The sequence below is a fragment of the Collinsella sp. AM38-1BH genome, assembly GCF_003467545.1.
In the GTDB taxonomy this organism is placed as follows: domain Bacteria; phylum Actinomycetota; class Coriobacteriia; order Coriobacteriales; family Coriobacteriaceae; genus Collinsella.
The window spans coordinates 1-87,750 of the sequence record NZ_QSHC01000012.1; the positions used below are offsets into that span (position 1 = coordinate 1).

74 protein-coding genes and 1 tRNA gene are annotated in these 87,750 nt (G+C 60.5%); 52 read left to right on the top strand and 23 right to left on the bottom strand.

The genetic code is table 11. The features are described 5' to 3' along the window. Window positions 1–352 precede the first annotated feature (352 nt). The 6 genes from DW870_RS06190 to DW870_RS06215 all read right to left on the bottom strand — a co-directional run bounded on the left by DW870_RS06190 (window position 353) and on the right by DW870_RS06215 (window position 5,762). Window positions 353–1,261 carry an ROK family protein gene (locus DW870_RS06190; protein ID WP_089572591.1) on the bottom strand — a complete coding sequence of 303 codons (909 nt, stop codon included), beginning with the start codon at window positions 1,259–1,261 and terminating at the stop codon, window positions 353–355. Between the two features lie 24 nt (window positions 1,262–1,285). Then, a complete protein-coding gene (locus DW870_RS06195) occupies window positions 1,286–2,773 on the bottom strand; it encodes a glycoside hydrolase family 1 protein (protein ID WP_089572592.1) in 1,488 nt (495 codons plus the stop codon). Window positions 2,774–2,858: 85 nt separating this feature from the next. Continuing rightward, window positions 2,859–3,200, bottom strand: coding sequence for a PTS lactose/cellobiose transporter subunit IIA (locus tag DW870_RS06200; protein WP_089572593.1), 342 nt, complete (start codon window positions 3,198–3,200; stop codon window positions 2,859–2,861). Between the two features lie 2 nt (window positions 3,201–3,202). Continuing rightward, the gene (locus DW870_RS06205; protein ID WP_089572594.1) at window positions 3,203–3,499 is read right to left on the bottom strand and encodes a PTS sugar transporter subunit IIB; all 297 of its coding nucleotides are present in this window, start codon (window positions 3,497–3,499) and stop codon (window positions 3,203–3,205) included. Between the two features lie 48 nt (window positions 3,500–3,547). Next, complete coding sequence (locus tag DW870_RS06210) at window positions 3,548–4,840, bottom strand: PTS sugar transporter subunit IIC (RefSeq protein WP_089572595.1); 1,293 nt, start codon at window positions 4,838–4,840, stop codon at window positions 3,548–3,550. Between the two features lie 154 nt (window positions 4,841–4,994). Then, entirely contained in the window at window positions 4,995–5,762 is a 768-nt protein-coding gene (locus DW870_RS06215; RefSeq protein ID WP_089572596.1) for a ChbG/HpnK family deacetylase, read from the bottom strand. A gap of 288 nt (window positions 5,763–6,050) precedes the next feature. Here DW870_RS06215 and DW870_RS06220 point away from each other — a divergent pair, with 288 nt between their 5' ends. Then, window positions 6,051–6,872 (top strand): MurR/RpiR family transcriptional regulator, encoded by an 822-nt coding sequence (locus DW870_RS06220; RefSeq protein WP_089572597.1) that lies wholly within the window; start codon window positions 6,051–6,053, stop codon window positions 6,870–6,872. Between the two features lie 20 nt (window positions 6,873–6,892). Here the strand turns inward: DW870_RS06220 and DW870_RS06225 are convergent, their stop codons facing one another. The 3 genes from DW870_RS06225 to DW870_RS06235 all read right to left on the bottom strand — a co-directional run bounded on the left by DW870_RS06225 (window position 6,893) and on the right by DW870_RS06235 (window position 10,238). Continuing rightward, window positions 6,893–8,281: a glycoside hydrolase family 1 protein gene (locus tag DW870_RS06225; RefSeq protein ID WP_089572598.1), complete on the bottom strand. Its 1,389-nt coding sequence runs from the start codon at window positions 8,279–8,281 to the stop codon at window positions 6,893–6,895. Between the two features lie 362 nt (window positions 8,282–8,643). Beyond that, entirely contained in the window at window positions 8,644–8,892 is a 249-nt protein-coding gene (locus DW870_RS06230; RefSeq protein WP_089572599.1) for a pilus assembly protein HicB, read from the bottom strand. A gap of 203 nt (window positions 8,893–9,095) precedes the next feature. Next, window positions 9,096–10,238 carry a YhcG family protein gene (locus DW870_RS06235; RefSeq protein WP_089572600.1) on the bottom strand — a complete coding sequence of 381 codons (1,143 nt, stop codon included), beginning with the start codon at window positions 10,236–10,238 and terminating at the stop codon, window positions 9,096–9,098. Between the two features lie 120 nt (window positions 10,239–10,358). Here DW870_RS06235 and DW870_RS06240 point away from each other — a divergent pair, with 120 nt between their 5' ends. After that, window positions 10,359–11,084, top strand: a complete 726-nt coding sequence (locus DW870_RS06240) for a DMT family transporter (RefSeq protein ID WP_117877220.1) — start codon at window positions 10,359–10,361, stop codon at window positions 11,082–11,084. 74 nt (window positions 11,085–11,158) lie between these two features. On the opposite strand, the gene DW870_RS06245 is transcribed toward DW870_RS06240, so the two are convergent. After that, the gene (locus DW870_RS06245) at window positions 11,159–11,941 is read right to left on the bottom strand and encodes a GntR family transcriptional regulator (protein WP_158551165.1); all 783 of its coding nucleotides are present in this window, start codon (window positions 11,939–11,941) and stop codon (window positions 11,159–11,161) included. A gap of 308 nt (window positions 11,942–12,249) precedes the next feature. Between DW870_RS06245 and DW870_RS06250 the strand changes: the two genes are divergently transcribed. The 9 genes from DW870_RS06250 to DW870_RS06290 all read left to right on the top strand — a co-directional run bounded on the left by DW870_RS06250 (window position 12,250) and on the right by DW870_RS06290 (window position 18,375). Next, entirely contained in the window at window positions 12,250–12,684 is a 435-nt protein-coding gene (locus DW870_RS06250; RefSeq protein ID WP_089572603.1) for a PTS sugar transporter subunit IIA, read from the top strand. 83 nt (window positions 12,685–12,767) lie between these two features. Continuing rightward, the gene (locus DW870_RS06255; protein ID WP_089572604.1) at window positions 12,768–13,256 is read left to right on the top strand and encodes a PTS sugar transporter subunit IIB; all 489 of its coding nucleotides are present in this window, start codon (window positions 12,768–12,770) and stop codon (window positions 13,254–13,256) included. Window positions 13,257–13,328: 72 nt separating this feature from the next. Further along, complete coding sequence (locus DW870_RS06260) at window positions 13,329–14,186, top strand: PTS sugar transporter subunit IIC (protein ID WP_089572605.1); 858 nt, start codon at window positions 13,329–13,331, stop codon at window positions 14,184–14,186. Beyond that, on the top strand, window positions 14,186–15,013 hold the full coding sequence (locus tag DW870_RS06265; protein WP_117646152.1) for a PTS system mannose/fructose/sorbose family transporter subunit IID: 828 nt from the start codon (window positions 14,186–14,188) through the stop codon (window positions 15,011–15,013). Before DW870_RS06260 ends, DW870_RS06265 begins: the two co-directional genes overlap by 1 nt. 195 nt (window positions 15,014–15,208) lie before the next feature. Then, window positions 15,209–15,535, top strand: coding sequence for a hypothetical protein (locus DW870_RS06270; RefSeq protein WP_089572607.1), 327 nt, complete (start codon window positions 15,209–15,211; stop codon window positions 15,533–15,535). 104 nt (window positions 15,536–15,639) lie between these two features. Then, window positions 15,640–16,080: a MarR family winged helix-turn-helix transcriptional regulator gene (locus DW870_RS06275; RefSeq protein WP_158550938.1), complete on the top strand. Its 441-nt coding sequence runs from the start codon at window positions 15,640–15,642 to the stop codon at window positions 16,078–16,080. 312 nt (window positions 16,081–16,392) lie between these two features. Continuing rightward, on the top strand, window positions 16,393–16,857 hold the full coding sequence (gene purE, locus DW870_RS06280) for a 5-(carboxyamino)imidazole ribonucleotide mutase (RefSeq protein WP_006235810.1): 465 nt from the start codon (window positions 16,393–16,395) through the stop codon (window positions 16,855–16,857). A gap of 35 nt (window positions 16,858–16,892) precedes the next feature. Beyond that, window positions 16,893–17,891 carry a class B sortase gene (locus tag DW870_RS06285; protein WP_117877222.1) on the top strand — a complete coding sequence of 333 codons (999 nt, stop codon included), beginning with the start codon at window positions 16,893–16,895 and terminating at the stop codon, window positions 17,889–17,891. Window positions 17,892–17,958: 67 nt separating this feature from the next. Continuing rightward, a complete protein-coding gene (locus tag DW870_RS06290; RefSeq protein WP_229026384.1) occupies window positions 17,959–18,375 on the top strand; it encodes a molybdenum cofactor biosynthesis protein MoaE in 417 nt (138 codons plus the stop codon). Window positions 18,376–18,465: 90 nt separating this feature from the next. On the opposite strand, the gene DW870_RS06295 is transcribed toward DW870_RS06290, so the two are convergent. Then, window positions 18,466–19,695 (bottom strand): putative ABC transporter permease, encoded by a 1,230-nt coding sequence (locus tag DW870_RS06295; RefSeq protein ID WP_117848443.1) that lies wholly within the window; start codon window positions 19,693–19,695, stop codon window positions 18,466–18,468. Between the two features lie 294 nt (window positions 19,696–19,989). Between DW870_RS06295 and DW870_RS06300 the strand changes: the two genes are divergently transcribed. From DW870_RS06300 to DW870_RS06355, 12 genes are all read left to right on the top strand, one after another. Next, window positions 19,990–21,660: an amidophosphoribosyltransferase gene (locus DW870_RS06300; RefSeq protein ID WP_117848442.1), complete on the top strand. Its 1,671-nt coding sequence runs from the start codon at window positions 19,990–19,992 to the stop codon at window positions 21,658–21,660. A 157-nt stretch (window positions 21,661–21,817) separates the two neighbouring features. Further along, window positions 21,818–22,921 (top strand): phosphoribosylformylglycinamidine cyclo-ligase, encoded by a 1,104-nt coding sequence (purM, locus tag DW870_RS06305; RefSeq protein WP_117848441.1) that lies wholly within the window; start codon window positions 21,818–21,820, stop codon window positions 22,919–22,921. Further along, window positions 22,911–23,612, top strand: coding sequence for a phosphoribosylglycinamide formyltransferase (gene purN / locus DW870_RS06310; RefSeq protein ID WP_117848440.1), 702 nt, complete (start codon window positions 22,911–22,913; stop codon window positions 23,610–23,612). Before purM ends, purN begins: the two co-directional genes overlap by 11 nt. Window positions 23,613–23,764: 152 nt before the next feature. After that, entirely contained in the window at window positions 23,765–24,229 is a 465-nt protein-coding gene (locus DW870_RS06315) for a PTS sugar transporter subunit IIA (protein WP_022094213.1), read from the top strand. A 217-nt stretch (window positions 24,230–24,446) separates the two neighbouring features. Then, on the top strand, window positions 24,447–25,667 hold the full coding sequence (locus DW870_RS06320; protein WP_117877224.1) for a peptidylprolyl isomerase: 1,221 nt from the start codon (window positions 24,447–24,449) through the stop codon (window positions 25,665–25,667). A 54-nt stretch (window positions 25,668–25,721) separates the two neighbouring features. After that, window positions 25,722–26,165 carry a GatB/YqeY domain-containing protein gene (locus tag DW870_RS06325; RefSeq protein WP_006235801.1) on the top strand — a complete coding sequence of 148 codons (444 nt, stop codon included), beginning with the start codon at window positions 25,722–25,724 and terminating at the stop codon, window positions 26,163–26,165. Window positions 26,166–26,412: 247 nt separating this feature from the next. Continuing rightward, window positions 26,413–27,144, top strand: a complete 732-nt coding sequence (locus DW870_RS06330; protein WP_022094215.1) for an amino acid ABC transporter ATP-binding protein — start codon at window positions 26,413–26,415, stop codon at window positions 27,142–27,144. 8 nt (window positions 27,145–27,152) lie between these two features. Beyond that, window positions 27,153–28,028 carry a transporter substrate-binding domain-containing protein gene (locus DW870_RS06335; protein ID WP_117848438.1) on the top strand — a complete coding sequence of 292 codons (876 nt, stop codon included), beginning with the start codon at window positions 27,153–27,155 and terminating at the stop codon, window positions 28,026–28,028. A 25-nt stretch (window positions 28,029–28,053) separates the two neighbouring features. Then, a complete protein-coding gene (locus DW870_RS06340; RefSeq protein ID WP_035136546.1) occupies window positions 28,054–28,800 on the top strand; it encodes an amino acid ABC transporter permease in 747 nt (248 codons plus the stop codon). A 3-nt stretch (window positions 28,801–28,803) separates the two neighbouring features. Next, window positions 28,804–29,442, top strand: coding sequence for an amino acid ABC transporter permease (locus DW870_RS06345; protein ID WP_055285379.1), 639 nt, complete (start codon window positions 28,804–28,806; stop codon window positions 29,440–29,442). A gap of 171 nt (window positions 29,443–29,613) precedes the next feature. Then, window positions 29,614–30,237, top strand: a complete 624-nt coding sequence (locus DW870_RS06350) for an AAA family ATPase (RefSeq protein ID WP_022094991.1) — start codon at window positions 29,614–29,616, stop codon at window positions 30,235–30,237. A gap of 190 nt (window positions 30,238–30,427) precedes the next feature. Beyond that, entirely contained in the window at window positions 30,428–31,543 is a 1,116-nt protein-coding gene (locus DW870_RS06355) for an AAA family ATPase (RefSeq protein WP_117769786.1), read from the top strand. A 165-nt stretch (window positions 31,544–31,708) separates the two neighbouring features. On the opposite strand, the gene DW870_RS06360 is transcribed toward DW870_RS06355, so the two are convergent. Then, entirely contained in the window at window positions 31,709–33,112 is a 1,404-nt protein-coding gene (locus tag DW870_RS06360; RefSeq protein WP_117769747.1) for a helix-turn-helix transcriptional regulator, read from the bottom strand. 224 nt (window positions 33,113–33,336) lie between these two features. Here DW870_RS06360 and DW870_RS06365 point away from each other — a divergent pair, with 224 nt between their 5' ends. From DW870_RS06365 to DW870_RS06370, 3 genes are all read left to right on the top strand, one after another. Next, window positions 33,337–35,730: an LPXTG cell wall anchor domain-containing protein gene (locus tag DW870_RS06365; RefSeq protein ID WP_117769748.1), complete on the top strand. Its 2,394-nt coding sequence runs from the start codon at window positions 33,337–33,339 to the stop codon at window positions 35,728–35,730. A 336-nt stretch (window positions 35,731–36,066) separates the two neighbouring features. Then, window positions 36,067–36,423, top strand: coding sequence for a hypothetical protein (locus tag DW870_RS09320; RefSeq protein ID WP_158565182.1), 357 nt, complete (start codon window positions 36,067–36,069; stop codon window positions 36,421–36,423). After that, a complete protein-coding gene (locus DW870_RS06370) occupies window positions 36,323–42,670 on the top strand; it encodes a leucine-rich repeat protein (protein WP_158565183.1) in 6,348 nt (2,115 codons plus the stop codon). The genes DW870_RS09320 and DW870_RS06370 overlap by 101 nt, the downstream gene beginning before the upstream one ends. Before the next feature lie 394 nt (window positions 42,671–43,064). Here the strand turns inward: DW870_RS06370 and gltA are convergent, their stop codons facing one another. The 6 genes from gltA to glmU all read right to left on the bottom strand — a co-directional run bounded on the left by gltA (window position 43,065) and on the right by glmU (window position 50,828). Next, entirely contained in the window at window positions 43,065–44,474 is a 1,410-nt protein-coding gene (gltA, locus tag DW870_RS06375; RefSeq protein WP_022094914.1) for an NADPH-dependent glutamate synthase, read from the bottom strand. Beyond that, window positions 44,465–45,304 (bottom strand): sulfide/dihydroorotate dehydrogenase-like FAD/NAD-binding protein, encoded by an 840-nt coding sequence (locus tag DW870_RS06380; RefSeq protein WP_006235793.1) that lies wholly within the window; start codon window positions 45,302–45,304, stop codon window positions 44,465–44,467. Before DW870_RS06380 ends, gltA begins: the two co-directional genes overlap by 10 nt. 373 nt (window positions 45,305–45,677) lie before the next feature. Beyond that, window positions 45,678–46,307 (bottom strand): aminoacyl-tRNA hydrolase, encoded by a 630-nt coding sequence (gene pth, locus DW870_RS06385; protein ID WP_006235792.1) that lies wholly within the window; start codon window positions 46,305–46,307, stop codon window positions 45,678–45,680. A 351-nt stretch (window positions 46,308–46,658) separates the two neighbouring features. Then, on the bottom strand, window positions 46,659–47,786 hold the full coding sequence (locus tag DW870_RS06390; RefSeq protein WP_117769751.1) for a hypothetical protein: 1,128 nt from the start codon (window positions 47,784–47,786) through the stop codon (window positions 46,659–46,661). A 451-nt stretch (window positions 47,787–48,237) separates the two neighbouring features. Beyond that, window positions 48,238–49,224 carry a ribose-phosphate pyrophosphokinase gene (locus DW870_RS06395; protein WP_117877228.1) on the bottom strand — a complete coding sequence of 329 codons (987 nt, stop codon included), beginning with the start codon at window positions 49,222–49,224 and terminating at the stop codon, window positions 48,238–48,240. Window positions 49,225–49,415: 191 nt separating this feature from the next. Continuing rightward, window positions 49,416–50,828 (bottom strand): bifunctional UDP-N-acetylglucosamine diphosphorylase/glucosamine-1-phosphate N-acetyltransferase GlmU, encoded by a 1,413-nt coding sequence (gene glmU, locus DW870_RS06400; RefSeq protein ID WP_117877230.1) that lies wholly within the window; start codon window positions 50,826–50,828, stop codon window positions 49,416–49,418. A 205-nt stretch (window positions 50,829–51,033) separates the two neighbouring features. On the opposite strand from glmU, the gene DW870_RS06405 reads away from it, so the two are divergent. Genes DW870_RS06405 through DW870_RS06415 form a run of 3 tightly spaced genes read left to right on the top strand, consistent with a single transcriptional unit; the run spans window position 51,034 to window position 54,273 of the window. Further along, a complete protein-coding gene (locus DW870_RS06405; protein WP_117877256.1) occupies window positions 51,034–51,912 on the top strand; it encodes an energy-coupling factor transporter transmembrane component T in 879 nt (292 codons plus the stop codon). Further along, window positions 51,912–53,555, top strand: a complete 1,644-nt coding sequence (locus DW870_RS06410; RefSeq protein ID WP_117877232.1) for an ABC transporter ATP-binding protein — start codon at window positions 51,912–51,914, stop codon at window positions 53,553–53,555. Before DW870_RS06405 ends, DW870_RS06410 begins: the two co-directional genes overlap by 1 nt. A 4-nt stretch (window positions 53,556–53,559) precedes the next feature. Further along, a complete protein-coding gene (locus DW870_RS06415; protein ID WP_117877233.1) occupies window positions 53,560–54,273 on the top strand; it encodes a DUF6580 family putative transport protein in 714 nt (237 codons plus the stop codon). Window positions 54,274–54,810: 537 nt separating this feature from the next. On the opposite strand, the gene DW870_RS06420 is transcribed toward DW870_RS06415, so the two are convergent. Beyond that, window positions 54,811–55,629, bottom strand: coding sequence for an exodeoxyribonuclease III (locus tag DW870_RS06420; RefSeq protein WP_117877235.1), 819 nt, complete (start codon window positions 55,627–55,629; stop codon window positions 54,811–54,813). A gap of 135 nt (window positions 55,630–55,764) precedes the next feature. Between DW870_RS06420 and DW870_RS06425 the strand changes: the two genes are divergently transcribed. The 3 genes from DW870_RS06425 (at window position 55,765) to DW870_RS06435 (ending at window position 59,056) form a co-directional block, all read left to right on the top strand. After that, complete coding sequence (locus DW870_RS06425) at window positions 55,765–56,517, top strand: NAD-dependent protein deacylase (protein ID WP_117877237.1); 753 nt, start codon at window positions 55,765–55,767, stop codon at window positions 56,515–56,517. A gap of 94 nt (window positions 56,518–56,611) precedes the next feature. Then, window positions 56,612–58,354 carry a dihydropteroate synthase gene (gene folP, locus DW870_RS06430; protein ID WP_117877239.1) on the top strand — a complete coding sequence of 581 codons (1,743 nt, stop codon included), beginning with the start codon at window positions 56,612–56,614 and terminating at the stop codon, window positions 58,352–58,354. Further along, a complete protein-coding gene (locus DW870_RS06435; RefSeq protein ID WP_117769759.1) occupies window positions 58,355–59,056 on the top strand; it encodes a hypothetical protein in 702 nt (233 codons plus the stop codon). A 20-nt stretch (window positions 59,057–59,076) separates the two neighbouring features. Here DW870_RS06435 and DW870_RS06440 read toward each other — a convergent pair whose 3' ends face one another. Next, window positions 59,077–59,850: a type III pantothenate kinase gene (locus DW870_RS06440; protein WP_158557001.1), complete on the bottom strand. Its 774-nt coding sequence runs from the start codon at window positions 59,848–59,850 to the stop codon at window positions 59,077–59,079. Window positions 59,851–60,046: 196 nt separating this feature from the next. Here DW870_RS06440 and DW870_RS06445 point away from each other — a divergent pair. The 8 genes from DW870_RS06445 (at window position 60,047) to DW870_RS06480 (ending at window position 69,302) form a co-directional block, all read left to right on the top strand. Continuing rightward, window positions 60,047–60,123: transfer RNA gene (locus DW870_RS06445), tRNA-Met, on the top strand. 447 nt (window positions 60,124–60,570) lie between these two features. Then, window positions 60,571–62,601, top strand: coding sequence for a bilirubin reductase, long form (gene bilR / locus DW870_RS06450; protein ID WP_233506182.1), 2,031 nt, complete (start codon window positions 60,571–60,573; stop codon window positions 62,599–62,601). 449 nt (window positions 62,602–63,050) lie between these two features. Beyond that, on the top strand, window positions 63,051–63,446 hold the full coding sequence (locus tag DW870_RS06455) for a helix-turn-helix domain-containing protein (RefSeq protein WP_117877241.1): 396 nt from the start codon (window positions 63,051–63,053) through the stop codon (window positions 63,444–63,446). 181 nt (window positions 63,447–63,627) lie between these two features. Further along, a complete protein-coding gene (locus DW870_RS06460; protein WP_117583683.1) occupies window positions 63,628–66,510 on the top strand; it encodes a proton-conducting transporter membrane subunit in 2,883 nt (960 codons plus the stop codon). 12 nt (window positions 66,511–66,522) lie between these two features. Further along, window positions 66,523–67,140, top strand: coding sequence for an NADH-quinone oxidoreductase subunit B family protein (locus DW870_RS06465; RefSeq protein ID WP_117877243.1), 618 nt, complete (start codon window positions 66,523–66,525; stop codon window positions 67,138–67,140). Beyond that, window positions 67,140–67,859: an NADH-quinone oxidoreductase subunit C gene (locus tag DW870_RS09325; protein WP_158565184.1), complete on the top strand. Its 720-nt coding sequence runs from the start codon at window positions 67,140–67,142 to the stop codon at window positions 67,857–67,859. Before DW870_RS06465 ends, DW870_RS09325 begins: the two co-directional genes overlap by 1 nt. Before the next feature lie 5 nt (window positions 67,860–67,864). After that, window positions 67,865–68,953, top strand: coding sequence for a nickel-dependent hydrogenase large subunit (locus DW870_RS06475; RefSeq protein ID WP_117630031.1), 1,089 nt, complete (start codon window positions 67,865–67,867; stop codon window positions 68,951–68,953). A gap of 7 nt (window positions 68,954–68,960) precedes the next feature. Continuing rightward, complete coding sequence (locus DW870_RS06480; protein ID WP_117630030.1) at window positions 68,961–69,302, top strand: 4Fe-4S dicluster domain-containing protein; 342 nt, start codon at window positions 68,961–68,963, stop codon at window positions 69,300–69,302. A gap of 798 nt (window positions 69,303–70,100) precedes the next feature. Here the strand turns inward: DW870_RS06480 and DW870_RS06485 are convergent. Together DW870_RS06485 and DW870_RS06490 are read right to left on the bottom strand one after the other, a co-directional pair. Further along, window positions 70,101–70,730: a response regulator transcription factor gene (locus DW870_RS06485; protein ID WP_117877245.1), complete on the bottom strand. Its 630-nt coding sequence runs from the start codon at window positions 70,728–70,730 to the stop codon at window positions 70,101–70,103. Continuing rightward, window positions 70,727–71,872, bottom strand: a complete 1,146-nt coding sequence (locus DW870_RS06490; protein ID WP_158549351.1) for a sensor histidine kinase — start codon at window positions 71,870–71,872, stop codon at window positions 70,727–70,729. Before DW870_RS06490 ends, DW870_RS06485 begins: the two co-directional genes overlap by 4 nt. Before the next feature lie 211 nt (window positions 71,873–72,083). Between DW870_RS06490 and DW870_RS06495 the strand changes: the two genes are divergently transcribed. From DW870_RS06495 to DW870_RS06520, 6 genes are all read left to right on the top strand, one after another. Continuing rightward, window positions 72,084–73,022 (top strand): ABC transporter ATP-binding protein, encoded by a 939-nt coding sequence (locus DW870_RS06495; RefSeq protein WP_117630027.1) that lies wholly within the window; start codon window positions 72,084–72,086, stop codon window positions 73,020–73,022. Between the two features lie 9 nt (window positions 73,023–73,031). Continuing rightward, window positions 73,032–74,219, top strand: coding sequence for an ABC transporter permease (locus DW870_RS06500; RefSeq protein WP_117790724.1), 1,188 nt, complete (start codon window positions 73,032–73,034; stop codon window positions 74,217–74,219). Further along, on the top strand, window positions 74,206–75,411 hold the full coding sequence (locus tag DW870_RS06505; protein ID WP_117877247.1) for an ABC transporter permease: 1,206 nt from the start codon (window positions 74,206–74,208) through the stop codon (window positions 75,409–75,411). Before DW870_RS06500 ends, DW870_RS06505 begins: the two co-directional genes overlap by 14 nt. 290 nt (window positions 75,412–75,701) lie before the next feature. Beyond that, on the top strand, window positions 75,702–76,415 hold the full coding sequence (locus tag DW870_RS06510; RefSeq protein ID WP_117877249.1) for an ABC transporter ATP-binding protein: 714 nt from the start codon (window positions 75,702–75,704) through the stop codon (window positions 76,413–76,415). A gap of 8 nt (window positions 76,416–76,423) precedes the next feature. Beyond that, a complete protein-coding gene (locus tag DW870_RS06515) occupies window positions 76,424–79,090 on the top strand; it encodes an ABC transporter permease (protein WP_117877251.1) in 2,667 nt (888 codons plus the stop codon). 152 nt (window positions 79,091–79,242) lie between these two features. Continuing rightward, entirely contained in the window at window positions 79,243–80,448 is a 1,206-nt protein-coding gene (locus tag DW870_RS06520) for a DUF362 domain-containing protein (protein WP_117877252.1), read from the top strand. Window positions 80,449–80,699: 251 nt separating this feature from the next. On the opposite strand, the gene DW870_RS06525 is transcribed toward DW870_RS06520, so the two are convergent. Further along, window positions 80,700–81,665, bottom strand: a complete 966-nt coding sequence (locus DW870_RS06525) for an alpha/beta hydrolase (RefSeq protein ID WP_117877254.1) — start codon at window positions 81,663–81,665, stop codon at window positions 80,700–80,702. A gap of 186 nt (window positions 81,666–81,851) precedes the next feature. On the opposite strand from DW870_RS06525, the gene DW870_RS06530 reads away from it, so the two are divergent. The 6 genes from DW870_RS06530 (at window position 81,852) to DW870_RS06555 (ending at window position 87,635) form a co-directional block, all read left to right on the top strand. Beyond that, on the top strand, window positions 81,852–82,535 hold the full coding sequence (locus tag DW870_RS06530) for a hemolysin III family protein (RefSeq protein WP_199573625.1): 684 nt from the start codon (window positions 81,852–81,854) through the stop codon (window positions 82,533–82,535). A gap of 108 nt (window positions 82,536–82,643) precedes the next feature. Further along, window positions 82,644–84,017 (top strand): hemolysin family protein, encoded by a 1,374-nt coding sequence (locus tag DW870_RS06535; protein WP_117848357.1) that lies wholly within the window; start codon window positions 82,644–82,646, stop codon window positions 84,015–84,017. Between the two features lie 24 nt (window positions 84,018–84,041). Then, on the top strand, window positions 84,042–84,875 hold the full coding sequence (locus DW870_RS09495) for a hypothetical protein (protein WP_233547399.1): 834 nt from the start codon (window positions 84,042–84,044) through the stop codon (window positions 84,873–84,875). A gap of 136 nt (window positions 84,876–85,011) precedes the next feature. Continuing rightward, entirely contained in the window at window positions 85,012–85,401 is a 390-nt protein-coding gene (locus DW870_RS06545) for a YtxH domain-containing protein (RefSeq protein WP_117630034.1), read from the top strand. Further along, on the top strand, window positions 85,401–86,156 hold the full coding sequence (locus tag DW870_RS06550; protein WP_117640511.1) for a PRC-barrel domain containing protein: 756 nt from the start codon (window positions 85,401–85,403) through the stop codon (window positions 86,154–86,156). The genes DW870_RS06545 and DW870_RS06550 overlap by 1 nt, the downstream gene beginning before the upstream one ends. A gap of 72 nt (window positions 86,157–86,228) precedes the next feature. Beyond that, window positions 86,229–87,635, top strand: a complete 1,407-nt coding sequence (locus DW870_RS06555; RefSeq protein ID WP_233547400.1) for a polysaccharide deacetylase family protein — start codon at window positions 86,229–86,231, stop codon at window positions 87,633–87,635. The last annotated feature ends 115 nt before the right edge of the window (window positions 87,636–87,750 follow it).

Here is an 87,750-nt window from a genome sequence, read left to right on the forward strand (position 1 = left end):
AGTTAGTTCAGATACGTATTTTTTGGCCGTGCTTCTTGGCGCTAATAGAGTGGTTTGAAGTCACTTTGAGCCCCATGACAACCTTTCTCCCCCTTATATGAGCGTCTCCACCGGTTCAGAAAGTCAAATTCAGCCCAATCGGGCTCAGGTCGGCCTTTACACACCCTCTGAAAAATACGTATCTGAACTAACTGTCCAGCGACATTCTCGATCAACAGCAAAAGGCCTCCTGGCGAATGAAAATTCGCCAGGAGGCCCCTTACAAAACGTGGGCTCCTTCGTTCGAATGAACGAAGGAGCCCATACTCTTTTTTTAGGACAGGAGGCCGCGAGTCGGGCCACCAGCCGCCAATCAATCGCACTCGCCAAGCGAGCGGCGCAGCGTGCGCACAGCGCCAAGCAAATTGGCATCGTTGCCGTTCTGTGCTGGCTTGATGCAGGGCCTCGGTATGATGGGAAGAACGTGAGCCTGATCCATCATGCGCTCAAATGCCTCAAACAGCTCGGGACGGGCGCTGATTCCGCCGCCGACCACGATGACCTCAGGGTCGATGACCGACTGCAACCCCATCAGCATGTTGTCGAAGACCAACGCGTATGCATCCAGACCGCGACGAGCGTCCTCATCCCCCTCTTCAATCCAAGAGAAAATCCGATATCCGTCGATATCATCGGTCGGATCAATCCCCTTCGCCGCACACACCTGGTCTCGGAGCGCCCGCCAGCTGGTGACATCACCGTACACCGACCCAAAGGTCACGGGCTTGCGCACATCGTTGCTCACAAAGCACACGGTGCCGGCGAGATTGTGCGCGCCTCGCAAGATGTGACCGTCAACAACGATGGCACCGCCGAGACCCGTACCGATCACCACCATCAACCCCAGGGAGACCCCCTTCAGCGCGCCGACGGCATATTCTCCCAGTGCCGCGCACATCGCATCGTTCTCGATGGTTACGGGAAGCCCCGTGCTCTCGCGCAAGATGCGACCGAGCGGATATCCGTCCAAACAGTGAAGGGCGCCGCCTCCCCCAACCACGCCATCGGAATCGCCTTCGGAAAAGACTCCGGGCATACTTATTCCCACACCCCTCACCCGGGCGCGATGGGGCTCGATCACCGAGCGGAACGTTTCGATAACCTGGTCGGCGGGCGAGGTGCATGTTGGGATACTTCCGTGCTCCTCAATGTGGTAGTCGGCGTTCACCACCGCCCATTTCACCTGAGTGCCGCCCGCATCTATACCGAAATAGCAGTCCATAATCTTATCCCCTGTCCCATAGGGTTAGTCCAGGTCCTCGCCGTTGCTCTCGATGACCTTCTTGTACCAATAGAAGCTGTCCTTGCGGCTGCGCGCGAGCGTGCCCTTGCCCTCGTCGTCGCGGTCGACGTAGACGAAGCCGTAGCGCTTGCGCATCTCGCCCGTGCCGGCGCTGACCAGGTCGATGCAGCCCCACATGGTGTAGCCCATGAGGTCCACGCCGTCGAGTTCCACGGCATCCTCCATGCTCTGGATGTTCTTGCGCAGGTAGTCGATGCGGTAGCCGTCATGGATGGAGCCGTCGGCCTTCACCTCGTCGCTCCAGCCGATACCGTTCTCCACGATCCAAAGCGGCTTGTGATAGCGGTCGTAGAGCTCGTTCAAGGCGATGCGCAGGCAGTACGGATCGGTCGCCCAGCCCCAGGCGTTGGTCTCGAGGTAGGGGTTTTTCACCATGCCGAAAGCGAGATTGCCGGACGCGACCTCGAGCTCCTTCTGGCGCAACGATACCGTCGAGCCTCCGTAGCACGAGAACGACAGGAAATCTGCCGGATAGGTTGCGAGAAGCTCGAGGTCGTTCTCGCCCATTTCCAGCTTGATGCCCGCGCGCTCCATCTCCCTCAAGCGATAGGCGGGATAGTGGCCGCCCACCTGCACGTCGGCATACCACAGCGCGTCACGCTCGCGTTCCATGGCGAGCAGATGATCGGCGGGGTCGGCGGAATAGGAGTAGATGGGGTTGTACGCGAGCATCTGACCCACCATGATCTTAGGGGAGATTTGGTGCGCCGACCGAACCGTAAGGGCAGACGCCACGAACTGGTTGTGCGCCGCCTGGGCCTTCGCATGGGGGCTCCCATCCGTAAGCCCGCCCGCCATGAAGCTCCCCATGCTCATCATGTTGATCTCGTTGAAGGTGAGCCAGTACTTCACCTTGCCCTGATAGTGCTTCATGACGCAGGTGGCGTAGCGCACGAACAGGTCGATGAGCTCGCGGCTCTTCCAACCGCCGTACTTGTTCACGAGCGCGAGCGGGGTCTCGTAGTGCGAGAGCGTCACGAGCGGTTCGATGCCGTACTTAGCGCACTCGTCAAACACGGCGTCGTAGAACGCTAGACCCTCGGTGTTGGGCTCAGCCTCCTCGCCCGTGGGGAAGATGCGCGCCCAGTTCATGGACAGGCGGAAGCACTTGAAGCCCATCTCGCCCATGAGGGCGATGTCCTCGGCGTAGTGGTGGTAGAAGTCGGTGGCCGTGTGGCTGGGATAGTAGTAGCCATCAACCACCGCCACCTCCAGCCCTTCAGGAAGTCCCTCCTCGCAAACCGCATACACGGGAAGCGCGCCGGTTTCCCCTGTCGCGGTATTACGCCACGTTATCTGCCGTGACACCGTATGGCTACCGCTGGTCATGGCGTCCGAGGTGTTCGGTCCTTTGCCGCCCTCTTCCCAGCCGCCCTCATACTGGTTGGCGGCGGTGGCGCCACCCCACAGGAAACCTTCCGGAAATGCCATTGGGTACCTCCTCGATCGTGAAAACATCTTCATGAAACGGGAAGACGGGCTGCATGGCAGTCCCGGCTTCCCGTCAGATAATCAGTTAGGCGCTTGCACCCATGCGTTGATAGACCGTGATGAAGCGCTCGGCAAGGATACGGAAGCCCTCAGCGCTCATGAGCTGATCCTCCGCATGCAGCAAGATGATGCGAAACGGCAGCTCCTCGCCGCTGGCCTCTTGCTGAAGCAGTTTCATGTGAGCGTCGTGGCCTGCGTTGAACACCACGTTGCCCTCGTCGATAAGTTTCCGGGCGGCCTCAAAATCACCATTCTCGGCACAGGTTATCGCTTCGAGGTAGCAGCTGCGCGCGCTCCCCACCTGAGCGACGATAGAGAAGCACGTCATTTCAAACTGATCGATCGCTTCTTGTTTGATCTCTGACATGGCTATGCCCCCAGCAACTTTCGAGCCTGTTTGAGCACGGCCTCGCCGTTCATTGTCCCATACGCTGTCATATCAATCGGCTCCACCGGACAGTTCACTTGATTCTTCACCTTGTTGAGTTCAAAGCGAACCTGCGGTCCCAGCAGGATAACGTCGCTATCCGCATATTCCGCCGCTTGGTTGACAGGGTGCGCCTCGATGGTGCACACGAAACCGTCTTTTTCAGCCGCCTGTTGCATGCGCTGTACCAGCATGCTCGTCGAAGCGCCCGCGGCGCACATAAGTACGATATGTTTCATCCTACGCTCCCAACCTCATGGAAAATGATGGTGTGAATATGAAAATCCCTATGCGGCCGATTCCTCGAGAGCGGCCTGCTCCTCTCGCAACGCCTGGCGATCAGCCATAAGGGTGAAGGGGGTATACATGAGCACCGACACCGCCAAAACCGCAACCGAGATCACCAGGCACCCGATGCCGCCCTGCATGAATGCGATGACCGGCTGGGGAAGCACCCAGGGAAGCTGAATCGTGGGATTGAACGCAGCCCCAAGACCGAGGGCGTAAAGCGCCTGGACCACGATGGCGCAGACCGGGATGTTCAGCACGAACGGGATGAAGTACGTGGGATTCAGCACGACCGGCAGACCGAACATGAGCGGCTCGGAGATATTGAAAAGCGACGGAACAAGCGCGATGCCGCGAATCGCCTTGAAGCGCTCGGACTTGGTGAAGAGCAGCGAGATGCTGATGCCCAGGGCGTTAGCCTGGCCACCGATGGCGGTGCCGAGCGCGACGACGGCCCAAGCGCCATAGGGCAGTGCCTCGCCCGCGATGATGGCCTCGGTGTTAGCAGCGCTGCAAGCCATGATTACCGGAGCGTAGAAGTTGAGCATCACGTTGGGGTGGACACCGAAGAACCAGAAGATCGACTGCAGCGAGCACACGATGATATAGGCCAAAGGAGAGGCACCGACCATCGTGACCGGCGTGCCGATCAAGGTGTTGATCATATCGAACAGGTTGCCCCACGGGGTGAAAGAAAGACCCCACTTGGCGAACCACACCGCAGTGAATAGCACGATGGCGGCAAACATCGGCGACAGCGAGTCTGCAACCATGGGCGGAACCATATCGGGGAGCTTGATTTCAAGCTTGCTCATCAAAATGGCTGTCACCTTCGGCACGATCAGGCCAAGCAGAATGGCGACGAAGATGCCGTTCGATCCCATGTACGACGTGTTGATGAAACTCGCCATGGGAATATCCTCGAACGATTGCTGCGGCATGAATGCCAAAAACACCGCGCCGCTCACGATGCCACCGGTATAACCGCTAAGGCCGCATACCTTACCCCACCTCAAACCGATGAAGAAGGAGATGTATATACCCATCATGTTCATGGTAACGGTGAGGATGGAGTTGCCGGTCGCCATGAGACCGCTCGAAACCACCCAATCGGAGAACCCCGGAATGGGGAAGTTGATGAGAATCGCGATAACCGAGACGCCAAGGGTCATGGGCAGCGTGCACATCATGCCGCCCATGAGGGCGTCGAGCATCTTGCTGTCAGCAACCTTGCTTGCCACAGGTGCGATTGTCTTATCCATTATGTTTTGGATCTTGTCGAATACCGCCATGTTTCAGCTCCAATCTTTGCAGTGAACTCTATCGATGCCCGTGTGCGGCATCTTCCCCTCTAGATAGTGCATCCACCTCTCTTCAAAATCACAACGACGTGCTTCAGGCAGTACGCCATTCAGCGTGAATTGGCGAGATTGCCCCAGCGGACGCTTACGTCAGGTCCGCGTACGTCACGAGCCCCACGTCCTGCTCTGCAAGCCATGCGGCGACATCAGGGTCGACAAGCATCGCGGCTTCCCGGATGCGGGCCTCGAGCATGGTCGAGTTATCTCGCAAGTACGCGTCGATATAACCTGGGTGAAACACCATGAGACGGCATATCCCTTCCGGTGTCGTTTCAAGCGCCTCTCGAAGCGCCGCAAAGGGATCCGCTTCATATGACGAGAAATCCTTGGGAACATAGGAAAGCACCGGCGTCGAGCGAAAGGTGACTGGCTCGCCCGGAACACCCATCGCGAAATAGGGCAGGCCGTGACGCTCGGCAACGATCTCAAGGCCGCGGAAGAACATGGGGCTTGCGACCGCATGTCCCTCGAAGTAATCGGGCTCACGCCCGACGAGCTCAAGGAATCGCCGATACTGCGCCTCGATTTCGATAATGACCTCGTCAAGCACCACGAAGTCCTCCCCAGCCCGCGCGGCGGCGCGATATGCTGAGCTCCGCTTGAAATTGCCATCATCGTCAACGATGCTCGAGATGAGCGAGGAATCGCTGAGGGGCCTACCCGTGCAGATATTGGTGTGCTGACCCAAGCAGAGATCCTTGATTTGCAGGCGCGCCAAACCGCTTTCTGCAAGCGGCATGTTGGTCATGACGCCCACCGAGCGAATGAGCCCCGCTTGGACCGCGGCCGCTATCCCGCAATTAACACCGTCGCTGTAACCTAAATCGTCGGCGCGCAGCAATAACCGCTTCATCCGATCCTCCTCAACCGATATCTCGTCGAGCGGCAAAGCAACGAAGCGATGCCCTGTGTAGAGCCGATGCCGTGTTCCGGCGGGGCGGCAAGCTTCGTCGTCTCTTCTTGCATTAAGTATGACGCCGGCTATATCCAAAATCGGTTACATGCTGTGCCACAAGGTTGCGAGATGGCTACGCGAGTTTCATAACGTGAAACTCCGCAGGAATACCGGCATGTTTGAGCTATAGTTTGGTCAAATGAGGCCCTCTTATTCGGGCCACTGAGCATAAAGGGGACAGCCATCATGGAAAAATCCATCTCGATGGGATCGGTTGCCGAACGGTTGCTTGACTACATCGACACCGCAATGCAGCACGACACCAACTACGAGATAGCGACCACGCTGGTGAAAAACTACAGCAAGCTGAGCGAGCTCTCGATTGGAGAAATCGCCGACATGTGCTTCGTCTCGAAGGCTTCAGTGTCGCGATTCTGCCGGTTTATGGGTTTCGCTGATTTCAAGGACCTGCGCAACCAGCTTGAACATGACATCCTCAAAACCGGGTTGTTTCCACATGCCTTTGTAGAACAGCTGTCAAACGACACGGAAGGCGCTCTGGCATCCTACCGGGAGGCGATCCTGCTCAATATCGAAACGACCATCTCGGCGGCAAACATCGCGAAACTGCCCGCCATTGTCGATGATTTGCACGACAGCGGGCATGTCGCGTTCTTCTCCCACCACTTCCTCTGGGACGTGGGCCGCTACTTCCAGAGCAGGCTCACCATCATGAACCGCCTCATCGAGCTTTACCTCGATTATTCATCGCAGCTCGCCTGCGCGCAATCGCTCACCAAATCCAGCCTCGCCATCATTTGCAGCATAGGGGGAACATACCCCATTCGTTATCCAGAAATCGTCAACGCACTCGCCGCCTCCGGCTGTCGTCTTCTCGCCATCACACAAAACACCTCAAGCGCCTACTGGAACCATGCCTCCTGCATACTGAGCTGCGGAGTGACCAACAACATCGACACGGGCAAGTTCGGTGCGCTTGCCGCCATCGACTTGATAGTCATGGAATACCTGAGGCGTTATGGAGCCGATTCCGGTACTGGCGAGTAATCTCGTCGGACCACCGACGCTCAGCAGGGCAAGCCGTTTTCTCTAATCACGTCCTGATACCAGAAGAAGCTGTCCTTCCTGAAACGAGCGCATTGCTTCGCATCGGTTTCCGTGCGATCGACATACAGAAGGCCGTAGCGCTTAGTGAACCCCTGATGACTTGAGCATAGATCCATGAGGCTCCAAACGCAGTAGCCGAAGACGGGATAGCCTTCGCGAATGAGCTCCTCGACCTCGCCCAAATGTCGTGAAAGGTATTCGATGCGCACGGCATCATGCACCCTGTTCTCCTCGTCAAGTGACTCGGAAAGAGCCATGCCGTTCTCCGTGACGATCATCGGAAGCTGGTAGCGATCGTAGAGCTTGCGCATGCCCACGCGAAGCCCAAGGGGGTCGATGCCGTTCGACATCCACTCGGTCGGCGCGATCGCAGGGTTATCGCAGAGTTCGAAATCCCCGCCCGACCACGGAGGGAACCGGTCGAAGCGGATGGGCTCCGTGCGCTCATGCGCACAATTGCTGAAATAGTAGTTCACCCCAAGAAAATCGGGCCTCGTCGCGACCAGGATGTCGTGGTCCCCGCACTCAACAACAGGGTAGAAACCTTCGCGCTCCAGGTAATAGCGCGCATAAGGCGAGATGTCGCCGCGCACACTCAGGTCGAGCAGGTAGTTCTGCATCATCTCCTCGGCGTTCATGGCCGCAAGCACATCCGCCGAAGCGCTCGTCCGCGGGTTGACCACCTGCATGGCGACAACGGGGCCGATCTGCGCATCGGGGTCGATCTGTCGCAGGCACGCGATGGCGCGATGCTCGGCAAGAGCGACATGATAGCTCATCTGGTAGGCGTTCTTCTGCTGTTGGCGCGGATCGGTTTCGGTGTCACCCGTGTTGCTGGGCGCGGAGGTCGCAATTAGCTGTTCATTCACGGTAACCCAGCGCTTGACGCGCCCCTTGAAGTGCGTGAAGCAGATTTCGGCATAGCGCACATAGAAGTCGATCATCTTACGGCTCTTCCAGCCGCCGAAGGCCTCGACCAACGCACTCGGACATTCGAAGTGATACAGGGTGACCAAGGGCTCGATCCCTCGCTCCAGCAGGTAGTCAATCAGCTGGTCATAAAACGCCAAGCCCTCAGGATTGGGATCCCCCGAGGCATCGGGCATGATGCGGCTCCAAGCGAAACCCATCCGGTAGACCTTGATGCCGAGCTCGGCCATGAGGTCGACATCCTCACGCCAGTGATGATAGTGGTCCGAGGCGATCTTGTTATCGGCGATGCCGGGACGCCCCGGGCCGCGATCGGTGGTTGCCGGACCTTTGCCTCCTTCATCATACCCACCCTCAACCTGAAAAGCGCTGGTGGAAGCACCCCAGAGGAAACCTTCGGGAAACCGGTGCTGAGTCATGAGTTCAACCTCTCGTCACGGATGTCACTTCTTGCAACTCCCGTTATAACGGATGTACGAACCAAAGCCTGTTACTCATTCCCGGGCAATGTTTCACGATTTGAAAACGGCCGTGCCATCATGCACCGCAAACTCTAAAGAACATGCCGTCGCGAAGGCCAAGCCTCATGCCCGCCACCGTCACGTGCCGGCGCCGCACACCGCCAAGCCGCTACTCCCCGTCGCGGAAGGTCAGGAGGTCGCGGTAGTCCGTGTCGCGCGTGCTGCCCGTCTTCGAGAACGGGTTCACCGAAGCAGGACACCTCATCCTCAAGATCTACCTCCTCGACGAAACCAAGGTCGATTTAGGAGACGCAACGTTACTACAGCGCAGGGAAAACGGCCCGCCGAATAAAATCGGATCGATCCCCCGTCTTTCGGTCGATTGCCACCATCATGGATGCCGGAAAGCGCACGGTAACTGCAACAAGCGGCTCATCAGCAACAACGCCAGGCCTGACATGGATGCGCTCAAGACGACCCGTCCAAGTCTCTTGCTCAAACTCTACGCTCTCGCGCTCGATATCTTCGTCTGTCAGGACCGATCCATCAGCTAGTTTGTACTCAGTCATTATCTAGAACCTCCCTCTCAGACAAACCATGCTTGAGAGCATTGCGGTGGACAATTGCCATGGAAGTATCCTCTCCTCCAGGCAGAGTTTGTCATACTCATTGCATGACAAACTCTGCCTTGATACGTTCCCCACCCCATGCTCATCGGCAAAGCTCAAGGCCATAAGCGAAATAAGCTTCTAACACCGAACAATTCCTACCGCTACCCATCAGACCTCTCCAGCAACATCCGTAAGTCATCGATGGGCGGCAGAGCATCGAGCAACTCTCGTGGCATATCCTTCGACGTCTTATAGGTGGCCACACCCATGGGTTTTGTGAAGTCTTGGATCACATAGTCAACAAATCCCTTGTCCATGTCTTTGCAAAGCACAAGGCCTATGGAGGGATTCTCGTGCTCGCGACGCTCAAAGTCGTCCAGGATGCGTAGATAGCCAGAGAGCTGGCCGAGATAGGCCGGCTTGAAGGGGCCGCTCTTGAGCTCGACTGCAACTAAACAGTTGAGGTCGCGGTTGAAGAACAGGAGGTCGATGTACTGATCGATGCCAAAGGCGTCGAGATGGTACTGGTTTCCCACAAACGCGAAGGCTCGACCGAACGTCATGATGAACTGCTTGATATTCTGCACGATGCCTTGCTCTAACACGCGCTCGTCGACATCCTCCGCATCGCGCACCCCGAGTTCCTCAACATTGATAAAGTCGAGCAGATACTCGTCCTTGAACGTGGCGATAGCGCGCAGCGCCTGCTGACCCTTTGGCAGCGTTGAGAGGAAGTTGTTGGAGACCTCTCCTTGATGATGAAAGTCATCCGCCTTCAGCGAGCGTTTGAGCGCCTCCACACTTAAGTGCTCAAATGCGCACTTGTGAATGTAGAAGAGCCGCTCGTCAAGGGTCTTAGCACCTGCAAGGATATACCGATGATGGGTAAACCCAATCGCTAAAAAATCATCGAGAGAACATGTGTTTGAATTCGGCACTTGCAAGTGACGAATTTGCAGAAGGCCACCGTCTGAAGATTCGTCACTCACGAGTGACGAATCGAGAAACGCCTGTTCATCGCCCGGAGCAGACCAAGCTTCAAAGAAGATTCGCATATATTTGAGACTTGTTGTGGAGAAGCCCCTGAGTCCTGGCAGCTCCTTCCGCAATTGTTCGCTGATGGTTTTGAGCGCGTTGGTTCCCCACGTGCCATTGCGCGTGTTGGCGGAGACGTAGCCTCCCACGGCGAAATAGAGCTGCAGCTGCTGAGCGTTGGCGCTCTTCGCCGCAGCATACTGCGCACGCAATATCGCCGTCTTGATGGTCTGAACTTCCTCACGATAGCCCGTAATCTCTGACATCATGGCATCCTCCTCTTCTTACGAACTTGTGTTCCATGACGCGTTCTATGCTATCAACGCGTGCGGACACAAAATTGCGCGTACCATAGAGGCGTTTTCTGCTTCGCCTCGTTTGGGAGATGTATGTCCAAACCCTCATCCGCACTCGACGCCAGCTCTTGCGATGTTTACGCCGACTCCGCGCGCCACCCTCTCACGCGCACATGGTGCGTAGCTGCGCTCGCCCTCATCTGCTGCGCGCTCTGGGGCAGTGCGATCCCCTGCATCAAGATCGGCTACGAGCTTCTCGGCATCCAAAACGGCGACGTACCATCGGAGTTTCTCTTCGCTGGCGTGCGCTTTATGCTTGCCGGCGCTATCGCACTTGCCGCTGCAGTCATAACAAGACGTCGCTTGCCTCGCGTCTCACGCACGGGATGGCCACTCGTTATCAGACTCTCGCTTGCCCAAACTATCGTGCAGTACGCCTTCTTTTATATCGGCGTTTCAAACGCTTCGGGTGTGCGCGGCTCAATCGTCAACGCTATGAACACGTTTCTCTGCGTGTTGATGGCAGCGCTCGTGTTCCGGCAAGAACGGCTCACTGCGCGCAAAGTCCTCGGCTGCGCTATAGGTTTTGCCGGAGTCGTTATCGTCAACCTCACCGGTGGCGATAGCGGCGGCGCCGTCACGCTCACAGGCGAGGGCTTCATCCTTATTGCCGCTGTCTCCTACGCTGTCTCGTCTGCCCTCATCCACGCCTACTCCCAGCGCGAGGACCCCGTGGCGCTCAGCGGCTACCAGTTTATCAGCCCTAGTCATCGCTCAAAGCCCCTTCGGCAGCACACGGTGCAGCCGAAGGGGCTTTGAGCGATGACTAGGGCTGAATAAAATTGAGTGTGGGCGCCGTCGTTCGTTTGAACGACGGCGCCCACGTTTTGGATTTATTGGGCTGTGGCGGTGAAGGTTGTTTTGTCGGCGGCGATGTGCACGTGCAGCTTTGCCTGACCGTCGCAGCTGATGAGCACGCCTACCTCGAACGGGGTTCCCGTCTTGTCGTAGGTCGAACGCACGATGCGCATCGCCGCCTTACCGGTGTTCTGTCCCAAAAGGCGCGCCTCATGCTTGTCGAGGTTGACCGTCTCGTAGACGGCATCGACGCTTGCGGGCAGGATGCCGGTCTTTTCCGCGATATAGGCGTAGAGCGAGCCATCCACGTCTTTGCGTGTGAGCTCGGGGCAAAGTGACACGGGGATATAGACGTAGTTGAGCTCCATGGGTTTGTCGTTGGCGAGACGCAGGCGGCGAATCTCCCAGACGGGTGTCCCCTCGGGCACTTTGAGCCCAGAGGCGATGCCGCGGACGGCCGGTATGCTTGAAAAGGCGAGAATCTGCGAGCTCGGAACCCGTCCCGCTTCGCGCATCCGCGCGCTGAAATTCAGGGCCAGGTCGATGCCGGGTGCTGAGGTTTGGGGTTTGATGAACGTGCCCTGCCCACGTTTGCGCACCACGCGCCCCTCGATGACGAGATCCTGAAAGCAACGGCGCACGGTCGCGCGCGATAACTCCAGCCGCTCACAGATTTCGAGCTCGCGTGGCAGCGGCGTCTTGGTGTCGAACGCCTGGCTGGCGATAAGCAGGGCGATTCGATGCTTAAGTTGGACATAGAGCGGCGTATCACCGCTGCGATCGAAGGGTTCGGAGGCGAGAAACGAGATCATGTCCATGGGGTACCTCCATGTCGTGAGCATACGTGACATGGTCTGACACTGCGGGACAAACCGGTGATGTCAGGCCCGATTCTTGCTGGTATGTATGGTACATAAGGAATATAAAACATTTACCAGGCAATCTACCTGCTATTTTAAAAAAAATTGGAAGAAAAAATAATTTAGGCACAAAAATAGTTACTACCGTTAACCGATGAATAGTTGCCGTTCGCAACTATTTTCTTGTACCGAACATGCCCCGGCGCAACAATAATCTCGGCAAAAAGCAAAGCCGTGCGACACACGGCAGGTCGAGAGGAGACCGCATGCGGTATCTGGTAATGGTCAGTCACGGAACGCTCGCTCCCGGACTGCACAGTGTCCTCAAGATGCTCGGCAATGACGCCCCGAACATCTTGTCGACGAGTCTCGTGGACGGCATGGGCGCTGACGAGTATGTCGAGAACGTCAAGGCGATGCTCGCTCCCGTTACCGCCGATGACGAGGTTGTCCTGCTCGGTGACATCCTGGGCGGATCGCCGCTCACCAATGCCATGAACACGCTGGCCGAGAAGGGCCTGCTCGCCCACACCATTGCCTTCGGCGGCATGAACCTGCCCATGGCTATGACCGCCATGATGGGGCTTGCCACCATGGACCTGGATTCCCTCAAGCAGATGATGCTGCAGGAGGGCAAGAACGGTATGTCCGAGCTTGTGGTCCCGACCGATGACGCCGACGACGAGGACGACGACATCTAGGCCGCACCAAGGTTTCATCTAGCTGCAAACGTTAGGAAGAAGAGGCCGCGACCGCGGGCCTCATGAAGGAAAGGGGAGAACGTATGATTTCGTTCATCCGCATTGACGACCGCATGATCCATGGACAGACCGTTACCCGTTGGGCCCTCGAGTATCCCTGCGACGGTCTTATCGCCGTCAACGACGCCGCGGCGTCCAACCCCGTGCTCAAGGAGGCCTACAAGAGTGCCTCGGGCAAGAAGACGTTCGTGTGGACCAAGGAGCACTTCAAGGAGGTCTCCGAGAAGGTTCTCAAGTCCGACACCAAGTACTTCCTGATCACCAAGAACCCGCTCGACATGAAGGAACTTCTCGTCGATTTTGGCTTTAAGCCCGGCATGGACCGCATCATCGTCGGTCCCTGCAACGATCGTCCCGGCACCACCAAGCTCGGCAACAACCAGTCGATCACGCAGGAAGAGGCCCAGGCGCTCGAGGATCTCACCAACGCCGGCTACACGGTCGAGTTCGCCCTTATCAAGGAGAAGTCCATCGGTGAGTGGCCCAAGTTCCGCGGTCAGTTTGGCTTCTAGTTAGGCGCCAGCCGCATTTTGGTATCTACAGCCCTTGGTGAAAGGGGCTGAGGAATAAAGAAAGGGGAAAGCATGGCAATCAATGCATTCCAAGCCGCGCTGTTCGGCCTGTTCGCCTGCCTGGCATCACTGCCTGGCATGGGCGGCACGACGATCGGCAACTACACTCTGGGTCGTCCTCTGGTCGCCGGCCTCATCGTCGGCATCATCATGGGCGATATGCAGACGGGCATCCTCGTCGGCGCTGCCATCCAGGTTGTCTACATCGCTCTCGTGACCCCCGGCGGAACCGTCTCCGCCGACGTCCGCGCCGTGTCCTATATCGGTATCCCGCTGGCGATCCTCGCCATCAAGAACTCGGGCATCGATCCCGCCTCCGCTGAGGCTGCCGGCATGGCCGCATCCCTCGGTGCCGCCGTCGGCACGCTCGGCACTGTGCTCTTCTATGGCACCGCCACCATCAACCTGGTGTGGCAGGGCATGGGGTGGAAGTGGCTCGAGAAGGGCGATCTCCACAAGCTCTACCTGGTCAACAACGTTCTGCCTTGGATTGGTCACATCGTCTGCTCGTTCCTCCCGACGTTCATCATCACCATGGGCGGCACCGCCATGGTCGACCTCATGAAGACCTACATGCCCATGGACGGCATCGCGATGAAGACGCTGTTCACCGTCGGCTCGCTGCTGCCTACCGTCGGTATCGCCATCCTGCTCAAGCAGGTCATCTCTAAGCCCACGGACTTCCTCACGTTCTTCTTCGGCTTCACCCTGTCCGCTGTCATGGGGTGCAACCTGATTGCCGCTGCCGGCATCGGCTGCTTCTTCGCCCTGATCAACTATGAGATCGCTTCGCTCAAGATCGACCTCGCAAACGCTCCCAAGGCAGCTATCGCCTCGGGCTCCGATGATGAGGAAGAGGAGGACATCTAATGGCAGAGAAGAAGAAACTCTCTAAGAAAACGCTTGCCAAGTCGTTCCGCAACTGGTCCTATGGCAACCTGACTTGCTTCTCGCAGGAGCACATGCAGACCTTCGGTTACCTGTGCGCCATGCTTCCGATCGTCGAGGAGCTCTACGACACGCCCGAGGAGCAGAAGCAGGCCCTCCAGACCTACTCCGCGTTCTTCAACACCGAGCCGCAGATCGGCACCATGATCGTCGGCGTCACCGCCGGCCTCGAGGAGGCTCGCGCAAACGGCGAGGCCATCGATGACGACGCTATCAACGGCATCCGCGCCGGCCTCATGGGCCCGCTCGCCGGCCTTGGCGACTCGCTGATCGTCGGTACCCTGATCCCAATCCTGCTCGGTATCGCCCTCGGTCTCTCGACCGGCGGCTCCCCGCTCGGCGCTATCTTCTATATCGTCGTGTGGAACCTGCTCATGTTCCTCGGCATGCGCTTTGCCTACAACCAGGGCTATGAGCTCGGCGGCAAGGCAGTCGAGGCACTGGTCGGCCCCAAGGCCAAGGCTCTGCGTGATTCCATCGTGATGGTCGGTACCATGGTCATCGGTGCAGTCGGTGCTACCTGGGTCTCCATCACCTGCAGCCCCAACCTGGTGCTGCCCGGTGGCGGCAAGTTCCAGGACACGCTCGACGGAATCTATCCGCACCTGCTGCCCATGATCTTCATCATCTTCTGCTGGTACATGATGACCAAGAAGAAGGTCAACCCCATCGTCATGATGCTGATCCTCGTTGTGATCGCATTTGTGGGCGTTCTCATTGGCTTCTTCGATCCGGCGCTGAGCTACTAGTCATCATCCTTTGACCCCCTGCAAGGCCGTGCGGCCTCAACCGCACGGCCTTCTGATTTTACGCCGCCCTTCAAGGGCAATATGGCCAGCGACCTCCATCGCCTACACGACACCCGCTATATTGCTCTTGAAAGATGACGTATTCGATAAACGATGGACTTGCGCATGATGCACACTTTGCACGAGGAGGACCATATGCACGAGAAACACGGACACGACCTTTCGCGCGACGACTTGATCCGCGAGGCAAAGATGCAGACCGATGCTATTCAGCGGCTCAACGTTTGGCTGCGCCTGGGCTATTCGCTCGTGGCGATTGGCTTTTTGATGGGGATGTGGGGTATGCAGGGAGGCCCCGGCTGGGGTGTCCCCGTGGGCATCGTGTGCCTGGTGGTGGGCACTCCGCTTTCGATCGTGCTTAAGGTTGGCACGACCAACGCCAAAAAGAATGTCGAGCGCATGCTCGAGGCCGCGGGTATCGACGTTGAGGAGCTTATGCGACGCAAGAAGGACGAGCAATAGACTTCCGCGTTGGGGTATCATAAATAATTGTTGCGAATGTTAACTAATGTACGGCAAATGACGGTTTTATGGCCCTTCTAGAGTTGCAAAGGACAATATCCCCAGTGGATTACGATGACGTCGCTCGAAAACTGATTGTGTACTCACGTTCCCTTGCCAAGGGATCCTTGAGTGCTGCCGGCGGCGCCAGTGTGGGCGAGGCACCGGTTTTACAGTATCTATCGGGTATTGACGGTGATGTCATTCCCTCCGAGATTGCCAAGAAGCTGAAATTCTCCCGTGCGCGCATGTCGCATATCTTGGATTCACTCGAGAGCAAGGGTTACGTTCAGCGCAGGACCGATCCAAACGATCGTCGGCGTGTGCTGGTGAGCATTACCGAGGAAGGCCGTGATTTCGCGGCGAAAAAAAATGCCGAGAGTGTGGCATCGCTCTCGAAACAACTCTCAGCGCTCGGCGAGCACGATGCCCAGGAGCTCGTGCGCATCCTGAATAAAGCCTACAGCCTTACCTATGATGCCGACGACTACCTGGACAATCTATAAGGATAAAGACAGACATTTAGGTGCATCTTGAAATGCATCCGGGCCAATTGTGCCCATCAGCCACCGTCAACATCTCATTCCAAACCAAATCAGCCAACGTACGTCATGGCAATCCCCGGTAGGTCGCAGGGCGCTTCGCGGGCGGGCCAGGCTTTATCTTCACTCCGGTTGCTTCGCAAAGTCGTTCAGATAAAGCCTGGCCCGCCCGCGAAGCGCCACAAAGACCGCAGGGACGGGAGCAGCTATACTACTCTCAGTAGTTAAGGGTCGCGGATTCGCTGCGTCACCGCTCTCAACAGGAGGTCTTTGTTTATGGCAGATCAAAAGCCGGTTGTCGGGATCATCATGGGCTCCAAGTCCGATCTGGGTGTTATGGAAGGTTGCACCGCCGAGCTCGAGGCGCTGGGCGTGCCCTATGAGCTTGTCATTGCGAGCGCACACCGCACACCGGCGAAGGTCCACGAGTGGGCTTCGACTGCCGCCGATCGCGGTATCAAAGTGATTATCGCCGCCGCCGGCAAGGCTGCTCACCTGGGTGGTGTCGTGGCTGCCTTTACGCCGCTGCCGGTTATCGGCGTGCCTATGAAGACGAGTGACCTGGGCGGCATGGATTCGCTGCTATCGATGGTGCAGATGCCTTCGGGCGTGCCCGTGGCCTGCGTTGCCATCAACGGCGCCAAGAACGCCGCCATCTATGCCACGCAGATTCTGGGTGCTTGCGACCCCGAGTACCGCAAGGTTATCGAGAAGATGAAGCAGGAGATGGCTGACGCCTAAGCGTTCCGCCGTTTCACCGCAGTATAAGGAGAGCCATGTCCGATTATCAGGGAAAACGATTCAAGGCTTCTCAGATTCCCGATCCGTCGAAGCCAGGTGCTGCCCGTGCGGCACAGCAGGGTCGGACATCCTCTCCTCAGCAGCCGCGCGCGCCGCGCCCCGTGACACCGGCGACGCATCGTCGACAGGACGCGCCGGCCGCATATCGTCCTTCGTCTTATAGCTCCGCTAAGAAGCCGCCCCGGTCCTCATCGCATGCCGCGCCGTCGGATTGCACCGAGCCGCCGCGCAAAAAGCGCCGCTCCATTATTCCCATTCTGCTCATCATCATCGGTATCGGCCTGATTGTCGCCGCCGCCGCTATCTTTATTAATGCCCAGATTGGCTATAAGCAGGCGAGCGATTCGTATCAGAAAATCGAGAAGCAATATGTAAGCGATAAGGATGCCAGCGGCGTGCCGATTATCGACTTTGATGCGCTTGCTCAGACGAACCCCGAGATTGTGGGTTGGATTTACGTGCCGGGAACCAACATCAACTATCCCGTGGTGCAGACCAACAACAACTCCAAATACCTCAACACGCTGTTCGACGGAACGGCTAACGCGTCCGGTGCCATTTTCCTGGATAGCGATGACACCGCGCCGGGAATGGTCGACCAGCAGACCACGATCTACGGCCACCATATGAACGACGGATCGATGTTCAACGTGATTTCGGACACCACTGATCAGGCGACGTTCGATAGCATCGAGTTTGTGTACTACATCACGCGCGATGCGACGTATAAGCTGCGTCCGCTGGCGACCAAGGTGGTCGAGGACACGTATGCCAAGGCGCGCACGACCAATTTTGAGGGCGACGACGGACTCAAGAACTACCTGTCCGAGATGCTCGACGGCGCTTCTGCCGTGGCGAGTGATGCCACCGATCGTGCCGCTTCGGCAACTAAGGTTGTAACGCTTGTGACCTGTCGTTCGCTGTCGCTGAGCAACACACGCGCCGTCATGGTGCTCACGCCGGTCGAGGAATAAGTTGTTCGAGAGTAGCTAAAAAGGCCCCGTCCCAAATTAGCTACTCGACGACGGTAAGGGAGAAATGATGCTCGAGAATGGCAAAACGATGCCTTCGATTGATGCTTGGCTGCGCGAGGCCAAGGCCGATTCGTCGGCACCTGCGTGCGGTATGTATCTGACACATAACGGTGTGGTGCGCGCGACGCCCAAGGCCGAGGCGCGCGGTGTCGAGACCGATGGCGTGGCGCCGGGCCACAAGGTGGGCAGCATGGTGTTCGGCTACGACGCCAGCAAGGTACAGGCCGCCATCGAGGCGACGCGCGCGATGCCGGGTATCGGCTATGTGCGCGTGTGGCTGGCAAGCGGCGAGCTTGCCGTAGGTGACGACATCATGCTCGTGCTCATCGGCGGGGACATTCGCCCGCACGTGGTCGATGCGCTGCAGGCGCTCGTTGGCACCATCAAGAATGAATGCGTGAGTGAGGTCGAGCGCGAGGCGTAGAGGCTTGCGTCGATAGAAGGCTCGTTTATAAAAATGCCCGCCGGTACGTGTGATACCGGCGGGCATTTTGCGTTTTGGGCGCGGTGGGCGCTACACGCGCGTCGCATCCTTGGGGCTCATGGTCATGCTCTGGAAGCGGTTTTCCATAAAGTCATTATCGAAGTACTTGCCGTAGAACTGCGCAACGGGAATATCCGGTTCCGTGCCGTTGACGCGCTGATACCAATAATCGAGCGACTGCAGCGTCATAACGCCATCGACCAGCATAATGATGGTGAAGATGACGGTAGCCGAGTAGCGGCTCTTCCACGGAATCATGTTGATGAGCTTGAGCAGCCTCGGCAGCAGCAGCTTGATCCAGATGAGGCCACCCAGGCCCCACAGACAGGCGAAGCCCGTGCAGGTGCGTCCGCCCGTGAGGACCACGAGCGGGTCGGGCATACCGAACAGCGTTATGTGCGAGTAGCTCCACGAGACCACGCCAAACGCGGTCTGCATAAACCAGCCCACGAACACCTCAAAGCTGGCGCCGAGCAGGGCGCTCACCAGGAAAATGATGATGGGGTTCTTTTTATAGAAGCGGTTGAGCACCATGGTCATGAGCACGGCACCAAAGCCGTAGATGGGGCTGAAGGGGCCAAACAGCATACCGGCGCGGTCCTGGTAGACACCCGGATCGTTGACGGTCATATGCCAGATATCCTCCAGGACCAGGCCGAGCACGCAGCAGACAAAGAATACCCAGAACAGGTTGAAGTAGTTGAGCTTGATGTAGCCCTCGCCGGTTTCATCGCGCCCGAGCATGCCCTCGGCGGCGGCGTCGCGGTCGAGCATCTCCTGCAGGCGGCGCTGCAGCTCGCGCTCCTGGCGCAGCGTGGGGTCGACGGTGGCCGAAAGTGCGACGAGGATGCCGAGCTGGATGGCAGGGCGCAGCAAGAAGGGCCCGATGCCCTGGAGCATCACGTCAACCAAAAGCTCGACGACGGTAAACGCGATAAGGATATAGGACAGACGGGCGGCATTGCGGCGCTGGTTCTTGATGAGGTCAAGGCCAAAGATGATCAAGATGACGGCACTGGCAGCCGAGAGCATGATGCCGGCGACAATCAGTCCGACCGCGACGAGCGTGTTATCGCCGAGCTTGGCGGCGGCGTTGCCGTTGATGAGCGCGGTGATGACCTGCCACATAAAGGCGCCGACCGACGGGAGCGTGCCCACGCCGGACAGGATGCACAGGACGGCGTATACCTTAATGATGAGGGGGATCTTCTTGACCTCCGTGGCGCTGGGGACGCTGGGGTCGAGTTCGTTTCGATCCATACATAACCTTTCTCGTTTTGCTGTAGGTACAAGGATACGCCGCCGACCTGCCAAAAGACAGGACGAACGTCCCAATTGCAACAATGCAAGCCCCAACGGCGGGCAAGACGCGTCGCAACGGAAGTATGCGGGATCGTCGGCCCCGAGGCGCCTGCCCAATAAAATGTTTGGCTGCAAAACGGATTATAAGCTCGGTGGGCTTTTAAAAAGCGCTGTTCATGCGCGGGAGTGCTTGTCTTGCCGTGCGTATAATAGGGCAGGTAACGCCAAATAACGAGGCTCTGAGGGGATGCCATGTCTCAAGAAACCATCCGCGCGGCCGAGCGTGCCGCGGGACAGGTGAAGACCATGTCGACGTATGATCCGGACTCCGACCAGCTGCATGAGGAATGCGGCATTTTTGGTGTGTGGGCACCCGATCGCGATGTGGCTCGACTGACGTACTTTGGTCTGCGCGCGCTGCAGCATCGCGGCCAGGAATCGGCGGGAATCGCCGTGGGTGATGGCGGCACGGTTATGGTTCGCAAAGACCTGGGACTGCTCGATCGCGTGTTCTCCAACGCCGACCTGTCGACGCTCTCCGGCCAGCTGGCCGTGGGCCACGTGCGCTATGGCACTGCCGGTGCCAAGAGCTGGGAAGCCTCGCAGCCGCATCTTTCTACCATCAACAGCGTCATTATCGCGCTTGCTCACAACGGCACTCTGGTTAACACCGACGAGCTGCGCCGCCAGCTGATCGAGCTGGGCGTGCCGTTCCTCTCCAATTCGGATTCCGAGGTCGCGACTAAGCTTATCGGCTACTTTACTCAGCGTACAGGCCATCTGCGCGAGGGCATTCGCAAGACCATGGAGCTCGTGCGCGGCGGCTACGCCATGACGCTCATCAACGAGCAGGCACTCTACGCATTCCGAGATCCGCACGGCATTCGCCCGCTCGTGCTGGGCAAGCTGGTGGACGAGGGCCTGGACCAGGCCGATGCCGCATCCGTTTCGCAGCTGCCGTCGCAGGACGGCGCCGCGACGGTCGACTCCGCCGTCCGTGTCACGCGCGCCGGCGGCTGGGTCGTTGCTTCCGAGACCTGCGCACTCGACATCGTGGGTGCCGAGTACGTCCGTGACGTCCGTCCCGGCGAGATCTTGCGCATCAGCGCCGAGGGTCTGGTATCCGAGCAGGGCGTGCCTGCAGCCGAAGAGCCCGCAAACTGCATCTTTGAGCAGGTCTACTTTGCCCGCCCCGACTCCATCATGAACGGCAAGAGCGTCTATGCCTGCCGTTACGACATGGGTCGCCAGCTGGCACACGAGGAGCCCGTCGAGGCCGATCTGGTCATCGGCGTGCCCGACTCCGGCCTGCCGCCCGCGGAGGGGTATTCGCACGAGAGCGGTATTCCCTTTGGCGAGGGTCTTATCAAGAACCGCTACGTGGGCCGTACGTTTATCGAGCCCACGCAGGAGCTGCGCGCCATGGGCGTGCGTATGAAACTCAACCCGCTGCGCGACAACATCGAGGGCAAGCGCCTGGTCGTCATCGACGACTCCATCGTGCGCGGCACCACCATGGTGCAGCTCGTCAAGATGCTGCGCAACGCTGGCGCCAAGGAGATTCATATCCGCATCAACTCGCCCGAGGTCATCTGGCCGTGCTTCTACGGCATCGATACCGACGTGCAGTCGCAGCTTATCAGCGCCAACAAGACGGTCGACGAGATTTGCGAGTATATCGGCGCCGATTCGCTGGCCTTCCTTTCGGTCGAGGGCCTGCTTAAGGTCATGCCCAAGGGCGGTTACTGCGATGCGTGCTTTACCGGCCGCTACCCCGTGGCGATTCCCGAGAGCTTTGGCCGCGACAAGTTCATGGAGGGCTTTAAGCCCCGCAACCTGGACAAGCCGCTGCACGTTGATGACGACGCCGTGGTCGAGAAATACGACGATCGCAGCTGGGAAGAGGAACACGGCGAGGCCTAAAACCTGCCATGTAGGGACAGGTTTATTTTGGTAGGTTTTACCTGCTGTTTTGTTGATATGACGGCGCGCGTTGTTATGGCGCGCGCCGAAATGAACGCAACTATGAGCACCGTTTGGCGCCCGCGCGGCGCCACGGTAGTGGGAGAGGAAGGCTCAGATGAGCGACAGCAAGCATGTGACGTATGAGGATGCCGGCGTCGATACCGCCGAGGGCGGCCGCGCCGTTGACGCTATTAAGCAGATGGTTAAGGACACCAACCGTCCCGAGGTCATCGGCGGTATCGGTGGCTTTGGTGGCTTATTCTCGGCCGCCGCGCTTAAGGATATGGAAGACCCGATTCTGATTAGCGGTACCGACGGCGTGGGCACCAAGCTCGTGCTTGCCCAGATCATGGACCGTCACGAGACGGTGGGCCAGGACCTGGTCGCTATGTGCGTCAACGACATTTTGGCTTCGGGCGCCGAGCCGCTGTTCTTCCTGGACTATGTTGCCATCGGTCACATCGAGGCCGGGCACATGGCAAAGATCATCAAGGGCGTGGCCGATGGCTGTAAGCTCGCGGGCTGCGCGCTCGTGGGCGGTGAGATGGCCGAGCACCCCGGCGTCATGGCTCCGGCCGACTACGACCTTGCCGGCTTTACCGTGGGCGTCGTCGACCGTCCCAAGATGCTCGACCCCGCAAACGTCCGCCCGGGCGATGTGATCCTGGGCCTGCCTTCCACCGGCGTGCACTCCAACGGCTACTCGCTCGTGCGCAAGGTCATCGGCGTCGACGGCATTAAGCCGGGCACGCCCGAGGCCGCCGCTAAGGCGGAGGAGCTGAGCCGTCCGCTCGAGGAGCTCGGCGGTGCTTCGCTGGCAGACGCCCTGTTGGCCCCCACGCGCATCTATGTCAAGCCGATTCTGGAGCTGCTGCGCGGTGGCGCTCCGGTGCACGCCATCGCCCACATCACCGGCGGCGGCATCACCGAGAACCTCAACCGCGCGCTTGCCGACGACGTTGACGCCGTGGTCACCCGTAACGGCGCCGAGATGGGTTGGGACGTTCCGCCCGTCATCACCTACGTCTCGCGCCAGGCCGAGCTCGCGCCCAATGAGGCATGCAAGACCTTCAACATGGGCGTTGGCCTGTGCCTGATCGTCGCCCCCGAGGACGAGGCCGCGGTGACCGAGGCTCTGGTCGCGCTGGGCGAGAAGCCGTTCCGCGTGGGCGAGTGCGTCGAGGGTTCCGGTAAGGTCGTGTACTCCGATGAGCGCTAACGAGCAGATGACTGCTGCCGCGAGCCTGGGCTTTGTGCCCTACACCCGTCCGACCGGCACCGATACGGCCGAGCCGCTCAAGATCGGTGTGCTCATCAGCGGTTCGGGTACCAACCTGCAGGCGCTGATCGACCTGATCGCCGCCGGCAAGCTCAACGCTTCGATTGAGCTTGTGGTGTCGAGCCGTCCTTCGGCTAAGGGTTTGCAGCGCGCTGAGCGCGCGGGCATCCAGACGCTCACGCTGTCCAAGGATGTCTATGCCGACCCCATCGCCGCCGACGAGATCATTGCGCACGAGCTGCTCGAGCGCGGTTGCGAGTATGTGGTCATGGCCGGCTACATGCGCATGGTGCACACGCCGCTGCTGGCGGCATTCCCCAATCGCGTGGTCAATCTGCATCCCGCGCTGCTGCCGAGCTTTACCGGCGCGCATGCGATCGACGATGCCTTTGCGCGCGGCGTCAAGGTAACTGGCGTGACCGTGCATTTTGCCAACGAGATCTACGACAACGGCCCCATCATCGCCCAGCGCGCGCTGGCTGTTGAGGAGGGCTGGGACGTCGATACGCTCGAGGAGCACATCCACGCGATTGAGCACGTGCTGTATCCCGAGGTCGTGCAGATGCTCGCCGACGGTCGCGTCCACGTGCTGGAGAGCGGCAAGGTCGCAATTGACGCGCCTCGCGGCTAGCGGCGCACAGTACAATTTAGCCGAGTAGTCAGGGTGGTCATTGGCGCCAAGGCGCGCGTGGCCACCTTTTGTTTTGGGTAGTCATCGGGAACGGTCTTTAACGACTGGTCATTCAAGAACGTCGCAGGTGACTAGATGAGAGAGGTGAGCGCATGGCGGATAACGAAGCACTGTTTACGCCTGAGCTGGTGTTTTTTGATTGGGAGTGTGCGACGCCGGATGAGGTGTTCGCGCGGCTTGAGGGCGAGCTTGCACCACGTGGCTACATTGCATCCGGTTGGCTCGACGCCGTTCGCACGCGCGAGGATGCCTATCCCACGGGTCTTGCCATGCCGGCGGCAAACATTGCCATTCCGCATACCGATCCGGGGTTTGTGGCCAAGCCCTATATCGCGGTGGTGAAGCCCGCCGCGCCCGTGACATTCAACGCTATGGCTGGCATGGGCGCTCCGGTGCCGGCGCAGATCGTCATCAATCTGGGCATCGCCGAGCCGGGCGGCCAGGTCGAGGCCCTGCAGGCGCTCATGAACATCTTTATGGACGCCGATGCCGCAGCCGACGTGCTCGGCCAGACCACGTCCCAGGGTATGGTCGACGCCATCCGCCGTCACTTCTAAGGTGGGGCTGAGTCGGCACTTGGGGACGTTCCTTTTCTGCCGGCAGTAAGGGACGGTCCCCAAGTGCCGGCATATAAAGAACGTCCCCAAGTGCCACATCTGTCCCCTTTGCACCAAAATGGTGCAGATTAACCTGCCCCCAATGCACCAAGCGTGCCGCGGGGGCCGCGTTGTGACACAATGGCGTTTGTTCGATTCGTTATGCGAAAGGCCAACTATGGCAAATAAGAAAAAGAACCCTGCGCCCGAGCCGACGCCCGAGCAGCAGGCTCGCGCTGCCTCCAGCTCTCGCAAGAAGCAGCGCAAGACGTACGTGTCTAAGACCGTCAAGATCGTCCTGGTGGTCATCGGCGTGCTGGCGATGCTGCTTTCCGTCTCGGCGATGGCGTGCTCCGGCCTTATGTCGCAGGCCGAGGACGCCTCGGGCTACAAGCTGACCGGCGGTGTTGCTGCAACTATCAACGGCACCAACCTCACCGAGGACACCGTGACCAAGCAGATCATGAGCATGCGCACGTCCTACGGCTACACCAAGGATAAGGATTGGGCGCAGTATCTGGTTGACAACGACCTCACGCCCAAGAAGTACCGCAAGCAACTCATCGACTCCTACACGCAGCAGATTCTGCTTCAACAGGCACAGAAGGAGAACGGCGTGACGGTGTCTGACGAGGAGGTCGAGAAGGCTTGGAAGGACGCGTGCAAGAGCGCGGGCGGCGCCAAGGCCTTTAAGAAGACCCTCAAGACCTACGGCTATACCGAGGACACCTACAAGGACTCACTCAAGGAGAGTCTGGCGCAGCAGAAACTCAAGGATGCCGTCGCGCCCACGAGCAAGCCCAAGGACAGCGAGATTGTCGATTACATCAACGAAAACCTGTCCAGCTACAACGACGCCCGCCGCTCGTCGAACATCCTGATCAAGGTTGATTCTGACGCTTCCGACGAGGACAAGGCTGCCGCCAAGGCCAAGGCGCAGGAGTGCCTGGACAAGATCAACTCCGGTGAGCTGAGCTTTGAGGACGCCGTTGAGCAGTACTCCGAGGACACCGGTTCCAAGGAGAAGAAGGGCGATGTGGGCTGGGATAAGCTCACCACTTTCGTCGACAGCTACCAGACGGCGCTCGAGGGACTCAACAAGGGCGACGTGAGCGAAGTCGTCGAGTCGACCTATGGCTACCACATCATCAAGTGCACCGACTACTTCCATGTCGATAATCAGGTTGATGACATCAACCAGGTGCCCAAGGACATCAAAAAGTACGTCTCCAACGTGGTGAAGACGCAAGCGGCCAGCACCGCGTACAGCGAGTGGCTGGAGCAGTACAAGAAGGATGCCGACATCACCGTCAACCCCATGCCCAAGGACGTACCCTATAACGTGAGTCTGAAGGGTGTCACCAAGAGTTCGACCGACGATTCGTCGAAGACTGAGTAACCATGGGGCGGTGCTCGCGTGAGTGCCGCCCACGCTATTAGAGAGGATTTGCAGATGACCAACGAAGAGCTGCAGAAAGAAATGATCGCGGCCATGAAGGCCAAGGACAAGGTTCGCCTGTCCATCATTCGCCAGGTCAAGGCCGAGGTGAAGAATATCGAGGTTAACGAGCGCCGCGATGTGACCGAGGAAGACGTCAACAGCATGATCAAGCGTCTGATCAAGCAGACGAGCGAGACGCTGGAGATGTCCATCAAGGCCGGCACCGACCAGGAGCGTACCGACAACCTGACCGAGCAGGTCAAGATTCTGGAGAGCCTGCTGCCCGCGCAGGTTTCGGGCGAGGAGCTCGAGGCCCTGATCGAGCAGGTCATCGCCGAGCTGGGCGCTACTTCCAAGAAGCAGATGGGCCAGGTCATGGGAGCACTCGGCAAGGCCACCGGCGGCAACTTCGATAAGCCTGCCGCGGCAAAGATCGTCGGAGCAAAGCTGGCTTAAGGGCCGAGCGGTACATAGTTGATGTTAAGGGGACGTGACCATTGCGGTCGCGCCCCTTTTTGCTGGGCTGGGCAATCATTGGGGACGGGCTTAAATGAGTGCCCAATGAGCGGGTACTCATTTAAGCCCGTCCCCAATGAGTGGGTTAAAGGTTGCGGGTTCTTTACGGGAATGTAGTGTGGGCTGCGGAAACGCGGTTCTTTCCGTACAATAGTTCAACTCGTGTAAACGCAGGGAAGGGACATTCATGGCAGACATGATCGAGATCAAGCATCTCAACAAGTACTTTGGCGACCTGCATGTGCTCAAAGATATCAATCTCACCGTCAAGCGCGGCGAGAAGCTCGTAATGATCGGGCCTTCCGGTTCGGGTAAGTCGACGCTCATCCGTTGCGTCGATTATCTGGAGGAGCCCACGTCGGGCGAGGTCGTCATCGACGGTACGCCGCTCACCAAAAAGAATCACCTGGAGATGGCTCGCAAGTATAGCTCTATGGTGTTTCAGCAGTTCAACCTGTATCCCAACATGACGGTGCTGGGCAACCTGACGCTCGCGCCCATCAAACTGCAAAAGAAGAGCAAGGAGGAGGCGACCGAGATCGCCATCGCTGCGCTCAAGCGCGTCGGCATGGCGCATAAGGCCGGCGAGTATCCGCAGAATCTCTCGGGTGGTCAGCAGCAGCGCATCGCCATCGCCCGTGCCCTGTGCACCAAGCAGCCCATCATCCTGTTTGACGAACCGACCTCGGCACTCGACCCCGAGATGGTCCAGGAGGTTCTGGACGTTATGATCGAGCTTGCGCAGGAAGATATCACCATGATCTGCGTGACGCACGAGATGGGCTTTGCACGCCAGGTGGCCGACCGCGTCATCTTTATGGAGGACGGCCGCATTTTGGAGGAGGGCACGCCCGAGCACTTCTTCGATAACCCCGAGAACCCGCGCTGCCGCGAGTTCCTGTCCAAGATTCTGCACTAGGCGCGGTGATGGACATGACGGATATGACGAGGGCGGCCGTGTCGCGCCGTCACTTTTTGCAGCTGGCGGGCGCCGGCATGCTCGCGTTGACGGGGACCGCGCTTACCGGTTGTGGCAACTCCACCAGTGGCGAGGGCTCCGACAAGGGGTCCAAGCTTGCGGCCATTAAGTCGCGTGGCCATCTGAATGCCGGCGTTAAGAAGGATGTTCCCGGCTACGGCTATTACGACACCGCCAAGGGCCGCTTTGAGGGCATGGAAGTCGATTTGTGCTACCAGATCGCCGCTGCCGTCTTCGGCGTGAGCTACAAGGAGGCCCGCGCCCAGGAGCTTGTCGAGTTTACCGACGTAACGCCCAAGACGCGCGGCCCACTGATCGATAACGGCCAGCTCGACGTGGTCGCGGCGACCTACACCATCACCGACGAGCGCAAGAAGAGCTGGGATTTTTCGACGCCGTACCGCACCGACTACGTGGGACTCATGGTCAAGAAACGTTCGGGCTTTACCTCGATTGAGGACCTGGACGGCAAGGTTATTGGCGTGAGCCAGGGTGCCACCACGCAGGGCCTGATCGAGCAGATGATCAAGGACAACGGCTTTAGCTGCAAGCCCGAGTTTAGGGCCTTTAGCGGCTATCCCATCATCAAGAGTTCGCTCGACGCCGGCAATATCGACGTCTTTGCCATGGACCGCTCCACGCTGGCCGGTTACATGAACGAGACCGTTGAGCTGCTGCAGCCCGAGGTCAAGTTTGGCGAGCAGGGCTACGGCGTGGCGACCAAGAAGGGCTGCGACCTTTCGGCTGTGGTCGATCAGGTAGTTTGCGATCGCCTGGCCGATGGCTGGCTCGACCAAGAGGTCAAGACCTGGGGTCTTGTATAGGCGCATCGTCCAAGGAAGGAATCAAATGCTCGAAGGATTGTTTGACGCCGACCGCTGGTCGACGACATTTCAAAACATGGGGCCCTTCTGGGAGGGCTTTGGCGTGACGCTGCAGGTGGTCGTTGCCGGCCTGCTGCTATCGCTGGTGCTGGGCACGCTGCTGGGCGTGTTCTCTACCACTCGCTCGCGCGTGCTGCGCGCCATAAGCCGTGTGTATGTGGAGTTTTACCAGAACACCCCGTTGCCCGTGCAGGTGCTCTTTATGTACATGGCTGGTCCGCAGTTTTTGCAGGCCATAACCGGTGCCGACCAGCCGGTGCGCATCGCGCCGTTCGTGCTGGGCTTCTTGGGTGTGGGCCTGTATCACGCGGCCTACATTTCGGAGGTCATCCGCACTGGTATCGAGGCGGTTCCGCGCGGTCAGATGGAGGCGGCCCAGAGCCAGGGCTTCACCCGTGCGCAGGCGTACTGGTACATCGTGCTGCCCCAGACATTCAAGATTATTCTGCCGCCGCTGTGTAACCAGGCGCTCAACCTGGTCAAGAACACGTCGGTGCTGGCGCTTGTGGCCGGCGGCGACCTTATGTACCGTTCCGACAACTTTGTGAGTCTGTACGGTTACCTGCAGGGATACATCGTCTGCTGCCTTATGTACTTCATCATCTGCTTTCCGCTCGCCATGCTGGTGCAGTGGCTCGAGCGCCGCTCCAAGGAGCGTCCGCGCGGCGTGAGCCTGGCCGAGCTGGGACTCGACAACGTAGAGGAGGCCTAGCGCATGGAAATCTTCAACGCGACCAACCTGCTCTACATTTGGGGCGGCTTTGTTAAGACGATCGAGATCTCGGCGCTGTCGATCTTTTTCTCGCTCATCTTTGGCACGGTGCTGGCGCTCGTTAAAAGCTATGCGCCCCGCCCGTTCCGTATTTTGGTGAGCGCCTATATCGAGCTGTTCCGCTGTACGCCAAACCTGCTGTGGATTCTGTTTATCTACTTTACGGTGCAGGGTTTGGACATTGTGATTTCGACCATCGCCTTTACGCTGTTTACCAGCGCTGTTATGGCCGAGATTGTGCGTGGCGGCCTCAACTCGATTCCGCGCGGCCAGTTTGAGGCGGCGCAGAGCCAGGGCTTCGGCTTCTTTGCCACCATGCGCTATATCATTCTGCCGCAGACGTTTAAGACGATCATTCCGGCGCTGTTTAGCCAGTGCACGACCGTCATTAAGGACAGCTCGTATCTTTCGGGCATTAACGTGGCCGAGCTCATGTACACGGCAAACGTTGTGATGGCTCACGCGATCGACCTGTCGCAGGTGCTTATGCTCTACGGCCTGGTGTTTGCGATGTACTTTGTGCTCAACTTTGGTATCTCGTTGCTGGTCCGAGCATATCAACGCCGTATTGTGGCAGCGTAGTCCTGCTTCCCCAAGCACGGCATCTTGCCCCTCAATCGTCGCTTGCGTACATTTAGTACGCGGCGCTCCTCTTTCGGGGCAATCTGCCGCACTTGGGAAACCAGGACGGTCGTAAGTGACAAAATGAGAATCAGGAATCGCCTATTTCTCATTTGTTAGAAAGGAATCGCGATGAGCGATCTGGAGAACAAAAAGAGCCCCGTGGTCATTACCATCGCGCGCGACTTTGGTGCCGAGGGCCACGAGATCGGACGCATCCTCGCCAACGAGTTGGGGATTCCGCTGTACGATAACGAGCTGCTGGTGCGTGCTTCGCTGCGCGCGGGCGAGTCGCTCGACAAGATGGCCGCTTACGACGAGCGCCTGGCCGTGGAGAACATGGCTTTTCTGCCCGACCGTTACGATGCGCGTTCGTACTCGGACAAGTTGTTCCAAAAGATGAGCCAGGTGATTTTGGATCTGGGTGAGACCGAGAGCTGCATTATCGAAGGCCGCCTGTCCGATTACCTGCTGCGTAACAACCCCAACCACATTGCCGTATTGGTGACCGCTCCCTTTGAGGACCGCGTCGAGATCGTGCGCAAAAAGCGCGGCCTCAACAAAAAGAAGGGCGCCAAGCTAGTTAAACAGCAGCAGAAGGCGCGCGAGGCATTCTACAAGCGCTACAGCGCCGGCAAGTGGAAGATGACGAGCGGCAAGGACATCGTCGTCAACCGCGCCAAGCTGGGCCGCGAGGGTTGTAAAGACGTCATCGCCGCCGCCTACCGCTACAAAGTGGCGCAGCTCGAAGGCTAATCGATCAAAAACCACCACAAAGGGGACAGGCACCTTTGTGGTGGTTTTTGTTTTAGGCGGAGAAAGTCAACTGGTTCTGCGGGGGCCGATCACTCAAAGAACTCAAAGATGCTCAAAAAACTCAAAGATGCTCAAAATACTTAAAGATTGTAGGGGCATAATTAAGTTGTATGAGTTCAAGGGAGGCTTTATGGCGGCACCGACGGCGTACAGGCAGGCAAATCCATTCACGCCGATGTTCGGACGTGTACCGGCGTATATGGCCGGCCGTGAGCAAATCATCGATGATATGGTGCTGGCGTTTGAAAATGACGACTCCGATCCCAATCTTTGCTCGGTTTTCTATGGTGCACGTGGTACAGGTAAAACGGCGCTTTTGGCATATCTGTCGTACCGCGCCCAGCAAGAGGGCTGGATTACAGCGAATGTGACGGCCTCGGAGGGGATGCTCGAAGACATTTTGCAGCGCCTCAACGAATCAGCCGCCCATCTGATCGAAAAGCCCGCTTCTAGGCGTGTGAACAGTGTCGGCATTGCCCACGTAGGAAGCATGAGCTGGGAAAACATCGATGTTGAATTTGAGGGCGCTAACTGGCGTACTAAGATGAACGCTTTGTTTGCTCAGCTTGAAGCGACTGACACCGGGGTGCTTATCGCCGTTGACGAAGTGGATGTATCGTTTGCGCAAATGACGGAGCTTGTTACTACCTACCAGCACTTTGTAAGCGAGAATAAAAAGGTAGCTTTGCTTATGGCGGGGCTGCCGTTTCGCGTGCTGGCGCTGCTGACGGGGAAATCGACATCGTTTCTTCGTCGCGCGGCTCAACATTCGCTGGGATCAATTTCACCGACTGAGGTAAAAGAAGCGTTTCGACTAACGATTGAGGACGGCGGCAAGACGATTTCTGATGAGGCGATTGACCTCGCTGCCAAGGCGATCGATGGCTTTCCATTTATGTTCCAGTTGGTGGGGTATCGGGCATGGAATGCTTCGCGCCAAGCCTCCGAGGTTTCTATTGAGGATGTCGAACGAGGCGCGAAACTTGCGCAAGAGGAGCTGGAATCGCGAGTTTTCGCTTCAACAGCGGCGGAACTTTCACGAGGGGACCTTGAATTTCTTCGTGCAATGAATCCGGTTGGGACGACGACCAGGCAAGAGCTGGCAGCGAGGCTTAAGAAGAGTTCCGGTTCGATTTCAACGTATAAAAAGCGTCTGGTAGAGGCTGGGGTAATTGAAGAGCCTCTACAAGGACGTTTTGAGTTTGCATTGCCAGGCTTTGGCCGATATGTCGCATCGCTTTACTAGAGGGTCGTTGCTGCGAAGGATCGCTTCGTGTCCCTTTACTGTCTCGATCTGTAACAATAAGCCTGCTTTTAGGGGCCTATCTGTTACAGACTGAGACAAACTGGCAGAGTGGCCTTCTGCTCCGCTCAAACCACCGCAAAGGGGGCCTTTGTGGTGGTTTTTGTTTTAGGCAGAGGGGAAGGCTTTGGCGAGACCGGCGCGCGTCTGCGTGTCGGTCTTTTGGTAGATAGAGCTCAGGTGGCGCTGTACCATGCGCATCGAGATGCCGAGTTCCTCGGCGACCTGCTTGAGCGGGCGTTCATCCTGGGTCACGGCTATGAGCACGTCGACTTCGCGCGGGGTGAGAGCGTGGTCGGCGATGAAGGCCTGGCGTTGCTCTTCGATGGTGGGGGCGGTGAGTGCTTCTTTTGCCAGTTGCTCGCGCTCGCGCTCCTGCTCGGTTTGGGGCAGGCGAAACAGGCCGGCTGCCACGAATGCCGCGCAGGCGGCGACGAGCAAAACGAGCGCGCCGATCATAATGAGGGCAACGTTGTCCGAGGTTACGAGCGCCAGCGAGAGGCCCGATGTAGTGAATGCGCATACATTGTTGGCGGCGCGTCCCATGCCGGCCCAGAGGGCGGGCGCATGCATGCGCGGTGCCAGCTGTGTAAAGGTGGCGGTAAAGAACGTGACAAAAAAGCCCGAACTCAGATAAAAGACGACAAGGCCCAGGTTGGGATCGGCGCCGGCCTCCACGGCCAGGATGGAAATGGTCGAGAGCACGGCGATGCCGAGCATGACAAGTCCCATGTAGCGGCGCTCGGCAAGGTCAAAGATAAGACCGGCGGCAAGGCCGCTTGCCGCCAAAAAGAGGCGCGGCCAGGTTTGCACGGCAATGGTGCCGTGGGCGTTGGAGAGTGTGACCACGTTGTCGAGGGTCGAGAACAAGCAGGCAAGAATCATGACGAGCGCGATGCTCCAGCATGACTGTTTGGCGAGGGCATGAGAGGGCTCAATAAAGGGATTGATGGCGGAGTTGGAGCTCTCGGCGGCCTTTTGGGGAACGACGCTGAGGGCGGAGATGGCGATAGTCGCTGCGCCAAGGACGATGAGCTCGACGATGCCACCGCAATTGAGCAGGTTGACGGCGAACTGCATCAGGATGCCCGCGGCATAGGCCGCTCCCGCACCGGTGGCGAGCTTGGGATCATCTTGGAATGCCAACGAAAAGGCGTGGTGCGCTGCGGCGCCTAACAGGCCGAGTCCGAGGAATGCGAGGCAGCCCAGAATCTCGAGGGCAAGCGGGGCCGTGGGGGACTGGATCTGAATCAGCCCCAAGATGGCGATAGGGACGGCGGCACTGACAACTGCCTGAGGCTGGCCTTTGCGCTGCGCATGATCAAGCAACGGAGCGTATCCGATAAAGCCGATCACGCTGGCGCCAAGGATAAGGCCCTGTGCGAGCACAACGCGCTCGGCGCCGGCGAGTAGCCCGATATTGATATCGAAGCGAAACTCGGCGGCAAGGAAGACGAAGGTAAAGAGCGCGAGTGCCAAAAGCGCGTTAATTTTAGGCTTGCTCAGGTTCAAGGACAGTCCTTTGGGTGGACGAATGATCGTGTCCTCGATTGTAGCGTTCCCGGGACGAGTGTGGCGATGGTGAAATCATATTGAATTAAACCGCAGGTAGAGGCCTAGGTTCACATCTACGAACCTAGGCATACGGAGTCATTTGACACATCTTGGTGGTACAGGACCACCACAAAGGGGACAGGCACCTTTGTGGTGGTGTCCCTACGACCAAGGAGGGCGTTATGTGCGGAAGCCACTTTGATAAGCAAACTCAGCGTGAGCGCACCTGCTCGCTGGTTCACGGTACCCGGTGTTGTGTGGGTGCCAAAATAGCTTGCGCCGGCGCGTGTGCGCTTATGGTCGGCCAGCTGCTGCTGCCGAGCGTGGCGCTGGCGACGGAATGCGCCGATCCCGCCGCTGGGACGGATGAAGTTGCCGCGGCTCCGGTGACGCCGACGGTTGCGGAGGATACGGCCGCAACGACCGCACCAGCCGCTTCGACCGTGCCTGCAGCCGATGCTGCTCCGGCGGCGCAAGCCACCGCTGAGCCTCAGCAGACGGCCCCGACTGGCGCCACCGATGAATCCAACGATGCGGCACCCGCTGAACAAAATACTCCCAGCGACAACGCCGCCACGCCGGCGAATGACGCCATCATGCCCTGCGGTGTGACCGATGTTGTTGGCGGCAGCGGCGTTAGGGTCAATATTACGGTGCGGAACAATTACACCGACATCAAGAAAGAAGAAACGATTGAGTATGTGAAGGGGATTGCCCTTGTAGATGGAGACCAGTCTGCTCTCGATGGTAGCGCTTTGACTTTTATCGGCCTGGGGGACTTGATCGTCCATGCGGCGTATGACAGTGCGAGCAATAAAACAACGCTTACCCTGGATATCAGCAAGATTCAGAGACAGAAGGAGGAGCAGAAGTACTTTACGGAGTACAAGGAGAATAAGTCCAAGATGACGACCACCTATGATGGATCCAAGCTTACGTATACGGGTACAGAGCCCGGGAATATCATCATCGGTGATCCGGACGACGCCTTTAAAGGAGATACCGAGGCGACCGGGAAACCCACTATTAACGAGATCCGGGATGACTACTACACCCGCACCCATGTCTACGAGAGGGCGTGCCTTGTTATCCCGGCAGCGGAATCAGAATCGGAATCCATCTCCTTTGCCAATGTTCAGAATACGAACTTCAATTGGCAGCTGGATACTGGTCCGCAGGCGACGGCAGGTGTCCCTAACTACGATGCAGATAAATACGAAATCGCTTATGAATGCTGGCAGGAATTTGAAAACAACGAACCCGTTGCTGCCTGGTATTCCGATAACGGCTCACATGGTTCCCTGCCGACTATTACAAAGTTTAAAAGCGGGAAAGAGTACGTGTATTCTCTTATGCTGAAGCCAAAAGACGGATATTCCTTCAGCGATGAAACCGTTGTTACCGTAAACGGGGAAACCGTAAAGTCGAGTCTAAGCGGAGAATTCCTGTATGTCCCTGCTATTAAAACAATTACGATGCCTGCTTCGTCGGAAAACGAAGCTCTTGAGAATCTAAACGTCAACGATGTGAAAACCGACTATGCGCCCGGCGAGGCGCCGCGTGCGACCGCGACGATTCCTGCCGCCGATGCCGATAAGTATGAGATCGCCTATGAGTGCTGGGAAGAGATGGATGGCAGCGACCCTGCGGAGCTCAAGCCCGTTGCCTTCTGGTATTCCGATCCCGCAATGTACACGCCGGGCATGAAGAAGATCGACCACTTCGAAGAGGGCAAGTTCTACATGTATTCCGTTGAGCTGAGGCTCAAGGGCGACAATACCGTGGCTGATGACTGCGAAATGAACGTCAACGGTCATTGGGCGCACCACATCAAGACCGCCAACGGCGTCTTCGCGCCACACACTGACAATATGCTGTGCGAGCAGCCGATTGATGAATGGCGGGCAATCGACGTTATCGAGATCAACGGCGCCACGACTATCTTTAAGGCGGGCGACAAGCCGGTCTTTACGGCGAATGTTCCGACGGCCTCCAACTCCCTTCCTCAGTGTGAGTTCTGGACGGGCAGCGATGGCAGCGAAGTGAACTCTCAGAAGTTCTGGGATCAGAACATTACGAATCACATCGACGCCTTTAAGCCTGGCGTGACCTATCGCTACGGCATCTACCTCAAGTCCGCGCGCGGCTTCTACTTCACGCCCGACACCAAGCTGATGATCAACGGCCAGGAGTGCGGCTACCAGGTCGCGGATAGCGTATCCGATGAGGACAGCGGCTGGATCTACACCCTGTGGCTCAACACCGATCTGACCTTTACGCCTGAAGCCACGCCGACTCCCGATCCGCAACCTACGCCGGATCCCAAGCCGACACCGCAGCCTGAGGTTAAGCCCGAGACCAAGCCCGAAGTGAAGCCCGAGACCAAACCCGCGGCCAAGCCGGCTACGACCACCACGGTGAGCAAGACGGTTGAGAAAGCCACGCCGGCCAAAAAGTCCGCCGCCGTCCTGGCCGCCACGGGCGACACCACCGCGATGACGGTCACCGCCCTGGGCATCGCCGGCGCAACCGTTGCCGCCGCAGGCATCGCCGCGACCAAGCGCCGCAAGCGCTAGGTTTTGGTGACGGCGCCTATCCTCGGCTTCAGCAAAATCTCGATCTGTAACACCAAACTGCCCAAAACGGCTCTAGATGTTACAGATTGAGATGAACCGAATGGCCGCCAATCTAATGTCTCGATCTGTAACACCAAGCGGGGAATTTGACCTCTAGCTGTTACAGATCGAGACAAACCGACCGGCCGAGTCCAGAACCACCGTAAAGGTGCCTGTCCCCTTTGTGGTGGTTTGCGCAGGTAGAACGGTAGGTTCGTATATATGAACCTACCGTTCGCTTTGTTTTTGGACAACGATTACGCTGGATGACTTTTGGTTTGCAGGAAAGGAACGACCATGAGGTGGACTACTGCTCGAGCGCTTTGCCGACGGCTGACGGTTGCCACGGTGACCCTCGCGATGGTGACGGGTTCGTTTCCCGCGGGCGCGTTTGCTGAGGCCCTCAACACCGACGGCACTTTTGTGCAGACGGATAACGGCCAAGCAGCCGACGCCGCTCCCGCCGATTCGGCTGACGCCCAAACGTCAGACTCTGCTTCCGCCGACCCCGCGCCCGATGCCGGCGCCGCCGACCCCACAGTGCTCGATAGCGGTGATACCCCTACCCCCCCCGCCCTCCGAGATTGCATCGGCGGCGGGCCTAACGGGCGCCGGGCAGACCGAGAGCACACCTGCGGGTACGCTCGCCACTGATCTTGTCGAGGGCAAGGAACTCGCCGAGCAGCAGAAGCAGGAGGAGACCGCCGAAGCCGAAGCAACCTGGAATGAGGATCTTGGGCTCTGGATGACCTCGAAGGGCGCTACGGGCGTAAAAGGCGAATACGATGATGGCTACGTGGCCGGCGAGCAGACTCCCGCGCAGTACTACTTCTCGATCGATAGCCTCACCAACGAAATTTCTATCGAGTATGGCGACGCGGGCATTACCACGTTGGAGGTGCCCTCGACCATCGACGGCAAAAATGTCGTGAGTCTTAAGGGCATGGGAAACGTTGCGCTCACATCAATTACGTTTGCCCCCGATTCGCATATCCGCTCTGTGGGCGGTTTGGGCGGCAGCAGCATCAAGGAAATCGCACTGCCCGATTCGGTTGAGGAACTGGGCTGGAATGCGTTTACTGGAAGCAAGACACTTCACACGGTGACCTGGCCCAACAACGCGGCCTTTACCACGATTCCCGAGCAGGCCTTTGAGGGCTGCGAACAGCTTGACGACAATGTGGTGGCAACGCTGCCACCTTCGGTTAAGACTATCGACTATCGCGCCTTCGCCAATTGCGGCGTACCGCAGTTCTATGTCTCGGACACAACGGTACTCACCTTTACGCAGATCAACGTGCCGGGCACGGTGGAGCGGATTGAGCGCTATGCCTTTGACGGGTGCTCGCACGTGTCATCGGTGACGATCGGCGATGGTGTCAAATCTATCGGGGCGCTCGCGTTCGCCTCTCTTGATCCTGCGATTGCCGGCAAAGAGATTGTGCTACCCAAAAGCGTGGAAATGATAGAGTGGGGAGCTTTTGAGAACACGAGATACGGAAACGAGACGAACCATAATGCCGTTGCCCTGCGCGTGATGAACCCCGATCTTCAGTTTGGTGAGGCGGGCTATCCGGGCGACTATAATGAGCGCGTGACAATCGATGGCGTAACGTATACGATTCCCTTTGGTGAAGGCCAGACCATCTATGCCTATGCGACCGATTCGGCTGGCAACCCCTCGATGGTCAAAAAGCTTGCCGATGCCGTGGCCGATCGCAAGGACTCCGTCGATTCCTCGAAGCCTGCCTACACGTTTGAGTGGATGGGCGAGGCGGCCCAGGTGACGGGCAAACTTCCCCAGAGCGCGGCGGCCGTGCTCTTGCAGGCGGGGCAGTCCACGCCGTTGACGGTTGGCGACGACGGCTCCGTTGCTGCCAACGTCCTCTCCAAGACGGCAGCAACGCTGCGCATTTCGCTCAGCGGTTACTATGACATGGTGCTGGCGCGCCCGGGCGACCAGATGACGGGCACATGGAATATCGGAGAGATTAAGGCGGAGGACTTTACCAAGATTCCGGCTTCGCGCGCGATTGAGCTCAACGTGGGCTATCTTGAACCGATTATGGGCCAGGATAAGACCGAACGCATTGAGCTCGATAGTCTCGATAACATCGATCTGACGGTGAAGAACGGCGGCAAGACGCTTAAGCCTGCCAAGGGTGACAAGGAAAACGACTTCCGTATCCAGGGCACAGCGCTCGTGGTGTCGCAGGCCATTGCCGACGCGGACCAGGATCTGGAGATAACGCTCGAGCCCAAAGACAGCCTCAAGCTGGGTGGGACGACGGCGACGGTGAAGCCCTCGGCCGGCAAGGTCGATATCGACTTGAAGCCCTGGGGCACGGCGACGGTCGCGACCAAGGGCGACTACCAGGGCGCTAACCGCGTGCTGGTGTTCCGTACGTCCGACGGCAAGCTGGTCGCCGACGGCGTCACCTATCTGATGGGTTACGAAGACGATGGCACCACGCCTATCATGAAGGCCGAGACGCCGCGCCTTAAGGCCGGTTCGTACACCATCGTCGCCTTTAACAAGACGAGCTACGACATCCAAGCGACGAGCTATTCCACGTTTAGCCGCCTAGGGCTGACCGTGGGTAAGCATATCGCGCAAAAGCAGGTGAAGATTGAGGACGGCAAACAGCTCGACGTGACGCTCGACGTCCCCACGTTTGACGTGGAGACGTATCGTGCCGAGCGCGGGCTGACGGCGGGCTCGGTTATCGCTGATTCGTCCGCGGTCGTTGGCGTGGAGACCGAGCTGCGCATTCATTACGAGCTCAAGGACAGCCAGGCTGCCAAGATTGAGATTCCGCTGGCCAAGGATGCCGTCGGGGATGTGTCCGCAGGCTCTCGCGAAGCCGGCGCCAGCTCCGAGGCCATGTGGGCTGACACAACTTGGGAGGGCGACAACCTCGTTCTCAATATGAATAAGGGCATGGGCGCCGATGTGTTTGTGCGCTTTAAGCCTAAGGCCGCGGGCATCTATGCCATCTCGCCGCTTATTACGCTGGGCGAGGTGACGTTGCCGCTGGGAAGCACCACACTCGAGGTTAGCGGATCGCGCATCGAGGTCGACAGCACCGACGTTCACAGCCTACTGGGCAATGTGGCCTACGTATACGCAGCGCCCGGAAAAAGCGTGCAGCTTACCGTGGGCGTGGGCGCCTCGGCCGCAAAGTACACCGGCAAGACCAATAAACTCGGCCGTGCCAAGATTGAATACGACCTGCCGCAGGATACGCTTGCCGCCGAGCGTGTGACGCTCGAAGCGCGCGTGGGCTCGACCGCTGCTGCCGCCGCTGCTGCCGAGGTAACGGCTCGCAATTATGTGCGCTATGTTCCGGGCGCTTCGGTCTGGAACTTTGATGTGACGTATCGTGGCGGTACGCAAAGCCTGGTCAAGGACGGCAAGGACACCGGCAAGAGTCTGTGGACCTTCCACCATCTGCCGCAAAAGAAGAACGCCTACTGGACGTTCGATATCACGCTCGAGGTGGGAAACGAAGAGGCCGCCGACACGCTCGACCTGTACGTGGACTGCGTGGATGGCAAGACGGTGACGATTCCTCTGACTCAAAAGTCGCGCGAGGGCACCCATGTGCGCTATGTGGCGGAGTATGTGGACGAGGGTTACCTTAAGCTGCTCGACGAGTTTAACAAGGCGAATGACTCGACCTATGTGAACTGCGGCAACTTTGAGCAGATCTTTATGCCGCAGACCTACCGCATCTCCAATGCTCAGCTTATGACCATGCTGAGTTTTGACGCCAACGCTTCGGCCAAAAAGCATTCCGCCGCGGCCGAGGAGCGCCAGCAGGAGTTCTCGAATGCCGTGCAGCAGTGGCACGAGTATATGATGGATAACTCGTTTAATGATGTCGACGAGGCCTTTAACGACGCGATTGACCAGATGGTCGCTGATGCGTTTGCCGAGGAGGACGAGAACGGTAAAGAGGACGAAGCCCAAGGTGGAGCTGCCCGTAAGGCTCGTCGCGCCCCTGCCGCCAGCGACGGCGAGGGTGATGGTGCTGGCAACGACGAGGCCGCGCAGTTTGCGGCTGAGCTCAAGGCCGCGGTCGGCGGGTCGGCGGCGCTGCTGACCCAGCAGGGCGACAGCTATGGCGTCAATGTGGACAAGATGATCTTTGAGGATGCTTACGGCACCAGCGAGGATTGGTATCAGGAACTCGCGGCGGCCCAGGGCGCGAACGCTGCGGATGCGGCCGCCATCAAGGAGCTCGTCGACCATGCATCGCGAGCGGAGTTTATTGCCCAGCAGGCCGAGGATCTGGTGGGCCAGTCGATGGGTATCGGCCAGCTCAACCAATACGGAAGCTGGAATGACGCAACCGCTGCGGCGCTCAACAAGTGTGCGGGCATTAAGGCCAGCGAGTACAACGGCCAGTCGACGAGCGGGTTTAACGATTTGGGCCAGGCGCTCGGCAGCTCGCTGAGCTACAAGGCGGCTGACGACGATACCGTCAAGGGCTTTAAGGTCGCCGCGCCCGATGGCGAGCAGACGGCCTATATCGAGTCGGAATTTATCGAGAACTCCAATAACAACAAGAACCAGGCGCTTCTGTTTAACTCGATCGCCATGCAGTGCGACATTCTGGACGACCTGTACGACAACTGGAATGTGGTCCATAGCCTCAACAACTCCAAGGTGCGCGGATGGCTCATGGCCTGGAAGCTCAACGGCGACGTGAGCGCCCATATGAAGCTCATCCGCACGATCCGTTCGCTCAAGAGCTATAAGATCGAGTGCGAGATGTTCGGACAGGTCTTTAAGACCGATGCGTGGAAGGCGGCCGGCCAGGCGTTTCCCGCGGCGACCCAGGGTATCGGCATCTTTACCGGCATTTACGGCGTGAACGATGCCAGCAAGAACTGGGAGAACGTGAACGTCCGTATGCAGAAGGTGAAGGGCGAGCGCGAGGGCTATGAGCTTCAGCATACGCGCTTGCTTGCCAAGCCCGAGAAGACCGAGGACGACTGGAAGTGCATTTACGCGCTGCGTGACGCCATGGAGAAGGCGCGTGCGTTTGAGGATCTGCTGTATCGCCAGCTCTGCCACGACAGCACCGATGTGGCGGTGGGCTCCATTATGACAATCGCCGGCGTGCTGACGGCCGGTTCGGCGGGTACCGTGGTGGGCGCCGCCTATGATGCAGCTTCGACCAGCGTAGGTTCGGAGCGCGCGATTAAGCTGACCAATGCCGAATGCGCCTACGATGTTGCCTGCGAGCAGGTGGAGCGCGCGTGCCAGAATCGCATTACGGTCAACTGGGGCGAGCTGACCGATGCCGAGGTCTACAAGGCCAACAAGGACGGCTTGATCTCGGACGAGAAGATGCAGTCGATCTTCGAGGCGCGTTATCGCAATGTGCCTGCCAAGGCAGCACCCGACCCTGCGGGCGTGGTGTACGAGGGCCTGCTGTCCAATACGGTTGAAGGCGCGGCGGTTGAGCTGTGGAGCGCCGACGATGCGGCCGGTACCAATGCGGTGCGTTGGGATGCCGAGGGGTATGAGCAGGACAATCCGCTTGCAACGGGTGCGGACGGTGCGTACAACTGGAATACGCCGACCGGCTGGTATCAAGTGCGCGTGACCAAGGACGGGTATGAGGAGGCGCGTTCGGCTTGGCTGCGCGTGCCGCCGATTCAGACTGAGGTGAACATTGGCTTGGTGTCGACGGCGGCGCCCGAGGTAGCTTCGGCCCATGCCTATACCGATTGCATCGAGGTTGAGTTTGCGCAGTATATGGATGCGAGCGACGATGCCCTGGTCGCATTGTGCGCGCAGGGCTTGGGCGACGTGACGTATACGTGGCTCGACAAGCAGGACGATCCCAATGGCAAGCCGCTGTCACGCGTGCTGCGTATTCGCTATGCCGATGCGCGTGAGGCGGGCTCGACGGTGGCGTTTGAGCTCGACGGTGCTCGCAACTACGCCGGCACGGCCATGGCGCGCTGGGCAAGTGGCGAGCTTGTCGTGGGCGTTCGTGCCGACAAACTCAAACTCAACGTGGAGCAGGCCGTGACCATGCTTGATGGCAGTGACTTTGAGCTGGTGGCGCACGTGACCGATAAGGCGGGCAAGCCGTTTGCGGGCGCCAAGGTTAGTGTTGGGCTGGAGTCCTCGGCTATCTGCTCTGTCGATGCCACCCAGGCCGTGACGGGCGAGGACGGTGCGGCGACGTTTGTGCTGCATGGTGCTCTGCCCGGTTTGACGACGTTGACGGCGGCGGTGGGCGGCACGGCGCTGTCCAAGCAGGTCGACGTTCGCGTGTCTGCCGAGGCAGTGCGACCGGCGCGACCGGTGGCGACGATTGGTGCGACGACGTTTGGTGCATGGTCGCCCAAGGAGAACTACATTACGGTGCCCAAGGGCACGAAGCTGGAGCTTTCTGCCGAGGATGGCGCGACGATTTGGTACACCACCAACGACACCTGCCCCTGCCGTGACGAAGGCCGTGTAAAGTACACCGAGCCCATTGCGCTCGATAGCAACATGTATGTGCGCATTGCGGCACAGCGCCCTGGCATGTCGTACAGCGAGTATTCCGAGCGTCTGAACATTACGATTACGGTGACCGATGAGGCGGCGCCTGATCCGACGCCCGATCCGGACCCGACGCCTGGCGACGGCGAGCAGGGCGGCGGTGCGGATGGCTCTGGCGGCACCGGGGTACCTGCGGGCGGTTCGACTTCGACGACGACCACGGTGACGACGAACAAGTCCAAGGGTAAGGGCGAGAACGACAAGAAGTCCGGCGGCACGGAGCTCGCCAGCACGGGTGACTCCACCGCGATGACGGTCGCCGCCTTGGGCATCGCCGGCGCAACCGTTGCCGCGGCCGGCATCGCCGCGACCAAGCGTCGCAAGCGTTAGGTTTTGGCGACAACGCCCATTCTCGGCTTTTGCAAGATCTCAATCTGTAACACCAAGCCAGATATTTGGGTTCCAGGTGTTACAGATTGAGACAAACTGTTCGGCCGCCAACCTAACGTCTCGATCTGTAACACGTAGCGAGGAATTTGGCCTCCAACTGTTACAGATTGAGACAAAGCGGGGGGCGGCTGGAGAAATATCTCGATCTGTAACAACTACAAGGCTCAACAGGGCCTAACTGTTACAGATTGAGACAAAACGACCGGGCAAGTCCCCAACCACCACAAAGGTGCCTGTCCCCATCGTGGTGATCGGGCGGCCGGCATAAAAAAAGTCCCCGCCGGGCGTGTGCTCGACGGGGACTTTGCCGTTTGGTGGCTAGCGCCGCAGGTGATTACTCGCCCAGCAGGCTCTTGGTGATCGAAGCGGCGGCCTTCTTGCCGGCGCCCATCGCCAGAATGACCGTAGCGGCACCGGTGACGATGTCACCGCCGGCCCAGATGCGGGGATCGGTGGTCTGGCCGGTCTCCTCGTCGGCAACGATGTAGCCCCACTTGTTGAGCTCCATCTTGCCGCCGATCTTTTTTGCGAAGGGGTTGGCGTTGGTGCCGATAGCCGAGATCGCGACGTCGCAGGGGATCTCCTCGATGGCGCCCTCGATGGGCACCGGGCGACGACGGCCGGACTCGTCGGGCTCGCCGAGCTCCATCTTCTGGACCTTGACGGCGCACACGGAGCCGTCTTCGCCAGCGACAAACTCGAGCGGGGAGACAAGCGGCAGAACCTCGACGCCCTCGGCCTTGGCATGGTGCAGCTCGGCGCGACGGCAGGGCATCTCGTCCTCGGTACGGCGGTAAGCGATGATGGCGTGCTCGGCGCCCAGACGCTTGGCGGTACGGACGGCGTCCATAGCCACGTTGCCGCCGCCAAAGACAACGACGTTCTTGCCGTGCTTGGTGGGGGTGTCGTACTCGGGGAACTTGTTGGCCTTCATCAGGTTCACGCGGGTGAGGTACTCGTTTGCGAAGAAGACGTTGGGCAGGTTCTCGCCGGGGACGTTGAGGAACTTGGGCAGGCCAGCGCCGGTCGCCACGTAGATGGCGTCGAAGCCCTGCTCGAACAGCTCCTCGGCCGTGGCCATGTTGCCCACGACGGAGTTGTACTCAAACTTGACGCCCATGTCCTCCAGGCCGTCAATCTCGCGCTTGACGACCGCCTTGGGCAGACGGAACTCGGGGATGCCGTAGACCAGCACGCCGCCGCCGGTGAAGAAGGCCTCGAAGACGGTAACGTCAAAGCCGTTACGGGCGAGCTCGCCGGCGCAGGTGATGCCGGACGGGCCGGAGCCGACGACGGCGACCTTCTTGCCGTTCTTGGGGGCCATCTTGGGCGTGGAGGCGAGCTCGGGGCGATCACCCAGGAAGCGCTCGAGCTGGCCGATGGCCACGGGCTCGGACTTCTTACCACGGATGCACTTGCCCTCGCACTGGTTCTCCTGCGGGCAGACGCGGCCGCAGATGGCGGGAAGCATGGAGTCCTCGCGGATGGTATCGAGAGCGCCGCCGAAGTCCTTCGCGCGGATCTGCTCGATAAAGCGGGGAATGTTGATGTTGACGGGGCAGCCCTCAACACAGAACGGCTTCTTGCAGTTGAGGCAGCGCTCGGCCTCGGCCAGCGCCATCTCCTCGGTGAAGCCCTTGTCGACGGGGCGGAAGTCGCAGGCGCGCTCGGCAGCCGGCTCCTCGTTATCGGGGGTGCGGGGCGACTTCATATCGGCAACGAAACGACCGTTAACTAGTGGCATGCGCAGCTCTTTTCCTCATAGGCCTTGAGGGACTCGCCCTCTTCGGAACGGTAAGCGGCCTGGCGGGCACGAAGGTCATCCCAGTCGACCAGGGTGGCATCGAAGTCGGGGCCGTCGACGCAAGCGAACTTGGTCACGCCGCCCACCTCGACGCGGCAGCAGCCGCACATACCGGTGCCGTCAACCATGATGGGGTTGAGGGACGCGGTGATGGGGGTGTCGTACTTCTGGGCGGTGAGGGTCGAGAACTTCATCATCGGAACGGGGCCGACACAGAAGACCTGGCTCACGGCCTTGTCCTGCAGTAGGCGCTCCAGCGGAGCGGTAACAACGCCCTGCTCGCCGTAGGAACCGTCGTCAGTGGTGATGTGGATGTGGTCCTCGTCGAGGAGCTCGCGGAACTGGTCCTCCATGAGCAGGAGGTCCTTGGTGCGGGCGCCCATGATGGCGTGCACCTCGTGACCGGTCTCGACCAGGTGCTTGGCGACCGGGAAGGCAATTGCCAGGCCGACGCCGCCGCCAATGACGGCGCAGGGGCCCTCGGCCATCTCGGTGGGAACGCCCAGCGGGCCCACGACGTCGCGCAGCGACTCGCCGGCCTCGTAGGTGGAAAGCATTTCGGTGGTCTTGCCGATCACCATGAAGATGAACTCGACCCAGCCCTCGTCACCGTTCCAGCCGGCCAGGGTAAACGGGACGCGCTCGCCCGTCTCGTTGGCGCGAACCATGAGGAACTGTCCAGCGTGCGCATGCTTGGCGATTGCAGGCGCCTCGATGCGGAACTTGAACACCTTCTCCGAGAACTGCGTCTTCTCCAGGATCTTATACATAGAACCCCTCTCTTGTTAGGGCCGCCGAACCGTGCCTCCACGGAAATGGACGGTAGCCCGAATAAAACCGTACGCGCACAGGCGTTGTGCAGACATACGGTGCAAATTATACCCTCATGGACATGTCACTTACGTGTGTCTTCGGCTGTTGGGAGCAGGGTTTATCCACTTTGGCCTACCAAAGGGGAGAGGTTTATTTTGGTCAGTTTTATCAGGTAAAACGGCAAATGGGGCCGGCCTCGGGTTGTGATGAGGCCGGCCCCCTTTGGGGTGCTATGCATGTATGTCGGCGCGCGGTTGATTGCGATGCCGCAACTGGGGCGTTTCCGCAGGTAAAACCTGCCAAAATAAACCTGTTCCTAAATGATAGGTTTTAGTGCTTGCCGTTGGCGGAGGCGGCGCCGTTGACATGGTCGCGGGCATAGACCACGCCGTGCACGATCGCCAGGCCGGCGGCGTCGGCCGCGCGGGCGCAGGTGTCCTGGAAATCCTCGGCCTCGCGGGCGCGCAGCTGCTTAAGAACGTAGTCGGCGACGGCCATCTTGCCGGGAGGGTTGCCGATGCCGGTGCGGATGCGGCTGAAGTCGCGGCTGCCCATCTTGTCGATGATGGAGCGCAGGCCGTTGTGACCGGCGTGGCCGCCGCCCACCTTAACGCGGACGTCGCCGGCGGGAATATCGAGCTCGTCGTGGATTACGAGCAGCTCCTCGGCCTTGATCTTGTACTCGCGGCAGAGCTTGGAGATGGGGCCACCCGAGGTATTCATATACGACTGCGGCTTGACCAGTACAATCTGGCGCTTACCGCCCTCTTCCTCGGGATCGTTGATGTTGATGAGCGCGACCTCGGCGCCTGCTTGGTTTTTCCAGTACGTGACGCCGGCCTGACGGGCCAGCTCGTCGATTGCTTTGAAACCAGCGTTGTGACGGGTCTCGGCATATTCCTCGCCAGGGTTGCCAAGTCCGGCAACCATGCGAATCTTAAGCGGCTGTGCAGCTGCCATGTTTATCCTTTCGTTGATTTGTCGCCTGCTATGGTGAGCGACCCTGTTGCCGCTGTCAAATGGAGGGTAATTGAGGGCGTTTAGGGGCGTTTGGACGGCCGTCGAAATCAGAGGTGGACAGTTAGTTCAGATACGTATAAGTTCTGAGGACTCGAAGTGCTCAATTCAATGCCGATACGTTGTTTCGGAGCTTTAGTTAGTCCATATGGCGCTGTTTTGAAGTCTACCCTGCCTTCAAATAGGGCGAATGGTATAGAGATAGCTGCAAAACAGCCTAATTCAATGTGTCCATCTATACGTATCTGAACTAACTGTCCAGTCCTGTTCGGCGGCGCGCGGGTGATTCGCCGTTTAGACCGCCGCAAGGCCGATTCCAGCCCGCAGAGCGTTGAGCCAAGCGGCCTGACGCTTGCGATAGCCCTTGATACGGTATCGGAATCGGACTCCCGCGAGTCGATGCATCGTTTGGGCGAAGGCTTCGAGTGCAACAAGGTCTTTCATTTGGTCGCGATTGATAACCAGGACGTGGATGCCCATTGCCTTGAGGCCATTATTTCGATTGCCATCGTGGATGCGAGCGTTTTGAAGCTCATGCCCAATTCCGTTGTATTCGTTGTCGACTCCGGCTGCCGGGCAATATAGGTCGCAGATGGCATAGGGGATGCCCGAGGACATGTTGACCGCAAGAGTGTCGAAGTCGATTCGATAGTTGAGTAGCAGGCCTCCCATGGGCAGACTGCAACATCCGAATCCTCCAAAGCGCATGGGCGCTCCGAGAACGGCAAACATTAGGGATTCGGCTGGGGATGCAGATCCGGGTCGGGCAAGTTTGACTGCCGTGCGAAACGATGTGTATGAGCTACTTTTGGCAAGCTGTGCAACAGCCTCGAGATCTTCGATGGTCGTGGCGGGCTCGCATTTGTAGTGTGCCTGTTCGTAGCGGGTTTCGTTCTGCTGTTCGGTCGCCGACTGGTCGCCCCGGCAATCGAGGTCGTCCATCGCTTCGTAGTCATCGCCCTCGGGCCAGATGCCGTCATAGGCAATGGGGTATGTTGCCCCGGGAGGAAGGGAGTAGGTTCCGAGCAGTTCCATGAGAAGCATCAGGGTTTTGGCGACTGATTCATTTTTGGAACAAAGCATGGCTGTCATGGCGGGAGACGTTGCGTAGATGTCGGCCTCGACGTGCATAATTGCACCTTCAGGAAGAGGAGCGGAGAGAATATGCTGAAGAAGTCGCCTGTCGCGGCGTCTGTTGTCTTCGTTTGAAACGAGAAGATCGAGCAGTTCGGAATCATCTTCATTCCAGGCGTCGAGTATCGAAAGTGCACCAAAGTCTATCGCGTCATTGTTGGGAATACAGCTAGCCAAGGCATGTGCTTGCTGTTCGCTATCAACGAAGTCCCAGGGTAGGGCAGAGTACGCCCGTCGTGCGCGACGAATTGCGCGGAGGGCGGAGAGATGTGAAATCACGGTCGTCATAGCTATAACGTACTAAGTTGGCGGCAGAATGCGACCGCCATACCGTTCTTTTCGCTCAGCGGGGCGCTGCGCGCCATGAACGGCTGGGTGTTATGAATTCGGTGGAATCGGTTGAGGGGATTGCAGGAAATTGAGCTCTGCCGCGAAGGTTGACGATAGCTGCTGGACAGTTAGTTCAGATACGTATAAGGCAGCGGCGTTCGAGGCGTTTCTAAGGGCCTTTGAGGGCGATTTGAGGATAAATATGCAGCGGTTGTACTCGAAAACGATGAGCTTTGGACGGCATGGCATGCGCCGGGGAGGTCAGAAGGCTCCGAACGGTCCTTTGGAGCTTTAGAAAAATACGTATCTGAACTAATTGTCCAGGGCGGGTTGACGAGGGATAGAAAAAGGGTCGGAAGCGAGCTTCCGACCCTTTAAAAGCATCAAAGATGATGCGATGCGCGTTGGATTACAGCGCGAAGTCGCCGCCGACGAGCGTGGAGACGGGCTCCTCGTGGTAAACGGCGGAGATGGCCTGAGCGAACTCCTCGGCGACCGAGATGGTCTTGATCTTGCCGCCGACCTCGACGGGAATGGCGTCGGTGACGACGCACTCGACGATCGGGGCGTCGTTCAGACGCTCGATGGCCGGACCGGAGAAGATACCGTGGGTGGCGCAGACGTAGATATCGCCAGCGCCCATAGCCTTGAGCTCCTTGACGTTGGCGCACAGGGTGCCAGCGGTGTCGATCATGTCGTCGTTGATGATGCAGGTCTTGCCCTTGATGTCACCGATGATGCCCATGACCTCGGCGGCGTTGTGGCGCGGACGGCCCTTGTGGGCGATGGCGAGGCTGCAGCCGAGCATGTCGGACAGCTTCTTGGCGGCTTTGGCACGACCCACGTCGGGGGAGACGACAACCAGGTTGTCGGTGTCGAAGTGCATGTCGTTGTAGTACTGGCCAAACAGCGGCAGTGCGGACAGGTGGTTAACCGGGATATCGAAGAAGCCCTGGATCTGGCCCTGGTGCAGGTCGAGGGTGATGATGCGGTTGACGCCGGCGCGCTCGAGCAGGTTGGCGACGAGGCGGGCGGTGATGGGCTCGCGCGGGCCGGCCTTGCGGTCCTGGCGGGCATAACCGTAGTGGGTGATGACGGCGGTGATGGAGCGGGCGGATGCGCGCTTGGCAGCGTCGGTGGCGATGAGCAGCTCCATGAGCATGTCGTTGACGTTGCCGCCGGCCACGGACTGAATCAGGAAGACGTCGGCGCCGCGGACGGTCTCGTCGTAGCGGGCGTAAATCTCACCGTTGGCGAACTGCTTTAGCGTAAGGCCCGAAAGCTCGACCCCAAGGTACTCAGCGATCTTCTGAGCGAGGGGACGGTTGGAGGAACCGGAATACACGCGGATGGACTTGCGCATATTCTCCGACTTCTCGGGATCATTAATCGGCATTACCCTTCTCCTTTATATCGAATGCCATATAGATGCCTTGTTGCATTGTAACCGCGCGACGGGGTTTATCGAGTCTTGATAACGTCTTTACCGTCAACGGACACGAACCGACCACTCATCCGGTCGCGCAGGTCAGCATAGAAAAAGGAGCCGTCCCCATGGGAACAGCTCCTTAGATGCTTGGTAAAACGTTATACCTCGTCGTCCTCGTGCAGGCGGCGGCGGTAATCGGCGGCCCAGCCCTCAATGTTTACCTGACGGGCGCGGCCCAGGCCGAGTGCGTCTGCCGGGACCGGCTCGGTGATGACGGAGCCTGCAGCCACGAGTGCGCCGTCGCCGATCTGGGCGGGCGCGACCATCATGGTGTCGGAGCCGATGAAGGCGTCCTTGCCGATGACGGTCTTGTGCTTGTGCACGCCGTCGTAGTTGCAGGTGATGGAGCCCGCGCCCACGTTGACGCCGGAGCCCATGGTGGTGTCTCCGATGTAGGACAGATGCGGCACCTTGGAGCCCTCGCCGATCGTGGACTTCTTGATCTCCACGTGCGTGCCGGCTTTGGAGCCGTCGAGCATGTGAGTGCCCGGGCGCAGGTAGGCGCGCGGGCCGCAGTCGACGCCGTTCTCGATGACGGCCTCGATGGCGATGGTCTCATCGATGGTGCAGCCGCTGCCGACGGTGGTGTCGGTGAGGCGGCTGTTGGGGCCGAGCTGGCACTCCTCGCCCACGGTGACGTGGCCGATCAGGTGCGTCTGCGGCCACACGACGGTGTCGCGGCCGATGACGGCGTCGGGGCCGATCCAGGCCTGCGTGGGGTCGATGAAGGTGACGCCCTCGGCCATCCAGTGCTCGTTGATGCGGTCGCGAGCGATGGCAGTGAGCTGCGCGAGCTGGATGCGGCTGTTGACGCCCAGGCCATCGCGGTAGTCGTCGCAGTGGAAGATGGAGACCGCCTGGCCATGGCCTTTGAGGATCTCGAGCATGTCGGGCAGGTAGTACTCGGCCTGCGCGTTGTCGTTGCCGATCTCGTCAATGTGGGCGGCGAGCTGCGCGCCGTCGAAGGCGTAGCAGCCGGCGTTGCACTCGAGTAGCTCGGCGGCCTGCTCGGGCGTGCAGTCCTTCTGCTCGATGATGCGCTCGATCTGACCATCGGCGCCCAGCTTGATGCGGCCGTAGCCAAAAGGATCGGGCGGGGTCATGGTCATGACGGTGCAGGCGAGCTCGCCGGTGGCGACGGTCTGTGCGAACTTGGCGACGGTGTCGGCGGTGATGAGCGGCAGGTCGCCGTTGAGCACGACGACGGGGCCTTGCGTGATGCCGCAGGCCTCGAGCGCGACCTTGACGGCATGGCCGGTGCCCAGGCGCTCGGTCTGCTCGACGCACTCGACCTTGGTGGCGCTGTTGGCGTAGGCGCCATCGATGAGGGCGCGCATCTCGTCGGCGTGGCTGCCGATGACGACCACGACGCGGCTGCAGCCGGCCTTGATGGTGGCGTCGACGATCCACTGAACCATGGGCTTGCCCAGGATCTTGTGCGAAACCTTGCAGTGGTTCGACTTCATGCGGGTGCCCTCGCCGGCGGCGAGGATAATTGCGGTTGCGTCCATGTGATCTCCTGTTACGTTATTAGAGACGTGTGTTTGGAAACGATACACGGCGCAATATGATACCGCAGGCATATGACGAGCGCGTAACGATTGACGCATTGCCGCCGATGTCGGTGTCGTTGACGCGGTGTTTGCGCTGGTTGTGTATGGTGGCGGCGCTGCGGCGTTGACGTTTGAGCGAGGGGATGGGGTGCCCGTGGATATCATGCGAGAGGAATCGGGCAACGAGCCCGTCGCGGCATTCTCGATGTCGCATCCGGCTGTGCCGGCACTCTATATAGTGCTGACGCTGGGGCTCACTATGTTCTCGATGCAGCCGGTGCTGATTGCGCTGTCACTTGCGGGCGGGCTGGCGTATGGATTTGCGATGCGTGGGGCTGCCCGCACGCTGGGCGCACTCCGCTGGCAGCTGCCGGTGATTTTGATTATCGCGCTGCTTAATCCGCTGTTTAGCGCCTCGGGTTCGACGGAGCTGTTCCGTATTGGCATGCGCGCGGTATATCTGGAGAGCATGGTATACGGCCTGTGCATGGGCGGGCTGTTTGTGGCGAGCGTGTTGTGGTTTGAGGCGGCGGCATCGATGCTCGAATACGACAGGGTACTCGCGCTGCTGGGCAATGCCGCGCCGGTGATTGCGCTCATGATCTCGATGTGCATGAGGCTTATCCCGCAGTTTTTGCGCCGCGGTCGTACGGTGCTGGCGGTGCAGGATGCGATTGATGTGCCGGGCCGCGCGCCGGCCGACCCCGTACGCTCGCGCCTGCGGGCGTCGAGCGTGTTGATGGGCTGGGGCATGGAAGATTCGCTGGAGCGCGCGGACGCGATGCGCTCGCGCGGGTGGGGTGCCGCGACGCGTCGTACGACGTATGCGCGGTATCGGCTGGGGCGCAGCGACGTTGCCGCGCTGGTTGGGCTTGCGCTGTTTGGTGCCGCCGCGGTGGCGGTGGCATGGACCGCGACAACGCAGTATTCGTTTTATCCGCAGCTCTCGGTGCCGGCGCCGTGGCTGGGCTATATTGTGTACGCGGCTTGGATGGTGTTGCCCTGCGTGCTGCACGCGATTGACGAGAAGAGGTTTGGCTGATGACCCGGTTGGATAACTGCTCGGTAACGGGCGGGGCGTGCGGCCCCGATGTGCCTGCGATTGAGGTGCGGGGCCTGAGCTTTGCCTACCCCGGGGCTGAGGCGCCGGTACTCGATGGACTCGACTGGTCTGTTCCCCAAGGTGCGTTTGCACTGCTGGTGGGTGGTACCGGGTCGGGTAAGTCGACGCTGCTCTCGCTGCTCAAGCCCGAGATTTCGCCGACGGGCGAATGCGCTGGCGAGCTGCGCGTGCTGGGCGAGAGTGTCGCCGACATGGATGTTCGGACGTCCGCGGAGCGCGTGGGCTATGTGTTTCAGGACTCCGAGAACCAGATTGTGTGCGAGACCGTGTGGCACGAGATGGCCTTTGGCCTGGAAAACTTGGGCATGTCGCGCGACGAGATGCGCCGTCGCGTGGCCGAGACCAGCTATTTCTTTGGGCTGGAGGATTGGCTCCACCGCGATACCGACACGCTTTCGGGGGGACGCAAGCAGCTGCTGTCCTTGGCGGCCGTGCTGGCGTTGCGCCCGCGCGTGCTGCTGCTCGACGAGCCTACGTCCCAACTGGACCCCGTTGCCGAGAAGAATTTTCTGCACGCGCTGCTTCGTGTGAATCGCGAGCTGGGCTGCACGGTTGTTGTGGCTACGCATCAACCGCGGCCGATGCTCGAGTATGCGACGTGTGCGTACCGGATTAAGGGCGGTCGCGTGCGCGAGGTGGCAGATATGGCTTCTTTGGGACGCCGAGAATCGCTGTTTTCCGATGACATGTTGGGGTGGGGTGCCATCCGATGTGCAAAAAACGGAGTATTCAGCAGGCGTGAGGACAATTTGGACTCTCTGGAGCCGCCCGGGGACGTATCAAGCGCGAAAAAAAGTTCGGAATTGGACAAATCGTCCGAATTTGTGGCGCAAACGTCGCTCGAGAACGGCTCGGAAGCCTTCCCGCGCACGGATGGAAGCAGAATACTCCAAAAAATGCACGGCGGGTCGGCTACCACCCTGTCGGAGGGCTGGTTTCGCTACGATCGCGCGGGCGGTTGGGTGCTGCGCGGGATCGACGTGGCGTTTTCGGCCGGTGCGGTGCATGCGATCGTGGGCGGCAACGGATGCGGTAAGTCGACGATGCTCTCGGTGCTGGCGAAGACCGCCAAGCTGCAGCGTGGCCGCATGGTGCGTGGGACGGCTTCGGCGGCGCTGCTGCCACAGAATCCCAAGGCCCTGCTGGTCGCCGAGACGGTTCGCGATGAGCTGATGGAATGGGCCTCGACCTGCGGATATGACGAGAACTTGGCGCGGGAGCGTGCGGCGCAACTGGGATTGGACGGCCTGGAGACGCGCCACCCCTACGACCTCTCGGGCGGACAGCGCCAGCTGCTCGCGCTGGCAAAGCTGCTGCTGATTGGCCCCGAGCTGCTGCTGCTTGACGAGCCCACGAAGGGCTTGGACCTGGAGAGCCGCCGCATCATCGCCCGCGCCCTGCGTGACCATGCGAAGGCTGGCGGCACCGTCATCATGGCTACGCACGATTTGGACTTTGCTGAGCAGGTCGCCGACGACATCGTCATGATGTTCGATGGCGAGATTGCCTGCATGGAGCCCCAGGCCGACTTCTTTGCCGACAACGTGTTCTATAGGGCGTGATGGGATGACGGACTGTCGTTTCTCGCGCTTGCTTGCAAAACTGGAGATACCGCTGCTGCTGGCGGTGCCAGCCGTGATGGCTGCAACGTTGCTGGCGGGCGTTGAGCAGGCGGCGCTTGCCATGCTTGTCGTGGTGGCGCTGGTGCTTGCGCTGTTCTTTGCGGGTTACGAGGCGTCGCGCCCGGGCCTGCGCCAGATTATGCCCACGCTGGTGTTGGCGGCGTTGGCCGCGGCGGGGCGCATCTTGTTTGGCCCCATTCCCGACTTTAAACCGGTGAGCGCCATCGCCATTATCGCGGGGGCGACGCTTGGTCGCCGCAATGGTTTTATGGTTGGCGCGTTGGCAGCGCTGACCAGCAATTTCTTTTTTGGGCAGGGCATGTGGACGCCGTGGCAGATGTATGCCTGGGGTCTGGTGGGCTATATCGGTGGCGCACTGGCGCATGCGGGCGCGTTTGACCGCGCCGATGGAACCGTGCGAATGCCGGCACTGTTGGCGTATGGCTTTGCGTCGGGCTTGCTGTATGGCGTCGTGATCAACGCGTATGACATCATTGGTTTTGTACAGCCGCTTACTTGGGCGGGTGCCGTGGCGCGTCTTGCCACGGCAGTGCCGTTCGATATTACGCACGGCCTTGCGACCTGCGTGTTTTTGGCCGCCTTGTACAAGCCTTGGTGCCGTCGCATTAACCGTGTCGTCGTGAAATACGGGCTGTAGGGCTGGTTGCGCCGGGGCGGGGAATCAATACTGCCGAAGTGCCATTTTAAAACTATGCCGGTTTACGGGGCTAGATTGGCGCGGGCCGACCATACCAGCATTTTTCGAAATAGGGCACACCGTCTACCTGCGGTTTTATTATCTCGGAATTGCATATGGTTGGGGGTTTGCGATTCAGCCCCGTAAACCGGCATAGTTTTGGAATGGCCGGCTGATATGACGGGCATCGTGGCCCTCAGAGAGCCAAATTGATCCATTTTCTTCCGTCCCCAGATGTCCCCAGGGAATCAGTTGACGGCGCTTGCCACGAAACTGGCCCATCTACTACGTTTAGCTTGATAGTCCCGACCATGACCGCGTTTTATGAAAAACCGCAGGCTTTCTACCTGCGGTTTTCTTTTTGCGTTGTTCGCTGTGGTTGAGGGTGGTGGCTTAAACGTAGTAGATGGGCGTGTTTCGTGGCGGATGGGTCACGTGGATACCCCCACGAGGCCCAAAATGATTCGTTTTCCTCCGTCCCCAGGGGATCAGCTGGGGCTAGAGCTCTAGCGCGAGGGTAACGGGGCAGTGGTCGCTGCCAAAGATGTCGCCGCGGATGCCGGTGTCGCGTACGTTGTCGGCGATTGCGTCGCTTACCAGGAAGTAGTCGATGCGCCAGCCGGCGTTGTTCTTGCGGGCATTAAAGCGGTAGCTCCACCAGCTGTAGACGCCCTCGACGTCGGGGTTTGCCGCGCGCCAGGTATCGGTAAACCCGGCGTTGAGCAGCTCGGTGAACTTGCCGCGTTCCTCGTCCGAAAAGCCAGCGTTGCCGCGGTTGGACTTGGGGTTCTTAAGGTCGATCTCCTCATGCGCCACGTTAAAGTCGCCGCAAGTTACGACGGGCTTGCCGGTCTCGCGTTCAAGCGCGCTCAAAAAGCCGCGATAGGCATCGTCCCAGGCCATGCGCACATCGATGCGCGCGAGCTCATTTTGGGCGTTGGGCGTATAGACGTCGACAAACCAGAACTTGTCGAACTCCAACGCGCAGACGCGGCCCTCGGTCGCGGCTTGGGCAACGAGCTCGGCAGCCTCGCCTTCGCCGGCGTAGGGCAGCAGCGCATCGGCGTGCAGCACGCGCAGCGGTTCCTGGCGGCTAAAGACCGCAGTGCCTGAATAGCCTTTACGCTCGGCGTAGCTCCAGGTTTGGCGATAGCCGGGCAGGTCAATATCAACCTGGCCTTCTTGCAGCTTGGTCTCTTGCAGCGCCAGGATATCGACGTCGAGTTCTTGCGCGATCTGGATAAAGCTCGGGTCCTTTTTGAGCACGGCGCGCAGGCCGTTGACGTTCCACGAGGCAAAGGTGTAAGTCTGAGGCATGGTGTCCTTTCGACGGGGTTTGCAGGCTTAAGATTAGCGCAACAGGGGCGGGGTGGGCTCCGCGCGTGCTGACTCAAAGGCCGCATGCCGGGATGTCGCCCGATGCTGCCCGACCAACAAGGACGGAGGACTCATATGACGCAGGCAATATCGGACCCCAAGCAGGCCTCCGCCGCACTGGCGGAGCTGTTCGGTACCCACAAGCGTGTGGTGTTCTTTGGCGGCGCCGGTGTTTCCACGGCGAGCGGCATCCCCGATTTCCGCAGCGTGGACGGCCTGTATCACCAGCAGTTTGCCTACCCGCCCGAGACTATGCTTTCGCATAGCTTTTATGAGGCGCATCCGGCCGAGTTTTTCGACTTCTACCGCACCAAGATGATTGCGCTTGGCGCCAAGCCCAACCGCTGTCACACCAAGCTTGCCGAGCTGGAGCGCGCCGGCAAGCTTGATGCCGTGGTGACGCAAAACATCGACGGCTTGCACCAGATGGCGGGCTCGCAGCGCGTGTTTGAGTTGCACGGATCGGTCCATCGCAACATTTGCCAGTCGTGCGGAGCGGTCTATAGCGCCGAGTGGATTTGCTCGCGCGAGCACGAGGACGCCGCGGGCGTGCCCGTGTGCCCCGCGTGCGGTGGTCGAATCAAGCCCGATGTGGTGCTCTACGAAGAGCCGCTCGACGAGCGTGTGTTGACCGGTGCCGTTGCCGCCATCGCCGCGGCCGATGCCCTCATTGTGGGCGGGACCTCGCTCGTGGTGTATCCGGCGGCAGGCCTTACGCGATACTTTACCGGCGATACGCTGGCCATATGCAACCTTGCTCCCACCGATCAGGATGCAAATGCCGACCTGCTGATTTCTTGCGACATCGCGGCCGCGTTTGCGTTCTAGCCCGTGTGCGCGGATACAATAGAAAGACTGATTGCAAAGCGACCCCGCCGCCTGCGCCCGAGCGCGGCGGCGCGGGCATTTGAGGAGGATGTTCATGGCGAACGATAGCAAGACATGGCGGTGCGGAAAGTACGAGCTCAGCTTTGACCGTCCGCGCATCATGGGCGTCCTCAACGTGACGCCCGATTCGTTTAGCGACGGCGGTGAGCACTTCGACCCGGATGCCGCCATCGAGTACGGCCTGGCGATGCTCGATGCCGGCGCCGACATCATCGACGTGGGCGGCGAGTCCACGCGCCCCGGCTTTACCCCGGTCAACCCCGATGAGGAGGCGCGTCGCGTGCTGCCCGTCGTGCGCGCGCTCGCCAAAGAGGGCGCCATCGTCTCGATCGATACGCGTCATGTGGCGGTTGCCAAGGCGGCCGTGCGCTGCGGCGCCTCGATCGTCAACGATGTGACGGGCTTCACCGACCCCAAGATGGTCGAGTTCGTTAAGACGAGCACCTGCGGCGTCATCGTAATGCATGCCGGCGAGGTCGCCGTACCCGCACGCACGCACGCGACGGTGCAGCTCGATACCTCGGCAGCGGCGTTTGTTGCCGAGAAGGCGCGCGAGGCGGCTGCCGAGGCCGCGCGTGAGGCCGAGAAGCCGGCCCGTCGCCGTCGCGGCAAGTTGCTGGGCGAGCCCAAGGTTGAGGCCAAGCTTCCGGGCGGTGTGGTACAGCCCTCACTGCCGTTTGGCGAGCCGGAGCCCACGTCCGAGCCTGCAAGCGAGCAGGAGACGCCCGCCGCCGAGCGGGCTGCTGCCGCCGAGACCGTCGCGCCCGCACCCGAGGCCGCGCCCGCAGCCACCGAGGCCGAATCGGAGTCCAATGACCGCCTGGCCGCCATGATGCGCCGCAGCGCCCGCCGCGAGGAGGCCTACGTGCCCACCTCTCAGCTCCGCCGCTTTACCCTGCCCGATTCGGCGCCCATCATGCGCCGCGTCATGGGCTTTCTGTCCGACCAGGCCCGCACACTCATCCATGCCGGCGTGTCGCGCGACCGCATCTGCATCGATCCTGGCCCGGGCTTTGGTAAGTCGGCTAACGAGGACATCGTCATCCAGCGCGAGACTGCCAAGATGGCGTCACTGGGCTATCCGCTCATGTGCGCCGTGTCGCGCAAGCGTTTTGTGGGCGCTGTCTCGGGCGTGACCGAGGCCGCCGCGCGCGATGCCGCCACGTTTGGCGTGTGCCTGGGCGCCATCCAGGCCGGTGCCAACATCGTGCGCGTGCACGACGCCGCGGGTTTTGCGCAGTTCCTGAACGGTTACTGGGCCGTCGCCAAGCCGCAGCCGCGCCGTGCGTTTGTGGCCGTGGGCTCCAACCTGGGGCATCGTTGCGACAACATCCGCGCCGCGCGCGACATGATCGCCGAGATTCCGCTCACCTGCGTGTCCAACTCCTCCAAGATCTACGAGAGCGAGCCGGCCTACGAGACGCGCCAGGACGCGTTTGCCAACGCTGTCATCGAGATTAAGACCGAGCTGGCGCCGTTGGTGCTGCTCGACGAGCTCATGAAGATCGAGGTCGAGCTGGGGCGCGACCGCTCCAAAAAGGCCAAGGCCAACGGTCCGCGCACCATCGACCTGGACCTGCTGTGGATGGACGGCGAGACCCACGGCGGCAAAAAGCTGCGCCTGCCGCATCCGCTGATCGGCGAACGCGATTTTGTGCTGGTGCCGCTCGAGGACCTGATGCACGACCCGGCGCGGTTCTTCCGCTACAACGGCGTCGAGGTCAAGGAGCCCGAGGACCGCGTGGGCCATATCGTGGGCGAATTGGGGCGTATGTAGATGATCGAGATGAATGCTGTTGCCGCTGGCACCGAGCTCGACGCGGCGCGCGACGCGGGCCGCGAGGGCATGTCCGCGGGCTGGTGCGCGTGGAGCGCGGGCGATGCATCGCTGATGTTTTCGCTGGTCGTGCGCCCCGATGTGAACATGCATGCCTTCCACGGCCTGCCGTTTGTGGCGGCTATGGGCATGATGGACGCGCTTGTGGGCACGGCTTCGACGCCGGGGTTGGGCCTTGCCGGTAAGGTGGGTATCCAGTGGCCGAGCGATATCGTGTGCGGTGCGCCTGCGTTTGAGACGTCGCTCGCGCGTGTTGCCGTGAACGGCGGTGCCGGTGCTGCGGGCATGTTCGGTGCCGTGACGGTGGATATTGAGCGTTCGGCGCTGAGCGAGCTTGGTGTGGACGTGGCTGACGAAGCGCTGGTCGAGACGCTGGCCGCCGCCGTGCTGGCCCGCGTGGACGCCTGGGCGGTTGTTGCCAACACGCCGCAAGGCGCCGCAGGGCCGCTGGCTCCCGTGCTGGGCGAGTACTTCGACATGGTGCCGCTGCTGGGCCGCCAGGTTGCGGCGGTGTCTCCCAACGGCTTGCCGCTTGCGGTCGGTGTGTTTGCGGGCCTGGACATCTGGGGCCGCGCGACCATCAAGACCGATGCCGGCGAGCAGGAGTTTCCGCCCGAGGCTGTACGAATTCGCGGGCTGTAGCGTCTCGGCTTCGCCAGAGCCTACGCTAACTCCTGCATGCGGCGGTAGATTTCGCAGATGCCTTTGATGGTGAGTTGGCCGTCGACTATGTCGAAGGCGTCGGTCGAATCGGCGACGATGCTGGCGAGACCGCCCGTGGCGATAACGGTGGCATCCTCGCGGCCCAGCTCGCGCTTCATGCGCGCGACCAGGCCCTCAGCCATGGCGGCGGCGCCCGTTACGGCGCCGACCTTGATGCACTCCTCGGTATCGCGGCCGATGGCGTGCTCGGGCGCCTCGAGCGGCACGCTGGCGAGCTTGGCGGCACGGGCGGCAAGCGCGTCCATGGAGATGCGAATGCCCGGCGCGATCGCTCCGCCAATGTAATAACCGTCCTCATCGATGACGTCGATATTGGTCGCGGTGCCAAAGTCCACCACGATCGCCGGCGCGCCATAGAAGGTCTCGGCAGCGACGGCGTTGGCGATGCGGTCGGCACCAACGGCCTGGGGGCGCGCCGCCCGCAGCTTGGTTACGGCGGCCGTCTGCGGCCCGATGACGATGGCGTCCGCGGCAATGCGGTCGGCCACGGCGTGCCACTCGCGCGAGAGCTGCGGCACCACGCCCGCAAAGGCGATCGCGTCGACCGCATCGAGCGAAAGGCCGTACATCTTAAAGAAACCCATCAGGCGCACATGGATCTCGTCGGCGGTATAGGAGCGGTCGGTGGGCATGCGCCACGACTGCACCAGCTCGTCTCCGTCAAACAGGCCCATGGCCGTCTGCGTGTTTCCCATATCGATAGCGAGCAGCATGTCTACTCCCGGTGTCGGCATAAAAGGACGCGCACCATTGTATACGTGCCGTCGACGGCGCTCGGCTGCGATTCGTTTACGGTGATAGGGGCTGAGGGGTTTAAATATGAAGGAATTATGCTCTACGAGATTTTCCTTGCCGTTTACCGAACTCCCGCGTAATATTCTTTCTTGCGCACATGAGGCGCCCAGACATTGCGGGGTGGAGCAGTCTGGTAGCTCGCCGGGCTCATAACCCGGAGGTCGTAGGTTCAAATCCTGCCCCCGCGACCAAGAACTTGCAGCTCGTCGGCCTAGCCGGCGAGCTTTTTTGTTATTCCGGGACTGTGTTTTCGGTCCAATTCTCGGCTTCTTAAACAAAATCTCGATCTGTAACATCTAGACCCGATTTGGGCGGCTAAGTGTTACAGATCGAGATGTTTCGGCAGGACGGTCTTCGTTTGTCTAAATCTGTAACACGAGGGACGGATTTTGCCGAGTTGTTGTTATAGATTGAGATTTTTTAGCAGGCGGGTTTGGTTTGTCTCGATCTGTAACAGTAAGACCCGGTTTTGTCGCGTAACTGTTACAGATTGAGACAAACCGACGGGCCGCCCTGCCCCATCCACCTGCCGCTACCTGCTGTCCGCCGATTTCCGTTGCGCTGTTGTATTCCCATGCCATATCCTCTAGACAACTACGCGGCAACATCGCCGCCGCGCCTACAAGAGAGGAATGTCCATGACCGCACCTGCATCCAAGCTGCTTCAGCCCATTACGGTTGGCCCCCTTGAGCTCAAAAACCGCATTATGTTTCCGCCGCTGACCACCGGCTACGAGGAGCGTGACGGCTCCATTGGCGAGCGCAGCCTGGCTTTTTACGAGCGCTTGGCCCGTGGCGGCGTGAGTTACATCGTCATCGGCGACGTTGCTCCCGTCATGACCGCAAGCCCCACGCCCAAGCTGGCGACCGACGCCCAAATCCCCACGTTTAAGGCCCTGGCCGATGCCGTCCACAAGCACGGCGCCAAGGTCGCGCTGCAGCTGTTCCACCCCGAGTACGACGTGCCCGGTGTCGGCCGCATGGTCATGGGATCCATGGCCGCCGCCAAGGCCGCGCAGGAGGCCAAGGCCGCCGGCGACGAGGAGACCTTTGCCGCCAAGATGGCCGAGTCCAACGAGATCCGCAACCAGGCCTACGCCAAGCTGCACCACGACATGCAGCACTTTGTGAACGAGGCGAGTGTGGAGCAGCTCACCCAGATCAAGGAGGCTATCGCCGCCTCGGCCGCTCGCGCGCAGCAGGCCGGGATCGATGCCATCGAGGTCCACGGCGACCGCCTGGTAGGTTCGCTGTGCTCGGCCATCCTCAACCAGCGCACCGACGAGTACGGCGGCTCGTTCGAGAACCGCGTTCGCTACGCGCTGGAGGTCGTCGCTGCCATTAAGGAAGCCGCGCCGCAGCTGATGGTGGAGTACAAGCTCCCCGTGATCATGGAGAACCCCGACGGCACGCCGCGCGGCAAGGGCGGCCTGCAGCCCGACGAGGCCTGCGAGTTCGCCAAGCTGCTCGAGGGCGCGGGCATCGATATGATCCAGGTCGCACAGGCCAACCACACCGGCAACATGGGCGACACCATTCCGCCCATGGGCGCCATGCCCTACAACTGGACGCTGCCCGTGGCCGAGCGCGTCAAGGCCCTGGTCTCCGTGCCGGTGGCAACCGTCGGCCGTGTTGTTTCGGTCGAGGCCGGCGAGAAGATTCTGGAAGACGGCGCCGCCGACATCATCGCCTATGGCCGCTCGCTCATGTGCGACCCCGACATTGCGCTGAAGGCCGCCACGGGTGAGCCCATCCGCGAGTGCCTCAACTGCAACAAGGGCTGCGTCGACGCGATTCAAAATCGCAAGTACATCTCGTGCGTGCTCAATGCCGAGAACGGCGACGAGGCGACCATCGCCATCAAGCCGGGCGAGGGCGACAAGAAGATCGCCGTGGTGGGCGGCGGTATTGCCGGCCTGGAGGCCGCGCGCGTGGCGGCCAAGCGCGGCTACGATGTGACCGTCTACGAGGCGAGCGATCATCTGGGCGGCCAGATTGTGCTGGCGGCCGCGCCTCCGCGCAAGGACGAGATCATGCGCTCGGTCGAGTATTACGAGAAGATTCTGCCCGGCCTGGGCGTGAAGGTTGAGCTCAACCATGCCGCTAGCCCCGCGGACCTCAACGCCGCCGATGCCGCGATTGTGGCCGTGGGCGCGCACGACGTGGTCATCCCCGTTCCGGGCGCCGACTCGGAGAAGGTCGTCTCGAGCTGGGACGTGCTGGCCGGCAAGGTGGAGCTTACGGGCCGCGCCGCCGTCATTGGCGGTGGCCTGGTGGGCACCGAGACTGCCGAGTACCTGCTGCAGCACGGCTGCCAGGTGGCGATCGTGGAGATGCTCGACAAGATTGCCGCGGGCGAGTCCGAGACCATTCTGCCGCTGATTATGAGCGACTTTGCCGAGCACAACGTGGAGCAGCACGTGAAGACCCGCCTGACCGCCATTACCGACGAGGGCGTTGAGGCCATTTGCACCACCGAGGACGGCGCCGAGGAGCCGGTGAAGATCGCCTGCGATTACGTGGTGATGGCCGTGGGCTCCAAGGCCAACGCGTTTGACCTGGATGGCGTGACGGTGCCCGTGACTTGCGTGGGCGACTGCTCGGGTGAGCGCACCGCCGACATTGCGAGCGCCATTCGCACGGCGTATCACGCGGCCAACGAGCTGTAGTTGAACATCGCGGCCAGGCGGGGCGGTAGCACGGATCCGTCTCGCCCGGCTGTGTCCCGTCGGGTGTTAACCGGTGCGGGGCCTGCAAGCGCAGCAGGTCCCGCCCTTTTTGTTTTGCTCCGGTGGATGGCAATGCGCGGTAATCATGAGGAGTGAGGACGTCTACTGCCTTGCAGATCACTCAAAAATATTGGGGGAGGGGTTAATAATTATATCCTCTATACCAAAGGACATAAAGAGATGCCAATTTTGTTGACAAGCGAATGACGATTAGCTGCGAGTCAGCTACCAGCGTAAATAATCGATAAAGAAATGTCGTAATTTGGTGCCAAATGCCCAGATAACGCCGCGTCTATTTTAATTAACTGCTTTGAGCAAACAGTAAAATGCTACTATCTAACTTGCACGTAAGAAAGCAGATTAACGGTTAAGGCTAAGAAGTGGCAGGTATGTCGGAAGCAACTAGGACTCGCACGCATGCGCCCGAGGTTAGGCAGCGCGCCGTCGAGGTCCTCCAAGAGGGGGTCGGTCATCGTGCCCTCGCCGCGGAGCTCGGCATTCCCCAGGCCACGGCTCGTCAGTGGGCCCGCGCATACGCCGTGGGCGGTGCCGACGCCGTGCTTAACGCGGGTTCGCATCACCGCACGTATTCGTACGACGTCAAGCTCGCCGTGGTAAAGGATCGCCTGGAAAACGGCCCGACGGTTCGCGAGGCCATGATCAAGCACAAGATCCCCAGCGAGTCTTCGGTCAAGGCCTGGTGCCGCCAGTATCGCGAGAGCGGTGAGTCCGCGCTGGCCGATAAGCCGCGCGGTCGCAAGCCGCGCGTTAAAAAGGCGGAATAGCGAATGGGATGGTGCGCCCACAGGGGCGCATTTTTCTTGCCGCCCCTCTGCTCCAAAGCGGACAGACTCGTTACCCCGTACGCCTAAAACTCCCCAGTTGACCGAAAACCCGCCGCCGCTACTCCTCAACTGAGCTATAACGTTAAACAATTGCAGCGTTTTTGCATGGGGGAGTGATGGTATGACGCTACTGTATTTCCTTACCCTGTTTCCGCTGGTACCGGCGCTGGGCATGCTGCTCGCGCGCGGTGACCGCGCCCGCGATGCGGTAGGGCTTGTAGGCTCTGGCATCATTATGGCGGTGACGGTTGTAGTCGCCGTCATGTTTTTTGGCACGGGCCCGCAGAGCTTCGAGGTTGCCCCCGGCACCTCGCATGTGCTCTCGATCATCAGTTCCGTTATCGACGTCATCCTGTGCGCTGTCATCCTGTATAACGCGTACAAATATAGGAACGCGCTCACCACGGTGCTCGGCATAGTCCAGCTGGTGGGCTCGCTCGCCTTTGCAGCCATGACGCTGCCCGCGGCCGAAGCCGTCACGGCAACGCCACTCTACCTGGACTACATGAGCGTGATCATGGTCCTCGCCGTCGGCATCGTTGGCAGTCTAATCTGCTTGTATGCCCTGGGCTACATGAAGGACTTCCAGGCCCATGACGAGCACGAGGCCGCGCTGCGCGGGCAGACCGCGCCCGACCGTCGCCCGCAGTTCCTGGCGCTCATGTTCCTGTTCCTCTCGGCCATGTTCGTCATCGTGACGAGCGACAACCTTGAGTGGCTGTTCTGCGGCTGGGAAATCACCACCGTGTGTTCGTTCCTTATGATTGGCTACACGCGTACGCCCGAGGCCATCAAGAACGCCTTTACCCAAATCATCCTCAACATGCTGGGCGGCATCGCGTTTTTGGCCGGACTTATGTATCTGCACGTTAACGGCATGCCGCTGACCATCTCGGGCATGATCGAGCTTTCCGGCACCGGAACCGCGCAGTCCGCGCTGCTGGTGATGCCGGTCATCCTGTTGTCGCTCGCCGCGCTCACCAAGGCCGCACAGATGCCGTTCCACACTTGGCTGTTGGGTGCCATGGTTGCACCCACTCCCACGAGCGCCCTGCTGCACTCGTCAACCATGGTCAAAGCCGGCGTGTTCCTGATGGTCAAGCTGAGCCCACTCTATGCCATCTACCCCGTGACCGGCTTTATGGTCACGAGTGTGGGTGCCATCACGTTTTTGCTCGCTGCACTCATGGCCATCTCGCAGAGCAACGCCAAACGCGTGCTCGCGTACTCCACCATTTCCAACTTGGGCCTCATCAGTGCCTGCTTGGGTGTCGGCGCGCCCGAGGCCGTATGGGCGGCCATCTTCCTGATCTTGTTCCACACGGTGGCCAAGTCGCTGCTGTTCCTGTGCGTGGGCACGGCCGAGCATCATATCGGCAGCCGCAATATCGAGGACATGGACGGCATGTTCAGCCGCATGCCGCACCTGACGCGTCTGATGATGCTGGGCATTATGGGCATGTTTGTGGCGCCGTTTGGCATGCTCGTGTCCAAGTGGGGCGCCCTGGTGGCGTTTGCGCAGACCGGCAACGTGCTCATGATCATGGTGCTTGCCTTTGGCTCGGCCGCGACGTTTTACTTCTGGGGCAAGTGGCTTGCCAAGCTTTCGGGCGTCGACCCCACGGCTCAAAACGTTGAGGTCAATGTCCATAAGACCGAATGGATGGCCCTCAACACCATCGCCGCGCTGCTGATTCTGTGCTGCGTGGCGTTTCCGGTTATCTCGAGCGGTCTGGTGTCGCCTTACTTGGCCATGGTGTTTGGCCGCGTGCCGTACGTTATTGGCAAGGACGCCATGTATCTGATGGTGGTTATCGTGGCTTTTATCGCCGTGGTGCTGCTGACGTCATTCCGCGTGAGCAACAAACCGCACGTCAACGTGTACCTTTCGGGCGTGGGAACCGACAAATATCGCCATTTCCGCGGCTCGATGGGACACGAGGTGAAGGCCGAAAAGCGCAATTGGTACTCGGAGGACGCCCTTGGCGAGAAGCGTATTGGCCCCGCGGGTAGCGTCGTATGCTGCAGCATTATCTTGTTTGCGCTGCTGTGTTGCGCATGGATTGGGCCCGAGCGGCTTGCCATGAGCGCGCCCTCGGTGCTGCGCGGCAAGTATTTCGAAGGTTCGGGCGTCGTGGGCATCTTTATTGGCACCGTGGCGTTTGCCTTGCTGGCGCCGCTTGCGGGCGGCTTGATCGACGGCATCGACCGCAAACTTTCGGCTCGCATGCAGGGCCGCGTGGGCCCGCGCCTGCTGCAGCCCTTCTACGACGTTGCCAAGCTGCTGCGCAAGGCCCCTGCCAGCGTAAACACCATGGACGATACCTATATGGCGTGCGCGCTCATCTTTACCGTCGTGGGCGGCGGCATCTTTGTGTCGGGCTCCAACACGCTGCTGTGCGCTTTTATGGTTACGCTCGCCGCGATCTTTGTGGTGCTGGCGTCCGCCTCGACGCAAAGCCCGTTTGCCCAGGTCGGTGCCGACCGCGAGTTGCTGCAGGTCATGAGCTACGAGCCCGCCGTTCTGCTGATGAGCGTGGGCCTGTACCTTGCCACCGATAGCTTTGATTCCATCGCCGTGACCGGACAGTCGGCGCCCATCATCGTGTACAGCGCGCCCATTTTCTTGGCGCTGCTTGCGGTGCTCACCATCAAGCTACGCAAGTCGCCGTTCGACCTTTCGTACTCGCATCACGCGCATCAGGAGATTGTCCAGGGCGTCGCCACCGAGATGAGCGGCGGCACGCTGGCCAAGATGACCCTTATGCACTGGTGTGAGACCGTGCTGTTTTTGATGTGGGTGGGCATGTTCTTTGTTTGGGACAACCCGGTGAGCTGGGTCGTAGCCCTGGTCGTGATGGCCGCGACGTATTTTGTCGAGGTGCTGATCGACAACACCTTCGCACGCAGCACCTGGCGCAGCTGCTTTAAGCTCGGCTGGGGCGTGGCGCTGGTGTTTGGCCTGCTCAACCTTATGCCCATCCTCGTCGACGTGTTTATTTAGGAGGCGGCATCCATGGATCATAAAATGTCGCGCTCGCCGTGGGTTATTCATTACGACGGCTCGAGCTGCAACGGATGCGATATCGAGGTGCTGGCCTCGCTCACGCCGCTGTTCGATGCGGAGCGCTTTGGCGTGGTCAACACCGGCAACCCCAAGCATGCGGATATCTTTTTGGTGACGGGGTCGGTCAATGCCCAGAACCTGCCCGTCGTGCGTCAGATTTACAACCAGATGCTCGAGCCCAAGTGCGTGGTGGCCTGCGGTATCTGCGCATGCTCGGGCGGCGTATTCCGCGATGCCTACAACGTGATCGGCGGCGTGGACCGCGCGATTCCCGTGGACGTGTACGCGCCCGGGTGCGCCATTCGCCCCGAGACGGTGATCGATGCCATCGTGGAGGCGTGCGGCATCCTGGACCAGAAGGAGACCGTGTTGCGCGCCGGTGGCGATCCGCTCACCGTGGGCGGTGCCGCTACCTGGGACGGTGGCGTTGAGCTGGGCGAGGACGGGTTTGTGGCTGCGGGGGCCGGGACTGACGGTGCCGGTGACGCGCCTGCCGGGAAGCCTGCTGCGCCCGCCGCTGGCGACGCACCTGTTGAGACGCCCGCCGCTGCAAAGGAGGCCGAGTAATGCAAAAGGCTATCTATACCACCGTCGGGATCGACAAGCTCCTGTCGCATGTCCAGGCGCTCAAGGGCGTCGGCGCGCGCTTTGTGCAAATGCATGCCGAGCGCAACGTCGACGACGGCTCGTATCGCTTGGTCTATACGTTTATCAACGTCCGTGCTGCTCAGGAGCATATTGCGCAGGACGGCAGCTATGCGATCGAGAACCTGGTGGTCGAGGGCATCGACCAGTACCAGGAGATTCCGTCCATCAGCTCGTATTACCCCGCGGTGTTCCCGTTTGAAAATGAGGCCCACGACCTGTTTGGTCTTGCCATCACCGACATGCAGATCGACTTTAAGGGCTTTTTCTACCAGGTCTCGACTGCCGAACCCATGAGCGTCATCACGCCCGAGGTGAAGGCTGCGCGCGAGAAGGCCATGAAAGTCCGCGCGGCCGCCGAGGCCAAGGCGCGCAAGGCCGCGGCCGAGAAGGCCGCCGCGGCTGCGGCTGCTGCGGGGGAGGGTGCCGCGGGTGCCGGCGATGCTGCGGGCACTGCCGCTGCTCAGCCCGCTGCTGCTGCCGGCTCCGATGCCCAGCATGACGATGCCGCTGCGAAGGCCGCGCTCAAGGCCGCCGAGATGGAGGCAAAGCTCGCCGCCATGGATCCCGAGAAAGCGGCCAAGGTCCGTGCGGCGCTTGCCGCCAAGGCCGCCCGCGACAAGCAGAAAAAGGAGGCGTAAGGTCCATGGCTCATCGCTCCGTAATTCCGTTTGGCCCGCAGCACCCGGTGCTGCCCGAGCCGCTTCATCTGGACCTGGTGATCGAGGACGACCGCGTCATCGAGGCAATTCCGCAGATCGGCTTTGTGCACCGCGGACTCGAGAAGCTCACCGAAAAGCGCGACATGCACCAGTTTGGCTACATCGCCGAGCGCATCTGCGGCATTTGCGCCGTGGGCCACAGCTACGGCTATGCCAGCGCCTGCGAGCGCATGCTCGACATCGAGGTGCCCGGCCGCGTGCAGTATATCCGCACTATTTTGCACGAGCTTTCGCGCATCCACTCGCACCTGCTGTGGCTGGGCCTGCTCGCCGATGCCTTTGGCTTCGAGGCGCTGTTCTATCGGTCGTGGACCCTGCGCGAGCAGATTCTCAAGATCTTCGAGAGCACGTGCGGTGGCCGCGTGATCCTTTCGATTAACGAGATCGGCGGCCTAAAGCACGACATTGAGGACTCCGAGCTGGCTGGCATTGTCCAGACGCTCGATGCCATGCGTCCCGACTACGAGGCCCTGGTGCATACGTTTTTGGACGACGTCAGCTGTGGCGAGCGCCTGCATGGCGTGGGCGTGATCAGCAAGAAGGACGCGCTGGATCTGTCGATGGTCGGCCCGTTTGGGCGCGCCTCGGGCGTGGACTACGACGTGCGCATGTTTAGCGACGGTGCCTATGCGGACCTGGCTGCGTTTGAGCCGGTTGTCGCCACCGATGGCGATTGCTATGCCCGCTGCCAGGTGCGCTGTGCCGAGGTCACGCAGGCCATGGACATCATTAAGGAGCTTGTGGGCAAGATTCCGCACGACGGGATCGGCGGGCGCACCAAGCTTACGCCGGCCGACGGCGCACGCGGCGAGGTTGTGATTGAGCAGCCGCGCGGCGAGGCGTATTACTATGTGCGCGGTAACGGCACCAAGAACCTGGACCGCTTCCGCGTGCGCACGCCGACGTCGCAGAACCTGGCGGGTCTGACACATGCGCTGCAGGGCGTGCTCCTTGCCAACGTGCCCATGATTATCCTGACCATCGACCCCTGCATTAGCTGCACGGAAAGGTAGGCGCGGCATGAGTTTGCTGACATTTGCCAAGACGGCCTTGGGCTCTATGGTCAAGCAGCCGGTAACGGTGTGCTATCCGCAGGAGAAGCTCGCGGCACCCGAGCGCTTGCGCGGGCATATCGTCAACGACATGGACGCGTGCATCTGCTGCGGCATGTGTGCGCGTCGCTGTCCGGCGGGCGCGCTCGCAGTCGATCGCAAGGGTGGAACGTGGTCGATCGACCCGTATGCCTGCGTGGTGTGCGGTGAGTGCATCGAGAGCTGCCCCAAGCACTGCCTGACTATGGACACCGCCCGCACCCCAGTCGCAGCGGACAAGACTCCCACAGTAGAAACCAAGCCGGAGTAGCGCAGGGGTAGAACTGGAATAGGGGCCGGCGGGGCAAAAATGCCCCGCCGGCCCCGCGCGTGAGCGCGCGGTTGTGCCGCTGCGAACAAAACTATGCCGGATTACGGGACTGGATAGCGAACCTCCGACCATATCGAAAACCAAGATAATAAAACCGCAGGTAGACTGCTTGCTGTTTTTCAAAAATAGGGGGTATGGATGAGGGCTCCGACTTTAGCCCCGTAAACCGGCATAGTTTTGAAATGGCACCATATCAGTAACAGCCTTTGATCTCCCGTGGACAGAGGGAAACGGATCATTTTTGCCTTGCGAGGGCTGCCGCGTGACCCGTCTGCCACGAAATGGGCCCATCTACTATGTTTAGGCGGCAGCCCTCGACCACGGCAAGTAATGTGAAATGAAAACCGCAGGTAGAACGCCTGCGATTTTTCATGAAACGCGGCTATGGTCAGGGGTATCGGGTCAAACGTAGTAGATGGGCCCATTTCGTGGCGGGGGCCGTCAGCCGCTCTCCGCGGGCGGAAGAAAGCAGATCATTTTGGTCTCGCAAGGCTTGCGGAGGCACTCGCGCAGGGCCGCCCGAACAAAACTATGCCGGTTTACTACGATGAACTCGACATTCCCGACCATGACTGCATTTTTCTAAATATCGCAAGCGTTCTACCTGCGGTTTTGGAAGCGTGCAATTTGCCGTGGTCGAAGGTGGGCGATTCATCGTAGTAAACCGGCATAGTTTTGAAATGGCATTAAATCGATAGCAGCCATTTTGCTATGCCGGGGTGGTCGGTTGTTGGGCAATTACCCTCGCAGGTAGGCGATGGCGATCTGCGTGCGGTTGCGTAGGCCCATTTTGGCAAGGATCGAGCTGATGTGGTTGCGTACGGTGCCTTCGCCCATGTAAGCGGCGGCGGCAATCTCCTTGTTATCGAGGCCGCGGGCGATGAGCTCGGCGACTTCGAACTCACGGTCGGTCAGGCTGGCAAAGGCGGCGGGTCGGCGAGGCGTGCTGGCATCGGCGCCTGTCCCGTCAAAATCGATGTCCTCGATCGCCTTGCCCTCGAGCACGCGTTTACCGTCCATGACCTGCGCCAACGCCGGTGGAATGGCGGAGACATCGGTTTTGATCAGATAGCCGCGGGCGCCCAGTTTAAGCGCCGACACAATGTACTCGTCATCCGAGAATGTCGTCAGAAACACCACGCGCGCCGCAGGGTCGCGCTCAAGGATCTCGCGTGCCGCCGAAAGTCCGTCGCGCCCCGGCATCTGAATGTCGAGCAGCGCGATGTCGGGCGTGTGCTCAGCGTAGAGCGCGACCGCGTCGTCGCCATTGGCGCCGGTACCCACCACCTCGATCTGCGGCTGGGCGCCTAGGATAATCTTGAGTGAATCGACTACCAAGTGGTCGTCATCGACAACTATGAGCCTCATCGGTCCTCATCTCCTTGCTGTTTGGGAACGGTGGCAAACACGCGCCAGCCGCCGGCGCCGGCGCGCGGACCGGCGGTGAAGGTGCCGCCAAGCGCCTCGATGCGCTCGCGCATGGAGGCGAGCCCCATGCCCTCCGCGGCGCCACGGCCGATTGCTTGGACCCCGCCCACGCCATCGTCGGTAACGATGAGCTGGTAAAACGACGGATGCTCCATGCATCGTGCGGTGACGGTCTGGGCGCAAGCGTGGCGCATGGTGTTGGAGAGCGCCTCGCGCAGGACCGCCGCAAAGCAGTTGGCGACGTTGGCGGGCGCATGCTCGGCCAAAACTTCAAGCTCAATCTGTGGGCCGCTGTCCGAGCGTACGCCTTCAACGATGCGCTCGAGCTGCACGGAGAGGTTGGTTGCATTGTCGTTGAGCGCGTGGACGCTGGCGCGCACGAGCTGGAGCGCCTCGTCAACCGTGCGTTTGACATCGGCGAAATCGGCGGCGACGCCGGGCTCGTTGGCGTGGACCACGCGCAAGGCTTCGGTTTGGAGCGAAGCGCGCGTGAGCTGGTGGCCCACGTTATCGTGGATCTCGCGCGCGATGCGGGCGCGTTCGGCGAGCGTTGCGAGCTCGACTTCGTAGTCCTGGCGGTCGGCGAGGTCGCGGTTGCGTGCCTCGAGTACCAGGGCGCGTTCTTGCAGCTTGTCGCGGGTGCGACGCATGCGATCCTGTTCGCGCTCCAGCTGCGCGGTGCGCAGCGACAGCAACGTGGCAGCGATCGAAAGGATGGCGGTTAGCAACAGCGTTCGGGTGGTGAGCACGCCGCCACGAAGGTCCGCGACAAGCGCGCAGACAAACACGGCGCCAATCGCCAGCGCGGGCCAGATGCGTTCACGGCGCACGCGTCGCGCGATGTCATAGAAGGCAAGGGGTGCGAACGGCATAAATGGCGGCACGAAGACGGCAGCGATGATGTAAGCGTAGCTCGCGGCCTCGCTCGCGCGATGGGCGTGTTCTTCTCGTGCGACTTCCGACGCCGAGGTGGCCATAACGCCAAGGCAAAACGCCACAACCAGACGAGCGTCCACGGCAAGACCCATGGCGGCCGCAATACAGCACGCCAGCACAATCGATTTGTCGAAAAGCCTGTTCATACGGGTATTGTACGCGATGCTGCGCGCGGGGGAGGCGCCGCCCGGGGCAACCGTGACATTCCTCCCGCGCGGCAAAGCGGCGTCGATCGCTCGCGCGAGCGGGGGTTTCGCCTCTGCCCCCTCGCACTCGTGACAAAGCTCACTGGTGCGCGCCGTCCTCTCCTGCGATGATGCAATCGTACCGGGCCACGACCAACAGAAGGGCCGCCTCATGACAGATATCGTCCACGTCGAAAACCTCGTCAAGCGCTACGACGATCTTATCGCGCTCGACCACTTTAACCTGAGTATTGCCCCTGGCGAGATCTTTGGCCTGCTGGGCCCCAACGGCTCGGGCAAGACCACGTCCATCAACTGCATCCTGCAGCTGCTCGCTTACGACAAGGGCACCATCGAGCTGTTCGGCGAGCCCATGACGCCCACCCGCTACGACCTTAAGCGTCGCGTCGGCGTGGTGCCACAGCAGGTGGCGGTGTTTGACGAGCTCACCGTGCGCGAAAACATCGACTATTTCTGCAGCCTCTACGTCAACGACCGCAAGCGCCGCCGCGCGCTGGTGGACGAGGCGATCGACTTTGTCGGCTTGGGCGACTTTACCAAGTTTCGCCCCGGAAAGCTCTCGGGCGGCTTGGCACGCCGTCTCAACATTGCCTGCGGCATCGCGCACAAGCCCGAGCTCATCTTCTTTGACGAGCCCACAGTGGCAGTCGATCCGCAGAGCCGCAACGCCATTCTGGAGGGCATCTGCCGCCTGCGCGACGAGGGCGCCACGGTGGTGTATACCAGCCATTACATGGAGGAGGTCGAGCAGATCTGCAGCCGCATCATGATCATGGACGGCGGCCGCGTGCTGGCGCAGGGCACCAACGACGAGCTCAAGCGCATGATTCAGATGGGCGAGCGCGTGACCGTCGAGGTCGGCGCCGTCGAGCCCGCCACGGTCGAGCGGCTGCGCGCTCTGGAGCACGTGCTTTCGGTTGAGCTGTCCGGCGGCGAGCTCATCTGCACCTGCGAGGCGAGCCCACATAATCTGGTCGACATCCTTGACACGCTGCGCGCCGCCGACGTGGCACTCGGTCGCGTGTGGAGCGAGCCGCCGACCCTCAACGACGTGTTCCTCGAGATCACCGGCCGCGAGCTACGCGACTAGGGGGCAGCCATGATCAACACCATCATTATCACGGTCAAGACGCTGCTGCGCCGGCCGAGCACATGGGTCTGGGGCGCGCTCTTTCCCATTGCGCTTTCCACGATGTTCATGTTTATGTTTGCGAACCTCAGCTCCGACGGCAAGGTCGATCCGGTGCCGGTAGCCGTTGTCGCCGACGAGGCCTGGGACGCTTCGACCTTTAAGGACGTGGCGACGTCGCTTGCCAAGGAGGGCGACGACCAGCTGCTTAAGATCCACGAGTGCGACGACGCGGCCGAGGCGAACCATGCGCTCAAGTCCGGCGAGGTTGCGGGCGTCTACACGGTCGACGACGCGGGCGCGCCCAAGCTTACGTTGCTTTCGAGCTACGATAGCTCGCGCGCCAGTACGGTGCTCACCGACCGCAGCATCCTGGAGACGGTGGCGAGCTCGTATACGCAAAATGCCGAGCTCATGCGCCAGATTGCCCAGGACAACCCGGCGGCGCTCGCCGACCCGGAGGCGGTTGCGCGCGCCCTGTCGCTTAAGGGCGGCACTCGCCGCGTGAGCCTTACGCGCACCACGCCCGACGGTACGACCATCTACTATTACGCGCTCTTTGGCCTGGTCGCGATGATGTCTTCCGAGTTTGCGGCCCTGGCCGTCGTCGATCTGCAGCCCAATCTGTCCGGCCTCGGCGCGCGCCGCTGCGTGGGCGGCGTCTCCAAGACGGCGTCGCTGGCCGGCATTTTTGTCGGCTCGTGGCTGGTCTCATTTGCCTCGATGGCGATCGCGATCGGCTACGTGCGCCTGGTGGTCGGCATCGACTTTGGCGGGCGCGAGGGGCTGTGCCTGGCGGGCGGCACCGCATCTGCGCTTGCTGCCACGGGCCTGGGGCTTTTTGTGGGGACGCTTCCCGTTAAGGGCGGCAAGGCGTCCAAATCGGGTATCCTCACGGGCTTTGCCACCACGTGCGCCCTGTTCGCCGGACTCTACGGCGAGCCGGCGATGGCGCTTGCCGACGATGTTGCCCGCGCCTGTCCGGCCGAGTGCTGGCTCAACCCCGTCAAGCTCATCTGCGATATGTTCAACCGCCTGTATTTCTTTGAGGATCTGGGTCCCTTTGTCGTTCGCGCCGGCGCGCTCGTCCTGATGGCCCTGGTGTTTGTCGCCGCCGCTACGCTGATCTTTGGAAGGAGCCGCTATGAGCACCTTTAAGACCGCGCTTCGCATGGCGCTGGCGCACCCGTTCAACCTGCTCATCTATACGGTGTTCATCTCGCTCATGGGCGTATTCATCGCGGCTTCGGTGAGCTGGAACTCGTCGCAGCTTACCGAGTACAAGCCCTACGACACCAACGTGATCGTGGTCGACCGCGACAATAGCGACCTTTCGCGGGCACTTACCAAGCACCTGGGCTCACGCTTTGACCTGGTCACGGGCGTCGGCGACGACACGTACGACCTTGCGGATGCGCTCGCCAAGAGCAACAGCGCCAAGGGCAGCGCCGATTGCGTGTTCTTTATCCCGGAGGGGTTTGAGGACGATCTTGTTGCAGCCGCCCGCGCGGGGGAGGCCCTGCCCAAACTCGACGTGACGTACGGCTCCGGCACCATGGCGGCAGCGCTTTCGTCTGCCGAGGCCTCGCGGTGGATCTCGCTCGCGGGCGCTGCGGCCGCACTAGAGCCCGCTGCCTCCAACGGCGACGTCGCAAGGGCCGCCGAGCACGCGGCCGCAAAGCGCGCGGAGGTCCAGATCGAGCAGGTCAAGGTCGACTCGACTGCTGCTACCACGCTCGAGTCGTACTTCAACTTTGGCGCGTACGCGATCATCTCGTCGGTCATCGTGTCGGTGGGACTGGTGTTCTCGGGCATGAACGAGCCCGAGCGCGTGCGCCGCATGGATGCCAGCCCGGTCTCTGAGCGCCAGCGTTCGCTCGCTGTGTTCGCGGCCGCCGCCGTGCTCACCGTCTGCATCTGGCTCGTGTCGAGCATGATGGGCGTCGTGGGCTTTGCCAGCGCGGTTGCCGAGGTCGGCGTGGGTCGCGTGTGCCTGGCGCTGGCGGCAACGTTTGCCCTGGCGTGCACGCCGCTGGCTGTTGGCTTTACGCTGTCGAGCCTGGGCGCGCGCGAGGAGCTGCTCAACGGTGTGGGCAACCTGCTCGGCATGCTCATGACGTTTTTGGGCGGCGCCTGGATGCCGCTGTCGCTCATGGGCTCGGCCGTGCAGACGGTGGCGCACTTTGTGCCGACGTATTGGGTGAACGACGCGATCGGCAAGGCGCTCGCCGCGGACCTGACGTCCACCGTGCTGGGCGACATCGCCTGCGATCTGGGCGTCACGGTGCTCTTCGCCGCCGCCATCGCCGCCGTAGGCCTGGCCCTCGCCCACAACAAATCCCACGCCTAGCCACCTAGTCATTGGGGACGTTCTTAAATGACCAGTCATTGGGGACAGTCTTTGTCGATTCGCCGGGCCGCTGGTCGGGCTGGCAAGGACTGTCCCAATATGTCGGCACTTGGGGACGTTCCTTTCCTGCCGGCACTCATTGGGGACAGACTTAAATGAGCGATTTCACTCATTTAAGTCTGTCCCCAATGAGTAGGTTGGAAAAAAGCCGTGCACGTCGCTTAAAAATAGTTCGCCCGGGTTTACTATTAGCCTAGAAAAGTAGCAGAAGGCTAACAACGGGGGATAGCATGGCGACAAAGCGTGCCTACGTCCAGGTCAACGGACTCAAGAAACACTACGGCGACGGCGATGCGCGCCTGACGGTACTCGACGGCATCGACACGTCCATCAACCGCGGCGAGATCTGCGTCATGCTGGGGCCCTCGGGCTCGGGCAAGTCGACCTTTCTCAACCTGATCGGCGGCTTGGAGGATGCCGACGGCGGCTCCATCATGGTGGACGGCTGCGATCTCACGGCGCTCAAGCCCGCCGATCTGGGCGAGTACCGACGCCGCGAGCTGGGCTTTGTCTTCCAGTTCTACAACCTGGTGCCCGACCTTACCATCAAGGAAAACATCGAGGTCACGGCGCACCTGTCCAAAAACCCGCTCAATGTCGACGATCTGCTGCGCTCGCTGGGCCTCTACGAGCACCGCAACAAGTTTCCGCGCCAGGTCTCAGGTGGCCAGCAGCAGCGCTGCGCCATCGGCCGTGCGCTCGTCAAAAATCCGGGCCTGCTGCTGTGCGATGAGCCCACGGGCGCGCTCGACTACAAGACATCCAAGGAAATCTTGCGGCTCATGGAGGATGTCAACCGCACCTACGGCTGCACCATCATCATTGTCACCCACAATGCCGCCATCGCGCGCATGGCAAATCGCGTGCTGCGCCTGCGCGACGGCCGCATCGTCGAGGACGAGCTCAACGAGTCACCCGTTGCGGCCGCCGATCTCGATTGGTAGGCGACGCCATGACACCTCTCGCAAAACGTCTCCCGCGCGAGCTGCGCCGCAATATCGGCAAGTACCTGGGCATCTTTTTGCTTATGTGCGGAAGCATCGCCCTTACCTCGGGCTTTTTGCTCGCGGCGCATTCCATCGGCTGCCTCATTGATGACATGCGCGAAGACTACACGATCGAGGACGGCCGCGTGACCACCTCCTTCGAGGCTACCAAAGACCAGCTCAAGGCCGCCGAGGATGCAGCCGGCGACGTCGGCGGCGTTACGTTCTACAAGAACTTCTCTATCGACGCCATCATCAAAAAGGCGGCTGGCGACGACGGCACCAAGCGCACCCTGCGCACCTACGCGCATCGCACCAAGGTTGACATTGCGTCCTACTGCGAAGGCAGGCAGCCCAAGACGGACGATGAGGTGGCAATCGACCGTGTCTTCGCCACCAACAACGACCTCGCCGTGGGCGATAAGGTCGAGCTTGAGGGCCGCACCTACACCATCTGCGGCATCATGACCCAGCCCGATAGCCAGGCGTTGTTCCTCGACAATTCGGACTTTACGGTGAACACCATCACGTACGGCGTGGCCGAGGTCACCGACGCCGGCTTTGCCGCGCTTGAGGACGCCGGCGGCGCGCCTGCCTACACCTACTCCTTTACCTTTACCGATCGCGACCTCCCCACCGCGGATCGCATCGATACGGAGCAGGATATGGTCGAGGCGCTGGCCGATGCCGATGCGCGCGTGGACGATCTGATCGATGCCGATTCCAATCAGGGCATTGGCTATGCGCGCGACGACGTCGACGGCGACTCCATGATGTGGATGACGCTGCTCGACATTATCATCGTGATCATGGCGTTTGTCTTTGTGGTCCTTACCGACGCCACCATCGAGGAGGAGAGCGCCATTATCGGCACGCTGCTCGCCAGCGGCTATCGCCGTCGCGAGATCGTGCTGCATTACCTGGCACTTCCCGCCATCGTGGGCGTGCTCGCGGCACTTTTGGGAACCGCGCTCGGCGTTGCGTTCTTTACCGAGCCCATGCGCGGTCTCTACTACGGCTCGTACAGCCTGCCGCCCTTCCAGGTGTACTGGAGCTGGGAGATCTTCGTGAAGTGTGCCGTGGTCCCCGCCGCTGCGCTCATCCTCATCACGCTGGTGGGCCTGCTTCGCAAGATGGGCAAGACGCCGTTGCAGTTCCTTCGTCACGAGGCGAGCGGCAAATCGGGCACCAAGCGCGGCCTGCAGCTGCCGGAGTGCATGGGCTTTGTCTCGCGCTTCCGCCTGCGCGTCTTCCTGCGCAACCTGGGCAACTTCGCCACGCTCTTCGTGGGCATTGCATTCGCCTCGCTGCTGCTGCTCTTTGGCCTGGCGATTTTGCCCACGATGACGCACTACGCCGACAACCTCGAGACGAGCCTGGTCGCCGAGCATCAGTACACACTCAAGGCGCCGCTGGAGCTCGAGGGCACTACCGAGGAGCGCGAGCAGTGGTCGGCACTCGAGCGCTTGCAGTCGGTTGACGGCGCGCTGCTTTCTGCCGCCCAGGATGCCGATGACGAGCTTGACGGCGCGGCCGATGCGGCGCAGACGGCAGCCGATGCCGCGACCGCATCTCCGTCTGCCGAGAGCCTGACCGCAGCGCAGGATGCGCTTGCCAAGGTCCAGGACAAGAAGGATGCGCTCTACGCGCGCCTTGACGATCTTGCCGATGCCCTCGGCTGCAACCGCGATGAGGCCATCGATCTGATCGACAAGGCCTCTAAGATCGACACTGACAACGACGATATCCACCCGGTCAATACGACCGACAACGGCGCGGGCGCAATCGCGCAGGCCGAGAAATATGCCGTTCACCAGCTGCAGTACGACCGTGGCGACGGCAATGGCGAGGAGACGATTTCTGTCTACGGCATCTCGTCCGATTCGCGCTACTGGAAGGGCCTCAACATCGGCGATGGCCGCGTCGTCTTTGGCGGCGGTCTGCTCGATAAGTTTGGCTGGAGCGAGGGCCAGAAGGTCACGCTCAGCGACAAGTACGAGGGTGAGCATTATTCCTTTGAGTACGCGGGCAAGGACTGTGCCTGGGGCTCCAAGTCGGACATGAACATCTATATGAGTATCGACGACTTTAACGAGCTGTTCGACAACGACGCCGCCTACTTTAACGGCTATGTGAGCGACGAGAAGCTCGACCTCGACGCGCGCTACTTTGCCGGCGACACCACGCCCGACGACATGCGCGCCGTGGGTGACCAGTTCATCGGCATGATGAGCAAAATGATCGGCATGATGGTCGGGCTCGCGGTGTTTATCTTCCTGCTGTTTATGTACCTGCTGACCAAAGCGGTGATCGACCACAGCGCCCGTTCGATCAGCTACATGAAAGTCTTTGGCTATCGCGATAGTGAGATCTCGCATCTGTACATCCGCTCGATCACGCTGTGCGTGGCGGTGTCACTCGTGCTGAGCCTGCCCGTGATCATTGGCTCGCTGACCGCGATTTTCCGCTCGATGCTGCTCGCCTACAACGGCAATATCGAGATCTACGTGCCCGCTTGGTCCATGGCTGCATGCGTCGGCATCGGCTTTGCGACCTACCTGGTCGTGGCGCTGCTACACACGCGCTCCATCAAGCGCGTCAGCCTGGCCGAAGCCCTCAAGGTGCAGGAGTAGTCATCGGGGACAGTCTTTGCCGATTCGCCGGCCGGGCGGCAAGCACTCATTTAAGTCTGTCCCCAATGAGTGGCTGTGCTTGACTTCGACCCTACTTTAACGGGTACCATCCTCTATGTCTGTAACGCCATATAGACCGAGGGGATATAACTATGACCGCAACTGCACCCGCAGCACCCGCTAAGGTGTACTTCACCAACCTGCGCACGCATGCTCGCGAGAGCCAGCTCGACAAGCTCAAGCGCCTCATTCGTCGCGCAGGTATCGAGCAGATCGACTTCGAGAATAAGTTCGTCGCCATCAAGATCCACTTTGGCGAGCGGGGCAACCTGAGCTTTTTGCGCCCCAACTACGCCCGCGCCGTCGCGGACGTGGTGAAGGAGCTGGGCGGCAAGCCCTTCCTCACCGACTGCAACACGCTCTATGTGGGCAGCCGCAAAAACGCGCTCGAGCACATCGACACCGCCTACCAGAACGGCTTTACTCCGTACGCCACGGGCTGCCAGGTCATCATCGCCGACGGCCTCAAGGGTACCGACGAGGCACTCGTCCCGGTCGAGGGCGGCGAATACGTGCACGAGGCCAAGATCGGCCAGGCGCTCATGGACGCCGACATCGTGATCAGCCTCACCCACTTTAAGGGCCATGAGCAGGCCGGCTTTGGCGGCGCCATGAAGAACCTGGGCATGGGAGGCGGCAGCCGTGCCGGCAAGATGGAGCAGCATGCCGCCGGCAAGCCGAGCGTCGATACTACCAACTGCGTAGGTTGCCGTGCCTGCGAGAAGATTTGCGCGCACAGCGCCATCACGTTTGACGGTACGCGTGAGCGCGAGCTTGCCAACGGCAGCACCCGCACGGTTCACGTGGCTACCATCGACCACGATCGCTGCGTGGGCTGCGGACGCTGCATTGCGGCGTGCAACCAGGACTGCATCAAGCCCGACTATGACGCCGCGGCCGACGTACTCAACTACAAGATCGCCGAGTATACGAAGGCCGTTGTCCAGGATCGCCCCAGCTTCCATATCTCGCTCGCCATGGACATCAGCCCCAACTGCGACTGCCATCCCGAGAATGACACGCCCATCGTCAACGACATCGGCATGTTCGCGAGCTTCGACCCGGTCGCCATCGACCAGGCCTGCGCCGATGCCGTCATGGCATCCGAGCCGCTGCCTAACACCGAGCTTACCGACAGCGCGGCCAAGATGGAGCATAACCACGAGCATTTGGAGGGCGAGCAGGCCAAGGATCCCTTCTGCATCACGCATCCCGACACCGACTGGCGCTCCTGCATCGCACACGCCGAGAAGATCGGCCTGGGCACGAGCAAGTATGAGCTCATCGAGGTCAAATAGCGCCTAGCTATTGAACATATCAAGTGCCTTTGTGGCGTAAGTCGAGCAAAAGCCGCCCGCGAGCACAGCGCTCGCGGGCGGCTTTCCGGAAGTATGCGGCAAATTTCGAGACCGCCGAGCGCACGACGTTTTTTGGCAACAAAACCCCTGATAAATTGTTGATAAAACTGCGGTCTGGTCGGCAGTTCCAGATTTTGCCGCATACTTCCGAAAATAGGGGGTCAGATAAAGCCCCGGACGTTGCTTTTTGCCTAAAAAATCTTTCCGAGGAAGTCGTCGACCGTATTCCAGTAGAGCTCGGGGTCAACTTGCGCACTCTTGGCGTGGGTGGCGCCATGGATGGTGAGCTTTTGCTTGACCTTGCTGGCGCACGCGTCGTAGTTTTGGTCGAGCATACTGTACGGCACAAAGGTATCTTGATCGCCATGGATAAAGAGCATGGGGACCGTCGCGTGTTTAAGCTGCTCCACGCTGCTCGCCTTATGAAAGTCGTAGCCCGCGCGCACCCTGCACACCAGGTTCGCCACATCGAGCAAGGGGAAGCTGGGCAGGCCGAACACGTCCTTGAGCTGTAGGGAAAACTCGTCCCAAACACTCGTATAACCACAGTCCTCGATAATGCATTTCACGTTTGCGGGCAGAGATTCCCCCGCGACGTTCATAGCGGTTGCCGCACCCATCGACTCACCAAAGACCAGGATGCGCGCCTCGGGGTCAGCCTGAACGATTTGCTCGATCCATGCGACGATGTCGAGGCGCTCGGGCCAGCCCATGCCGATATAGTCGCCGCCGGAGCGCTCGTGGGCGCGGGCGGCGGGTGCGAGTACGTTCATGCCGCGGTCGTGGAAGCGCTTGACGTATCGGGCCATACCGATGGGCTCGTCGGTGTATCCGTGCAGGCAGATAGCGTAATCGTGCGTGCTCTCCGGGGCGGCAAAATACCAAGCGGCAAGCTCGGTCCCGTCGTCTGCGGTGAGGCTGCTGCTCTTGCGGTTTTCCTTAAACCATGCCCGCGCCTCGGTGTCCTCGGCATCCGGCTGTTCACCTTCTTTGTCGTTCTTGCTATCCTGCATCATCTTCATGGTGTACGGCGCTTGGGGGTTCAGGGCAAAGTCAAACAAAAAGTTGCCGGCAAATCCAAGCAGCGCGACGACGAGCACCAACGCAACAACGCCGGCTATCTTGAGCTTCCGATGGGGGTGTGCGCTTTGAGGCATTTACGGTTCTCCTTATAGATGTTAATACATCAACATTTAAAACAAGCGCATTATGGATGTTCGCCGTTGATGCGTCAACAAGCAAAGAATGGGTAAACAAAGGGACACGTATGGTGCAAATTTCGCACGTACCCAGACGCTTTGATATAGTGTTGAGAACTCTTTACATTGGAGGATGTAACCGGCATGTCCGATTCGAGCGACAGTTCTAAGCCGCGACCCAAGACCGCGGCCGTTCCACACTACACGGTGGGCGAGGAGATCATGAACTCCGTCACCCATGGTGTCGGCTGCCTGCTGGGTATCGCGGGCCTGGTGCTCCTGATCGTATTCGCTGCCCTGCGCGGCGGAGGCCCGGCCCACATGGCCGCGGCGATTGTCTATGGCGTCAGTATCATCCTCGAATACTTGGCCTCCACGCTCTATCACGCGATTCAGCCCGCGCGCGCCAAGCGCGTGTTTCGCATCATCGACCACAGCTGCATCTACCTGCTCATAGCCGGCAGCTATACGCCGTTTTGCCTCATCACGCTCGCAAACGACGGCGGCCCTATGCTGTTCTTTGCCGTGTGGGCCATCGCCATCATCGGCATCGCACTCGAGTGCTTTTTGCGCGAGCGTCAGCCGCACTGGGTAAGCGGCCTGGTCTATCTGCTGATGGGCTGGCTCGTCGTCTTTAAGCTGCCCGAGCTCGTGTCGCTGCTCAACCCCGTGGCACTTGCCCTGCTCGCCGTTGGCGGCGTGTGCTATACCGTGGGCGTGCCGTTCTATATCGCCAAAAACGTGCGCTATCTGCACAGTGTTTTCCACTTGTGGGTGCTCGCCGGCAGCATCTTCCAGTTCATGGCGGTGATCCTCTTCGTAATCTAGCGACCACGCCCACGGCCCCGCTCGCACGGGCAACCGGCGCAATTGCCCTATCCGTCACCTACGCTTACTACCCAACGTCCCGAATCTTGGAGGTTCGAGAAACTCCCGATGGACATAACCATCTCCCTTATTACCACGCTCGTTTTAACGCTTATCAACGGCTACTTCTCCATGTCCGAGATGGCTCTCACCACGGCTAAGCGCGCCGTGTTGGAACACGATGCCGAGGAGGGCGATAAGCGCGCCGAGCGCGCCGTCCAGCTTGCCGCCGATTCCGACCAGCTGCTCGCCACCATTCAGGTCGCCATCACGCTCGTGGGCTTCGCCTCGTCCGCCGTCGCCTCGACGAGCCTGTCCGACCCGCTCGCCACATGGCTCATGAGCTTTGGCATCGCGCCGCTTTCCGCCATCGCGCGCGGCCTGGCGCCGGTCATCATCACCGTCGCGGTCGCCTTTGTGTCCATCGTGATCGGCGAGCTCGTGCCCAAGCGCATCGGCCTTGCTAACGCCGAGGGCGTATCCAAACAGGTCGTGGGACCGCTCTCCGTGTTCCAAAAGATCGCCCGCCCGCTCGTGTGGCTGACCGGTGCCTGCTCCGACGGCCTGGCCCGCATCCTGCGCATCAAGAGCGCCGATGACCGCCAGAACGTCTCGGAGGAAGAAATCAAGTACATGGTCTCGGAGCAGGACGACCTGCTCGACGAGGAAAAGCGCATGATCCACGAGATCTTCGACCTGGGCGACACCGTTGCCCGCGAGGTCATGGTGCCGCGCGTGGACACCACCATGTGCGAGGACGACGAGACGGTCGCCGACGTGTTGTCCACCATGCGCCAGACCGGCTTCAGCCGCATCCCCGTCTATCACGAGGATCCCGACAACGTCGCGGGCATCGCGCACATCAAGGACCTGATCCAGCCCGCGCTCGACGGCAAGGGCGACCAGCCCATCGCTGGCTTTTTGCGCGATGCCACCTTTGTGCCCGACACCAAGGACATCCTGCCGCTGCTGTCCGAGATGCAGACTTCGCACGACCAGATTGTGGTCGTCGTGGACGAGTACGGCGGCACGGCCGGCATCATCACCATCGAGGACATCGTCGAGGAGATCGTCGGCGAGATCGAGGACGAGTTCGATCCCGACAACAAGTACCTCACGCGCCTCTCGCGCCGTGAGTGGCTCGTCGATGGGCGTTTTTCGTGCGATGACGCGATTGAGCTTGGTTGGCCGCTCGAGGAAAGCGATGATTATGAGACCATCGCCGGCTGGATTTTGGAGCTTTGCGACTCGGTGCCCGACATCGGAGAGGTGTTTGAGGTCGCAGGGTACAAGTTCAAGGTACAGTCGATGCGTGGCCAGCGTATCTCGCTCATTCGCGTGATCGCTCCGGCCGAAACCGATAAGAAGGATTCCGAGTCTTCGGCAGAGAAGCCGGCGGCGTCGGGTGCGGGCTCTGTGGATCCGCACGATGGCGACGAGTAGGGCAAGGACGAGTAGGGGAGAGTTATGGCAGGCCTGTTCAACATCCTTAAGGTCACCGTCAGCGAGGACAAGATCTGCGCGCATGTGCTGGTGAACCCCGGCATGCCGCTCATGACCTCGGAGGACATCGAGGCCACGGCGCGCGTGTACTACCTGGTGCCCGCGATTGCCAAGCATCTGTGCCTGGGCGATTCCGGTCGCGAGTTCCAGGACTGCATGGGCCAGACCGAGCTTTGCCACCTGCTGGAGCACGTGACGGTCGAGCTCATGAACGAGACCGGTCTTGCCGGCAGCATCTCGTGCGGTCGCACGCGCGTGAGCGAGCATGACGAGCGTGTCTTTGAGGTCGAGCTTTCGTGTCCCGACGACGCGCTGGCCATTGGCGCGCTGTCGTCGGCGACCTTTATGATGGACTGGGCGTACCTGCACGCCGATCAGCCGGCCCCCGACGTGGAAGGCACGGTCGCGGGTCTGCGCAACCTGGTGCTGGGCATGCGTGCCGAGGCCGAGGGCAAAGATCCGCACGAGGCCGTCGCCGTCGCGAACGGCGAGGACGTGGCCGAGGATGCGTCCGAGGACGACGCTCCTGCCGACGCCGGCGCTGAGCCCGTTGCCGAGGCGCCTGCTGAGCCCGAGTCTGCGGAGCCCCAAGGCGTCCCGAGCTTTGACGACGAGCCGCAGATGCCAATCGATACCGAGGGCGCGGTCGTCGAGAACCACGAGGCCTCCGCGGCCGTCTTTGGCGGTGCGGCAACGGCTCCGTCCGGCTCGGCGCACGAGGGCAGCCTGCCGCTCGTCGATGGCGCCGGCGAAGACCCGGCCGCCACGGTGGCCATGCCGGTTGCGCCTCAGGAGTAGGCTCACTCGCTTATCACCATCATGTACCTGCGCCTTTACCGTACGCAGATGAGCGTGACGGCAAGTGTTGCGCTGCGGGTATAATGGACAGCATTCAAACGGTGGGCATCGAGGTGCCCGCAGGAGAGGAATGATCATGGGAAAGACTTTCAGCTTTGTCTCCGGTGCGCTCTTTGGTGCTGCCGCCGGCGCTATCATCGGCGTTGCTCTGGCCCCGCGCTCGGGTGCCGAGACCCGCGCCATGGCCGCCGATATCGCCAACGATGCCTGGGACAACATGCGTGACACCTACGAGCACAGTGCCGAGGAGGCTCGTGCCGCGGTCAACGACTTTGGTCCGATGGTCGACGCCAAGACCGATGACCTGCGCGCCAAGGTCGACCTGGCCCGCGAGCGCATGGACCAGCTTCGCGAGCAGCTCAACGACGCCATCTCGGGCGGCAACGTGACGCCCGCTGCTGACGTCGTGGTCGAGAACGTCGCTGAGGCCGACACCGAGGCCACGGAGCCCTCGACCGAGGCATAATGCGCGCAGGGGATTTTGTCGGCGTCAAGGTTTATCGCAAACCTGCCGAAGACAAGCGCACCAAAAAGGACGGCACGCCGCGCAGCCCTAAAAAGCTCGGCAAGATTCACTTTCCCGTCTTTACCCCGGGCGGCACGCGCGTGGTGGGCTTTATGGTCCGCCAGTCCGATATCGCGGGTATGATCGAGCGTCCCGACCGCTTTGTGGCGCTCGATGCCATCGGCGTCTATGAGGGTGCTGTCGCGGTCGACGACGTCAAGGGCACCTACGATGCCGCCGCGGCCAAGCGCCTCGATATCAACCTGGACGATTGCATCATCTGGGTCGGCATGGACGTGCGCACGGAATCGGGCGATGTCGTGGGCTACTGCTCGGACGTTGAGTTCAAGCCGCGCTCGGGTATTGTGCAGATGTTCTACGTGACCGCCGGTGCCGCTTCGAGCGTGTTGGTGGGCGACACGCAGGTGCCGCCGACGATGCTGCGCGGCTACGAGAACGGCGCGATGATTGTCTCGGACGAGGTCAAGGCGCTCGGGTATTCGGGCGGCGCGGCCGCCAAGGCTGCCGAGGCCAGTGTCGTGGTAGGCGATAAGGTCAAGAAGGGCGCCAAGGTGCTCGATGACAAGGGATCGGTCGCCGTGGACAAGGGCAGTCGTGCACTGGGCAAGCAGCTCGGCAAGACGCGCGGTATGTTCAAGGCCTTTAAGGACGAATATCAAAAGGCGAGCGGGGGCTCGTCAAAAGCTAGTAAATAGCGACGTACCACATGATGGGAGGCAAGCCGGAGACCTGTTGCTCCGGCTTGCTGTGTTTATGGGGGAGGGCACATGCGCCAAAACGGATCCTATTCACACGGGCACTCGGGTGCGCGCCCGACGGCGCGCCGCGACCTGGGGCAGCTGCCCGGCGGTCAGCGCAAGCGCCGCCGTAAGCCCGGCGCGATGTATCTCAACCATAGCCGCGGGTTTAGCGACCGCAGCGCCCGCATCGGCAACAACCGCACGCCCCGTCGCCCGTCTCGCCTGCCCTACGCGCTCATCGCCGTGGGCTGCGCGCTCGTACTGTTTATCGCTGCCGTCGTGGGCTACGTTAACCGCAGCGTGGATGTCGTCCTCAACGGTCAGCAGACCGCGGTGCGCGTTGGCTCTACGTTGCAAAATCTCATCGACGATCAGGAACTGACTGATACCTTCGACGCCGGCGATTTGCTGGCCGTCGACGATAGCGTGCTTACCCGCCATGGCGGCGAAAAGCTGTCGGTAAAGGTGGACGGCAAGCGCGTGAAGCAGAGCAAGTGGAAAAGCCACGAGCTTACGGGCGGCGAGAAGGTGACGGTCAAAGACGGCCGCGACACGTACGAGAAGCACGAGGTCCAGGCAACGGTTATCGAGCCAAAGCTTAAGGTCGAGGGCACGGGTGCCATTGAGTATGTCAAAGCCTGGGGTGTTCAGGGCCGCTCCGAGGTATGGGTCGGCGAGCAGTCGGGCAAGACGCAGGACCGCGGCGAGGTCGTGCCCGCCACCGACTGCGTAGTCGAGTGCGCAAGCGTAGCGCCCAAGGGCAACGAAAAGTACGTGGCCCTGACATTTGACGAGGGTCCGAGTAGTGCGACCAAGCAGATCTTGCAGGTGCTCAAGGAAAAGGGCGTCACGGCGACGTTCTTCCTTTCGGGCGATGCCGCGGAAGCCTCGCCCGCTACTGCCAAAGCGATTGTCGATGCCGGGTGCGAGATCGGCTCCAACAGCTACAGCGATGATTCGCTCAAGGGCGAGGATCGCGAGACGGTGCGCAAGCAGATCACGAAGGGCACCGAGGCGATTAAGTCGGCGACCGGCGTCGAGACGATGTTGCTGCGTGCCCCCTACGCCGCGTTTGACGAGCAAAACTGGATCGATTCGATGGACCTGGTGTCCGCCGTGGTTTCGTGGAATATCGATTCGGGCGACTGGCTGCTCAACGGCGCTGACGAGCAAGTATCGACCGTGCTCGACTCGGTGACGCCGGGCAATATTGTGCTGCTCACCGATAGCGATGAGTGCGCCGAGCAGACGCTCGAGGCGCTGCCGCAGATTATCGATGGCCTTGTCGCCGACGGCTACAAGATCGTGACGCTCAGCGACCTGGTCAAGACGGACACGGCATTGAGCAAAAAGCTCACCTCGCTCACCAAGGTTTCCATGCCCAAAAACGCTGTGTTCCCCCAACTTCCCGAGGACGACGACACCACGGACTAGTCATGTAAGAACGTCCCCAATGACTATGTCACGGATACGTCAGTGTTTGGTATGCCTGGTTGATTTTCAATCTCAACGCAACAGCCTGAACGGGCCCCGCGTTTCCGCAGCTAGC

Excerpts from the sequence above, each read along its gene's own strand:
- DW870_RS06330 (WP_022094215.1), top strand. The coding sequence starts at position 26,413 with ATGGCAGACATGATCGAGATCAAGCATCTCAACAAGTACTTTGGCGAC.
- DW870_RS06435 (WP_117769759.1), top strand. The coding sequence starts at position 58,355 with ATGATCGAGATGAATGCTGTTGCCGCTGGCACCGAGCTCGACGCGGCG.
- DW870_RS06250 (WP_089572603.1), top strand. The coding sequence starts at position 12,250 with ATGCGGTATCTGGTAATGGTCAGTCACGGAACGCTCGCTCCCGGACTG.
- DW870_RS06520 (WP_117877252.1), top strand. The coding sequence starts at position 79,243 with ATGACCGCAACTGCACCCGCAGCACCCGCTAAGGTGTACTTCACCAAC.
- DW870_RS06495 (WP_117630027.1), top strand. The coding sequence starts at position 72,084 with ATGACAGATATCGTCCACGTCGAAAACCTCGTCAAGCGCTACGACGAT.
- DW870_RS06285 (WP_117877222.1), top strand. The coding sequence starts at position 16,893 with ATGTCCGATTATCAGGGAAAACGATTCAAGGCTTCTCAGATTCCCGAT.
- DW870_RS06220 (WP_089572597.1), top strand. The coding sequence starts at position 6,051 with ATGGAAAAATCCATCTCGATGGGATCGGTTGCCGAACGGTTGCTTGAC.
- DW870_RS06225 (WP_089572598.1), bottom strand. The coding sequence starts at position 8,281 with ATGACTCAGCACCGGTTTCCCGAAGGTTTCCTCTGGGGTGCTTCCACC.
- DW870_RS06555 (WP_233547400.1), top strand. The coding sequence starts at position 86,229 with ATGCGCCAAAACGGATCCTATTCACACGGGCACTCGGGTGCGCGCCCG.
- DW870_RS06335 (WP_117848438.1), top strand. The coding sequence starts at position 27,153 with ATGGACATGACGGATATGACGAGGGCGGCCGTGTCGCGCCGTCACTTT.
- DW870_RS06440 (WP_158557001.1), bottom strand. The coding sequence starts at position 59,850 with ATGCTGCTCGCTATCGATATGGGAAACACGCAGACGGCCATGGGCCTG.
- DW870_RS06515 (WP_117877251.1), top strand. The coding sequence starts at position 76,424 with ATGACACCTCTCGCAAAACGTCTCCCGCGCGAGCTGCGCCGCAATATC.
- purE (WP_006235810.1), top strand. The coding sequence starts at position 16,393 with ATGGCAGATCAAAAGCCGGTTGTCGGGATCATCATGGGCTCCAAGTCC.
- DW870_RS06545 (WP_117630034.1), top strand. The coding sequence starts at position 85,012 with ATGGGAAAGACTTTCAGCTTTGTCTCCGGTGCGCTCTTTGGTGCTGCC.
- DW870_RS06420 (WP_117877235.1), bottom strand. The coding sequence starts at position 55,629 with ATGCCTCAGACTTACACCTTTGCCTCGTGGAACGTCAACGGCCTGCGC.
- DW870_RS06315 (WP_022094213.1), top strand. The coding sequence starts at position 23,765 with ATGGCGGATAACGAAGCACTGTTTACGCCTGAGCTGGTGTTTTTTGAT.
- folP (WP_117877239.1), top strand. The coding sequence starts at position 56,612 with ATGGCGAACGATAGCAAGACATGGCGGTGCGGAAAGTACGAGCTCAGC.
- DW870_RS06455 (WP_117877241.1), top strand. The coding sequence starts at position 63,051 with ATGTCGGAAGCAACTAGGACTCGCACGCATGCGCCCGAGGTTAGGCAG.
- DW870_RS09495 (WP_233547399.1), top strand. The coding sequence starts at position 84,042 with ATGGCAGGCCTGTTCAACATCCTTAAGGTCACCGTCAGCGAGGACAAG.
- DW870_RS06415 (WP_117877233.1), top strand. The coding sequence starts at position 53,560 with ATGACGGACTGTCGTTTCTCGCGCTTGCTTGCAAAACTGGAGATACCG.
- DW870_RS06340 (WP_035136546.1), top strand. The coding sequence starts at position 28,054 with ATGCTCGAAGGATTGTTTGACGCCGACCGCTGGTCGACGACATTTCAA.
- DW870_RS06475 (WP_117630031.1), top strand. The coding sequence starts at position 67,865 with ATGGCTCATCGCTCCGTAATTCCGTTTGGCCCGCAGCACCCGGTGCTG.
- DW870_RS06380 (WP_006235793.1), bottom strand. The coding sequence starts at position 45,304 with ATGTATAAGATCCTGGAGAAGACGCAGTTCTCGGAGAAGGTGTTCAAG.
- DW870_RS06345 (WP_055285379.1), top strand. The coding sequence starts at position 28,804 with ATGGAAATCTTCAACGCGACCAACCTGCTCTACATTTGGGGCGGCTTT.
- DW870_RS06210 (WP_089572595.1), bottom strand. The coding sequence starts at position 4,840 with ATGGCGGTATTCGACAAGATCCAAAACATAATGGATAAGACAATCGCA.
- DW870_RS06320 (WP_117877224.1), top strand. The coding sequence starts at position 24,447 with ATGGCAAATAAGAAAAAGAACCCTGCGCCCGAGCCGACGCCCGAGCAG.
- DW870_RS09325 (WP_158565184.1), top strand. The coding sequence starts at position 67,140 with ATGCAAAAGGCTATCTATACCACCGTCGGGATCGACAAGCTCCTGTCG.
- DW870_RS06500 (WP_117790724.1), top strand. The coding sequence starts at position 73,032 with ATGATCAACACCATCATTATCACGGTCAAGACGCTGCTGCGCCGGCCG.
- DW870_RS06485 (WP_117877245.1), bottom strand. The coding sequence starts at position 70,730 with ATGAGGCTCATAGTTGTCGATGACGACCACTTGGTAGTCGATTCACTC.
- DW870_RS06290 (WP_229026384.1), top strand. The coding sequence starts at position 17,959 with ATGCTCGAGAATGGCAAAACGATGCCTTCGATTGATGCTTGGCTGCGC.
- DW870_RS06535 (WP_117848357.1), top strand. The coding sequence starts at position 82,644 with ATGGACATAACCATCTCCCTTATTACCACGCTCGTTTTAACGCTTATC.
- DW870_RS06270 (WP_089572607.1), top strand. The coding sequence starts at position 15,209 with ATGCACGAGAAACACGGACACGACCTTTCGCGCGACGACTTGATCCGC.
- bilR (WP_233506182.1), top strand. The coding sequence starts at position 60,571 with ATGACCGCACCTGCATCCAAGCTGCTTCAGCCCATTACGGTTGGCCCC.
- DW870_RS06395 (WP_117877228.1), bottom strand. The coding sequence starts at position 49,224 with ATGCCGATTAATGATCCCGAGAAGTCGGAGAATATGCGCAAGTCCATC.
- purN (WP_117848440.1), top strand. The coding sequence starts at position 22,911 with ATGAGCGCTAACGAGCAGATGACTGCTGCCGCGAGCCTGGGCTTTGTG.
- DW870_RS06405 (WP_117877256.1), top strand. The coding sequence starts at position 51,034 with ATGCGAGAGGAATCGGGCAACGAGCCCGTCGCGGCATTCTCGATGTCG.
- DW870_RS06365 (WP_117769748.1), top strand. The coding sequence starts at position 33,337 with ATGTGCGGAAGCCACTTTGATAAGCAAACTCAGCGTGAGCGCACCTGC.
- DW870_RS06530 (WP_199573625.1), top strand. The coding sequence starts at position 81,852 with ATGTCCGATTCGAGCGACAGTTCTAAGCCGCGACCCAAGACCGCGGCC.
- DW870_RS06260 (WP_089572605.1), top strand. The coding sequence starts at position 13,329 with ATGGCAATCAATGCATTCCAAGCCGCGCTGTTCGGCCTGTTCGCCTGC.
- DW870_RS06525 (WP_117877254.1), bottom strand. The coding sequence starts at position 81,665 with ATGCCTCAAAGCGCACACCCCCATCGGAAGCTCAAGATAGCCGGCGTT.
- DW870_RS06255 (WP_089572604.1), top strand. The coding sequence starts at position 12,768 with ATGATTTCGTTCATCCGCATTGACGACCGCATGATCCATGGACAGACC.
- DW870_RS06265 (WP_117646152.1), top strand. The coding sequence starts at position 14,186 with ATGGCAGAGAAGAAGAAACTCTCTAAGAAAACGCTTGCCAAGTCGTTC.
- DW870_RS06490 (WP_158549351.1), bottom strand. The coding sequence starts at position 71,872 with ATGAACAGGCTTTTCGACAAATCGATTGTGCTGGCGTGCTGTATTGCG.
- DW870_RS06425 (WP_117877237.1), top strand. The coding sequence starts at position 55,765 with ATGACGCAGGCAATATCGGACCCCAAGCAGGCCTCCGCCGCACTGGCG.
- glmU (WP_117877230.1), bottom strand. The coding sequence starts at position 50,828 with ATGGACGCAACCGCAATTATCCTCGCCGCCGGCGAGGGCACCCGCATG.
- DW870_RS06510 (WP_117877249.1), top strand. The coding sequence starts at position 75,702 with ATGGCGACAAAGCGTGCCTACGTCCAGGTCAACGGACTCAAGAAACAC.
- pth (WP_006235792.1), bottom strand. The coding sequence starts at position 46,307 with ATGGCAGCTGCACAGCCGCTTAAGATTCGCATGGTTGCCGGACTTGGC.
- DW870_RS06295 (WP_117848443.1), bottom strand. The coding sequence starts at position 19,695 with ATGGATCGAAACGAACTCGACCCCAGCGTCCCCAGCGCCACGGAGGTC.
- DW870_RS06230 (WP_089572599.1), bottom strand. The coding sequence starts at position 8,892 with ATGACTGAGTACAAACTAGCTGATGGATCGGTCCTGACAGACGAAGAT.
- DW870_RS06460 (WP_117583683.1), top strand. The coding sequence starts at position 63,628 with ATGACGCTACTGTATTTCCTTACCCTGTTTCCGCTGGTACCGGCGCTG.
- DW870_RS06355 (WP_117769786.1), top strand. The coding sequence starts at position 30,428 with ATGGCGGCACCGACGGCGTACAGGCAGGCAAATCCATTCACGCCGATG.
- DW870_RS06205 (WP_089572594.1), bottom strand. The coding sequence starts at position 3,499 with ATGAAACATATCGTACTTATGTGCGCCGCGGGCGCTTCGACGAGCATG.
- purM (WP_117848441.1), top strand. The coding sequence starts at position 21,818 with ATGAGCGACAGCAAGCATGTGACGTATGAGGATGCCGGCGTCGATACC.
- DW870_RS06240 (WP_117877220.1), top strand. The coding sequence starts at position 10,359 with ATGTCCAAACCCTCATCCGCACTCGACGCCAGCTCTTGCGATGTTTAC.
- DW870_RS09320 (WP_158565182.1), top strand. The coding sequence starts at position 36,067 with ATGAGGTGGACTACTGCTCGAGCGCTTTGCCGACGGCTGACGGTTGCC.
- DW870_RS06480 (WP_117630030.1), top strand. The coding sequence starts at position 68,961 with ATGAGTTTGCTGACATTTGCCAAGACGGCCTTGGGCTCTATGGTCAAG.
- DW870_RS06390 (WP_117769751.1), bottom strand. The coding sequence starts at position 47,786 with ATGACGACCGTGATTTCACATCTCTCCGCCCTCCGCGCAATTCGTCGC.
- DW870_RS06350 (WP_022094991.1), top strand. The coding sequence starts at position 29,614 with ATGAGCGATCTGGAGAACAAAAAGAGCCCCGTGGTCATTACCATCGCG.
- DW870_RS06410 (WP_117877232.1), top strand. The coding sequence starts at position 51,912 with ATGACCCGGTTGGATAACTGCTCGGTAACGGGCGGGGCGTGCGGCCCC.
- DW870_RS06505 (WP_117877247.1), top strand. The coding sequence starts at position 74,206 with ATGAGCACCTTTAAGACCGCGCTTCGCATGGCGCTGGCGCACCCGTTC.
- DW870_RS06200 (WP_089572593.1), bottom strand. The coding sequence starts at position 3,200 with ATGTCAGAGATCAAACAAGAAGCGATCGATCAGTTTGAAATGACGTGC.
- DW870_RS06235 (WP_089572600.1), bottom strand. The coding sequence starts at position 10,238 with ATGATGTCAGAGATTACGGGCTATCGTGAGGAAGTTCAGACCATCAAG.
- DW870_RS06465 (WP_117877243.1), top strand. The coding sequence starts at position 66,523 with ATGGATCATAAAATGTCGCGCTCGCCGTGGGTTATTCATTACGACGGC.
- DW870_RS06245 (WP_158551165.1), bottom strand. The coding sequence starts at position 11,941 with ATGGACATGATCTCGTTTCTCGCCTCCGAACCCTTCGATCGCAGCGGT.
- DW870_RS06550 (WP_117640511.1), top strand. The coding sequence starts at position 85,401 with ATGCGCGCAGGGGATTTTGTCGGCGTCAAGGTTTATCGCAAACCTGCC.
- DW870_RS06190 (WP_089572591.1), bottom strand. The coding sequence starts at position 1,261 with ATGGACTGCTATTTCGGTATAGATGCGGGCGGCACTCAGGTGAAATGG.
- gltA (WP_022094914.1), bottom strand. The coding sequence starts at position 44,474 with ATGCCACTAGTTAACGGTCGTTTCGTTGCCGATATGAAGTCGCCCCGC.
- DW870_RS06215 (WP_089572596.1), bottom strand. The coding sequence starts at position 5,762 with ATGAAGCGGTTATTGCTGCGCGCCGACGATTTAGGTTACAGCGACGGT.
- DW870_RS06195 (WP_089572592.1), bottom strand. The coding sequence starts at position 2,773 with ATGGCATTTCCGGAAGGTTTCCTGTGGGGTGGCGCCACCGCCGCCAAC.
- DW870_RS06300 (WP_117848442.1), top strand. The coding sequence starts at position 19,990 with ATGTCTCAAGAAACCATCCGCGCGGCCGAGCGTGCCGCGGGACAGGTG.
- DW870_RS06325 (WP_006235801.1), top strand. The coding sequence starts at position 25,722 with ATGACCAACGAAGAGCTGCAGAAAGAAATGATCGCGGCCATGAAGGCC.